Here is a 111949-nt window from a genome sequence, read left to right as displayed (position 1 = left end):
TGGCTCTCCAGCCCGGCTGCCGCTGCGGCGTACGAGGAGCTCAAGGGCAAGACCGCCTTCGGCGCCCGGGAGGCGATGGTCGCCCTGCTGCGAGAGAGCGGCGACCTCGACGGCGAGCCGAAGCCGACCCAGCGGATGGCGAACTTCTACGAGAAGGGCGACAAGCCGCTCGAGATCGTCGCCACCCGCCAGTGGTACATCACCAACGGCGGCCGGGACCCGCAGCTGCGCACGGAGATGCTCGAGCGCGGCGCCGAGGTCCAGTGGGTGCCGCCGCACATGAAGCACCGCTTCGACAACTGGGTCGGCGGCCTGAACGGCGACTGGCTGGTCTCGCGCCAGCGGTTCTTCGGGATCCCGTTCCCGGTCTGGTACACCCTCGACGACGCCGGTGAGCCCGACTACCAGCACCCGCTGCTCCCGAGCGAGGACCAGCTCCCGATCGACCCCTCGACCCAGGCGCCGTCGGGCTACTCCGAGGACCAGCGCGGCAAGCCGGGCGGGTTCATGGGCGACCCCGATGTGATGGACACCTGGGCCACCTCCTCGCTGACCCCGCACATCGCCGGCGGCTGGGAGGAGGACCCCGACCTCTTCGAGCGCGTCTTCCCGATGGACCTGTGCACCAACGCGCACGACATCATCCGCACCTGGCTGTTCTCGCGCATCGTCCGGGCGCACTTCGAGAACCACACCGCCCCCTGGTCGCACGCGGTGATCTCGGGCTTCATCGTCGACCCCGACCGCAAGAAGATGTCCAAGTCCAAGGGCAACGTCGTCGTGCCCAACGAGGTCCTCGACAAGTACGGCGCCGACGCCGTTCGCTGGCGGGCCGCAATGGCGCGACCGGGCCTGGACTCCCCCTTCGACGAGACCCAGATGAAGGTCGGTCGCCGGCTGGCGATGAAGGTGCTCAACGTGTCCAAGTTCGTCCTCGGCAGCGTCGGCGCCACCACCGTCGACCCCGCCCTGGTCACCGAGCCCGTGGACCGGGCGCTGCTGGGCAAGCTGGCCCGCACCGTCACCGCGGCCACCCGGGCGTTCGCGGACTACGACTACACCACCGCGCTGGAGGAGACCGAGAAGTTCTTCTGGGACTTCTGCGACGACTACGTCGAGCTGGTCAAGGAACGTGCCTACGGCGACGGGGACGCCGAGGACCCGGTCACCGGCTCGGCTAAGGCCGCCCTCGCCACCGCGCTGCACGTCCAGCTGCGGCTCTTCGCCCCGTTCCTGCCCTACGCCACCGAAGAGGTGTGGTCGTGGTGGCAGCAGGGCTCGGTGCACACCTCGGCGTGGCCCACCGCCGAGGAGCTCGGCGAGACCGCCGGCTACGACGCCGCGGTGCTGGACGCGGTGGCCGCCGTGCTGGCCGGCGTCCGCGGCGCGAAGTCGACGGCCAAGGTGGGCATGCGCACCCCGGTCGAGCACGCCACCGTGACCGGGCCCGCTGCGGCGCTGGAGGCGATCCGGAGCGCGGAGAGCGACCTGCGTGCCGTGGGCTCGATCACCGGGGAGCTGCAGCTGGTGGCCTCCGAGGACGGTCCCGAGATCCGCGTCGAGGCCGTGCTGGGGGAACCGCCGCCCAAGCGGTGACGTCCGAGGGGCCGGGAGGCTCCTCGGCCGGGGGTCAGCGACCGAGGCGCTGGTGCAGGCCGTGCTGGTGACGGTCGTGCTGGCCCCGGGATCCCGTGTGCCGGCCGTCGTGCCGCCTGTGGTCGAGCCTGCCCGGGCTGGTGGCCTTGGGCCCGCGCTTCCAGGTGTGCTTGCCGCTGTGCTTCCAGGCCCGCTTCTCGGCCCGCTTCTCAGGGCCGGACTCACCGTGACCGTGGCGGCCGAACGCCTTCCCCGGGAACCCCGGCCGTGGCGCCTTGTGGGTGCGCCGGTCACGGTCGCTGCGATCCCTGCGGTCGCTGTGGTCGGGACCGCGAGTGGTCTTGCCACGCTCACCAAACCAGTGCGGACGGTTCCGGCCCTCGCCGCGCCCCGGCTTGTCCTTGCTCGGACCCTCGTCCCGCACGGTCGGCACCGGCCGCGGGCCCGGGCCCTGTCCCTGCTGCTGGCCCGGCGCCTGGCCCGGCTGCTGGGCGGGTGCGGGGACGGCCGCCGGCGGTGCCGGGGCGAGCGGAGCGGCGGCAGGCGCACCCGCGGAGGGTCCGGGCACGTGCACCGAGGATCGGCGGGGTCGATCGGTGCCGTTGCCGTTCCGGCCCTGTGCGCGGGCGCCCGGCTCGGTCGAGGGGCGCTCGGGGCCGGGGGCCGCCCCCGACGAGCGGTCGGGAGCAGCGTCGACGGTGCGGGCCCGGTCCGCGGCCGGGGCGCGTTCCACCGGCGCCCTGTCCAGGGCCTGGCGCAGCACCATGTCCGGCGCCACCGCGGCGACCACTCCTCGCGGGGCACCTGCCTCGACCAGGACCTCGAACATCTGGGTGCGCAGACCCTGGACCATGATCAGGCCGGCCGCGACGAGCACGACCAGGAAGGCCACCAACGGCCGGCGCTGCTCAGAGCTCATTCCTAGGATCCCCCCGGATGCCACGCGTCGGGCATTCGCCACCACGCTCGTCGAGGATACGACGAAATGGCCTAAACGGGCACTGTACGGGCAAGAAGCACGCCCCGGTCCCCCCGAAAGGGGACCCTGTCAGCTCAGGCGGACTTCTTCTTGCGGGGCTCGGCCTCGCGCGGGACCAGCGTCGGGTTCACGTTGTCCGAGACGGCCTCACCGGTCACCACGACCTTGCCGATGTCCTCGCGGGAGGGCACGTCGTACATCACGTTGAGGAGCACCTCCTCGATGATCGCGCGCAGGCCGCGAGCACCGGTGCCGCGTTCCATCGCCTTGTCGGCGATCGCCTCGACCGCGTCGTCGGTGAACTCGAGCTCGACGCCGTCGATCTCGAAGAGCTTCTGGTACTGCTTGATCAGCGCGTTGCGGGGCTCGGTGAGGATCTGCACCAGGGCAGCCTGGTCGAGCTTGTTCACGCTGGCGATCAGGGGCAGCCGGCCGATGAACTCCGGGATCAGGCCGAACTTGACCAGGTCCTCGGGGCGGACCTGGGCGAACATCGCGTCGGACTCGGTCTCGTTGGAGCTGCGCATCTCGGCGGTGAAGCCCAGGGTCTTCTTGCCCACCCGCTGCTCGACGATGTGCTCGAGCCCGGCGAAGGCCCCACCCACCACGAACAGGATGTTCGTGGTGTCGATCTGGATGAACTCCTGGTGGGGGTGCTTGCGACCACCCTGGGGCGGCACCGAGGCCGTGGTGCCCTCCAGGATCTTCAGCAGGGCCTGCTGCACGCCCTCGCCGGAGACGTCGCGCGTGATCGACGGGTTCTCGGCCTTGCGGGCCACCTTGTCGATCTCGTCGATGTAGATGATCCCGGTCTCGGCCTTCTTCACGTCGTAGTCGGCCGCCTGGATCAGCTTGAGCAGGATGTTCTCCACGTCCTCGCCGACGTAGCCGGCCTCGGTGAGGGCGGTGGCATCGGCGATCGCGAACGGCACGTTGAGCATCCGGGCCAGCGTCTGCGCCAGGTAGGTCTTGCCGCAGCCGGTGGGACCGATGACCAGGATGTTGGACTTGGCCACCTCGACCGCGTCTTCCTTGGACTGCTTGGCCGGGTTGACCGCGACGCCGGACTGCACCCGCTTGTAGTGGTTGTAGACCGCAACCGCGAGCGACTTCTTGGCGTTCTCCTGGCCGATCACGTAGGAGTTGAGGAACTCGAAGATCTCACGCGGCTTCGGCAGCTCCTCGAGACCGACCTCGGCCGTCTCGTTGAGCTCCTCCTCGATGATCTCGTTGCACAGGTCGATGCACTCGTCGCAGATGTAGACGCCTGGACCGGCGATCAACTTCTTGACCTGCTTCTGGCTCTTTCCGCAGAAGGAGCACTTCAGGAGGTCCCCGCCGTCACCGATCCGTGCCATCCAACCTCATCCTCTCGATCGGGCCGGAGCCCGCCTTCATGTCTCGCCCGACCACGTTTCTCGCCCGACAACGTCCAGACAAGGCGTCCCATGACCGTACTCCGAGATCGTGCTCCTCGGTGGAGGACACGACTGTTGAAACTAGCGACCGGCCCCGAGTGCCGCCACGGCCTTGCGCGATTCCAGGATGGAGTCGATCAGGCCGTACTCGAGAGCAGCGTCGGAGGTGAGGATCTTGTCGCGCTCGATGTCGAGGTTGACCTCCTCCGGGGTCTTGCCGGAGTGCTGGGCGATCAGCTTCTCGAGCAGCTCACGCATCCGCAGGATCTCGTTGGCCTGGATCTCGATGTCCGAGGACTGGCCGTAGGTGCCCTCGGTGTAGGGCTGGTGGATGAGGATCCGGCTGTTCGGCAGCGCCAGGCGCTTGCCCGGGGCACCGGCCGCCAGCAGGACGGCGGCCGCCGAGGCGGCCTGGCCCAGGCACACGGTCTGCACGTCGGGCTGGATGAACTGCATCGTGTCGTAGATCGCGGTCATCGCGGTGAACGAGCCACCGGGGCTGTTGATGTAGATCTGGATGTCGCGCGAGGGGTCCATCGACTCCAGGCACAGCAGCTGGGCCATCACCGCGTTGGCGATGTCGTCGCTGATCGGGGTCCCGAGGAAGATGATCCGGTCCTCGAAGAGCTTGGCGTAGGGGTCGATCCGGCGAACTCCGTAGGAGGTCCGCTCTTCCCACTGGGGGATGTAGTAGTTCATCAATGCTCTCGATTCTGGTGGCAGCGGAGGATCACTTGGAGCGGGCGGGACGGCCCTCGTCGACCGCGTCCCGTGCGCTGGTGATCACGTGGTCGATGAAGCCGTAGTCCTTGGCCTGTGCGGCGGTGAACCACCGGTCGCGGTCGGCGTCGGTCTCGACCTGCTCCAGCGGCTGGCCCGTGTGCTTGCTGATCAGCTCGAAGAGCACCTTCTTGATGTGCAGCGACTGCTGCGCCTGGATCTTGATGTCGGACGCGGAACCGCCCATGCCGCCCGAGGGCTGGTGCATCATGATCCGCGCGTGCGGGAGGGCGTAGCGCTTGCCCTTCTCGCCGGCGCACAGCAGGAACTGGCCCATGGAGGCCGCGAGGCCCATGCCGACGGTGGCGACGTCGTTGGGGATGTAGTTCATCGTGTCGTAGATCGCCATCCCGGCATCGACCGAGCCACCGGGGCTGTTGATGTGCAGGAAGATGTCGGCCTCGGGGTCCTCGGCGCTCAGCAGCAGGAGCTGGGCGCAGATCGCGTTGGCGTTCTGGTCGCGCACCTCCGAACCGAGGAAGACGATGCGCTCTCGCAGGAGACGCTGGTAGATGTGGTCGTCGAGGCCGTAGGACCCTCCCCCGCCGTCCATCCGCGGAGTGGTCAGGCCGTGCATGGAGTTCTCAGTCACGGGACCGACCCTAGACGCCCCCGGGGACATTTCCACGGGCAAATCCCGTTGTTCGCCCACAGCAGACTCATCGGGGCTCGTAGGGGCTCACCGGGCGGGGCTCTCGTCCTTGGTCGGGGCGTCGGAGCGGTCCAGCAGCCACGCCCGGACCGCTGCGTAGACATCGTCGTGGTTGAGCAGGTCGAAGTGGTCGGCCAGGGGCACGTGCAGGGTCTCGGCCCCCGGGAACATCTCCTCGCCGTTGCGGCGCATCCCCAGTGCGGAGGAGTAGGGCACCAGGTAGTCCCCGATGGTGTGCGCGGTGACCGAGCGTGGGGATCTGGTCAAGGTGGCCGCCACCAGCCGGTAACGAGCGTTCGGGAGGTTCTGGACGTCCTCCGCCAGGCCGTGCCGCAGGTCCAGGATGCCGGTCGAGCGGTACTCCAGGATGCGCCCGAACGGGGCCGCCTCCGGGACGCGCCCGATCACGCCGACCCCCTTGTTCACGACGCGCTCCAGCGGCGCGCCGAGGTGCGGGGTCCCCAGGCACACCACGTCGGTGACCAGGTCGGTCCAGGGCAGGTCGCTGTCGGTGGTGACGGCACAGGCCGCGCGCAGGATCAGCCCGCCCATGGAGTGACCCACGAGCGCGATCCGGCGTACGTCGGTAGGCCAGGAGGCGACGAGGCGGTCGAGCAGGGCCGCCATCGCCACGCCGTTCTCCGCGATCGGGAGGCCGGTGTTCACCCGGAGGAACACCGGGGTCCACCCCTCCTCGGCGATCCGCGTGCCGTAGCTGCGCCGGTCGGGGGTCTCACGGCGCGCCTCGGTCCGGGGCCGGGCCGCCCGGTTCCAGTAGGCCTCGTTCTCGCTGAGGCCGTGCACGAAGACCACGAGCTCCTCGCTCGCGTCCGGGTACGCCGCAGCGAGCCCGGGCCGGTCCAGCACGACGTCGCGGCCCTCGACACGGACCCCCATGTCGAAGCTGAACCGGGAGCCCTCGTCGCGCAGCCGGTCACCGATCAGCCCGTTCACCGCTGCCCGGACGAACCGGCCCTTCGAGGTCGCCTCGAGCTCGGGGGCGAGACCGGCCTCGCCCGCGACACTGAGTCCCTTCGCGGAGAGCTTCAGGCTGGCGCTGATGCTGCCGTAGACGAGGCCGGCGACACCGTCGTGGATCCGACGGGTCACGGTCGGGCCGCCCACGAGCTCTGCGACGCCGTGGACGCGCTTGGCCACGGCGCCGTGGACGTCTCGGACGGTGCCCAGGATCAGGTCTTCGGCGAACTCCGTGGCAAGAGCCGCTGCGTCGAGCACGTTGGCGTCATTCGTCGTCACAGTGCACAAGTGTTCACTGAAACTCGCGAATGGGCCACCGCGACCCGCCGGGAATCAGTCCTTGGACGTCTCCGCGGCCTCGGGAGCGGCCTCGGTCTCCGTCTCAGTCTCGCCCGCGTCCTGCGCCGCGTCCTCGGCTGCCTGCTCGGCCTCGGGGTCACCCAGGCTGCCGTCGGGCCGGAGGTTCTTCAGGTCCACCACGTTGCCCGACTCGTCGGTGACGGTCGCGCCCTCGACGATCCGCGCCAGGGCCTTGCCGCGCACGACCTCGGAGACCATCTCGGGGATGTGGTTGTGCTCGACCATGTGCTTGATGAACTCGTCCGGGTTCTGGCCCGACTGCTGCGAGCGACGGAACAGGTGCTGGGACAGCTCGTCCTGCTCGACACCGATCTCCTCGGTGCGCGCGATCTCATCGAGCAGGAACTGCGAGGCCATCGCGTCGCGGACCCGCTTCTCGAGCTCGGCCTCGAACTCGTCGATGGTCTGCTTCTCGCTCTCGAGGTAGGCGTCCATCGTCATGCCGATCTGGGCCAGCTGCTGGTCGATCTCCTGGCGGCGACCGGCGAGCTCCTCGGCGACGACACCCTCGGGGAGGGGGATCTCAGCGGAGTCGAGCAGCTGCTCGAGGACGGCGTCACGGGCGGCAGCAGCCTGCTCGAGGCGCTTGCCGCGCTCGAGCCGGGCCGCGACGTCCGCACGCAGCTCCTCGATGGTGTCGAACTCCGAGGCGGTCTGGGCGAAGTCGTCGTCGAGCTCGGGCAGCTCCTGCTCCTTGACCGCACCGAGCGTGACGGAGACCTCCACGTCCTGGCCGGACAGGTCCCCACCGAGCAGCTGCGAGGTGAAGGTGGCCTGCTCGCCGGCGCTGAGGCCGCGGAGCGCGTCGTCGATGCCCTCGAGCATGTCGCCGGAGCCGACCTTGTAGGAGTACCCGGCGACCTCGCCGCCCTCGACGTCCTCGCCGTCACGGGTGGCCTTGAGGTCGATGGTGACCAGGTCGCCGTCCTGCGCCGGGCGGTCCACGTCCTGCAGGGTGGCGAACCGCTCGCGGAGCGCGTCGAGCTGCTCGGCGACGTCCTCGTCGGTGACCTTGAGGTCGTCGACCTGCACGCTGAGCGCGTCATAGGCAGGCACGTCGATGCTGGGGCGTACGTCGACCTCGGCGGTGAACTCGAGCAGCGTGTTGTCCTCGAGCTTGGTGACGTCGATCTCCGGCTGCGCGAGCGGCTGGAGGTCGTTCTCCTGGAGCGCCTGGACGTAGAGCTTCGGCAGGGCGTCGTTGATCGCCTCGTCGAGGACGGCGCCGCGGCCGACCTGGCGGTCGATGACCGGCGGCGGAACCTTGCCCTTGCGGAAGCCGGGGATGTTGATCTGCTTGGCAATGGCCTGGTACGCCGCGTCGAGGCTCGGCTTGAGCTCCTCGAAGGGCACCTCGACGGTGATCTTGGCCCGGGTGGGGCTCAACGTCTCGACGGCGCTCTTCACAGGGTGTCTCCTTGGTATCGGGGGTTCGGGGCTGTTGTGGTGGTCGTTCACGAGCGAATGCGGAGTCGGGGCGACAGGACTCGAACCTGCGGTCTCCTGCTCCCAAAGCAGGCGCGCTAGCCACTACGCTACGCCCCGCCAGAAGGCCCTCCGAGCGTGTCTCCACGCGTCTCGAAGGCTCCTGAGAGCGGATGACGGGAATCGAACCCGCGTAGTCAGTTTGGAAGACTGAGGCTCTACCATTGAGCTACATCCGCGAACGCCCCCTCGCGAGGGCGGGCTCCATCGTGCCACAGCGGGTCTCCACTGCACGAACCGGCCGCCTACTGGGTCGCCCTGTTGGTCGGTCGCCTGGTCGCCCCGTCGGTCGCTGGGTCAGCGGCGGTGCACCAGAACCAGCGCCCGGTCGTCGTCGGTCTGCTCCATGGAGTCGACCAGCATCTGCGCGCCGCCCTCGAAGCCGCCCTGGAACAGCCGCTCCCCCAGCCCGGCCAGCTTGTCCATCCCCAGGGAGATGTCGCGCCGGGCCGTCTCGACGAGTCCGTCGGTGAACAGCAGCATCGCGTCCCCGCTCGCCAGGGTGCCGCGGACGCACTCGAACTCCGCATCCTCGATCAGTCCCAGGATCGGTCCGTCGGAGCTGACCACGTTCCACCGCCCTGACCCCGCGTGCAGCCACATGCCCGGCGGGTGCCCGGCCTTGCGCAGCTCGAAGTCACCGTTCTCCAGGTCGACGTGCAGGTGGATCGCGGTCGCGAACCCCTCGTCCCAGTCCTGGCCGCTCAGGTAGTGGTTGGCCGCGGTGAGGAACTGGTCCCCGGGCACGGCGGAGACGATGCCGTTGAACGCACCCGAGAGGAACAGGGCCTGGGAGCCGGCCTCCACCCCCTTCCCCGAGACATCGACCACCACGAGGTCCAGCAGGTCGCCATCGGACCGGCGGGCCACGATGAAGTCACCCGCGAACGAGGTGCCCCCCGCCGACTTGACGACCGACTCCACGAGCCAGGAGTCGGGCAGCTCCGGCAGGTTGCCCTGCTTGGAGATCCGGTCGCGGAGGTCGACGAAGATCGCCTCGCTGCGCGGCGCGGAGACCCCGAGCCGGCCGCTGCGGAAGGAGGCCAGCATGATCAGGAACGCGATCACGAACGTGACCGCCGCCCGGGCGATCGCGCGCAGGCTCACCACGGGCTGGTCCACGAGGAGCACGCAGAAGCACGCGCACACGAACACCACGAACCACGGCAGCGTCCGGGGGCCGAGCCACAGGCTTCCGATGAACATCGGCAGCAGGAGCACCGTGGAGGGGGCGACCTCCGGTGACAGCAGGCCGACCAGCGTGCACGCGACCGTGAGCAGGACCAGGAACACGAGCGCCGGCCGGTCGGAGACCGACATCTCGCGCCGGACCCGCAACGACAGTCCGCTCCAGGGACGCTCGTGCCGGGTGGGCGAACCGGTCAACATGGTTCCCTCCCTCGGCCGAGTCGGACGGTGTCGACGGGTCCTCCTCGAACGCCCGGCACCGGACCCCTCAGTATGTCGGTCCTTCGTAACGTTTTGAGCGATTTGCCGAGATCGGTCATCTCAGCGCTGGGCCCGGGAGCGGAACACGGGCTGGCAACGCGGGCACCAGAACGAGTTCCGTCCGGCCAGCGTCTGGGTGCGCACAGCCGTGCCGCACACCAGGCACGGTGCCCCGGTGCGCCGGTAGACGTAGACCTCGCCACCGTGGTCGTCCACGCGTGCGGGCCGACCCATCGCCTCGGGGGTGTGCTCCGGACGCACGGTGTCGATCCGGCCGGTCTCCACGCCGAGCTGCATCAGCTCCACGAGGTCGTCCCAGATCGCACGGAACTGGCTCACCCGCAGGGTGCTGCCCGGTCGCAGCGGATGGATCCGGTTCCGGAAGAGCACCTCCGCGCGGTAGACGTTCCCGATGCCCGCGAGCACGGATTGGTCCATCAGCAGGTCCCCGATCGGCCGCTGGCTCCTGCTGATCCGCGCCCAGGCCGCCATCGGGTCCGCGTCGGCCCGCAACGGGTCGGCGCCGAGCGCGGCGATCACCGACTCCTGCTTCTCCTTGCCGATCAGGTCGCACAGGATGGCGCCCCGCAGGTCGGCGTACGTCGTGTCGTTCTGCAGGCGCAGCCGGACCTGGCCGACCGGAGCGCGCACCGGGGCCCCCGCCTGGACAGGGTGCAGCTCGAACTTGCCGATCAGCCCGAGGTGGACGTGGATGTAGCGCTCACCGGGGAACTCCACGAACAGGTGCTTGCCCGCGGAGTCGGCGCCGAGCACCGGCTGTCCGTCGAGGACGGCAGCGTCGGCGGCGAACCGTCCCTGGGGGCTGCTCACCCGGGCCGGACGGCCGGCGAACGCGGCCGAGAGGTCGTTCGCGAGGCGCCGGAGGGTGTGCCCCTCAGGCATCGGGTCCGAGGCCGACGGCGGAGTCCGGCAGCGGGGGCAGCACCCCGCTCGACTCGTACTCCGCGAGCATGGCGATACGCCGGGAGTGCCGTTCCTCGCCGGTGAACGCGGTGGTCAGGAAGATCCCGATGAACCGCGTCATCTCCTCCAGCGTGTGCATCCGGCCGCCGACCGAGATGACGTTGGCGTCGTTGTGCTCCCGCGCCAGCGAGGCGGTCTCGTCGCTCCAGGCGAGGGCCGCGCGGACTCCACGGACCTTGTTGGCCGCGATCTGCTCGCCGTTGCCCGAGCCGCCGATCACCACGCCGAGGCTGCCCTCGTCGGCCACCACGGCCTCCGCGGCACGCAGGCAGAACACCGGGTAGTCGTCGAGGGCGTCGTAGACGAACGGCCCGTGGTCCACGGGCTCGTGGCCCTGCTCGCGCAGCCAGTCGACCAGGTGGTCCTTCAGCTCGAGGCCGGCGTGGTCAGAACCCAGGTGGACGCGCATGGTGCGATTCTGGCAGACCCCTCCCGCTCACCTGGAGGCGGCGAGCAGCCAGCTCCCCCCGACGACGAGCGCCGCCACGTTCACCAGCCAGAACACCGCCTCCCAGACGATGCCGGGGACTCTCGTCAGCCTGGCCAGCACGTCGGCATCCGAGGTGCGGGCACCGCCGCCGCGACGGTGGGCGTGCAGCTCTAGCACGGCGCGGGGCGCTGCCAGGAGCACGAACCAGGTCCCCACGTGGGCAAGGACGACCTGCACGGGCGGGCTCCCCCACCAGGACAGCGCGAACACGCCGAGGCCGACCACGAGCACCGCGTAGAGGCCGTAGAAGTTGCGGATCTGGAGCAGGAGCAGGGCGAGGAGCACCAGCGCCAGCCAGAGCATCCCGACGGCGTGCCCCTCCTTGAGCAGGTACGCCGCCCCCAACCCCATCAACCCCGGGCCCACGTAGCCCGCAGCACTGGTGAGCACCATCCCGAGACCGGTCGGCCGGCCGCTCGACAGGGTCAGCCCAGAGGTGTCGGAGTGCAGCCGGATGCCGGAGAGCCGGCGCCCGGTGAGCAGCGCCACCACTCCGTGCGCCCCCTCGTGGGCGATGGTGACCAGGTGCCGGGCACGAGGCCAGAGCGGTGGCGTCATCAGCAGCATCGCCAGGACGGCGGTCGCCACCACCACGCCCAGTGACGGGGGCGGCTGGGTCCCGAACGCGCTCTCGCGGACCCGCTCGAGGACCTCGCCGAGGCTCACCGCCCGGTCAGCGGTCCAGGACCAGCTGGACGAAGCCGGCGACCTGGCGGTTGAGGGGCTCGGCAGGGTCGTAGACGTCGGGGTGACGCCAGAAGCCGTGCACCTGTCCGAGGTAGCGCGTCGCGGTGACCTCGACCCCGGCCTCGGCCAGCAGCTGGGCGAGGTGCTCGCCCTCGTCGCGGAGGGGGTCCTGCCCGGCGGTGACCACCAGGGTGGGCGGCAGCGTCGCGAACCGGTCCTGCCCGGCGAGGTCGGCCCCGAGCGGGGCGAGGTCGGGATGCGCGAGGTCCTCGGGCGAGGCGGCGTACTGCTGCCAGTACCACGCGCCCTCGCGGGGGTCGAAGCCGTCGGCCGCCGTCGTGTAGGACTCGAACGAGGCGGTCGGGTCCAGGAACGGGTAGATCAGCACCAGCCCTGCCGCGATCCCCGGGTTGCGCAGCGCGGCGACGAGGGCGAGGTTGGCGCCCGCGCTGTCACCGTGCAGGAACACCGGACCCTCGAGGCCCCGGGTCCGGCGCTCGCGGACCAGCCAGGCCAGGACGGTGTCCACGTCTTCGGGAGCGGCCGGGAACCGGTGCTCGGGGGGACGCCGGTAGTCCACGCTGAGCACCGCGATCCCGCAGCGGTTCGCCACCCGGCGTGCAGCAGCGTCGTGGACCTCGACGTCGTGGAACACGAACCCCCCGCCGTGCAGGTGGACCAGCAGCCCGGGTCGCGCGCCCTCGGGGCGGTAGAGCCGGCACGGCACCCCGTCCGCGTCGAGGCCGGTCACCTCGGCCACGTCCTCGCGCGGGGCAGCGGCGGCCTCCTCGCGCGCCGCGCGGCGTGCCTCGTCGATGTCGGTCTCCCAGACCAACGGTTCGCCGGCGGCCTCCTCGACGGCCTTCCTCGCCTGCGGGTAGAGCACGGCTCAGCGGGCCATCAGCGCGTCGAGGCCCACGGCCATCGAGGCCGCGAGGCGGAAGTCGAGACGGGGGTCGGGGACGGTGACGGTGTAGCGGTCGCGCAGCGACATCTGGCGCTCCGAGGTCATCACCACCGCACCGGTGCCCTGGTCGACGAAGTCGAAGTGGAAGGAGAACGGGAAGTCCACGAACCGGCGCAGCAGGGCGACCACCTGGTTGCGCTCCCGTCCGGTGGCCTCCAGCCCCGGTCCACTGAGGTGGAAGGTGGAGCGGAGCAGGCTCTGCCCGAAATCCTTGCGGAACATCCCCAACGGCGCCCCGTCGGCGTCACGGACGTCGTAGCCCGCGTTCAGGTCCATCACCTGGCGAGCCTGGAAGGAGAACACCGGCTGGGTGCGCTGGTCGTCACGGAAGAAGGTGACCTGCTCCTTGAACGCCATCCGCTTCTGCTGCGCCACGGCCATCAGCCGGCCGACGGAGCCGTCGGGGTTGGCCTCGTTGATCTCGTAGCGGTTGACCATCATCGTCAGCTTCTGCTTGACGTAGAACTTCGGCAGGTACATCTGAGCCGTCATCGGCCGTCCTCTCCGGTGCTGAGTCGAGCGAGCTCCTCGTCGACGATTACGGGGTCGAGCTTGGTGAACACCGGGGTGGGCTTCTCGATCGGGGTTCCGGGCACGAGCACGCGGCGCTCCCAGCGGCGTACCGAGGTGTAGTCGCCGGTGAGGATCGGGTAGCCCGCTCCACCGTCCAGGTCCTCCGCCTCGACCAGCTGCGGCATCGGCTGCACGTCCCCGTCTCCGCCGAGGGCCTGGTCGACGGCGTTCGCGGAGAACGGCAGGAACGGGGAGAGGATCGTGTTCAGGTCGGCGACGCACTGGGCCACCACGTTGAGGATGGTGCCGAGACGCTCGCGCTCGTCGTCGCCCTTGAGCTTCCACGGCGCGGAGTCCGAGACGTACTTGTTCACCTCCGAGACCACCCGCATGGCCTCGTTGATCGCCGCCTTCTGGCGGTGCCGGGCGATCAGGTCGCCGACCGTGTCGAAGGTGGACCCCACCAGGTCCAGCAGCGCCTGGTCGGTCTCCTCGAGCGGCCCGGCGGCCGGGATCTCGCCGAAGCTCTTGGCGATCATGTTCGCGGTGCGGTTGACCAGGTTGCCCCAGCCGGCGACGAGCTCGTCGTTGGTGCGGCGTACGAACTCGGACCAGGTGAAGTCGGAGTCCTGGTTCTCCGGCCCGGCGGCGGCGACGAAGTAGCGGAACGCGTCCGGCTGGTAGCGGCTGAGCAGGTCGCGGACGTAGATCACGACGCGCTGCGAGGAGCTGAACTTCTTGCCCTCCATCGTCAGGAACTCGGAGGAGACCACCTCGGTGGGCAGGTTCAGCGCGCCGAACTGGCCCGGCTGGCCACCCTTGTCGCCCTTGCCGTCGTAGGCCAGCAGCTCCGCCGGCCAGATCTGGCTGTGGAAGGTGATGTTGTCCTTGCCCATGAAGTAGTAGCTCAGCGCCTCGGGGTCGTTCCACCACTCGCGCCAGCGGTCCTCATCACCGGTACGACGGGCCCACTCCACGCTCGCCGACAGGTAGCCGATCACCGCGTCGAACCACACGTACAGCCGCTTGGTCGGGTTCTCGGCCCAGCCCTCCAGTGGCACCGGGATGCCCCAGTCGATGTCGCGGGTCATCGCCCGCGGGCGGATGTCCTCGAGGATGTTCTGGCTGAACCGGATCACGTTGGGCCGCCACAGCCCCGTCGCCTCCCGGCCGTCGAGCCACTCCTTGAGCGCATCGGCCAGCGCCGGGAGGTCGAGGAAGAAATGCTGGGTCTCCACGAACTCCGGCGTCTCGCCGTTGATCCGCGACCTGGGGTCCCGCAGGTCGGCCGGGTCGAGCTGGTTGCCGCAGTTGTCGCACTGGTCGCCGCGGGCCTTGTCGTAGCCGCAGATCGGGCAGGTGCCCTCGATGTAGCGGTCGGGCAGCGTGCGACCGGTGGACGGGCTGATCGCCCCGTACGTCGTCTTCTCGATGAAGTAGCCGTTGTCGTAGACCCCGGTGAACAGCTCCTGGACCACCGCGGTGTGGTTGCGGGTGGTGGTGCGCGTGTAGAGGTCGTAGGAGATGCCGAGCGCGGCGAGGTCCTCGGCGATCACCCGGTGGTTGCGGTCGGCGAGCTCCTGCGGGGTGACGCCGGCCTCGTCCGCGGCGATCAGGATCGGGGTGCCGTGCTCGTCGGTGCCGGAGACCATCAGCACGTCGTGGCCGGCCATCCGCATGTAGCGGCTGAACACGTCCGAGGGCACCCCGAAACCGGCGACGTGGCCGATGTGGCGGGGGCCGTTGGCGTAGGGCCAGGCGACTGCGGACAGCACTTTGCTCATGCGGGTGATCCTAGGCGCGAGTGGGCAACGCCACCGACCGGGTGCGGGCGGCCGGTTGTCCGGTCTCCTAGTCTGCTGGCATGACGAGGTTGATCGCCGAGGACCTGCTGCTCCTGCTGCTCGAGGACGACTCCGGGAAGCTCACGAACGCCAGCTACCTCGACACCGGCATCGGGGGCGCACTGCTCGTGGAGCTGGCGCTCGGCGGGCACGTGGAGGTGGTCAAGAGCGAGAGCAGGTGGACCCGCGCCAAGGTGCACTCGACCGGCACGGCGCAGCCGGCGGATCCGGTGCTGGTCGAGGCCCTCGGCATCATCGCCGAGAAGGAGCGCTCCGCCGACGACCTGGTCGGCCGTCTGGGCCGGAAGCGGCGCGAGCCTCTCCTTCTCAGGCTGGAGCGCGAGGGGATCCTGCGCCGCGAGGAGGGCAGGATCATGGGCCTGTTCCCGACCACCCGATGGCCCGCCGCCGACAGCGGCCACGAGGCCGAGGTGCGCCGACAGCTCACGGACGCGCTGGTCCACGGCATTGCGCCCAGCGAGCGGGTCGCTGCCCTGGTGGCCCTGCTCTCCGCGCTCGATCTCGCCCACAAGGTCGTCGACACCGGCGGCCTGCCGGCCCGCGAGGTCCGCAAGCGCGCCAAGCAGATCGCCGCCGGCGACTGGGCCGCCAAGGCCGTGCGCGACGCCGTGAGCGCCGCTCAGGCCGCGATCCTGGCCAGCATCACGGTGGCCACGACCGCGGCCACCACGAGCAGCTAGCCGGAGGCGTGCTGGCTCAGCTGAAGTCGAGCTCGGCAGTGCGGCTGCGCTTGAGCTCGAAGAAGTAGGGGTACGACGCGACCGCCACGCACCCGTCCCACAGAGCGCCGGCCTCCTCGCCGCGCGGCGCCTTGGTCAGCACCGGCCCGAAGAAGGCCACGCCGTTGATGTGGATCGTCGGGGTGCCGACGTCGTCGCCCACCGCGTCCATGCCCTCGTGGTGGGACCGCGCCACCGCCTCGTCGAGGCCGGTGTCGTCCATCGCGTCGGCCAGCTCGACCGGGAGGTCCGCCTCCTTCAGGGACTCCTCGATCAGCTCGCGGGAGATGTCCTGCTCCTGGAGGTGGATGCGGGTGCCCATCGCGGTGTACAGCGGAAGGAGCACCTCGTTGCCGTACTTCTGCTCCGCCGCGACCAGCACGCGTACCGGGCCCCAGGCGCTCTTCAGCATCTCCCGGTAGTCCTCGGGGATGTCCTTGTCCTGGTTGAGATAGGCCAGGCTCATCACGTGCCAGCGCACGTTGATGTCGCGCACCTTCTCGACCTCGAGAATCCACCGAGAGGTGATCCACGCGAACGGGCAGCGCGGGTCGAACCAGAAATCTGCCTGCGAACCGGTCTGGGAAGTCGTCATGCACAGTCGAACGCACCCGGCAGGTCGATACATTCCCGACGTCTTGCAGCCGTCCGCTCTGGGCGTCTCACGCGGGTTCGGAGCATGTCGCCCCCGGGTGCAATGATGGAAAACATGCCTGGAACCAACCTGACTCGCGATGAGGCACAGACCCGTGCCCGGTTGCTCGCGGTCGACTCCTACACCGTGGAGCTCGACCTGACGACCAGCGAGACGACGTTCGCGACCACCACGACCATCGAGTTCACCAGCGTGGAGACAGGCGCCGAGACCTTCGTCGACCTCGTCGGTGCCACGGTCGGCGAGGTGACCCTCAACGGGGTCGCGCTCGACCCGGCCGAGGTCTACGTCGACAGCCGGATCCAGCTCACCGACCTGCAGCCGACCAACGTGCTGGTGGTCCGGGCCGAGTGCCCCTACTCGCGCACCGGCGAGGGCCTGCACCGGTTCGTGGACCCCGCCGACGACCGGGTCTACACCTACACCCAGTTCGAGGTTCCGGACGCCCGGCGCGTCTTCGCCACCTTCGAGCAGCCCGACCTCAAGAGCGTCTTCACCTTCCACGTCACCGCCCCCGAGGACTGGGTCGTGGTCTCCAACTCCCCCACCCCCGAGCCGAAGCCGCTGGGCGAGGGCAAGGCGCTGTGGCAGTTCCCCCCGACCGAGCGGATGTCGACGTACATCACGGCCGTGATCGCCGGTGAGTACCACGCGGAGTACGACACCTACCGCGGCAAGTTCGGCGAGATCCCGCTCGGGCACTTCTGCCGGCAGTCGCTCGTGGAGCACATGGACACCGCGGAGCTGGTGAAGCTGACCAGCCAGGGCTTCGAGTTCTTCGAGGACGCCTTCGACTACCCCTACCCGTTCCACAAGTACGACCAGCTCTACGTGCCGGAGTACAACATGGGCGCGATGGAGAACGCGGGCGCGGTGACCCTGCGCGACGAGTACCTCCCGCGCAGCCGCCAGGACGCCTCGTTCTACGAGTTCCGCTGCTCGGTGATCCTGCACGAGATGGCCCACATGTGGTTCGGCAACCTGGTCACGATGCGCTGGTGGGACGACCTCTGGCTCAACGAGTCCTTCGCCGAGTGGGCCTGCTACCACGCGGCCGTCGAGGCCACGGAGTACGACGAGTCCTGGACCGGCTTCACCAACGCCCGCAAGAACTGGGCGCTGCGCCAGGACCAGCTGCCCAGCACGCACCCCATCGCCGCCGACAACCACGACCTCCAGGCGGTCGAGGTCAACTTCGACGGGATCACCTACGCCAAGGGCGCCTCGGTGCTCAAGCAGCTGGTGGCCTGGGTGGGCCTGGACAACTTCCTGGTGGGCCTGCGCTCCTACTTCAAGCGGCACGCCTTCGGGAACTCCGAGTTCAGCGACCTGCTCACCGCCCTCGAGGAGGCTTCCGGGCGCGAGCTGGAGCCCTGGGCCAAGGAGTGGCTGCAGACCAGCGGCGTGAACACGCTCTCACCGCGCTTCGAGCTCGACGAGGACGGGAGCTACGCCTCGTTCGAGGTGCGGCAGACGGCCACCGGCGAGCACCCGACCCTGCGCCGCCACCGTCTCGCGATCGGGCTCTACGACCTCGAGTCGCGTCCCGACGGGACCGAGCACCTGGTCCGGCGTACCTCGATCGAGGTGGACGTAGACGGCGAGACCACGCCGATCCCCGCGCTGGTCGGCGCCACCCAGCCCGACCTGCTGCTCCTCAACGACGGTGACCTGACCTACGCCAAGATCCGACTCGACGAGCGCTCGCTGGCAACCGTCGTCGACGGTCTCTCCCGGCTCGACGACTCGCTGGCTCGCGCCCTGTGCTGGGGCGCCGCGTGGGACATGACCCGCGACGCCGAGCTGAGCGCGACCGACCTCGTCACCCTGGTGCTGGGCAACATCGCCAGCGAGACCGACGCGTTCGGCTCCTCGCGGATCCCCGGCTACGCCGCCCAGGCGATCAACAACTTCTCCGCTCCCGGCAACCGTGCGGCACTGCAGGAGACCTGGGAGAAGGGGCTGCGCAGGCTGCTGGAGGAGGCGGAGCCGGGCAGCGACCACCAGCTGACCTTCGCCCGCAGCTACGCCGCCGCCGCGCACAGCGACGAGGGGCTGGCCGACCTGAAGGCGCTGCTCGAGGGCTCTCTCGTCCTCGAAGGCCTCACCGTGGACACCGACCTGCGCTGGGCACTGCTCACCGGGCTGGCGCGCGCCGGCCGGGCCGACGAGGACCAGATCGAGGCGGAGAAGGCCAGGGACAACACCATCTCTGGCCGGGAGCGCGCGGCAGGTGCCTGCGCCAGCCGGCCGACGGCCGAGGCCAAGGCCGAGGCGTGGGAGATCGCTATCGTCCGTGACGACGTGCCCAACGAGACCCAGCGCAGCGTGGTGGGCGCGTTCATGCAGCCCGGACAGGCCGACGTGCTCGAGCCCTACGTGGAGAAGTACCTCCAGGCAGCCGACACGCTGTGGGAGGACAAGGGCACCCAGCGCGCCTCCACCGTCCTGGAGCTGATGTTCCCCCGGCCCCTGGCCTCACCCGAGCTGCTGGAGCGGGTGAGCAGGTGGCTGCAGGAGTCGCCGGCAAACTCGGCGGCCAAGCGCTACGTGCGCGAGGGTGCCGCGGACGTGGAGCGCTACCTCGCCGGGCAGGCGAAGGACGCCCAGTAGGTCAGCCGGAGCTCAGCCGTGCAGCGTTTCGGGCTGCCGGGCACTCTCGGCCAGCTGCAGCACGCCGTGCTTGATGCCGCCGACCAGGTCGCCGTTGGCGAACGCGGACTGCATCCCGACGACGGCCAGCTCGACGGCACCGTTGCTCAGCGAGCGACGCACGACCGAGCCGGTGACCACCTCGATCGCCCGGGCCGACGGGTCGACCAGGATCAGGACGCTTCGGTCCGGGGATGCCAGCGAGGCGTGCAGCCGCTGGGCGTAGGAGTGGTGGTCGCCGTCCACGGCGCCCACGAAGACGGAGAACTCGAACCGGCACGACGTCTCCGCCGCACGGATCGCCCGGTCGATCTCGGCCTGCTGGGCCGAGGAGAAGGCGTCACCAGCCGGCACTGGCGCCGCCGGTGTCCTTGGAGCGCGCCTCGACCTGTTCCGGCGTGACCTCGTCAGCAGCCTGCGCGCCCTTTGTGGGGCCGCCGAACCACTCGGTCTCGCCTCGCCAGGTCTGTCCGGGCTCGTAGCCCTTCTTCGAGGCCAGTGACGGCAGGATCGTCAGCAGGGTGATCACGATCGCGAGCCCGAGCGGGATGATCACCAGCAGGAGCAGGTAGTTGAAGGCCGAGACGGGATCGCCGCTGTCCCATCCCTCGGGCTCCAGTGCGGCGGCGGGGCTGAGCATCCCCGCTCCCAGCACGAGCGAGAACGCAACCGGAAGGGCCAGCAGTGAACGGCGGAAGGGGCGCATGCCTCGGTGAGTGAACACACACGAAGGATAGCCGCGTCGGGCTGGATGCCTTCCCCCATCCCTCGTAGCCTCCCTCACATGCTTTCTGCGACACCACCGTTCGGCCTGTTCGAGATGCCTGCTGCCTGCGAGGAGAGCGACAGCTGGACCTGCGCGGCCGTCTACGACTGGACCGGGGGCAACGAGGACCTGGCCGGTGCGGCCACCTGGCTGATCGGCAAGCCGCTCGCCATCCTGGTGATCTTCGTGACCGCGGTCGTGCTCCGCTGGGTCGCCACCAAGGCGATCGACCGCGTGGTCCAGCGCGCCGAGTCTGCTCCCCTGGGAGCACGCACCGCCTTCAACCGCAGGGCGCAGCGGGCGAAGAGCCTGGGCACGCTGCTGAAGAGCATCACCACCACGATGGTGTTCGGCATCGCCTTCGTGATGGCGCTCTCCGAGCTCGGCATCAACGTCGCCCCCATCCTCGCCAGCGCGGGTGTGCTCGGCCTCGCCATCGGCTTCGGCGCCCAGAACCTCGTCAAGGACTTCCTGTCCGGGGTGATGATGATGATCGAGGACCAGTACGGCGTCGGTGACGCCGTCGACCTCGGTGAGGCGGTCGGGACCGTCGAGGCGGTGGGCCTGCGGGTCACCCGCGTGCGCGACGTGGACGGCACCGTCTGGTACGTGCGCAACGGCGAGATCCTGCGGGTCGGCAACCAGAGCCAGAACTGGGCCCGGACGGTCCTCGACGTCGGCGTGAGCTACTCCGAGGACCTCTCCCGGGTACGCCGGGTGCTCACCGACGTCGCCCACGGCCTGTGGGAGGACGAGGACTTCAAGAACATCATCATCGAGGAGCCCGAGGTCTGGGGCGTGCAGAACCTCGCTCCCGACGCGGTGATCGTGCGGGTCACGCTGAAGACCGCGCCGATGCAGCAGTGGGCGGTGGCGCGTGAGATGCGCGAGCGGATCAAGTCGCGCTTCGACCACGAGGGCATTGTGATGCCGCTCCCCCAGCGGGTCGTGTGGCAGAGCGGCCCGGCCGCGGACCGGCCGGCCGCCCCCGCACCTGAGTAGTCCTACTCAGTCCGGTTGAGTCGCGCACCGGGCGCGCGAGCCGACCCCGGACCGCGACGATCGCTCCATGAGCAGACTCGCGGACCCGACCATCTGCCCCGACTGCCGCGGCAGCCTCGACCCCGACGCCACGTGCACGCAGTGTGGCCTGCGGATCCGGGGCCCGCTCGCCGGCCAGCTGTGGGCGGTGATGGTCACCGCCGACGGGCTGGTGGAGCAGCTCCGACTGGCCCCGGAGAGTGCCCCGGAGAGCGCCCCGGGGACCAGCGCTGTCACGGGCGGACCCACGCCGGTGGTCCCGGGACCGGCGGCAGCCCTGCCCCGCCACCCCGGCACCGCCACCCCGGCCGCTCCGAGGCCCCGTCGGCTGCCCTCGGCCTCGGTGCCCGTGGTGCTGCTCTCGCTGGGCGCGCTGTGCCTGCTGGTGGCCGCGGTGGTCTTCGTGGCGGTGACCTGGAGCCTGCTCGGCCTGACCGGGCGCACGCTGGTCCTGCTCGCGGTGACCGCTGCCTTCGCCGCGGTGGCCACGGTCCTGACCCGCAAGGGCCTGCGCGGAGCCGCCGAGACGTTCTGGTTGGTGGTCGCGGGAATGCTCACCGTGGACCTGCTCGGCGCCCAATCCGCCGGCCTGCTGGGCCTGGACGCCCTCTCCTGGCGCGGGACGAGCGCCCTGGTGGGTGTGCCGCTGCTGGCCCTGGGTGTGGCGGCAGGCGCCTGGGCCCGGAGCCAGCCCGTCGGGCGGCTGCTCGGCGCCGAGGCGGTGGCCGTGCTCGGCGCGCTCCTGGTGTGCGCGAGCAACGCGTGGTTCGCCGAGAACCCTGAGCTCGGCACCACCATCGCCGTCCCGCTGCTCGGCGGTGGCTGCGCGCTGCTGCGCCGCAGGGTCCCCGTGGCGGCGTACGGGCTGGGCGGGGTGGGGGCGGTGACCTGGTTCGTGCTCCTGGGCGAAGGGTGGGCGCGAGTGCTGGAGAGCGCCACGCTCGCCGGCTGGTGGAGCCAGGGCCGCGGCTGGCCGCTGCTGGCCGCGTTCGTGCTCGCCGCCGTGGCAGCGCAGCTCGTCCGGCCCGACCAGCTCCGCTCGGTGGTCGCCGGGCTGGCGCTGGTGCCGCTGGTGCTGCTCGGCAACGGTCCGGAGACCGGGGCACCGGCCACCCAGCAGCTCCTCCTCGTGTGCGCCACCCTCGCCGTGCTCGGCGCGCTGACCGCCCTGGGGGGCGAGGTCTGGGCCCGCGGTGCGGCAGTGCTCACCGGGCTAGGGATCGCCGGTCTGGGCGTGTGGCTGGCCGCCGTGCCGTTCGACGTGGTGGCCGAGCTCGACCCCGACGGCGTCACCGCGACCGACGTGCTCCTGCCGACGCAGGGAGGCCACCCCGCCTGGTGGACGTTCCCGGTGGCCGCGACAGCGCTGGTGCTCGCGGCGTACTGCCTGGTCCGCCGGTTTCCGGCGCGGCACGCCACCACCGCGAGCCGGGTGGTCGCCACCCTGACGCCGGTCACGCTCGCGCTCGGCCTGCTCGCCCTGGTCCTGGAGCTCGCGCCGCCGCTGTGGACGGGCGTGCTCGCCGCCGCACTCGCGACCACGGCCGGCGCGGGAGCGGCCTGGTGGTCTCGCGATCGTCTGGTCGCCGCCGTAGCCGGGAGCACCGCCACGGCGTACCTCGCGGCCCTGACGTTGTACGCCGCCGCTGCCGCCCACCTGCTCAGCGCGCTGACGGCCACGGCGATCGCCCTGGTCGCGGCGCTGGGCGGGGCGGTGCGTGAGCGCGAGCGCGCCGCCCTGGCCCCGGCGGTGCTGGGCGCGGTCTCCGCGCTGCTCGGCGGCTGGGCGCTGGTCTCCTGGGGCCTGGAGGCCGGGCTCGAGCCGAGCACGCGCGCGCTGCTCCTGGCGGTGTACGCCGCCGCGGTCGGCCTGCTCGCCGCCCCGGCCACCCGTCAGCCCAGCACCCGGGTCGCCCTGGAAGCGTCCGCCGCCGTGCTCGCCGTGCTCGCGCTCGCCGCGTCGGGCGACGAGCGGACCGCCGCGATGGTGCTCACCGTCGTCGGGACGGGCCTGTGCGCGATCACCGTGAGCACGCGGGACCGGCTGCACCTCGGCTGGGCCGGGGCCGTCGTCCTCGGCATCGCCACGGTGCTGCGGGTGGACGCCGCAGTGAGTGCGCCGGAGCTGTACACGCTCCCGGCCGCCCTGCTGCTCGTGACTGCGGGCGCCTGGCGGCTGTACCGGGACCCCACGACCACCAGCGTCGCGGCGCTCGGCAGCGGGCTCACCCTGGCGCTGCTGCCGAGCCTGCTGCTGGCCCTGGACGAGCCGGTCTCGGTGCGCGGCGCGCTGGTCGGGGCGGCGTCGGTGCTGACCCTCGCGGCCGGGCTCCGGCTACGCCTCGCCGCACCCTTCGTCCTGGGGGCCCTGGCCACCGGCGCGCTGGCGATCAGGCACCTGGAGCCCGTGGCCGAGGCGGTGCCCCGCTGGGTCTCGCTGGGCGGTGTGGGCGTGGTCCTGCTGCTGGTCGGGGTGACCTGGGAGGCCCGGCGCCGCGACCTGGAGACCGCCCAGCGCTACCTCGCCGCCCTGCGCTGAGGACCCGGTTGCCACAATGCACGTCGTGAGCACGTTCTACGAAGACATCGGTGGCAGTCCCACGATCCGCGGGATCGTCAAGCGGTTCTACGCGGGGGTCCGGGACGACGAGGTCCTGCGTCCGATGTACCCCGAGGAGGACCTCAAGGCCGCCGAGGTGCGGTTCGCGATGTTCCTCGAGCAGTACTGGGGCGGGCCCACGACGTACTCCGAGCAGCGCGGCCACCCCCGGCTGCGGATGCGGCACGCGCCGTTCCGGGTGACCCCCACGGCCAAGGACCACTGGCTGAAGAACTTCCGGGCCGCCCTCGACGAGGCCGACCTCACGCCCGAGCAGGACGCCCAGTTCTGGGACTACGTCACCCACGCCGCGCAGTTCATGGTGAACACGCTCGAGGAGAGCTGAGCCTCAGCCGGCGCTGATCTCCCGCTGCAGCCGCGCCCGCTGGGCCGGCGCCATCTCGGTGGTGCCCTGGGTCTCGAGGTCGTAGGTGACCATCACCACCGCCGCTCTCGCCAGCACCCGGTCGCCGTCGCAGAGCGTGGAGCACAGGGTGAACGACCTGCTCCCGAGGTGGGCCACCCAGGAGCGCACCGTGTACGGCTCCGGGCGGTAGGTGACCGGCGCGAGGTACTCGACGTCGGTACGCGCCACGACGTGCTCGCTCCACTTCTCCCCGCGCGTGTGCAGGTTCATCAGGTAGCGGATCCGGGCCTCCTGGAAGTACTCGAAGTACACACCCGGACGTGCCGCTCCGGTCTCGTCGAGGTCCGAGCGGCGTACGACGAGGTCCCACTCGTCGCGGAAGTCGCGGGCCTCCCGGGCCACCGGTCGCCACTGGAGAGCGGGTCCCCGGGCGTCCTGGGCGAGGGCCCGCTCGGCCTCGTCGGGCCGGTGGTCGAGCACGGTGGTCGCACGCAGGTAGGTGGTCCGCTCGCTCGACCCGTCCACCGGGGCGTCGTACACCTCCTGGGCGAGGGTGATCCGGTCCTCGGTCAGCTCGGTGACCCAGGTGTCGACCAGGACCGGCGTACGCCGGAACACCAGCGGCAGGACGAACTCCACCTGGTGACAGGTCACCGGCGCCCTCCCGGCGGGCAGGCCGGCGAAGAACGCCTGCCGGGCCTCGCTCACGTAGTCGAGGTAGGTGACGTTGTTGACGTGACCCAGCAGGTCCATGTCGGCCCAGCGCAGCGGGCACTCGAAGGTGTGGTGCGGCACGCGCAGATCGTCTCAGGGCCTCCCCCGGCCGGCTGCAGCGGCTGGTGGCTCCCTCGGTGGGGAGCGTCCTTTCCGAGAGTTTCTACATCTGTAGAATCTACAGATGTAGATGAACCTTGGCAACGCGCGGAGTACTGTGCGATGTCACGACAGGAGGAACCCCGTGAACTCGGTCCCGGGTGTGTTCAGCCAGCGCGAGCAGGACCTGCTGCGCGCGGCTGTCGGCGTGGTCGCCCGCGCGGGGCTGCGCGGCCTGACGCACCGGGCCGTCGACGCCGAGGCGGGCCTGCCCGAGGGCAGCTGCTCGGCCTACATGCGCACCCGGCTGGCGCTGGTCACCCGGCTGACCGAGTTCGTGATGGCCTTCTTCGAGAGCGACCTGCGAGCACTCACCCTCCGGGTCGAGCAGCACGCCGGGCGCGACGACTTCGAGCGGTACGCCGTGCAGCAGACCGCCGAGATGCTCCAGTCCTGGCTGCTCCGCCCCGAGCTGCTGCTGACCCGGATGGAGCTCAGCATCGAGGGATCCCGGCAGGAGGAGGTGGCCCGGATCAGCCAGGCGGTCTCGCTCCAGCTCGTCTGCGTCGTCGAGCAGGCGATGGCCGCCGGGGGCCGCAAGGAGGGGCGCACCCGCGCCACGGCGCTGATCGCGGCGGTCGACGGGGTGCTGCTGCACGCGCTGCGTCAGGAACCGGCCGACCGGGCGGCGTACATGCGGCAGAGCCTGGAGCTGCTGATGGGAGCGCTCATGGATGAGCCTGCCGACGACCGTCTAGGCTGACCCCGCCCTGCGCGGCGCGGTTGGCGCCGCCCTCATCAACACGACGGAGTGCACATGCCCGAGGCAGTGATCGTTTCGGCCGCCCGAACCCCCATCGGACGCGCGAACAAGGGTTCCCTCAAGGACTTCCGGCCCGACGACCTCAGCGCCCTGGTCATCAAGGCCGCGCTGGACAAGATCCCGGACCTGGACCCCGCCACCATCGACGACCTGATCCTGGGCTGCGGCCTGCCCGGCGGCGAGGCCGGCAACAACATGGGCCGCGTGGTCTCCGCGCTGCTCGGCTACGAGATCCCCGGAACCACCGTGACCCGCTACTGCTCCTCCTCGGTGCAGACCTCACGGATGGCCTTCCACGCGATCAAGGCCGGCGAGGGCGATGCGTTCATCTCCGCCGGCGTGGAGACGGTGTCCCGGTTCGCCAAGGGCACCTCCGACCACATCCCCGACACCCGCAACCCGCTGTTCGAGGACGCCGCCAAGCGCACCGAGGAGCTGGCCAAGGGTGGCCAGGACTGGCACGACCCGCGCGAGGACGGGCTGCTCCCCGACATCTACATCGCGATGGGACAGACGGCCGAGAACGTCGCCCGGCTCCGCGGCCTGGACCGCAAGGAGCTCGACGAGTTCGCCGTGCGCAGCCAGAACCTCACCGAGCAGGCGATCGCCAGCGGCTTCTGGGCCAACGAGATCACCCCGGTCACCGCCCCCGACGGCACCGAGGTCACGGCCGACGACGGCCCGCGCGCCGGGGTCACCTACGAGGCGATCGCCGGCCTGAAGCCGGTCTTCCGCCCTGACGGCGTGGTCACGGCCGGGAACTGCTGCCCACTCAACGACGGTGCGGCCGCGGTCATCGTGATGTCCGACACCAAGGCGGCCGAGCTCGGCCTGACCCCGCTCGCCCGGATCGTCTCCACCGGGCTCAGCGGCCTCTCCCCCGAGATCATGGGCCTCGGTCCGGTCGAGGCGAGCAAGCGTGCCCTGGCCAACGCGAACATGTCGATCGACGACATCGACCTCGTCGAGATCAACGAGGCCTTCGCCGCGCAGGTCGTCCCGTCGTACCAGGACCTCGGCATCGACCTCGACCGCCTCAACGTCAACGGCGGTGCGATCGCGGTCGGCCACCCCTTCGGCATGACCGGCGCCCGTCTCCAGAACACGATGCTGAACTCGCTGAAGTGGCACGACAAGCAGACCGGCCTGATCACCATGTGCGTCGGCGGCGGCCAGGGCATGGCGATGATCCTGGAGCGCCTCTCCTGACCTGGACCCCAAACCCGCCGAGACGTCGCAACTGAAAGACCAGAAACCGCCGAGACGTCGCATCTGAAAAGTCAGTCTCTTTCAGATGCGACGTCTCGGGGTTCTGCGGACTTTCAGATGCGACGTCTCGCGGTTTTGCTGGGAGGCTCAGGCCTGGTCGAGGACGGCCTCCACGGCGAGGTGGATGTTCACCTTGTCACCGATGAGGAGCTTGCCGCCGTCGAGCGGGATGTTGAAGTCGATGCCGAAGTCCTTGCGGCTGAGCTCGGCGGTGGCCTCGAAGCCGAGACGCGAGCCGCCCCAGGGGTCCTTGCCGGCGCCGAGGAACTCGACGTCGAGCTCGACGGGCCGGGTGACGCCCTTGATGGTGAGCTCGCCGACGGCGGTGCTGCCGTCGAAGGAGGTCGTCACGAAGCTCATGCCGCCGTGGTTCTCCACGTCGAAGAAGTCGGCCGAGCGCAGGTGACCGTCGCGGTTCCCGTCGCGGGTGTCGATGGAGTTCAGGTCGATGGTCGCGGTGGCGCGGGTCTCGGCAAGCGTGGTGCCCGTGGTGAGGCTGCCCTCGAACTTGGTGAACTGGCCGCGCACCTTGCTCATCAGGTGGCGAACGGTGAAGCCCACCTCGGAGTGGCTGGCGTCGATGGTCCAGGTGCCGGCGACGATGTCGGTGCCGAATTCGGTGTCAATGCTCATACTCATCAGTCCTCGTGGTCTGTGACGTGCGCTCGCCGCACAGTCAGTAGTAGAATCTTCAACCAATCTGGTCCGGGGATATTCCCGAACCGATTCACGACATCTGGACGGGGGCCACCTAAACTCCCCGGCATGGGAAACGGGAGCGAGGTTCGCTGGCTCGACGCCGATCAGCAGCGTTCGTGGCGCGCCTACATCATGGGAACCGAGCTGCTCCAGCACCAGCTGGACCGCGAACTGCGCGAGGAGCACCAGATCTCGTTCAGCGAGTACGAGATCCTCGTGCGCCTCTCCGAGGCCGAGGACGGCCGGATGCGGATGGCGCTGCTCGCCGATGCGATGTCGCACTCCCGCAGTCGGGTGACCCACACCATCGCCCGGATGGAGAAGGCCGATCTCGTACGCCGGGACGCGGCTCAGTGCGACGGGCGCGGTGTCGAGGCCGTGATGACCGACACCGGTCGCCGCAAGCTCGTCGAGGCGGCACCGACCCATGTCCGGGGCGTGCGGACCCACCTCGTCGACGTCGCCTCCAGCGACGACTTCGCCGCCCTGGGCCGGATCTTCAACGAGGTCAGCGATCGACTGATGCAGGGCATGCCCGACGACGCCGACATCCGCTGATCCGAGCCGGCCCCCAGGGGCGGCCCAGCCTCAGGCCCGGTCTCAGTCGCGGGTGAGGCGCCGGTGGGTGACGCGGTGCGGGCGGGCGGCGTCGGGACCGAGGCGCTCGATCTTGTTCTCCTCGTAGGAGGCGAAGTTGCCCTCGAACCAGAACCACTTGCCGGAGTCCGTGTCGTCGCCCTCCCAGGCGAGGATGTGGGTCGCGACGCGGTCCAGGAACCACCGGTCGTGCGAGGTGACCACGGCGCACCCGGGGTACTCCAGCAGCGCGTCCTCGAGCGAGGACAGCGTCTCGACGTCGAGGTCGTTGGTGGGCTCGTCGAGGAGCAGCAGGTTGCCGCCCATCTTCAGGGTCAGCGCCAGGTTCAACCGGTTGCGCTCACCACCGGAGAGCACGTTGGCCTTCTTCTGCTGGTCGGGACCCTTGAAGCCGAAGGAGGCGACGTAGGCGCGCGAGTTCATCTCGAAGTTGGCGACCTTGATGAAGTCCAGGCCGTCGGAGACGACCTCCCAGACGTTCTTCGTGGGGTCGAGTCCCCCGCGGCTCTGGTCGACGTAGGAGATCTTCACCGTGGTGCCGACCTTGAGCTCGCCCTTGTCGGGCTGCTCCTGGCCGGTGATCATCCGGAACAGGGTGGTCTTGCCGACGCCGTTGGGGCCGATCACGCCGACGATGCCCGCGCGGGGCAGGCTGAAGGACAGGTCGTGGATCAGGGTGCGCCCGTCGAAGCCCTTGGTCAGCCCGTGTGCCTCCAGGACGATGTCGCCCAGGCGCGGACCGGCGGGGATGTTGATCTCCGAGGTGTCGATCTTGCGCATCCGGTCGGCCTCGGCGGCCATCTCCTCGTAACGAGCCAACCGCGACCTGCTCTTGGTCTGGCGGGCCTTGGCGTTCGAGCGCACCCACTCGAGCTCGCGCTCGAGCATCTTGGCGCGCTTGGCGTCCTTCTGGCCCTCGATCTTGAGCCGGTCCTTCTTGGTCTCCAGATAGGTCGTGTAGTTGCCCTCATAGGGGTGCGCCTGGCCCCGGTCGAGCTCGAGGATCCAGGTCGCGACGTTGTCGAGGAAGTACCGGTCGTGGGTCACCGCCAGGACGGCGCCCGGGTAGGTGGCGAGGTGTCCCTCGAGCCACTGCACGGACTCGGCGTCGAGGTGGTTGGTGGGCTCGTCGAGCAGGAGCAGGTCGGGCTGCTGCAGGAGCAGCTTGCACAGCGCGACCCGGCGACGCTCACCACCGGAGAGGTGGTCGACGATCGCGTCCGGCGGCGGGCAGCGCAGCGCGTCCATCGCCTGGTCGAGCCGGCTGTCGAGGTCCCACGCGTTGGCGTGGTCCAGGTCGGTCTGCAGGTCGCCCATCTCGGCGAGGAGCTTGTCGTAGTCGGCGTCGGGATCCGCGAGCTCCTCGGAGATCGCGTTGTAGCGGTCGAGCTTGCCCTTGATCTCGCCGACGGCCTCCTCGACGTTCTCCAGCACGGTCTTGCCCTCGGTCAGGGGCGGCTCCTGCTGGAGCATCCCGACCGTGGCCGCCGGCGCCAGGGACGCGTCGCCGTTGTTGGGCCGCTCCAGCCCGGCCATGATCTTGAGCAGGGTCGACTTGCCGGTGCCGTTGGGGCCCACGACGCCGATCTTGGCGTCGGGCAGGAACGACAACGTGACGTTGTCGAGCACCACCTTGTCGCCGTGGGCCTTGCGGACGTTGTGCAGCGTGTAGACGTAGTCAGCCATGATTGGACCAGCCTAAGGGGAGAACCCCCTCCGAGCCGATTCGGGCCGATCCGGGCCGATCCGGGCCGATCCGGGCCCGGACAGCCGCCGGAGCGACCCCCGGCCGCGTGCGTGAGCGTCCTCAGGCCGCCGGGGTGACCGGTTGCCCCGTGGCGTCGAGCTGCGGGCCGTCGGCCCCGTAGGCGTGGACCATCTCGCGGACCTCCTCGCTCTCGCGGGGGTCGCGGGGCGCGGCACGCACCGTCTTCTCGAAGGTGCTGGTCCCCCGGTTCAGGTCGTGCCCCACGAAGGTGGCGTCCACGACCCAGGTGACCGAGCTCGGCTGGCCCTCGCGCTCCCAGACATCGACCCGGACGCGGCCGTGCACCACCACCGCGTCTCCACGCTTGATGCTCTCGCTGACGTTCTTGCCCAGTCCTCGCCAGCAGTTCACGGTGAACCAGGACGTCTGCCCGTCCACCCAGGTCCCGGCCTTGTTGTAGCGCGGCGTCGCGCCCACGCGGAAGGACGCGCACTGGGTGTCGCCCACGTCGCGCACGTCCACGTCTCCGCCGACCCAGCCCTGCAAGGTCACGAACGGTTCGTTCATCTTCTGCCTCCTCGTCGTCGATGCAAGGCAGTTCACCTGCCCGTGACGACACCGGGGCAGGCGCCGGGCGACGCTGTGGACCCGTCACCGCACGGGGCCGGCTGTGGACGCGAAGTGGTCAGCCGCGCGCGGCGCGCAGGCCCTCCCAGGTCTCGCGGTACGCCGCAAGCTCGGCCGCCACCGGGTCGATCACCAGCTCCTCGGCCACCTCGGCCACTCCCGCGCGCAAGCGTTTGTCGGCCCGTCGCGCCCGCGACCCGGCGGAGTAGGAGATCAGCAGTCGCGAGAGCAGCGCGAGCCCGACACCAGCGCCCGCGCCGAGAACCAGCATCAGCGAGGGCACCGGCAGGCCCAGGTAGTCCGGTGTGCCCGGAGCCGAGAGCTGCAGGTAGGAGAACGCGGCGAGGCCGGTGAGCCACAGCCCCCCGACCAGCGCCGTCGCGAAGAGCACCCACTGCAGCACCCGCACCACCCGGCACCACAGGGGGATCTCGGAGACGCCGAGGTCGGTCGTGGTGACCACCCGGTCCAGCCGGTCACCCAGGTCGGCGAACCGGGAGGTGGAGGCCCGCCTCACCGAGCGGACCCAGGGCTGGGCGAGGCCGGTGGACGTCCGGTCGCACAGGTCGCGGACGGCGCTGTCCACCCGGGCCTGCTGCACCTGGCCGACTGTGGGCAGGGAGGACCGGGCGGCGGCGACCAGGTCCCGGCCGGAGGTGTGGCGGTCGAGGTGCAGCCTCCTGAGCGGATCGGGCTTCAGCCTGGAGACCCAGGCGGTGACCGGCCAGCCCGTGGCCCTGCGCGCACGCACGGTCGTGGCCCGGCGTACGGCATCGGCGACGGTGGGGACGCCCGCAGCGTCGGCGAGCGCGTCCACGAGCTCGCGCTGGTCCTTGGGCCCCAGCTCGCGGGGGGCTGCGTCACCGTTGTGGTCGGCGAGCCGCGCAGAGGCCGCGTCGAGATCGCCGGCCAGGCGCTTGCGGATCGAGGCCTTGTCGGCGACCCGCTGAGCGATCGCGCGCCGCAGCTCGGGGATCCCCTCCCCCGTCCGCGCCGAGGTGCCGAGCACCGGGACGCCGTCGAGGCCGTCCGCGGCGAGCAGCCGCCGTACGTCGTCGAGCACGGCGTCACGACGGTCGGCCGGCACCTCGTCGATGTGGTTGAGGACGACCAGCATCACGTCCTGGTGCGTGGCCAGCGGCGCCAGGAACCGCTCGTGGATCGCCGCGTCGGCGTACTTCTGCGGGTCGAGCACCCAGACCATCAGGTCGGTCAGCCCGATCAACCGCTCCACCTCGAGGTGGTGGGCCACCTCGGTGGAGTCGTGGTCGGGCAGGTCGAGCAGCACCAGCCCTTCGAGCGAGGCGTCCTGCTGCCCGCGGTCGAGCATCGAGTCGTGGAGCACCCGGTGACGCGGCGGGATCTCCAGCCAGTCGAGCAGCCCGTCGGCCCCGTCCGCGCCCCAGATGCACGCGGTGGCCGAGGACGTCGTCGGACGGCGTACGCCGACCTCGGCGAGCTGATGACCGGTCAGGGCGTTGAACGTGGAGGACTTGCCGGACCCCGTGGCCCCGGCCAGGGCGACCACCGTGTGGTCGGCGGACATCCGCAACCGGGCTGCGGCGCGATCGACGACTTGGGAGACGGGTTCCACGACGGAGTCGTCGAGACGTCCGCGACCGGCCTCGACCGCGCGCTGGAGACCGTCGAGCCGGGTGTCGAGCGGCGCGGAGCGGCCGAACACCTTCCGGGCCCCGGCGAGGAGCCCGCTCACGACGCGTTGTCCCTCGCGGCGAAGCGCAGGTCGTCCACCTTGCGCGCCAGCGTCCGCAGCTGCTCGCCGGCATCGGCGGAGACCCCGAGGGCGTCGAGCCGGTCCACGTAGCGCTGCTTCTCCTGTTCCATCAGGGCCTCGACCCGCTGCCGCAGATCCTTGCGGGCGTTCGACGCCAGGCGGCGTACGGCCTGGTCCCCGAAGACCGCCTCCAGCAGCTTCTGGCCGAGTACGGCGGAACCGCCCGCGATCCCGACCTCGGCCCCGGTGACTCCACCGGTCGAGGCGAAGACCACGACCATCAGCGCCACCGCGAGGCCGTTGAACCCGTAGGCGAGGAAGCGAGCCGTCGTGCGCTTGTCCGCACCCTCGCTGCGGACCAGGTCGAGCACGGCGGTCTGCCAGTCGCGGACCATCCGCTCGCTGCGCTCACGCAGGTCGCGGGAGGCCCGGGAGAGGTCGACGCCACCGTCCTGGAGCACCTGGAGGCCCGCGTCCACCGAGCGCCAGGAGGCGTCCGTGCGCTCGGCCGCGGCCTCGGCGTGCTCGAGGATCAGCGTCTGCAGACCCGACTCGACCGCCACGGCCACCCGCTCGACCTCCTGCGGCTTGCCCTTCACCGCGTTGGTGACCCGGTCGCGCAGCCAGCCGATCCGCGACTGCAGGTTGCGGAGCAGCTCACCGGTCCCCACGAACTCCTGCCACCTCGCGAGCACCTCGCCCCGCAGCAGGGTGCCGTCGGCCGAGGCCTCGTCGATGTCGGCCAGGGCCTGGTCGTAGGAGGCGTCCACGTCGCGCTCGAGCCGCGCGCGGATGTCGGTCTGGACCTGGCAGGCGTCGGCGAGGTCATGGGTACGGCGGGCGATGGTGCGCACTGCTCCTTCGAGGGTCTGTCGGACGACGGCGTTGCGGGCCTCCACGTCAGCGCCGAGGGCCGCGAGCCACTCGCGGATGTCGCTGACGGCAGCGGGGGCGAGCAGCCCGTGCTCGTCGAGCGGGCCCTCGGCGACCGTGAACAGCGGGGAGTCCCTGAGTCCGCGGGAGGTCAGCATTCTCGCAAGGTGACCGCTGACCACGGGCATCGCCTCGTCCGCGGTCCGGTCGAGCACGATCGCCACGGCGGCGCTGCGCTCGGCCGCCTGCTTGAGGAACCCCCAGGGGACCTGGTCGGCGTAGCGCGCCGCCGAGGTGACGAACAGCCAGAGGTCGGCCGCGGCCAGGAGCTGGGCGGCGAGGCTGCGGTTGTGCTCCTCGACCGAGTCGATGTCCGGCGCGTCCAGCAGGGCCAGCCCGCGCGGGATCGCCGTCGAGGAGACCAGCCGCAGGGCATCGGGGTCGGTGGTCGCCCGGGTGGTGCGCTCGAGCTCGGGCAGGATGCGCGGCTGGTCGAACCAGCTCACGTCCTCGGGGTGGTGCACGAGCACGGGCGAGCGCGTCGTGGGCCGGAGTACGCCGGGCTCGCTCACCGGCTGGCCCACGAGGGAGTTGACCAGCGTCGACTTGCCGGCGCCGGTGGAACCGCCCACCACCGTGAGCAGCGGGGCGTCGGTCTGCACCAGCCGGGGCAGCACGTAGTCGTCGAGCTGGTCGACCGTCTCGGCGAGGACGGCACGGCTCTGCGCCACTCCGGGGACCTCCAGCGGCAGCCGCGCCCGCTGGAGGGCGTCGCGCAGGGCCGTGAGGGTGCTCAGCATCTGCGCGGAGGGCTCGGAGCTCCCCGTGGCGGGCTCGTGCGGTCCCCCCGAGGAGGGCCCGGCGGGGCTCACTGCCGCGTCCCCTCCCCCGGTCCGGGGCCCCGGGTCTGGGTGACCACGGGCAGCTGGGCGGGCTGGCGCCCACCGGCCGGCTGCGGCCAGATCAACCCGGGGCGCAGGGCGCGCATCCGGTCGACGTGCTGCTGGCCGACCGCGGCGAAGTCCGGCGGCGCCACTCCGCGCAGGTAGCGGCTGTGCAGGAAGCCGAGCTCCACTGCCTCGTTCTGGTAGGCCACCATCGTCCGCCGTGCCGGCTTTCCGCCGACCTTCTCGGCGTACCGCCGGGCGAAGCGTCGCGCCGGGATCCGCGAGAGCCAGGGGATCTCGGCCGGGTGCAGGAACCCGCGCTGGGCACAGTCGCTGAGCGCCGCGGTCAGTACGGCGCCCTCACGGCGTCGCGACCAGATCGCGAACCCGCTCAGCAGCAGGAACGCCGGCACCATCAAGAAGACGTAGGTCGCGATCGCGTTGCGGCCGTCGTCGAGGCTCAGCGAGCCGTTCCAGGCGGCGTGGGCCGCGACGGCCAGCAGGTAGCCGACGACAGGGGCGATCACCCGCACGGGCTTGCTGCGGCTGGTCACCGCGAGCCCGATCCCGATCCCGATGAACGCGGTGAAGAACGGGTGCGCGAACGGGCTGAAGATGCACCGGACGATGAACAGCCCGACGGCGCTGCCGATGCCTCCGGCCTGCCCGTCCTCGCCCATGTACGCCGCCATCAGGTAGAGGATGTTCTCGGTGAAGGCGAACCCGATGCCGACCATGCCCGCGTAAACGATGCCGTCGAGGACCCCGTCCAGCTCCTGGCGCCGGAACCACAGCAGCAGCAGGATGAACAGGCCCTTGGAGGCCTCCTCGGTGAACGGGGCGATCACCGTGGCGCCGAAGGACTCACCGGACTCGAAGATCAGCGCGTCGAAGGTCTGGAGCAGCAGGGCGCCGGTCGTGGCCACGAAGGCTCCCCAGCCCAACCCCATCAGCAGCAGCGACCGCGGCTCCGGCTCGTAGCGGTCCAGCCACATGTAGGCGGCGACCAGGGGCCCCAGGGGCAGCGCGGCGAGGATCAGGCCGACCACCAGCGCGCCCGGCGCTCCGGACAGCAGGAGCACCAGGCCGATCACCGCAGCCCCGACCACCATGATCGCCGACACGGTGATGGTGAAAGCTGCGGAGCTGCGACGGGTCTGCATGGCGGTAGCGTAACGACCGGCCGAACGTAGAGTGGCATCGTGACTGATGCGACGGACACGAGCACCGAGGACCACACCGAGAGCCACGACCCGGCCGTTCCGCCGGCCTACGCGGCGTTCATGCGCAACGGTTGGGCCGAGCTCGAGCGCGACGTGCCGCGGCACCCGGTCGCCGACTGGACGCCCGCTCGCCGGCAGCGGCTGACCGAGCAGTTCCCCGGCGAGCGCCTGGTGATCCCGGCGGGCGGCTTCAAGGTGCGATCCAACGACACCGACTACCGGTTCCGCTCCGAGACCGCGCACACCCACCTGTGCGGCAACCAGACCAGCGACGCCGTGCTCGTGCTCCGGGACGACGAGGTCGTGCTGTTCGCACGGCCGCGCAGCTCCCGTGAGACCGACGAGTTCTTCCGCGACAGGCAGTACGGCGCCCTCTGGGCCGGTCGCCGCCCCTCGCTGCCCGAGATCTCGGCCTCGCTCGACGTACCCACCCGCCACATCGACGACCTCGCCGAGCACCTCGCCGGCCCGGACAAGACCCGAGTCCTGCGCGGGGTGGACGCCCGCGTCGACGGCCAGCTGTCCGGCGACCGACCCCGCGACCAGGAGCTCGCGCGCGTCCTTTCCGAGCTGCGCCTGGTCAAGGACGAGTGGGAGGTCGCGGAGCTGCAGCACGCCTGCGACATCACGACGCTCGGCTTCGAGGACTCCGTGCGGGAGTGGGACCGGGCGATCGAGCACGGTGAGCGCTGGATCGAGGGCACCTTCTTCCGTCGTGCCCGCGCGATGGGCAACGACATCGGCTACGACTCGATCGTCGGCGGCGGACGGCACGCGACCACGCTGCACTGGATCGAGAACACCGGCCCGATCACTCCGGGCGAGCTGGTGCTGCTGGACATGGGGGCGGAGGCGTCCTCGCTCTACACCGCGGACGTGACCCGGACGCTGCCGGTCGACGGGCGGTTCACCGGGGTGCAGCGCGACCTGTACTCCCTGGTGCTGCAGGCCCAGCAGGCCGGCCTGGACGCCGTACGTCCCGGAGCGGCGTTCCGGGCCCCCCACGAGGCCGCCATGTCCGTGCTCGCCCACGGGCTCGAGGACCTCGGGCTGCTGCCGGTGTCCGCGGAGGAGGCGCTCTCCCCCGACAGCCGTGTCTACGCACGGTGGACCCTGCACGGCACCAGCCACATGCTCGGGATGGACGTGCACGACTGCGCGGCCGCCGACACCGACATCTACCCCGGCGGCGACCTCGCCGAGGGAATGGTGCTCACGGTCGAGCCGGGACTCTACTTCCAGGAGGACGACCTGCTCGTCCCCGAGGAGCTGCGCGGCATCGGCATCCGGATCGAGGACGACGTGCTGGTCACCGCCGACGGAGCCCGCAACCTCTCCGCGGCGCTCCCCCGCGACCCATACGAGATCGAGGCCTGGATGGGCGAGCTCCGCGGCTGAGTCCACTCACCTCCGCGCACAGACCCACCGCTACCCTCCGGCGGATGAGTGACTCATTCCGGCTGACCGTGCGGCGTACCACGGTTGCCGACATGCAGCGGGCCGCTGCCGGCACCCGGAAGGAACAGCGGCTGCGCCACCCCGGCTACCGGGTCCGGATCGACGGCGACAGGCTCAAGCTCCGGTACGCCGGTAGCGGTTACACCCGCTCGGCGTGGCGGCTCGTGGCCCGCCTCGAGGAGCGGTCCTACGGCGTCGTCGTCACGGGGACCATGCGCCGGACCGTCGCGGTCCTCTCCTGGTGGTGGCTCATCGTGGTCGGTGTGCTCCTGACCGCGGCCGGGGCCGGGATCGCCTCCGCGGAGGGGGCGGCACACCCGGGGACCTGGATCACCCTGACCGGCGGACCTGCGTTGGTCCTCATCGGCCTGCTCAACCTGATGCTCGACTCGGTCATGGGGTTCGGCGACGCGGCGGACGCGCGGCACCTGCTGCGGGAGCTGTTCGAGCCGCCGGAACCCGAACCCGAGCCCGCCACTCGGGGTCGGCTGCGGCGGTTCCTGACCGGCTGACCCCTACGGCCGGGGACGACCGGGAACAACAGCGACTACGGCATACTCGTTCCCCGGTGGGTCCGACTGCACGTCCCATCCGGCCCCTGTAGCTCAGCTGGATAGAGCAAGAGCCTTCTAATCTCTAGGTCGCAGGTTCGACTCCTGCCAGGGGCGCCACAGCGCCGGTCAGCCGGCGGACTGCTCCAGCTCGGCGCCCATCAGGGTCATCAGCTGGGTGAGCCCCTTGAACGGGCGCACCATCACGGTGAACTCGGTCAGGCGGCCGTCCGCGTCCCAGCGCAACATGTCGATGCCGTGCACGGTGAGGCCGTCGAGGTCGGCGATGAACTCGAGAACCGCCGAGTCCTCGTCCCACCACTCGTGCTCGTAGCGCAGTGTCGGGCCGAGCACGGCCAGCGCTGCGGTGAGGTACGCCGTGGTCAGCGCCTTGCCCTCCTGGGGCGTGTGCACCGCCGGTGAGCGGAACACGCACTCCTCGGCGAGCAGCGCGTCGAGCCGGGCCGGGTCACCGGTGTCCACGACATCGTGCCAGCGGGCAAGGGGCTCGGGGCGACGGCTCATGGGCTGAGCCTAGGGCGCCCGGATCGCGGGCACCTCGGGTGATCTCGTTCACACTCCGTGCGTGTCGGGTCAGGGCCACCGGACGAGGCGTCGTAGAAAGGGACCGGCCCTGGAAGGTATGAGCTTCCAGGGCCTCAGCCTTTCCCGGGGCCCTCAGCCGGAGCCGGTGCGCCTCAGCCCGCGACCGCCTTGTCGATCTCCCCCAGGATCCGGTCCTTCACTTCCTGCGGCGCGTACGACGCCCGCACCGCCGTACGGGAGAGGGAGGCGAGCCCCTCCTCGTCGAGGTCGAGCAGGTCGGCGGCGATGTCGTACTCGCGGTTCAGCGTGGTGCCGAACATCGGCGGGTCGTCGCTGTTGATCGTGACCACCACCCCCGCGTCGACGAAGGCGGGCAGCGGGTGCTCGGCCAGCGACGCCACGGCGCGGGTGGCGAGGTTCGAGGACGGGCACACCTCGAGCGCGATCCCGGTCTCCGCGAGGTGGGCCAGCAGCTCCGGGTCCCGGGCCGCGGAGGTGCCGTGCCCGATCCTCTCCGCGCCCAGCACCCGCAAGGCGTCCCACACCGTCTCGGGCCCGGTCGTCTCCCCCGCGTGCGGCAGGCTGCGCAGGCCGGCAGCCCGGGCGGCGGCGAAGTGCCGCTCGAACTGCGGCCTGGGTACGCCGATTTCCGGCCCGCCCAACCCGAAGCCGATCAGCCCGTCTGGACCGTGCTCGAGGGCGTACTCGAGCGTGGCGTCGGCGGCCGGGAGCCCGCTCTCCCCCGGGATGTCGTAGATCCAGCGCAGCACGATCCCGAAGTCACGCTCCGCGGCGACCCGGGCGTCCTCGATCGCCTCGGTGTAGCCCTCGATCGGGATGCCCACCGCGACGGAGGTGAACGGCGTGCAGGTCAGCTCGGCGTACCTCACCTGCTGGCCCTGCGCCATCTCACGGGCGACCTCGTAGGTCAGCAGCCGCACGTCCGCGGGGGTGCGGACGAGGTCGACCACCGCGAGGTAGACCTCGATGAAGTGCGCGAAGTCCCGGAAGGCGAAGAAGTCCGCGAGCCGCTCCGGGTCGCTGGGCACCACGCCGGGGTGGCGCTCGGCGAGCTCGGAGACGATTCGTGGCGACGCCGACCCGACGTGGTGCACGTGCAGCTCGGCCTTGGGCAGGCGGGAGATGAACTCGCTGTGCGCAGACATGCGCCGAGCATGTCAGCCTTCGGCGAGCATCTTCTCCAGGCGATCCGCCATCTCCGTCAGCGAGTCGCCCTCGAGCGGCTTGCCGTCGACCAGGACCGTCGGCGTCCCCTGGATGCCGGCCTTGGTCGCCGCGTCCGTCGCCGCCTTGACGAACTCGGGGTTCGGCTCGTCGATCTTGTCCAGGACGGCCTTGTCCGTGACACCGGCCTCCTCGGCGAGCTTCTTGAGGTCCTCGACGTCCGGCTGGTCCCCGCCCGACTCGTAGGGCTGGTTCTCGAAGAGCAGGTCGTGGTACCTCAGCGCCTGCTCACCGGTGCCGCCCTCGAGGACCGCACCCCAGGCGGTCAGGGCCAGGGTCGAGTACTCCTGCGACAGCAGCTTGAACGGCCGGTACTCCACCAGCGCGCGCCCGGCCTCGGCGTCGGTGTGCAGGAAGTCACGCGTCGCCGTCTCGAACTGGCGGCACGCCGGGCACAGGAAGTCCTCGTAGATGACCACCTTGGTGGCATCGGGGTTGTTGCCGACCACGAGGGTGGTCCCGCTGGCCACCGCCTTCGGGGTGGCCCCGGTGCTGGCGCCCGGCTTGGAGCTGTCGTCACCGCCGGAGAAGATCACGCCCGCGGCGACGATCGCGGAGAGCACCACGACCACGGCTGCGGCGATCAGCACCCGGCGGTTGCGTTCCTTCCTCGCGGCCTCCGCCTGGATCCTGGCGGCACGCTCGCTTCGTTCGCTCAGACGGTTCTTCTTCGACATCACACCTTCTCCGGTCGTGGGGGGAAGAGCACGTTGTCCACTGCCAACGGCGTACGTCGCAGCATGACGACGAGCCCTGAGAGCAGGATGAGCCCGATGTCGCGGGCGATCTCCCACGGGTACTTGCTGAAGGCGTCCGGATCCGGCCCGCCGTCACCGAAGCAGCCACAGTCGATCGCGATCCCGCGACTCCATACAGAGATTATGCCGACGATGAAAGCGACCAGCAGTGCGGCCGAGAGGACCCCGCTGGCACGGCGGAGGAGCCCGATCACGAGGCAGACCCCGATCACGACCTCGAACATGGGCAGCACCCGGCCGACCGTGTCGGCGATCCCCAGGGGCAGCAGCTGGTAGGCGCGTACGGCGCTGACGCTCGCCTCCGGATGGGGCAGCTTGATCGCGCCCGCCCAGATCCAGACGCCCCCGACGACGAGGCGAGCCACGAGTCCCGCCCACCCCCACATGGCTACACAGTAGAAGGCCGCTCGGGAGCGAGTGAGTAGGGTCGGGACCGTGAATGACCGACTCGTCTGGATCGACTGTGAGATGACCGGCCTCTCGATCGAGGCAGATGCCCTGATCGAGGTGGCGGCGCTCGTCACCGACTTCGACCTCAACGTCCTCGGCGAGGGCGTCGACATCGTGATCAAGCCCCCGCCGGAGGCGCTCGACCAGATGGTGGAGTTCGTGCGCAACATGCACGTCTCCTCCGGGCTGCTCGACGAGCTCGACGCGGGCGCGACCATGGAGGAGGCCGAGGAGCAGGTGCTCGCCTACGTCAAGGAGTTCTGCCCCGACGGGAGTCGGCCGCCACTGGCCGGCAACACCGTCGCGACGGACCGGATGTTCCTCGCCCGCGACATGCCGAGCCTGGAGCAGTTCCTGCACTACCGGATCGTGGACGTGTCCTCGATCAAGGAGCTCTCCCGCCGCTGGTTCCCCCGCGCCTACTACAGCGCCCCGGCCAAGGGCGGCAACCACCGTGCCCTCGCGGACATCCAGGAGAGCATCGAGGAGCTGCGCTACTACCGCGAGGCGGTCTTCGTCCCCTCCCCCGGACCGGACTCCGCGACCGCCAAGCAGATCGCCGCGAAGCACCAGGCCGCCCTGACCGGCGCCCGCCCGGTGTCGGAGGAGGGCTGAGGAACCGCTACACTCTTGCCTCGCAAGATCCCATGGTGGGTATAGCTCAGCTGGTAGAGCGCCGCCTTGTGGTGGCGGATGTCGCGGGTTCAAGTCCCGTTACTCACCCCAAGAGAGATCGAGCCCCTGACCTGCAGTGATGCAGGGCAGGGGCTCGATCGCTTCCCGGGACCCCACACCCCCGGATTTGCCTTGTCCCCGCTGGCTATTCTTTCCGCGTGGATGACCCTCCCCGAAGTCCGTGCCCCTCTGACCCAGCAGTCCCCAGCCCAGGGACGGTCAGGGGGTTGAGCTCGTGAACGAGTGGATCATGTTGGGCATCGGCCTGGTTCTCACTGTGGGGACCGGGCTCTTCGTTGCCTCCGAGTTCGCGCTCGTGAACCTGGACCGCCACGAGCTCGAGGGCCGCGAGAAGCAGGGCGAGAAGGGGCTCGGGGCCACGATCAAGGCCCTGCGGATCACCTCCACGCACCTCTCGAGCGCCCAGCTGGGCATCACCTTGACGACCCTGCTGACCGGGTACACGTTCGAGCCCGCGGTCAGCTCCCTGCTCGAGAGCCCGCTCGGCGGGCTCGGCCTTCCCGACGGCGCCATCACTGTGGTCGGGGGCGTGATCGGCGTCCTGCTGGCGACGCTGTTCTCGATGGTGATCGGCGAGCTGGTCCCGAAGAACTTCGCCCTGGCGCTGCCGCTGGCGACCGCGAAGCTCGTGGTGCCGTTCCAGGCCGGGTTCACCACCGTGTTCAAGCCGGTGGTGTTGCTGCTGAACAACACCGCCAACAGCCTGATCCGGTCCATGGGGATCGAGCCGAAGGAGGAGCTCAGCGGCGCTCGCAGCGCTGACGAGCTGACCTACCTGATCCGGCACTCCGCGACCGCGGGCCTCCTCGAGGCCGACGAGGCGACCCTGCTCGACCGGACCCTGCGGTTCTCGGCGTACGACGCGGGCGACCTGATGACCCCCCGGGTCCAGATGACCGCGGTCAAGGTGACCGACACCGCTGCCGACGTGATCGCCCTCTCCGCCAGGACGGGTCACTCCCGGATGCCCGTGCTCGACGACGGCCCCGACGACATCGAGGGCTTCGTGCACGTGAAGAGCGCGTTCGCGGTGCCCCTGGAGGAGCGTGAGCAGGTCTCCGCGGCCGCGCTGATGTTCCCGCCGACCCGGGTGCCCGAGACGATGCCGGCCTCCAAGCTGCTGGCCGAGCTGCGCACCCGCGGGCTGCAGATCGCCGTGGTCACCGACGAACACGGCGGCACCGCCGGCATCGTCACCCTCGAGGACCTGGTCGAGGAGCTCGTCGGCGAGCTCGAGGACGAGCACGACCACATCCGCTCCGCGATGACTCGCCGCGGCCGGTCCGTTTCCTTCGACGCCAGCTGGCGTCCCGACGAGGTCCGCGAGCGGACCGGCGTACCGGTCCCTGACGGCGAGGACTGGGACACCGTCGCCGGGTACGTCGTCGACACCCTCGAACGGATCCCCGAGCTCGGCGACGAGGTCCCGGTCGAGACCGGCATCCTGCGCGTCGAGCGCCTCGACGGACCCCGCATCGTCCGGTTGCGGTTCGTCCCGCTCGAGGCCACCGTCTCCGCCACCTCCCCCTCTACCCAGGAGAGCCTCCGATGAGTGAGTACCTGCCCGGCATCGCGTGGCTGGTGGTGCTGCTCGCGGGGAACGCCTTCTTCGTCGGCGCCGAGTTCGCCGTGATCTCCGCCCGACGCAGCCAGATCGAGCCCAAGGCGGCAGAGGGCAGCCGGGCCGCGAAGACGACGCTGTGGGCGATGGAGCACGCCACGCTGATGCTGGCGACCTCCCAGCTCGGCATCACGGTGTGCTCGCTGCTGATCCTGAACGTCTCCGAGCCGGCGATCCACCACCTGCTCGAGTACCCGCTGGGCCTCACCTCGCTCTCGGCGGAGTCGATCAGCGTGCTCGCGTTCGTCGTGGCGCTGGTCCTGGTGACGTTCCTGCACGTCGTGCTCGGAGAGATGGTGCCCAAGAACCTGGCCTTCTCCATCCCCGACCGCGCGGCACTGCTGCTCGCCCCGCCGCTCGTCCTGGTCTCCCGCGCGGTGCGGCCCGTGATCGCGTCGCTCAACGCCGTGGCGAACGGGGTCCTGCGCCTGTTCAAGGTCGAGCCGAAGGACGAGGCGAACAGCACCTTCACCCTGGAGCAGGTGGCCGGCATCATCGAGCAGTCGCAGCGAGAGGGACTCCTCGAGGACCACTCCGGCACCCTGGCGGGTGCGTTCGAGTTCACCGACAAGACCGTCGGTGAGGTGGAGGTTCCGCTGGACCAGGTCTTCACGCTGCCGGAGACGGCCAGCCCGGCGCAGGTCCAGCGGGCCGTGGTGGAGCACAACCACTCCCGCTACGTGGTCACCGATGAGAACGGCGCACCGTCGGGCTACCTGCACATGAAGGACGTGATGGACCTGTCCGCCGACGAGTTCGCCACACCGGTGCCGGAGAAGCGGATCAGGCGCCTGGTCGCCGTACCGCGAACCATCGCGCTCGAGGACGCCCTCGCCCACCTGCGGCACAACGGCGCCCACCTCGCGGTGACGGTCGACGAGCTGGGCGACCCCGTAGGAGTGCTGTTCCTCGAGGACGCCATCGAGGTGCTCGTGGGTGAGGTCACCGACGCTGCCTGAGCCGGTGAGGCTCCAGTCACAGTGCCGCTGCGTGCCCTCCCCCGGCCTCAGCGGGAGTGGGTGCGGGCGAGCAGGGCGAAGGACGCGACGAGGCGCTCGAGTCCGAACCGGTAGGCGTGCTCGGGGTCGTAGGCGCTGCCTCGGGCGGCACCGGCGACGGACCCGATCCGCGCGGCGTACGGGTAGGTGGCCGGGTCCAGGAACCCGCCCAGCAGTGGCTCGACCGCGGCCCACCACTCGGCGTCGGAGCGGCCGTCCTCCAGCTGGGCCCGGTGGGCTGCCTGCCGCTCGAGCGCGTTGGCACACACGAACGACAGCAGGCAGCTCAGCGAGTCGTCGACCTCGAGGTCGGTAAGGCCGGAGCCGTCGAAGGCGCGCAGCTCCCGGTCGTACTTCGCCGTCTGCCCCGGCCCCAGCGGCGGCCGCGCCGTGGACACCGCGGCAGCCCACGGGTGGTCAACGAGCATCGTCCGGTTCGCGTCCGCAACCTGGCGGACCCGGTGCTGCCACGGCTGTTCCGGGTCCGGCCGCGGCGCACCGGTCGCGTACATGGCGCCGTAGACGGTGTCGAGCATCAGGTCGAGCAGCACGGTCCGGTTGGGCACGTAGGTGTAGAGCGTCATCGCCGTCACGCCGAGGTCGCCGGCCAGTCGACGCATCGTCAGGGCCTCGAGACCGGCGGCGTCGCTCACCGCCACGGCCGCCTCCACGACGCGGTCCACGCTCAAAGCACGGGGCCGTCCCAGACCACCTCCCGGCGAGCCCTGCGCCAGCTGCGCGCGCCACAGCAGGCGCAGCGTCTGCAGGGACACGTCCGCGGAGGTCCGATCACCGGTCACTGCCGCAGGCTCTCACTCCCCCCGCTGGTCCATCTGGTCAGCCCAGCCACCGGCGACCATGGTCTGGAACCGCCAGCCCTCCGGCGTCTTGATCAGCAGGTCGCCGTACCGCATGTGCTGCTCGTGCTCGCCGACCCGCATCGTCGCGTCGGTCACCACGAAGCACAGCGCGCGGCTCAGGAAGGTCGGGTGCCGGACCGAGGTCATCTCCACCTCGCCCGCGCCCGCCACGACGTCGCGCATCTGCGCCAGGAACCGCTCCCGGTCGCACGTGCCGACGACCCCGTGGCCCTCGGCGTCGTCGGTCACCTCGTTGATCGGGAACGCCGCCTGGTCCGCCATCGCGTCCAGGTCGCCGGCCTCCACCAGCGCGTCGTAGTGGGCGAACCACGCGAGCACCTCGCGCGTCTCCTGCTCGAAACCGGTCGCCGCCTCGGGCTCCATGATGGACTCAGTCATGCCGCTCCTATTTATGTACGGTGTATATAAATAGCACTCGGCAGTGGCCCACACAAGAGGTGGGCGAGTCAGGTTCAGCGCAGGGGGTCGAACGCGGTGAGCTCGGCGGGGTTGACCCCAGTGCAGATCCGCTCGGCCAGCAGCCGGCCCGTCACGGGCCCCAGGACGATGCCCCACATGCCGTGACCACCAGCGGCGAACACCCGCGGTGACGTGGTGGCCCCAACGAGTGGCAGCCCGTCAGCCGTGCACGGACGCGACCCCACCCACTCGTCCTCACGGGTGTCGAGGTCCAGGCCCTCCAGCAGCGGTCCGGCCGCCGCGACGATGGCCTCCACCCGGCGCGGGTCCAGCGGTGCGTTCGGTGGGCGGAACTCCATCATCCCCGCGACGCGGAGTCGGGGCCGCTCCTCGGAGTGCAGCGGCGTGCAGGCGACCCGCTGGGCCGGGAAGTACACCGGCCCGCCCACGGGGCGGTCCATCGCGACGCTGAAGCTGTAGCCGCGACCCGCCTGCACCCCACGTCGTACGCCGAACCGGGCGGCCAGCTCGTCGAGCCAGGCCCCGTTCGCCAGGACCGCGGCGTCGAAGCGGTGCTCCTCCCCCGTGGAGGCGACCACCGTCACTCCCCCGTGCTCGTCTCGGACCTGCTCGACATCCACCCCCTCGCGGATCACGCCGCCCCGCGCCCGCACCGATGCGGCGAGGGCGTCCATGAACTCGGGCGGGTTGAGGTAGCGCTGGCCGTGGATCCGGATCGCGGCGCCCACCTCGCCGGAGAGGGCGGGCTCGTCGCGCCGTGCCTCCTCACCGGAGACGGCCTCGAACTTCACGTCCTGGCCGGCGGCGTGGATGTGCCCCAGCTCCTCGAGCAGGGTCGCCCGCTCGGCCTCGCTGCGAAAGCAGGCCAGGAACGGGTCGGCCGCGTGGGTGCGGGCCGTGACCCCGCCCTCGGCCAGTCGGTCGAACCCGTCGAGCGCGAGCGCGTTGACCGGCGCGTAGGCGCGCATCCCGAGCCCCCACCTGCGCTCGGTGCTGTGCCGGGCGAACCCGGCCAGGAAGCGGAGGAGCTTCGGCTGCGGGCGGAGCGGGACGTAGACCGGCGAGGAGGGGCTGAGCACCGCGCGCACGCCGTAGGTCAGCACCGCCGGCTCCGGCAACGGGGTGGTGATCCCCGGGGTCAGCCAGCCCGCGTTGCCCCACGAGGAGCCGGCCGCCACGTGCGCCCGGTCGAGCAGAGTGACCTCGACCCCACGCTCCTGGAGGAACCAGGCGGTGGACAGGCCGACCATCCCGGCCCCCACGACGACGACGTGGCGCGGAGGGGCGGCGAGGCCGCCTTGACTCACCACCGGGGCTGCTCGGTGCAGCGCGTGCAGCGCGTGGCCCAGGGGCGCAGCTCCAGCCGGCCCACCGAGATCGGGTCCGCACAGCTCATGCAGGTGCCGTAGCGCCCGGCCGCGAGGCGCTGGCGCGCGGTGCGCACCTCGTCGAGGATGCGCTCGACGCTGGCGCGGTGAGCGGCGGCCACGACGTCGAGGTCGTGGCTCGGCAACGAGTCGAGGTGCTCCTGGCGGGAGGTCTCGAACCGTTCGAGCTGCGCGTCGAGTTCGTCGTGGGTGAGGTGGCCCGGAGAGAGGCGCGGAGAAACGCTGGAGGTGGTCATGTTCGTGTCCTTGGCTTTCGAGGGCGCGCGGCGAGGTCGCAGGCGCGCAGGGAGGGAGGAGCACCCGGTCGGATCAGGTCCGGCCGGGCCGGCAGTGGCCGTCGAAGGTCAGGGACGAACGGGCGGGGCGCGGTCGACGCTGCGGCGCAGCACGTCGAGCCCGCGGATGCCGCGGGCCTCCTCGCTCAGCTGGACAGCGAGCAGCGCGGCACCGGAGGGCACGTGCGCAGGCAGATGGGTCGAGTCGGCTGACGCCGTCGTCCCCATCGCTGCCTGGATGCCCATGCTGGCGACCATAGCAATCGGCTGCACGACCTGCCCTATTCTCGCGAGCATGCACACCGCGGGCACACTGAGATGAGCGCGCCGAGGCGTTCGAGCTACGACGTGGTGGTCGTCGGTGGCGGGCACAACGGGCTGGTCGCGGCGGCGTACCTCGCTGGAGCCGGTCTCTCCGTGCTCCTGCTGGAACGGCTCGACCACACCGGGGGCGCGGCGATCAGCACCGAGGCCTTCCCCGGTCTCGGCGCGCGGCTCTCGCGGTACTCCTACCTCGTCTCGATGCTCCCCGAGCAGGTCGCCCGCGACCTCGACCTCGGCGTGGAGCTGCGGTCTCGGCGTACGGCGTCGTACTCCCCCACGGTGCGCGACGGCCGGCCCCTCGGGCTCCTCGTGGAGCACGAGGAGGGCGAGGCCACCCGCGCGTCCTTCCGCGCGCTCACCGGCAGCGACGAGGAGTACGACGCCTGGCGCACCTTCTACGGCGAGGTCTCCCGGCTGGCCGAGGGCGTGGCGCCCACGCTGGTGCGTCCGCTGCCCACCGCCGGGGAGGTGCGTGACCTGGTCGGGCCCTCCCTGTGGGAGGCAGTCGTGGAGCGGCCGCTCGGCGAGGTGATCGAGCAACGCTTCCGCGACGACCTCGTGCGCGGGGTGGTCGCGACCGACGCCCTGATCGGCACCTTCGCCGACCTCCACGACCCGTCGCTGGTGCAGAACCGGTGCTTCCTCTACCACCTGATCGGCAACGGGACCGGCGAGTGGCGGGTGCCGGTCGGCGGGATGGGTGCAGTCACCACGGCGATGCTGCGCAGCGCCACCGTCCGGGGCACCGAGGTGCTCACGAGCGCCCGGGTGAGCGCGATCCGGGGCGACGCCGACGGGACCGAGGTCACCTGGGAGGACGGCGGCGGCAGCCACTCCGTACGGGCCCGGCACGTGCTCTCCAACGTGGCCCCCTGGACCCTGCAGGGCCTCCTCGGGGACGAGCCGACCCGCGGGCCCCGCCCGTCCGGCTCCCAGCTGAAGGTCAACTTCCTGCTCTCCCGGCTGCCGCGGCTCAGGTCCGGGCACGACGCGGCGGACGCGTTCGGAGGGACCTTCCACGTGGCCGAGGAGTACTCCGCGCTGTCGCGTGCCCACGCGCAGGCGGCATCCGGCTCGATCCCAGCCACGCCTCCCGGTGAGTTCTACTGCCACTCCCTGACCGACCCCTCGATCCTGGGCCCGCTGGCGGCGCAGGGCGTGCACACGTTGACCTACTTCGGGCTGCACATGCCCGCCGAGCTCTTCTCCGGCGACCGCGAGGCGCAGCGTGACGAGGCCGTACGACGGGCGATCGCCGCCGTCGACGTACACCTGGAGGAGCCGCTGATGGACTGCCTCCTGGTCGGCCCCGACGGGCGACCGTGCCTGGAGGCGAAGGTGCCCCAGGACGTGGAGGACGACCTCGCGATGCCCGGCGGGCACATCTTCCACGGCGACCTCAGCTGGCCGTGGGCCCCCGACGACGAGGCGCTGGACACCCCGGCCCGGGAGTGGGGCGTGGCCACGGCGCTCGACTCCGTGCTGGTGTGCGGCTCGGGCGCCCGGCGCGGTGGTGCCGTGAGCGGGCTCGGCGGCCACAACGCGGCGCAGGCGGTGCTCGCCGCACGCTAGGCCGACACAGGAGGGCCGTCCCGGAACGGGAAGAGGCCCTTCCCGATGCTGCTGAGAAGGACCTCTACCTGTGTGACCTGCGGTGCGCCAGCAGGGACTTGAACCCCGAACCCGCTGATTAAGAGTCAGCTGCTCTGCCAATTGAGCTACTGGCGCTTGAAGCGTCAGAACCTTAACAAGGCGATGCCGTCACCTCCAAAACGGGGTCGTCCTCCGCCCGTGCGCGACCCGCCCCGGCCCACCGGACCACGGGCGCAGTTTGCGCGACGAATGGGCCGGGTACCCCTCGACCGGAGGAGAGACGCCGGTGGAGAGCCGGTGTCACAACCAGGGAGCGAACATGAAAACGGTCATCATCATCCTGGTCGTGCTTGCCGTCCTGCTGGCGGCAGCACTGATCTGGACCGCGATGAAGCGGAAGAAGGACCAGGTCGGTCGCCAGCGCGCCGGCGAGCTGCGCTCGGAGGCCGCGGGAGTCGCCGCCGAGAAACGCGAGCGGGAGGCTCGCGCCCGGGAGGCCGAGGCCGAGGCCGAGCGGGTCCGCGCCCAGGCCGACCAGCTCGAGGTGCGCGCCCAGGAGGAGCGCACCGGCTACGACCAGACCCGTGCCCAGGAGGAGCACTCCCTGCGCGAGGCGGACCGGCTCGACCCCGACGTGGACCACCGTGATCCCGAGTACCGGCCCGGCCACAACGAGACCGGCGACGAGACCGGCCGCGAGACGGGCCGCGAGACCGGCCGCGACCCGGGCCTCAACGGCTCCCCGACCCACCGCGGCGACCACCCAGGTCAGGAGCCCGACTGGTCGCGTGACGAGCCGGTGGACCAGCCCGGAGGCGGATCGCGCCGGCACTCCGCGGGGCCGGCCAACCCGGTGCCGCCCGGCCCGGAGACGATCGTGCCCGAGGACGAGCAGGGCCGTCGCGACCAGATCTGAGCGGTTTCCCAGGCGCAACCTGAATCTGCGAAGCGGCCACGGCAGGGAGAAAATGCTGGTCTAGTGACTCTCGGAACCTCGCGCAGCCCGGCAGCGATGTCGACAGCGCGCTGGTTCGCGCCCCGGGAAGTGCCCGTGGCCGAGGACGGGAGGCCACGTGTCCAGGTCCCCCCGCACGCGCGTCGTAGGCCTGCTCCTGGTCCTGATCGGCGTCCTCGGCTACTTCGCCGTGAAGTTCTCGGACCCGGACACGCACGTGGCGGGGATGTGGCCGGTCGGCCTCGCCTCGGGTTTGTTCGTCTACGTCTCCAGCGCCAGGCTGCCGTGGGCCTCGGCAGCCGTGCTCGTCCTGGCTTTCGCCAGCATCGACCTCGGCGGGTATCCCTCGGTCGTGGCGGCCGGGTACGCCGTGAGCATCCTGGTCGAGGGACTCCTCACCCAGCACCTCCTCGGGATGAGGTGGGGTGAGCGGCGCCGGCTCGACGACGACCTCGACATGGGTCGCTACACCGTCGCTGCGGTGGTCGGGGCAGCCACCGGCTCGGCCCTGTTCGCGCTCGTCTCCCTGGCCACCGGCTTCGGGGTGCCCTGGGCGGTGGGAGTGGCCGCCTTCACCGTCCACCTGGCTTCGCAGCTGACCCTCCTGGCCTTCTTCATGGAGGAGGTTCGCCTCCCGGGCGTGAGCGGCCGCGTGGAGCGGGTGACCCGCTGGACCCTCACCGTCCTCGCCACCGTGCTGGCCTTCGCTCCCACCACGCTCTCCGGGGCCCTGTTCTTCCTGCTGCCCCTGCTGGGCTGGACGGCCCTGCGGGGCTCCATGCGCGAGGCGCTGTGGCAGCTGCTGATGGTGGGGGTCATCACCAGCACGCTGGTCGGTGCCGGACGTGGTCCGTTCGTGGGGTTCGAGACGTTGGGCCTCCGCCCCGCGGAGCTCGACGTGATCCCCCACCAGACCTTCCTGCTCAGCTGCGCGCTGGTGTGCCTGCCGTTCGCCATGGCCGTGAACCGCCAGCGCCACACCGCGATGGAGAAGGCGCACGAGCGCGAGCGCCTGCGCCGTATCGTCGAGGGAGCCACGGCGATGGCGATCATCGAGACCGACGTCCACGGCCGGATCACCTTGTTCAACCCCGGGGCTGAGGCGATCCTCGGCTACTCCGAGGCGGAGGTCCTCGGCAGGCTCCCGGCGATGTTCCATCCCGCCGAGGACATCGCCCGGCAGGCCCGGGCGCTCGGGGTGCCCGCCGACCCGATCCACGTGGGGCTGGCCCATGCCGCCACCGGCACCGGCCCTCGCGACTGGAGCTACGTCCGCAAGGACGGGGCGGTCCGGTCGATGTCGATGTCCGTGGTCCCCATCGAGGACCACCGCGGGTCGGTCGTGGGCCACCTGATCACCTCCGAGGACACCACCGAGCGGGTCCGGACCCAGGACGCCCTTGAGGCCGCGCTGGTCACCGAGAGGCGCGCGGTCGCCCGGCTCACCGAGGTCGACCGGACCAAGGACGCCTTCGTCTCCAGCGTCAGCCACGAGCTGCGTACGCCGATCACCAACATCGTCGGCTACCTCGAGCTCCTCATCGACGGGGCGTACGGCGAGCCGACTGAGCCCCAGACCCGGGCGCTGGAGCGCATCGACACCAACAGCCACCGCCTGCTCGAGCTCATCGACGACTTGCTCACCCTCTCCAGGATCGAGTCCCTCGACGCGGACCTCACCCAGGAGCCGGTGGACCTGCGAGACGTCATCCGGCGTACCGGCACCAAGGTCGGCAGCGACCTCAGCGACCGCGGGCAGCGGCTGGACCTGCAGCTGCCGAGCGAGCCCGTGGTCGTGCTCGGCGACGAGGGGCACCTCGAGCGGATGGTCTCCAACCTGGCCACCAACGCGGTCAAGTTCACCCCCGACGGCGGCACCATCGTGCTCCGGCTGCGGACCGACGGGGCGGGACCTGCCATCGAGGTTCAGGACACCGGGGTCGGGATCCCTCCCGAGGAGCAGGCCATGCTGTTCAACCGGTTCTACCGCTCCAGCTACGCCCAGACCGAGGCGATCCGGGGCAGCGGGCTCGGCCTGTCCATCGCCCGCAGCATCGCCCAGCGCCACGGCGCCCAGATCAGCGCCACCTCCGCACCCGGACGCGGATCGGTGTTCCGGGTGACCTTCGGCGAGTCGCCGAAAGGCGTGCCCACCCCTCGCGCACCCACCTGAGACCGAGTCCGATCCCACGAAAATCCTAGAAGGCCCGCAATTGGGTCGCGCCTCCTTTACCGTACAAATGCGGTGTACCCGACTCTGGTAGACCGATTGGCCCATCGGCGCGAGACACGAAGGACGGGTGCGTTGCACGGCTCCCGAGCGAACCGCCTGCTGGCGACCTGCCTTTTGGTGGCCGCCCTGCTGCTGGCGGTGCGCGGAATGCGCACCACCCCCGAGTCGGACCTGATCGCCCCCTGGTGGCCGGCGACCGCCCTGGTGACGGCCGTGCTCATCCTGTCTCCCCCGCGCCACGTGCGCCTGATCGTGGGCCTCGGTGGCCTCCTCGCGCTCGCCGCCAGCCTGGTCGCGGGGCGCGGGATCGTCTTCGCGACCGGCTTCGGGATCGCCAACGCCGTGGAGGCGCTGCTCATCCTGCGCTGGCTCACCGGGTTCGAGGTGGACCGGCCCCAGTTGCGCGGCTGGCTCGACTACCGCCGCTGGCTTCTCGGCATCACCGTCGGCAGCTGCGCCGCCGGCGCCATCACCGCCCTCACGATCGGTCTCACCGGCGGCACCGACCTGTGGCGGCCGATGATGTGGATCGCGGTCACTCACTTCGGTGCCCAGGCGGTGGTCCTGCCCCTGGTGATGCGCCAGCCGCGGCGCAAGGTGCGGGTCTCGGCCGTGGAGATCCTGAGCCACCTCTCCCTGCTCACCCTGGGCGCGTTCATGTGCTTCGGCGCCGACGCCACCGAACCGGTCGCGTTCCTGCTCCTGCCCCTGCTGATGTGGGCGGCGGCGCGGTTCACCTCCACCTGGGCAAACATCGAGCTGGCTGGTGTCGCGATCGGGATGGCGCTGCTCTCCGCCCTGGATCGGGGTCCGTTCGTGGAGATCACCGACAGCTCCCCCGCGCTGGCGATCGCGGCCAGCGCCCAGATCTTCGTGGCCGTCGGCGCCGTGACCTCGGTGGCGTTCTCGGTCGCCATGGGCAACCTGCACGACTCGCTGCGCCGGATCCGGGAGAACGAGGTCCAGCTGGGCCAGCTGCTGGACTCCGCGAGCGGTACGGCGTTCATCGCCACCGACCTCGACGGGCTGATCACGTGGTTCAGCCCCGGGGCCGAACAGCTGCTCGGCTACTCGGGAGAGCAGGTGGTGGGGCGGCTGACCCCCGCCCCGTTCCACGAGAGCCGCGAGCTCGCGGCCCGGGCCCGGGAGCTGGGGATCCCGGGCGGGTACGGCGTCGTCACCCATGCGGTCGCCAACGGCACCGAGCAGGACACCCGTGACTGGACGTTCGTACGCCGTGACGGCAGCCGGCTGACGGTGTCGCTGAGCGTCACCGCCGTGCGCGACGACGACGGCCGCCCGCAGAGCTACCTCAGCGTGATCCGGGACGTGACCGACCGGCGTGCCGCCGAGCAGGCACTGGTCTTCGCCCTGGACAAGGAGCGCGAGACCAACCGGCGGATGCTGGACCTCGATCGGGCCAAGGGCGAGTTCGTCTCGACCGTGAGCCACGAGCTGCGCACGCCCCTGACGAGCATCGTCGGCTACACCGAGCTGCTCGCCGACGACCTGTCCGAGAACCTCAGCGGGGAGCAGCACGAGCTGGTCGAGCGGATCGACCGCAACGCCGAGCGGCTGCTGCACCTGGTCGAGGACCTCCTCACCCTGGCGCGGATGGAGGACGACGACCTCTCCCTGGACCGGGTCGAGACCGACCTGCGCACGGCCGTCCAGGCGGCGGCCGACGAGGTCTCGCACGCGGCGCACAAGGCCCGGGTCTCACTGGAGGTGAACCTCCCGGCCATGCCCGTGATGCTCCAGGGCGACCCGGAGTACCTCGAGCGGCTGGCGCTCAACCTGGTCAGCAACGCGGTGAAGTTCACCAGCGCCGGCGGCTCCGTCGAGGTCGGCGTCGAGGTGGAGGGCGATGTCGCCTCGCTGCGCGTCGCGGACACCGGGATGGGGATCCCACCCGAGGAGCAGGGCCGGCTGTTCCAGCGGTTCTTCCGCTCCTCGCTGGCCAGCGAGCACGCGATCCAGGGCACCGGTCTCGGGCTGCACATCGTCCAGTCCATCGCCGAGGCCCACAACGGCCGGATCGACTTCGAGTCGACGCCGGGCGTGGGCACGACATTCGTGTTCGTCGTACCGCTGCTGGACGCGCGTGGCCTGCCGGAGACGGTGACCGCCGAGCAGCACGAGCCGGCCAGGTCCCGGCGGTCGGTCACCTGAGGGTCAGCTGACGACCTTGCGCACGAGCGCGAACAGCGCGATCACCCCGACGACGCCGCCGACGACCTTGACGATGTTGTCCTGGCGGGGGGCGCCGGTGGGGTCCACGAAGTAGGCCCTCACCGAGGCGACCTCGCGGCGCGCGATCGTCTTCGGGCTGGCCCGGTGGACGAGCTGGTCGATGGTGGCGCCGAGGCGCTCGCGAGTCTGCTCGATCTGGTCCTCGAGGGACGACACCTGGTCGGACACAGTCCTTGGCTCCTTCGCGTCACGCACGGCTGCCCCACCCCCGGGAGGGGGCTGGGGCGGTTCAAGCAGGAAGGCTACCAATGCCTGGGATCGTCCTCGGATCGAACCCGAACGGCAGCTCGAGGCGGTGCCGGCGCATCAGCTCGGGATCGGTGAGCAGGTCGTAGGTCGTCCCGTCCGCCACCACCTGCCCGTCGGCGAGCACCACGGACCGCGGACACAGCTCGAGCGCATAGGGCAGGTCGTGGGTGACCATCAGCACGGTCACGGCCAGGGAGCGCAGGATGTCTGCCAGCTCCCGCCGCGAGGCGGGGTCGAGGTTGGAGGAGGGCTCGTCCAGGACGAGGATCTCGGGCTCCATCACAAGCACGGTCGCGACTGCCACCCGGCGGCGCTGGCCGTAGGAGAGGTGGTGCGGCGGCCGGTCGGCGTACTCCGCCATCCCGACCTGCTCGAGGGCCGCCATCACGCGCCGGTCGAGCTCCGCGCCGCGGATCCCTTGGTTGGCGGGGCCGAAGGCGACGTCCTGGCGCACCGAGGCCATGAACAGCTGGTCGTCGGGGTCCTGGAAGACGATGCCGACCCGGCGACGGATCTCCGGGAAGTTCTTCTTCTCCACCGGCATCCCCGAGACCGAGACCGTGCCCGCGCCGGCGGTCAGGATGCCGTTGAGGTGCAGCACCAGGGTGGTCTTGCCGGCGCCGTTGGGGCCCAGCAGCGCGACCCGCTCCCCCTCGTGGATGTGCAGGTCGACGCCGAAGAGCGCCTGCGTCCCGTCGGGGTAGGCGTGCGCCAGGCCACGTACGTCGAGCACGGGGACCGCCATCAGGCTGCCCTCCCCTCGGTGACCTGGTGTTCGTGGACGTGCTCCTGGGTCGAGGTCGCGGGCGACGTGCTCGGCAGCGTGCCGGTGTACCCGCGCGAGAGCATCGCGAGGTGCACCCGCTCCCCTCGCTCGTAGGACCGGATGAACAGCGCGCCGAGCGTGCGCGCGAGCACCGGCCAGTGTCGTGGTGAGCGGGGGTCGCAGCCCCGCGACCGCATCGAGGTGATCATCCGGGCCATCTCGGCGGTGACCACGTCGAGGTAGCGCAGCATGAAGCCCATGATCTGCACGATCAGCTCGGGCATCCGCAGCCGGGTCAGCCCGGCCAGGACGGCCTGCGGGTCGGTCGTCGCCGCGAGCGTCAGCGCCGCGAGGACGCCCAGGGTGCCCTTCGCGATCAGCGCCCCGGCCGCCCACAGGCCCGGCTCGGAGACCGAGACCCCGAGCACCTCGACCCGTGGCCCCTCGGCGATGAACGGCACCAGGATCGCGAACACCACGAACGGGGTCTCGATCAGCATCCGCTTGGCCAGGTAGCCGGCGGGCACGCCGCTGATGGCGACCACGGTGACCAAGATGCCCAGGTGGACGGCGTAGAGCGGGTACCAGTCCCGTGGGGTCGCGACCACGACCAGCATGAAGCTCACCAGCGCGACCAGCTTGAGGTGCGCCGGGGCCCGGTGGACCCGGCTGTGGCCGTGGTAGTGGAGCCGGTGGCCGTGACCAGCACCCACGCCGGTCAGCGACCCGAGGTGGTGGTGACGTCGGACCCGGTGTCGGTGTCCGTGTCTGCCTCGTCCCGGTCGTCCGGGTGCCCACGACGGCGCAGCACCCAGAAGAGTCCTCCGGCGAGGGAGAGCACGATCAGCGATCCCGCGACACCGGCGATGCCACCGCTGATGCGGCCGTTCTCGACGCCCTTGGTGGAGTAGTCCGCGAACGGGCTCGAAGCGGTGGGCGAGTCCTCGGCGTGCTCGATGAACCCGGTCTTCTCGGCAACGAACTCCAGGCCGTCGGGGTGCGAGCTGGCGTAGAAGCTCGCCACGCCCGCGACGAGCAGGGCGGCCAGCAGGGACACCACGAAGAACCTGCGGGTCCTGGTGCCGTGCGTCCGAGAGCTCATGACGTGCCTCCCGACGAGGTGGGCCGCGAGGGCATCTCCACCGGCTTCTTGATCTCCAGCGTCCGGGCGCGCAGGGCGGACCGGGCGCCGTAGACCAGGTCAGGGCGTACGGCGACCACCGAACCCACCACCAGGAAGGTGATCAGCGCCTCGCCGACGCCGATCACCGTGTGCCAGGTGACCATCGCGACGAAGACCTTGCCGGTCGCGACGGGGGCGGTGCCGCCGACGGCGAACAGCAGCGTGAACACGGTGGCCGCGACCGGCACGCTGACCAGCGCGCCGATGGCAGCGGCCGGGGCGACCGCTCCGAGGCGGTTCGGCAGCACAGCCCGGACGCCCTTGAACACCAACCACCCCACGCCCACGCCCACCAGCGCGAGCAGGGTGATGTTGGTGCCGAGCGCGGTGATGCCGCCGTCGGCCATGAACAGCGCCTGGACCAGCAGGACCGTGCTGATGCACAGCACCGCGGTCCACGGGCCTGCGAGTACCGCGGCCATCGCACCGCCGAGGAGGTGGCCGCTGGTGCCCGCGCCGACGGGGAAGTTCATCATCTGGCCGGCGAAGACGAAGGTGGCGACGAGCCCCGCCATCGGCGCGGTACGGTCATCGAGCTCCCGCCGCGCGCCGCGCAGTGCCAGTGCCACACCCCCGACGGCGATGACCCCGGTCGCGACCGAGGTGGGGGCATCGAGGAAGCCGTCGGGAACATGCATGACTTCCAGCGTACGTTATTGCAAACAGTTCGCAACAAGCCGCAACCAAGGAGCCCTACTCCGTGACTGCCACGTCCCAGCCCCCGGCACCGGCCCCGAGCCGGCTCTCCCCCGGCGACGCCGCGCCGGACTTCACCCTGCCGACCGACTCCGGCGAAGAGGTCTCCCTGTCGTCCCTGCGCGGCCGCAAGGTGATCGTGTACTTCTACCCCGCGGCGATGACGCCGGGGTGCACCACCCAGGCCTGCGACTTCACCGACTCCCTGGAGTCGCTGCAGGCAGCCGGCTACGAGGTGGTCGGCATCTCACCCGACAAGCCCGCGAAGCTGGCGAAGTTCCGCGAGAAGGACTCGCTCTCGATCACCCTGGCCTCGGACGAGGACAGGTCGGTGATGACCGCCTACGGCGCGTTCGGGGAGAAGAAGCTCTACGGCAAGGTCGTGCAGGGCGTCATCCGGTCCACGATCGTCGTCGACGAGGACGGCAAGGTCGCCGTGGCGCAGTACAACGTCAAGGCCACCGGCCACGTCGCCAAGCTGCGCCGGGACCTCGGTCTGGGCTGATCATCGCCCCGACCTGGTCGGGGGTGGCCGGCGCAGTGATCCCTAGACTGCGTCGTGCAGGGCCGAAGTGGTGGAATCGGCAGACACGCAGGTTTTAGGTACCTGTGCCTTCGGGCGTGGGGGTTCAAGTCCCCCCTTCGGCACCAGTTTTCCCACACACGGGCGTCGCGACCCCCTACAGTCCGACGATGGACTCACCGCTCACCACCATCGGCCTGCCTGCCGCCCTGGCGATCATCATGCTCGGGCTGGGCCTGGGGCTCACCGTGGACGACTTCCGGCGGGTCGGCCGGCACCCACGGGCCGTGGCCGTCGCCCTGGGGTGCCAGCTCCTGCTGCTGCCGGCGATCTGCTTCGGCCTGGTGGTGCTGCTCGACCTCCCGGCACTGCTCGGCATCGGGATGATGCTGCTCGCCGCCTCACCGGGCGGGACGAGCGCGAACCTCTACAGCCACCTGTTCCGCGGCGACGTGGCACTCAACATCACCCTGACCGCGATCAACTCGGTGATCGCCCTGTTCACGCTGCCGCTCATCGCCGGGCTCGCGATCGGCTACTACGACCGCGGCGGGGACGTGCAGCTGCCGTTCGGCGAGGTCGTCCAGGTCTTCGCCGTGGTGCTGGTCCCGGTGGTCATCGGCATGGTGGTGCGTGCGCGCGCACCCGGCTTCGCCGCGCGGATGGACCGCCCAGTGCGGATCGGCTCCGCGGTGATCCTGGCGGTCCTCGTCCTCGGCATCCTGCTCGACCAGAGCGAGAACGTCGGCGAGTACTTCGCCGACATCGGGCTCGCGGCCGGTCTCTTCTGCGCGATCAGCCTGGTGCTGGGGTACGTCGTACCCCGGGCCGCCGGGGTCCAGGAGGACCAGGCGATCGCCTCCTCGATGGAGATCGGCGTGCACAACGCCACCCTGGCCATCTTCGTGGCGGTCGAGGTGCTCGACGAGACCGAGATCTCGATCCCGGCGGCGGTCTACTCCATCTTCATGTTCGTATTCGCCGGCCTCTGGGGCTCCTTCGTCGCCCGCCGCTCCCGCGCGAGGGTGGCGGCACGCTGAGGCAGCCCGCTCGGAATACGTCTGCGGGGGCCTTGTTGGGAACAGGGAACGTCCGACGACGAGAGGCAACCGCATGCGCGCAGCGACCTACGACCAGTACGGCGACCCAGACGTCCTCCAGGTGCGCGAGGTCGACGACCCGCCCGTCGGTCCGGACACCGTGCTCGTCCGGGCGAAGGCCACCAGCCTGAACCCGGTGGACAGCCTGATCCGCCAGGGCAGCCTCAGCGGCGCCTACCCCCACCACTTCCCGATCATCCCCGGCTGGGACCTCTCCGGCGTGGTCGAGGCCGTCGGGCCCGCGGTCCGCACCGGCCTCAAGGTCGGCGACGAGGTCTTCGGCTACATCCGGCGCGACGACGTCTGCTTCGGGACCACCGCCGAGCTGGTGCCTGCTCCCGAGCGGACGGTGGCGCTCAAGCCCGCCTCGATCAGCCTCGAGGAGGCGGCCGGGCTGCCGCTCGCGGGGATGACCGCCTACCAGTGCCTGGTCGAGGAGCTCCAGGTCACCCAGGGTGACCGGGTGCTGATCCATGCCGCCTCCGGCGGGGTCGGCCACCTCGCGGTCCAGATCGCGAAGTCGCTGGGCGCCACCGTGATCGCCACCGGCAGCCCCGGCTCGCACGACTGGCTGCGCGGGCTCGGCGCCGACGAAGTGCTCGACTACTCCGCCGGGACGATCAGCGAGCAGCTGGACTCGGTCGGCGGGAAGGCGGACGCGGTCGTCGACCTGATCGGCGGCGAGGCGCTCCAGGACGCCCCCAACCAGGTCCGCAGCGGCACCCGCATCGTCTCGGTCGTGGACCCGGAGACCGTGCTCGGCCTGGGCGGCCACTACGTCTTCGTCCGGCCCGACCGGGCGAACCTGAACGCTCTCGTCGACCTGGTCGACTCCGGGGCGCTCACGCTCAGCGTCGCGAAGACCTTCACGCTGGACCAGATCGTCGAGGCGCACCAGTTCCTCGCCGACGGTCACCCGCGCGGGAAGATCCTCGTCACGATCTGAGCGTGCCGGTCACCAGCTCGGCCACCACCGGGGCGATCGCCCGCAGGGCGTGACCCCGGTGGCTGATCCGGTCCTTCTCCGCGGCCGACAGCTCGGCCGAGGTGAGGGCACCGTCCTGCTCGTCGGGGACGAAGAGCACGTCGTAGCCGAACCCGCCGTCGCCGCGCAGCTCCCGGATCACCCGGCCACCCATCTCCCCCGCGGTCACCTTCTGGGACCCGTCGGGGTGGCAGAAGGCCACGGCACACCGGAACTGCGCCCCGCGCCGTTCGTCGGGCACGTCGGCCAGCTGGTCGAGCAGCAGGACGTTGTTGCGGTGGTCGTCCTTGGGCACCCCTGACCAGCGCGCGGACAGGACACCGGGCATCCCGTTGAGTGCGTCCACGCACAGGCCGCTGTCGTCGGCCAGCGACGGCAGCCCGGTCGCGCGGACACCGGCCCGCGCCTTGAGCAGGGCGTTGCCCTCGAAGGTGGGCTGGTCCTCCACCGGCTCGTCGTACGCCGCCACGTCGTCGAGCCCGAGCACCTCGATGCCGGGACCGCCCTGGGCACCGAGCACCTCGCCCAGGATCCGGCGCAGCTCCTCGATCTTCTTGGTGTTGCGCGAGGCCAGGAAGACCTGGGGGGTCTCGGCAGGCTCGACCACCACCTCCGGTGCTGGCTCAGCCATCGTTCGCCAGCGCCTCCTGCTGGATCCTGGTCAGGTCGACACAGCCCTTCTCGGCAAGGGAGAGCAGCGCGTCGAGCTCCGAGCGGTCGAACGCGACGCCCTCGGCGGTGCCCTGCACCTCGACGAACTTTCCGTCCCCGGTCATCACGACGTTCATGTCGGTCTCTGCGCGCACGTCCTCCTCATAGGGCAGGTCGAGCCTGGGGACCCCGTCGATGATGCCGACCGAGATCGCCGCGACAGAACCCATCAGGGGCTCGCCGGCGAGGGCGCCGTTGGCCTTGAGGTGCGCGACCGCGTCGGCCAGCGCCACGTAGGCGCCGGTGATCGCAGCCGTGCGGGTGCCGCCATCGGCCTGGAGCACGTCGCAGTCGAGCACGATCGTGTTCTCGCCGAGCGCCTTGTAGTCGATCACCGAGCGCAGCGACCGCCCGATCAGCCGGGAGATCTCGTGGGTGCGCCCGCCGATGCGGCCCTTGACCGACTCGCGGTCCGAGCGAGTGTTGGTCGCCGAAGGGAGCATGGCGTACTCCGCGGTGACCCAGCCCAGGCCGGATCCCTTGCGCCAGCGCGGCACCCCCTCGGAGGCGGACGCGGCGCACAGCACGCGGGTGCGGCCGAACTCCACCAGCACCGACCCGGCCGGGTGGTCCTGCCAGTGGCGGGTGATCTTGACCGGGCGGAGCTCGTCGTCGGCGCGGCCGTCAGCGCGTGAGGAAGTCATGCGCCCGACCCTACCGACGTCGGGAGGGCGACGACGACAGCGGTTACTTGACCTCGGCGCGCAGGATCCGCCACACGCCCAGGCCGAGCGGGAGGACGAACCAGATGAGTCCGGAGACCACGAAGTGCGCCCAGTCCTGACCCTGCATGTCGCCCTCCAGCAGCGGCACCTGGGCACTGGTGAAGTCGATCCAGGGCTGCAGGTCGGCGAACCAGCCGAGGAACGCCGAAGCGATCGCGAAGATCGACGGGAGGATGAACGCGTACGCGAAGTACACGACGATGGCGATGGCGGTGTTGAGGAACAGCGCCGCGAACGCGAAACCGGTCAGCATCGCGATCCCCTGGGAGGCCAGGAACCCCAGGAAGGGCACGAAGCCGAAGCTCCAGTCGGAGGAGCCCTCGAGGGCGGCGTACAGCAGGTTGGCCACCAACGCGGCCGCGATGGCGACCAGCGCCACGGCGGCGGCGAGCAGCAGGCCCGCCACCATCTTCGCCCCGACCACCCGTCCCCGGTTTGGCTCCAGGGTGAACGTCACCATCGCGGTGCGCTGCGTCCACTCACTGGTGACCAGGAGGATGCCCAGGACCGGCAGCAGGAACGAGGAGGTGTAGACGGTCGTGGACACGAAGTCGGACAGCGAGGTCATCACGTCCTGCCTCACCACGACGATGAGGACCACCACCATCACCAGGGTGGTGAGCCCTGCGGTGATCCCGAGCAGCCACTGGCCGGCCCGGGTGTCGTAGCTCTTGCGCAGCTCCACCCTGGTGAGGGTGGCGAAGCTCGTCCGGGGGGTGCCCGAGATGTCGATGGTCTTCACGGGCGTGGCGGTGCTCATACCTGCGCTCCTTCGGAGGTGATGGTCTCTCGGGCGTCCGCGGAGGTGAGCTGCAGGAACATCTCCTCGAGCCCCGCCCCCTCGGCGCGCTTGAGCTCGGTCAGGACCACTCCACCGGCAGCGGCGGCGCGGCCGACGTCCACGGGCTCGCACTCGGCCCGGAAGCCGCCGTCCCCCGAGGGCAGCGCGGTGATGTTCGCGGCCTGCAGAGCACGTTGCAGCGCGGCCGGGTCCTCCGGCTTCACGTAGGTGCCGGCGGTGTTCAACAGCTGGTCCTTGGTGCCCTGCGCCACGATCTTGCCGCGGCCGATCAGCACCATCTCGTCGGCGATCATCTCCACCTCGTGCAAGAGGTGGGAGGACAGCAGGACGGTTCCGCCCTGGCCCGCGAAGTGCCGGAGCAGGCCTCGCATCCAGTGGATGCCGGCGGGGTCGAGGCCGTTCACGGGCTCGTCGAGGATCAGGACCGACGGGTCCCCCATCAGGGCGTTGGCGATGCCGAGGCGCTGGCGCATCCCGAGCGAGTAGTTGCGCACCCGGCGCTTGGCCTCGGAGCCGGAGAGGCCGACCAGCGCCAGCATCTCCTCGACGCGCTTCTTGCCCATGCCCATCGTGTCGGCCGAGATCCGGAGCACCTCGCGGCCGGTGCGGCCGCCGTGCTGGGCGGAGGCGTCGAGCAGCACGCCGACATGGCGTGAGGGGTTGGGGATGTCGGCGAACCGGTGCCCGCCGATGAACGTCTCCCCGCTGTCCTGCAGGGTCAGCCCGACCATGATCCGCATGCTGGTGGACTTCCCGGCGCCGTTGGGTCCGAGGAACCCGGTGACCTTCCCTGACTTGGCGACGAAGGAGACGTCATCGACCGCCGTGAACTGGCCGTAGCGTTTCGTCACGTTTTCAAGCGAGATCATGGGCCCCACTATGCCGAACGGCGGCAATGATCCGGCGGCCCGACTCGCCTGGGCCCGTCACCCGACGTAGGTCACACGTCGTAGGTCACACGTCGTAGGTCACACCGGGCATCGCGAGCTCCACGGGGCCGTCGTAGGTCCCGACTGCCTCGGCGAGCACCTTCTGCGGGTCGTGCCACGGCGGGATGTGGGTGAGCACGAGCCGGCGGGCCGCCGAGACCGTCGCCGTCCGGCCGGCCTCGGCCCCCGTGAGGTGCAGGTCGGGCGGGTTCGGGGCGCCCTCCATGAACGACGCCTCGCACAGGAACAGGTCGGCCTCGCGGGCCGTGTCCTCGAGCCCGTGGCAGCTGCCGCTGTCACCGGAGTAGGCCAGCACGCGTCCGTTGGCCTCCACCCGCAGTGCGTACGCCGTGACCGGGTGCACCACTCGTCGCACGGTGACGGTGAACGGTCCGTACTGCACCGAGTCGGGGGTGTAGTCGATGAAGTCGAACTCCTCCCTCATCCCGGGGTCCTCGTCGAGGTCGTAGGCCTTGGCCATCCGCAGCGCCGTGTCGGCCGGACCCCAGACCGGGATCCGCGGCAGGGCACCGTCGGGGTGGTACTTGCGCATCACGTAGTAGCCGCACAGGTCGAGGCAGTGGTCGGCGTGCAGGTGGGAGAGGAACACGCCGTCGATGGCGGTCGCGTCGGCATACCGCTGCAGGGAACCCAGGGCGCCGTTCCCGAGGTCGAGGAGGATCCGCCAGGTGCGTCCGTCGAGCTCGGCCTCCAGCAGGTAGCAGCTCGCCGAGGACTGCGGTCCGGGGTAGGACCCGGAGTTGCCGATCACGGTCAGTCGCATGCTGGGTCCCGAGTCCATGGGGTGTCACGTCCCCTTCGGTGAGGAGCGGTCCCGCTGATCATCGCGCCCCCACGGCCGTGACGCCACCCGCGAACTGGCTGACGCTCTCGAGCTCGGGCCCCAGGAAACGACGTCCGGTGGTCTCGAACTCCTCGGGCTGGCCGGTGGTCAGGAACCGGTGCCGGGGCGGGTGGCTCTCCCCGTCGGCCGGGGAGCGCTCGATCCCGTGACGCACCAGCATCCGGTAGACGTCCTTGCCGCACTCCTCGGCGCTGCTGACCAGGGTGACCCCGTCGCCCATCACCATGGAGATCACGCCGGTGAGGAGCGGGTAGTGGGTGCACCCGAGGATCACGGTGTCCACCTCGGCAGCGAGCAGCGGGTCGAGGTACTCGTGGGCGGCCGCGAGCAGCTCGGGCCCGCTGGTGATGCCCTGCTCGACGAAGTCCACGAACCGGGGACAGGCCTGGGTCGTCAGGGTCACCTGGGGGGCCGCGGCGAACGCGTCGTCGTAGGCCAGCGACTCGGCGGTGGCCCGGGTGCAGATCACCCCGATGCGGCCACTGCGGGTGGCCGCGACCGCGCGGCGGGTCGCAGGCAGGATCACCTCGACCACGGGCACGTCGTAGCGCTCCCGGGCATCGCGCAGCATGGCGGCGCTGGCGGAGTTGCACGCGATCACCAGCGCCTTGACGCCCTCGGCGACGAGGTGGTCGAGACACTCGAGGGCGTACTCGCGCACCTCGGGGATCGGCTTGGGTCCGTAGGGCTGGCGTGCGGTGTCACCGAGGTAGACCACCGCCTCGTGGGGCAGCTGGTCCATCACGGCGCGAGCGACGGTGAGCCCACCGAAGCCCGAGTCGAAGATGCCGATCGGTGCGTCAGTCACAAGGAGCAAGGCTAGTGCGCAACGCCGACGATGAGGTGGTTAAGCGACTCAGGTCACCTGTTCGCAGGCTCACGCACGCGCGCGGCGTCCGCGCAGCAACCACCACAGGCCGACCACCGGGAGGACCAGGGGCACGTAGCCGTAGCCGGCGCCGAAGTCCGACCAGACGGTGCTGTCCTGGTAGTCGGCCGCGAACAGCTCGCTGGTCAGCCCCACGGCCAGGACGCCGACGAGCTCGATGCCGACGGTCACCAGGCCCAGCGCGCGGCGGCCGGTGGCCAGCGCGAACGTGGCCACCAGGTAGACCACGGCGGCGAACGCGCTCAGGCTGTAGGCCAGCGGCGCCTCCGAGGCCTGGGTGGTGAGCTGGAGGGTGGAGCGCCCGGTCGCGGCGAGCGCGAACACGCCGTACACGAAGACCAGGACCCGGCCGAAACCGGTGCTGGTGCTCCCGTGGGCCACCTCAGGCACCGAGGGCCCAGACGTCCGCGAGCCGGATGAACATGAACGGCACCACCAGCACTGCGACCAGCAGCACTGCGGTCCCACCGCGCGACTGCTCGCCGGAGGACCAGATGACACCCGCGGGGACGATCAGCAGCGAGCCGACCAGGTAGCCGACGTACTCCCACACCGAGACGCCGCTCGGGGCGCCGGCGACCTTGACGATGCCGAGCACCAGGTGGACGACGAGGAGCACCTCGATGCCGAGCATCACGTTGAGCAGCCAGCGCTCCGGCGTGCGGTCGCGGATGATGAGGACCACGATCCACAGCGCGCTGAGCAGGCACGCCGCGGTGATCACCCCCTGGATCACCGTCACGCCCAGAGCTGCCCTTCGAGCTTCTCCTCGGCCTCGTCGACCGTGCCCTCGTAGGCACCGGTGGACAGGTACTTCCAGCCGCCGTCGCAGACCACGAACACGATCTCGGCCGACTCCCCCGCCTTGACGGCCTTGGCCGCCTGGCCGAGCGCGGCGTGCAGGATCGCGCCGGTGGAGATGCCGGCGAAGATGCCCTCGGCCTCGAGCAGCTCCCGGACGCGGCGTACGGCGTCACGTGGACCCACCGAGAACCGCGAGTCGATCAGTGACTCGTCGTACAGCTCGGGCACGAAGCCCTCGTCCATGTTGCGCAACCCGTAGACGAGCTCGCCGTAGCGGGGCTCCGCGGCCACGATCTTCACGCCGGGCTTGTGCGCCCGGAAGAACCGGCTGACGCCCATCAGCGTGCCGGTGGTGCCGAGCCCGCCGACGAAGTGGGTGACCTCGGGCAGGTCGGCGAGGATCTCGGGGCCGGTGCCCTCCTCGTGGGAGAGCGCGTTGGCCTCGTTGCCGTACTGGTAGAGCATCACCCAGTCGGGGTGCTCCTCAGCGATGCCCTTGGCCTTGCGGACCGCCTCGTTGGAGCCGCCCGCGGCCGGCGAGGACACGATCTCCGCGCCCCACATGCGCAGCAGCTGGCGGCGCTCCTGCGAGGTGTTCTCCGGCATCACGCAGACAAGGCGGTAGCCCTTGAGCTTCGCGGCCATCGCCAGCGAGATGCCGGTGTTGCCGCTCGTCGGCTCGAGGATCGTGCAGCCGGGACGCAGCGTGCCGTCCTTCTCGGCCTGCTCGATCATCCGCAGGGCCGGGCGGTCCTTGATCGAGCCGGTCGGGTTGCGGTCCTCGAGCTTGGCCCACAGCCGCACGTCCGGGGACGGGGACAGCTTCGGCAGCCCGACCAGCGGGGTGCCGCCGACCGAGTCGAGGAGGCTGTCGAAACGCACCGGGACTCAGGCGGCGCTGCCGCCGGCGACGGCCGGGAGCACCACGACCTGGTCACCGTCGGAGAGCGCGGTCTCGAGGCCGCCGGTGAACCGGACGTCCTCGTCGTTGACGTAGAGGTTGACGAAGCGGCGCAGGTCGCCCCGGCCGTCCTTGTCCTCGATCAGCCGGTCCTTGAGACCGGGGTGCTTGGCCTCGAGGTCGTCGATCAACTCGATCAGCGTGGCGCCCGAAGCATCGACCGACTTCTCGCCTCCTGTGTAGGTGCGCAGGATGGTCGGGATGCGGACCTCGATGGCCATGGGTGCTACTCGCTCTCAGTCGTGGTTCAGCGTCGTGTGGTTCAGCTGCTGGTCGACGGCTCGTCGGCGGGGGTGTCGGTCACGCGGACCTCTTCCTCGGTGACGACGCCGTCGATGATCCTGTAGGACCTGAACTCCACAGGCCCGTCACTATTCCCGTCCTCGCGTGTGCTGACCAGCACATAGTGGGCGCCGGGCTCGCTCGCGAGGTCGATGTCGGTGCGGCTCGGGTAGGCCTCGGTGGCGGTGTGCGAGTGGTAGATCACCACCGGCTCCTCGTCCTGGTCCCACATCTGCTTGTAGAGCGCGAGCAGCTCACCGGAGTCGAACTCGTAGAACGTGGGCGAGCTCGCGGCGTTGGTCATCTCGACGATGCGCACCGCGCGGTCGCTGCCCTCGGGGCCGGCGACGATCCCGCACGCCTCGTCGGGGTGGTCCCGCCTGGCGTGCGCGACGATCGCGTCATGGATGGCACGGGAGATCTGCAGCACCGGGCCAGCCTACGTTCACCGCGGCGCGCGGCTCCCCCCGGATCAAGGTCCGGTCAGCGCAGCGAGTGGACCAGGGTCTCCTGCAGGTAGCCGAGCCAGTCGTAGATGTCGTGGACCTGGGCGCGGGGGTCGTCGTCGGGCAGCGAGTGCCAGTACTCCTCGTCACCCTCCTCGACCCCGAGGCGCGTGCCGATCGCGAGGCGCATGTCGGTGAAGGACTTCATCCAGGTCATCGCCTCCCCCTCGTCGAGCTCGACGTCGATGAAGATCCCGTCCTCGGGCTCGCTCGGCAGCCCGGCCTCCTCGAGCGTGTCGATCACCGCGGCGGCCGCGGTCGCCTTGCCGTCGCGCAGCGCGTTCTCGGTGAACCGGCGGAAGTCGCCTGCCGCCTCCTCGTCGTCGGGGTACGCCGTGGGGAAGAACCGGGCCAGCACCGGGTCCTCCGGAGCGGTGGTGGGGCCGGAGAAGTCGAGCAGCTGCTCCAGCGGGTCGCTCTCCACCGGCGCGAGCGCGGACTCGTTGCGCAGCAGCTCGATCAGCTGGGCGGCCAGGGAGCGCAGCAGGTCGGCCTCGAAGACCGTGAACGTGGCCACGCTGGCGCCGCTGCGGCGATGACGCTTGAACCCGCTCACGGGGCGTCGGACCTCTGCATCGTGGCCCACAGGCCGTACTCGTGCATCGCCTGCACGTCGCGCTCCATCGCCTCGCGGGTGCCGGTCGAGACGACCGAGCGCCCGTCCTGGTGGACCTCCATCATCAGCTTCTCCGCCTTCTTCTTGCCGTACCCGAAGTACTTCTGGAAGACGAAGGTGACGTAGGACATCAAATTGACCGGGTCGTTCCACACGATGGTGACCCACGGGGTGTCGAGGTCCGTGACCTCGGCTACCTCGGGCTCATCGAGCTCAACCGGTGAAGTGGACACACGCACATTGTGCACAGCGGTCATTAGGGTGTTCCGGTGCGCACCCCCTCTCGGCCCTCCACGGCCCTGCTCACCGACCACTACGAGCTGACCATGCTCCAGTCGGCGATCGCCTCCGGCGCCGCCCATCGCCGCTCGGTCTTCGAGCTGTTCCCCCGGCGTCTCCCCACCGGCCGCAGGTACGGCGTCGTGGCCGGTGTCGGGCGCGCCCTCGACGCGGTCGAGGACTTCCGGTTCGCCGAATCCGAGATCGACTTCCTGCGCGAGAAGCAGATCGTCGACGAGGCCACGCTGGAGTTCCTCGCCGGCTACCGGTTCACCGGCGACATCTGGGGCTACCCCGAGGGCGAGACCTACTTCCCCTACTCCCCCCTGCTGGTCGTCGAGGCGAGCTTCGCGGAGGCGGTGCTGCTCGAGACCGTGCTGCTCTCGATCTACAACCACGACGCCGCGATCGCCTCCGCCGCCTCGCGGATGACCTGGGCGGCGGGCCCGCGGCCGTGCATCGAGATGGGTTCGCGGCGTACGCACGAGGGTGCTGCGGTCGCGAGTGCCCGGGCGGCGTACATCGCGGGGTTCACGGCCACCTCGAACCTGCGCGCCCACCAGGCGTACGGCGTACCCAGCACCGGCACCAGCGCGCACTCGTTCACGCTGCTGCACGACACCGAGGCCGACGCGTTCCGCGCGCAGGTCGACTCGCTGGGCAGGGGCACGACGCTGCTGGTCGACACCTACGACATCGCCGAGGCGGTCCGTCTCGGTGTCGAGATCGCCGGGCCCGAGCTCGGGGCGGTACGGATCGACTCCGGCGACCTCGGCGTGCTCGCCCAGCGGGTGCGCGACCAGCTCGACGAGCTCGACGCACCGGACACGAAGATCATCGTGACCTCCGACCTCGACGAGTTCGCGATCGCCGGCCTGGCCGCAGCCCCCGTCGACGGGTACGGCGTCGGCACCCAGCTCGTCGTCGGCAGCGGCCACCCCACCTGCGGCTTCGTCTACAAGCTCGTGGCGCGCGAGGACGAGTCGGGCAAGGTCGTCGGGGTGGCGAAGAAGAGCAAGGACAAGATCTCCATCGGGGGGCGCAAGTACGCCCTGCGCCGTCTCTCCCCCGACGGCGTGGCGATGGCGGAGGTGATCGGCATCGGGGGCCCGTCGCACAACGACGGCGACGACCGCTCGCTGCTCGTCCCGCTCGTCCGTGCTGGCGAGGTGGTCGGCCGCGAGTCGCTCGAGGCGTCCCGGGAGCGGCACCTCCGGTCCCGCAACGAGCTGCCGCTGATGGCTCGCCAGCTCTCCAAGGGCGAGCCGGTGATCGAGACGGTCTTCGAGGGCTACGAGTAGCCGGTCCCCTGCTGTCGCGTCCGGCCCGCGATGAGTAGCCTCCCTGTCATGAAGCAGGCACTCATCGTCGTGGACGTGCAGAACGACTTCTGCGAAGGAGGCTCGCTGCCCGTCTCCGGAGGGGCACGGGTCGCGAGCGACATCGCGGAGCTGCTGCACCACTGGACGCGCAAGGACCCCAAGGCGCCGGCGTACGACGTGGTGGTGGCGACCAAGGACCACCACATCGACCCGGGCGCCCACTGGTCGGAGACTCCTGACTTCGTGGATTCGTGGCCGGTGCACTGCGAGGTCGGCACCGACGGCGAGGCGTTCCACCCCAACCTGGACCCCCAGCCGTTCGACGCGGTGTTCCTCAAGGGCGAGCACGAGGCCGCCTACTCCGGCTTCGAGGGCCGCGACGCCGACGGCGCCTCGCTCGCCGAGTGGCTGCGCACCCGCGGCGTCGAGCACGTCGACGTGTGCGGCCTGGCCACCGACCACTGCGTCCGCGCCACCGCCCTCGACGCCGTCGCCAACGGCTTCAGCACCCGCGTCCTCCTGGACCTCTCCGCCGGCGTAGCCCCCGCCTCCACCGAGAAGGCCCTGATCGAGATGCGCGCAGCCGGCGTCCGTTTGTCCTGAGGTTGGCGCCACCCAGGTGGTCGAGCAGCGAGCGAAGCCTTGCGTCGAGCAGCGAGCGTCAGCGAGTGGTCAGTCGAGACGAGCGGACAGTCGAGACCACGCGGGGTGAGCCGGGAGCCAGAGGTACGCCCAGCTGGTGGACCGGGCGTACGCCGCTGCACGCGACCACAAGGTGGTCGAGCAGCGAGCGAAGCGAGTGGATAGTCGAGACCACGCTGGGTGAGCCGGGAAGCTGAAGTACGCCGGCAGAAGGGTCCCCTGCTCGCAGACGTACGCCGGGGCGCGCGACCCCCAAGGTGGTCGAGCAGCGAGCGAAGCGAGCGGACAGTCGAGACCACGCTGGGTGACCCGGGAGCCAGAGGTACGCCGGGGGCGGGCCCGGGGTACGCCGGCGCACGCGACCCCATGGTGGTCGAGCAGCGAGCGGAGCCTTGCGTCGAGCAGCGAGCGTCAGCGAGTGGTCAGTCGAGACGAGTGGATAGTCGAGACCACGCGGGGAAGCCGGAAGGCTGAAGTACGCCGGGTGGTTGGCCCGAGGCCCGCGACCCAGGCGCGCCGGGGGGCAGGCAACCACAAGGTGGTCGAGCAGCGAGCGAAGCGAGCGGATAGTCGAGACCACACCGGGCGAGCCGCGAAGCAGACCCGACCCCGCAAAGAGTCCGCGCCAACCGCAGGACAGCGAGACGAAAAAATTTTCCAACTATTTCCCTGATCCCCCGTGAAACAAGGGGATTCTCGGCGGAAACTGTCAGTGCTCGCTGCTTGGATTGATCCATGACAGCAACCGTCGCGACCAGCATCGAGGAGCTCGACAGCACCTCCGACGTGCTGTCGTTCGCCCGGCAACGGCGCGCCGACGCGGACCGTGCGGAGGCTGATGTCCTGACCGCCGCTGTCCTCTGGGCCGAGCAGCACCCGCCCGAGTCGATCCACGAAGCCGCCACCTGGATCGGCGGCGGCGAGACCGGCCTCCTCCTCGCCGGCCCCGGTGCTCCGCTGGTCGCGGAGTTCGCGATCGCGGAGTTCGCCGCAGCCATGGGGAAGACCACCGACGCCGGCAAAGCACTGATCGCGCACGGCCTGGAGCTGAAGTACCGCCTGCCCAGGCTCTGGGCACGGATCCAGAACGGAGCACTCCCGGTGTGGCGCGCCCGCCGCGTCGCCGAGGCCACCCTCGCCCTGTCGCAGGATGCGGCGAGGTTCGTGGACGCCCAGGTGGCGCCGTTCGCTCACAAGATCGGTTACGCAGCGTTGGAGCGTCTGGTCGCCGAAGCAGTGGACCGGTTCATGCCCGACCTCGCGGTCGAGCGGGCGGAGAAGTCAGCTGACGGTCGGCACGTGACGTTCCACCACGACCAGGTCTCCTTCAACGGCACCACGAGGATCGAGGGTGAGCTCGACCTCGGCGACGCCCTCGACTTCGACGCCGCACTCGCCCAGGGTGCGGAACAGCTCGCGCTGTGCGGAGCCACCGAGTCCCTCGACGTCCGCCGCGCGATGGCCGCCGGTGAGCTCGCCCGCAGGCAGCTCGCCTTCGACCTCCAGACCGACGCGGAGGCGACCCCAGGGCCGTCGAGCAGCGAGCGCCAGCCTTGCGTCGAGCAGCGAGCGTCAGCGAGTGGTCAGTCGAGACGAGTGGTCAGCCGAGACGAGCGGACAGTCGAGACCACACAACGCAAGCCGGGCGTGGCACCCAAGCCCCGCCAGGTGGTCCTCTACGTGCACCTCTCCGAAGCCGCACTCCGCGGCGAGGACGGCCTCCACCTGGCCCGGGTGGAGAACACCCGCACCGGGGTGACTGCGGAACACGTCCGCACCTGGTGCGCTAACCCCGACACAGTGGTGACCGTGAAGCCGGTGATCGACCTCAATGACCACATCGGCGTGAACGCCTACGAGGTCCCGGACCGGCTCGCTGAGCAGACCCAGCTACGCGACCACACCTGCGTGTTCCCGTGGTGCACCCGGCCGGCGCGCAAGTGCGACTCCGAGCATTGCGTGCCACATGACCGTGGCGGCACGACCTGCAGTTGCAATGTGGCGCCGATGTGCCGGAAGCACCATCGGTTGAAGACGCACTCGACCTGGGGCTATATGACGTTGGGGCCCGGGACCTTCTTGTGGACCAGCCCGCACGGGCTCCGGTTCTTGCGGGATGAGCACGGGACGGTTGATGTCACCGCGGACCGGCCGCCGCCACAGCCGGACGCGCCACCGCACTTCTGCTGACTCCGCCCTCTCTGCGTGGCCTGGGTCTGCCTGCGGGCTCACCTGAGTGGTCTCGACTGTCCGCTCACTGCGTTCGCTGCTCGACCACCTAGTGGTCGTGTGCCCCGGCGTACGGATGGATCGGAGTTCGCTATCGGCGTACGTCTGCCTGCTGCCTCACCTGGAGTGGTCTCGGCTGTCCGCTCACTGCGTTCGCTGCTCGACCACCTTGGGGTCGCGTGCCCCGTCGTACGTCCGAGTGCGAGAACTCGTTGCCGTCGTACGTCTGGCTCCCCGGGTCGCCTGTGTGGTCTCGACTTTCCGCTCGTCTCGACTGACCACTCGCTGACGCTCGCTGCTCGACGCAAGGCTGGCGCTCGCTGCTCGACCACCTGGCCTGCTACTCGCCGCGGAAGGTGGGGCGGCGCTTCTCGTTGAAGGCCTTCATGCCTTCGATGACGTCCTGGCTGCGCAGGAGGAGGGACTGGCCGGTGCGTTCGCGGGCGAAGGCGTCCTCGAGGCCGCCGAGGGTGGCGGCGTTGACGGCCTTCTTGGTCGCGGCGAACGCGAGCGGGGCGCCCGTGGCGAGGCGGCGCACGATCTTGTCCAGGGCGGCCGCGTAGTCGTCGTCGGGGAAGACGTGCGAGACCAGGCCGGCCGCGTAGGCCTCCTGGGCCGAGATCACGTCGGAGAGCAGAGCGAGGCGCATCGCGCGGGCCCGGCCCACCGAGGCGGCCACCGTGTACGTCGCGCCGCCGTCCGGCATCAGCCCGATCTTGGAGAACGCCAGCGTCAGGGCGGCAGACTCCGTGGCGACGACCAGGTCGCACGCGAGCGCCACCGACATGCCCACGCCTGCCGCGATCCCGTTCAGCCCGCACACCACGGGCCGGTCGAGCTCGGTGATCGCGCGGATCAGGAGGTTCGCGCCGTCGACCGAGTCGGCGTCGTAGTTGTCCTGCGGGGCATCGCCGCTCAGGTCGGCGCCGGCCGAGAACGCACCGCCCGTCCCGGTGAGCACCACCACCCGGACGTCGTCGCGGGTAGTGACCTCACGCAACCGGGTGATCGTCTCGATCACCATCTCCCCGGTGAACGCGTTGAACTGCTCAGGCCGGTTCAGCCGCAGCCACAAGGCACCGTCCTCGAGGTGGACCTCCACGTCGCTCATGCCGGAGCCGCCTCGGAGTAGCGGTCGCGCAGCTTCTGCTTGACCAGCTTCCCGGTCGGCGTGCGCGGCAGGTCCTCGGTGACGATGAACTCCGCGGGCACCTTGAACCGCGCGATCCGCTCGCGGGCGTACGCCGTCAGCTCGCCGGCCAGGTCGTCCGGAGCGCCCTCGGCGGGCTGCACGAACGCGACCACCCGCTCCCCCATCTCGTCGTCGGGCACGCCGATCACCGCGATGTCCAGCACCGACGGGTGCAGGCTGAACAGGTCCTCGATCTCCTGCGGATAGATGTTCACCCCGCCGCTGATGATCATGAAGGCCTGCCGGTCGGTGAGGAAGAGGTAGCCCTCGTCGTCGAGGTAACCGAGGTCGCCGACCGTGGACCAGCCCGGGTGCTCGGGGTGCTGGGTGGACGCCGTCTTCGCGGGATCGCCGTGGTAGCTGAACGGCATCTCGTCGCGCTCGAAGTAGATCGTGCCGACCTGCCCGGCCTGGACCTCGCGGCCCTCCGCGTCGCAGATCCTCGGCGTGCCGAGCAGCGGCCGGCCCACGGTTCCGGGGTGGGCGAGCCAGTCCTCCGGACCGACGTACGTCGCACCGTTGGCCTCCGTGCTCGCGTAGTACTCGTGCACGATCGGACCCAGCCACTCGATCATCTGCTGCTTGACCTTCACGGGGCACGGCGCCGCCGCGTGCACCACGGTCTTCAGGGTGCTGGTGTCGTAGGAGCTGCGCACGTCCTCGGGCAGCTTCAGCATCCGCACGAACATCGTCGGGACGCACTGGGTGTCGGTCACGCCGTAGCGCTGGACGGCCTCGAGGAAGTTCTCGGCGTCGAAGCGCTGCATCAGTACGACAGTCCCGCCGAGAGCCTGGACCACGCCCGTGTAGCGCAGCGGTGCCGCGTGGTACACCGGCGCCGGCGAGAGGTAGACGGTCTCGGGGCCGTAGGAGAACAGCGCGCCGAAGATCATCACGTAGGGGTAGCCCGGCTCGTCGACCTGGATCGGCAGCAGCGGGATCTTGATTCCCTTGGGCCGCCCGGTGGTGCCCGAGGAGTAGAGGAAGTCGTCGCCGTGCGGTTGGTCGACCAGCGGCTCGGTGCTCGCCCCCGCCAGCGCCTCGTCGTAGGAGGCGTACCCCGCGACCGGTCCACCGAAGGCCAGCCGGACCGGCACGTCGATCTGGCCGGCCATCGCCTCGACCAGCTCGGAGCGGGCGGCGGAGACCACCAGCGCCTTCGCCCCGCAGTCGTTGACGATGTACGCCGCCTCGGCCGGGGCGAGGTGGTGGTTCACCGCGGTGATGTAGAGCCCCGAGCGCAGCGCGGCCCAGTAGACCTCGTAGGCCTGGGGCGCGTTGTCGCTGACCATCGCGATCACGTCCCCGGTCACCAGCCCGGCGTCCGCGAAGACGTGCGCCAGTCGAAGGCTGCGTTCATCCAGCTCGGCGTACGTCGTGACCTGCCCGGTCTCGGCGATGATCAGTGCTGGCTTCTCAGGCGTCTCGCGCGCCCAGGTTCCCGGAAACATGGACTCATCCAAGAGGTTGACACTTTTACTGTCAACGACGGGTGCGGCCCATGTCTCCCCCGGCTAGTGTCGAGGCATGGTCCGCGGCCTGGTGATTGCCGACGAGGAGGCTCCACCCCTCCGACCCGAGACGCTGCGCGACCTCGCGCCCGATGTCGTCCTCGCGGCCGGCGACCTGTCCTGGGACTACCTCGAGTACGTCGCCTCCGCGACCGACGTGCCGATGGTGTTCGTGCCCGGCAACCACGACCCCGAGCCGGACCGTCCCAGGCGCGGGCTCAACGGCAGCTACACCGTGGCCGGCCTTCACTGCGACGGGCCGCGGCCCCAGGGCGCGACCAACGCCGACCAGCTGGTGCTGCAGGTCGCGGGGCTGCGCATCGCCGGGCTGGGCGGCTGCGTGCGCTACCGGCCCGGGCCCAACCAGTACACCCAGGGCGAGTACGACCGGCGTGCCCGCCGCCTGCTGCGCCGGGCGAGGAGGGCCGGGCCGGTCGACGTGCTGCTCACGCACGCGCCGCCCCTGGGCCTGGGTGACGGCGAGGACAAGGCCCACGAGGGCATCCGCGCGCTGCACCACGTGCTCGCCCGGATCGAGCCGACCTGGCACCTGCACGGTCACGTCCACCCCTACGGCCAACCGATGCCCGACCGGCAGGTCGGCCCGACGACGATCCGCAACGTGATCCCCTGGAAGCTGATCGAGATCGAGCCCCGGCCCGGCGCCCGATGAGGAGCACCGGGTCGCCGCGCGCCGACGCCGAGAACGACTTCCTGCGCGCCCGCCGGCACCAGGTGCTGTCCTCGCTGGCGGCGTGGATGCGCTCGGACGCCGCCAAGGACAGCGGCCGGACACTGTCGTTCACCGAGGTCGTGGACGCACTCGGGCGACGCGGTGAGCGTTCGCTCGGCCTCCAGGTGATCCCGGTGGACTCCATCGTCGGGTCGGTGGACAAGGTGCGCGACTTCGACCGCCGCTTCCGGCCCACCTCCGACCGGAGCCGGCAGCGGTGGGAGCGGATGGCGCTCAAGACGCGCCAGGGGCACGCGTTCCCGCCGATCGACGTCTACAAGCTCGGCCACCTCTACTTCGTCCGCGACGGCCACCACCGCGTCTCCATCGCACGCGCCATGGGAACCCGCGAGATCGAGGCCTACGTGACCGAGATCGACACCGTGATCGACACCGAGGGGATCGGTGGCAGCCGCGACCTCGACGCCAAGAGCTGGGGGCTCCGCTTCCTGCAGCGGGTGCCCCTCGACGCCACGCGGCGCACGGAGATCAACTGCTCCGACCCGGCGACCTACCACCAGCTCGCCGAGATGGTCGAGGCCTGGGCCTGCCGGCTGATGCACTCCGAGGGCGCCTACTTCGACAAGGCGACGATGGCGCGGCGGTGGTTCGACGAGGAGTACAAGCCCGTCCTGGCGATGATCGACGAGGCCGGCGTACGCGGTCCCGACGAGTCCGGGGCCGACGCCTACGTGCGCGTGGCCGGTGAGCGCTACCGGCTGATCCGCGAGCACGAGTGGAACCGCGAGGTGATGCAGCGGCTCGCGGAGAAGGGCCGCTCACGGCGTCGGTGAACCGCCCTCCCCCAGATCCTCAGATGGTCGAGGTCTCAGCTGTGCGCTGCGTGAGCTCCCACGGGCTGGGCGGTCAGGTTCGCCCCGCTCTCGGCGTCGAAGATCGACATCTTCTCCGTGTCGACCCACAGCGTGGCCTCGGTACCGGCCCGGACCTTCGCGGCCGCGTCCAGCCGGGCGTTCACCTGGGTGCCCTCGCCGTGCATGTCCTGGCCGGCGTCCGCCGCCAGGTCCTGCAGGTCGCGGGAGGCCGCCTCGCCACGCACGGTGAAGTAGGCGTAGACGTCGGAGCCCATGGACTCGACGAGGTCGACCGGCACGGTCACGGTCGCGCCGGGCGCATCCCCCACCAGGGCTGCGTCCTCGAAGTGCTCCGGACGCAGGCCGAGGATCACCTCACGGCCCTTGCTCTGCTCGCTCGCGCGGCGCACGCGGTCCGACATCGGCAGGGTGCCCAGGCCACAGCGCAGGCTGTCCCCCTCGATCGTGGCGGGCAGGAAGTTCATCGCAGGGCTGCCGATGAAGCCGGCGACGAAGAGGTTCGTCGGGTTCTGGTAGAGGTCGGTCGGGGAGCCGACCTGCTGCATCACGCCACCGCGCAGCACCACCACCCGGTCACCCAGCGTCATCGCCTCGGTCTGGTCGTGGGTGACGTAGAGCGTCGTGGTGCCCAGGGTCTTCTGGATCCGCGCGACCTGCGTGCGCATCTGCACCCGCAGCTTGGCATCGAGGTTGGACAGCGGCTCGTCCATCAGGAACGCCTTGGGGTTGCGGACGATCGCGCGCCCCATGGCGACGCGCTGCCGCTGGCCGCCGGAGAGGTTGGCGGGCTTGCGGTCCAGGTGCGCGGTCAGCTCCAGCATCTCCGCCGCCTCGTCGACCTTGGCCTTGATCGTCGCCTTGTCGACGCCTGCCAGGGTGAGCGGGAACGCCATGTTCTCTCCCACCGTCATGTGCGGGTAGAGCGCGTAGGACTGGAAGACCATCGCGATGTCGCGGTCCTTGGGGGCCTTGTCGTTGACCACGACGCCGTCGATGCTCAGCGTCCCCTGGGTGATGTCCTCGAGGCCGGCCACCATGTTGAGCAGCGTCGACTTGCCGCAGCCCGAGGGCCCCACCAGGATGATGAACTCGCCGTCGGCGATGCTCAGGCTGAAGTCGTCGACCGCCAGAGCCCCGTCCGGGTAGCGCTTGACGACGTGGTCCAAAACGATTTCTGCCACGAGGTGCTCCTTTGCTCGAGGTCGCGGGCCTCAGCCCTTGACCGCGCCCGACGTGAGGCCAGCGACGATGCGACGCTGGAAGAACAGGACGAAGAGAACGATCGGGATCGTGATGATCACGCCCGCGGCGGCGATCGCCGCGGTGGGCTTCTCGAACGTCGTGGCGCCGGTGAAGTAGGACATCGCCGCCGGCACCGTGCGCGCGTTGTTGGTCGAGGTCAGCGAGATCGCGAACAGGAAGTCGTTCCAGCAGGCGATGAACACCAGGATCGCGGTGGTGAAGACACCCGGCATGGCCAGCGGCGCGATCACCTTGCGGAACGCCTGGTACGGCGTCGCGCCGTCCATCTTCGCTGCCTTCTCCAGCTCCCAGGGGATCTCCCGGAAGAACGCCGAGAGGGTGTAGATGCCCAGCGGCAACGCGAAGGTGATGTAGGGCAGGATCAGGCCGGGCCAGGTGTCGAAGATCCCCACGGCGGTCTCGATCTTGAACAGCGGGGTCACCAGGGCGATCTGCGGGAACATCGAGATCAGCAGCGACATCGCCACGATCGCCTGCTTGCCCGGGAAGTCCAGCCGCGCGATGGCGTACGCCGCCATGGTGCCCAGGATGAGCGCGACGAACGTCGAGATCAGGCAGATGCCGATCGAGTTGATCAGCGCTCGCAGGAACGTGTCGTTGCTGAAGATCTCGGAGTAGGCCTCGGTGGTGGGCTTGGTGGCGATGAAGTTGCCGTCGTTGATGGTGTCGCCGCCCTTGAGGGACAGCGAGATGATCCACACGATCGGGATGAAGGCGTAGAGCAGGACGATGGTGTTGATCGCTGCCCAGCCGTACTTCTTGCCGGTGGTCTCGGTCTGCGCACTCATCGGGTCTCCCCCTGCCCGGGCGCCGCGGCCCCGAAGAGCTTGATGAACAGGAACGCGATGATCGCGATCGTGATGAAGATGAGCACCGACATCGTGGATCCGATGCCGAGGTTGAGACCTCTGATCAGGTTGTTGTAGGCGACGATGGAGACCGACGAGGTGTCGTTGGCGCCGTTGGTGAGCACGAAGATGTTGTCGAATATTCGGAACGCGTCCAGGGTGCGGAACAGCAGCGCCACCAGGATGGAGGGCTTGATCAGCGGGATGGTGATCTTCCAGAACCGCTGCCACGGCGTGGCCCCGTCCATCGAGGCTGCCTTGAGGAGGTCCTCGGGCACGAGGGCCAGGCCGGCCATCAGCAGCAGTGCCATGAACGGCACCGTCTTCCAGACCTCGGCGAGCAGGATGATCCACAAGGAGGGCCATCGCTCGGTCAGCGGCGCGGAGTCACCGGCGAGCCAGCCGAGTCCCTGGGTCCACGCGAACCGCCAGGAGAACGCCGCCACCACGGTCACGATCGCGTAGGGCACCAGCGCCGAGGTGCGCACCAGCCCGCGGCCCACGATGGTGCGGTGCATCACCACCGCGAGGGCCATGCCGAGGATGAGCTCGAGGGTGGCACCCAGCACGGTCAGGAACATGGTGACGCCGAAGGCGGTCCACCAGATCGAGCTGCTCAGCACGGTGACGTAGTTGTCGAACCCGATGAACTCGTTGGCGTCCGGGGTGCGCAGGTCGGCGCGGAAGAACGAGAGGTAGATCGCGTAGAGGATCGGGTAGGCGGTCACCAGGAGCATCACGAACACGGCGGGCGCGCAGAGCAGCATCCCCAGCCGCTGCTCGGCCCGCTTGCCCTCGCTGGCGCGGGTCCTGGCGATCTCGACGCCCTCGTCGTCCTGGTCGGTGCGGGTGATGGTCGCGCTCACGGCAGGATCCCCTTTCCGTCGATCGCCTGCTGGATCTTGTCCTCGAGCTCCGCGGCCGTCTTCTTCGGATCGATGGCGCTCGGCGGGGACAACGTGGTCGACACGATCGTCGAGACGTTCTGGTAGAGCGGGGTGATCGGCCGCGGGACTGCGGTCTTCAGGGACTCCAGGAGGACGTCGCCCATCGGGTAGGCCTCCTTGAACTCCGGCATCTCGTAGACGCTCGGCGCCACCGGAGGCTCACCCGCGTCAAGAGACGTGCGCAGCTGGTTCTCCGGCGAACGCAGGCACATCGCCGCGTCGAACGCCTCCTTCGGGTGCTTGGAGAACTCGCTGACCGCGAAGTTCATCCCGCCCAGCGTGGCCTTGGCCGGCGTACCGGGCTTGAACTCCGGGAGCGGCGCGAACCCGAGGTCTTCGGCGACCTTCTCGTTGGCGCCCTTCATCGCGGAGAGCACGTAGGGCCAGTTCACGATGAACGCCGCCTCGCCGTTCTGCAGCTGGGCGAACAGCTCGGGCTCCTGGCTGTTGGACAGGGACTTGCTGGCCAGCCCGTCGCGCGCCAGGTCGCGGATGATCTTGAGCGCGTCGACCGTCTCCTCGTTGACCGTCACCTTGGTGCTGTCCTCGTTGACCAACGTGCCGCCCATCGAGGACAGCACGGTGTTGAACGCCACCACGAAGCCTTCGTACTGCGCTGCGGTGATCCCGATGACGTAGGGCTTGCCCTCCGACTTCAGCTTCTTCGCCGCCGCGATCACGTCGTCCCAGGTCTTGGGGGCCTCGGGCACCAGCGACTTGCGGTACCAGAGCAGCTGGACGTTGGTGTGCTTCGGGATGCCGTAGAGCTTGTCCTTCCACATGGCGGTGTCGATCGTCGCCTCGAGCGTGTCCTTGGTGGCCTCGGCCTTCTGCGCCGCGGTGAGCTCGCGGATCCAGCCGGCCTCGGCGAACTCCGCCGTCCAGGTCACGTCCATGCCCAGCAGGTCGAGGCTGTCGTCCTTGGCGGCGAGCCGCCGGACGAACTGCTCGCGCTGGCCGTCGGCGTCGCTGGGCAGCAGGTTGCCGACGATCTTGTACTTGCCCTCGGCCTTGGTGTTGCAGTCGTCGAGGATCTTCTCGAAGCCCGCGGCGGACGCGCCGCCGTACAGGTTGATCACGGGCACCCCGCTGTCGGAGCTGCCGCACGCCGCCAGCAACGCGCTGGCGGTGACACCCGCGCAGACCGACGCCGCCAACTTCTGGAACCTGGGTCGCGCACTCATCAGCTTGCTCCCTCCGACTCCCGACAGTCGTGTGACCTGGGTCACATACGGCACTGAACCTAGTGCTCGGGGATCGGAGGCGCAAGGACCGCCGGGATTCAGTTACCGATCAGCAACCAGACCGCGGTGTCGGTCGGGACACCCTGCGAGGAGTCGAAGTCCTCACTGGCCACGAGCACCTCGGCGCCGTCGGGCAGGGGCACGCTCGCCTCACCCAGGTTGGCGATCACGCGCAGGGTCGCGTCCGCCGTACTGACGTCGAAGGCGAGGGCGTCGGGCCCTGCATCGACCCAGCTGAGCTCTCCCCGGCCGGGCCGGTGCTCACGACGCAGCCGGAGCAGGGTGCGGTAGAGCTCCAGCGTGGATCCCGCGACCCCGGTCTGCCGGTCGACGGCGAGCTCGCCGTACTCCTTGGGCTGCGGCAGCCACGAGCGGCCCGAGGGACCGAAGCCGTACGCCGGGGCGTCACCCTCCCAGGGGATCGGGACGCGGCAACCGTCGCGACCACGCGAGGTGTGGCCGGACTTCTCCCAGGTCGGGTCCTCGCGGACCTCGTCGGGCAGCTCGGTCGCCTCGGGAAGGCCCAGCTCCTCGCCCTGGTAGAGGTAGGAGCAACCCGGCAGCGCCAGCATCACCGTGGTGGCGGCCCGGGCGCGACGCAGCCCGAGCACGGCGTCCGGCTGCGGGTCGTCGGCGCCGATGCCCGCCATCCGGACCCGGCCCGGCACCGCCTCGTAGCCCAGCCTGCTGGCGTGCCGCACCACGTCGTGGTTGGACAGCACCCAGGTCTGCGGGGAGCCGCTGTCCGCGACGGCCTCCAACGAGGCCTGGATCTCCTGCTTGAGGGCACCGGCGATCCACGGGCTCATCAGGAAGGCGAAGTTGAAGGACTGGTGCAGCTCGCCGGGGCGGACGTACGCCGCCAGCGCGTCCGCCGGCACCACCCACGCCTCCGCGCACAGGATGCGATCGGAGTCCGCACCCTCGACGGCGTAGGAGTCGGTGACCTTGCGCCAGCGGCGGTAGATGTCGTGCACGCCGGGCTGGTCCCACATCGGCAGGTCGGAGGTGCGGTCGGTCCCCTCGATCTCGTGACCGGGAGGAGCGTCGGGCAGCCCCTGGGCCTTGACCAGGCCGTGGGCCACGTCGATCCGGAAGCCGTCCGCCCCGCGGTCGAGCCAGAACCTGAGCACCGACTCCATCTCGTCGCCCACCTCGGGGTTGTCCCAGTCGAAGTCGGGCTGGGTGACGTCGAAGAGGTGGAGGTACCACTGCCCCGGGGAGCCGTCGGGCTCGGTCACCCGCTCCCACGCGGGACCACCGAAGTTGCTGACCCAGTTGTTCGGGGCTTCGTCCCCGTCGGTGCCCCTGCCGTCGCGGAACACGTAGCGCGCCCGGGCCGCGCTACCGGGCGGGGAGGCGAGCGCCTCCTGGAACCACGGGTGCTCGCTGGAGGAGTGGTTCGGGACGATGTCGACCATCACCCGCAGGCCGAGCTCGTGGGCACGCTCGATCAGGGCGTCGGCGTCGGCGAGCGTGCCGAACCGGGGATCGACGTCGCGGTAGTCGGCGACGTCGTAGCCCGCGTCGTGCTGGGGCGAGGTGTAGAACGGCGAGAGCCACACCGCGTCCACACCGAGCTCGACCAGGTAGGGCAGCCGGGCCGTGATGCCGGGCAGGTCACCGAGTCCGTCGCCGTCGGAGTCCGCCCACGAGCGCGGGTAGATCTGGTAGATGACGGCGTCACGCCACCACTGCTGCTTGGTCATTGGCCCCACTTCTCGGTCAGCTTGGCTATCACCGTCAGGCTACGGGTGGTGGCGACGCCGAGACGACGCTCCAGCGCGGAGTTGCTGGACGACGCCACCTCGTTGTAGGGCTTGGCGATCAGCAGGTGCACCGCCCGCCGGCCGACCCGCAGCTGCGCGCCCGGGAGCGACTGCGCCTCCACCTCGGCGGCGAGACCGGCGTCCGGTGGAGTCGCGAGCAGGGTCAGGTGGTGCCCGGTGAGATCGCCGTGCGCGTCGTCGTACTCCGCACGGAACGCGAGTGCCTCCGCGTGCGTCTCGGCCAGCTCGGCCGGTGTCATCAGCACCACCGGCACGGCGAACCCGCGGTCCTCGAGCACCGTCTTCTCCACGGCGGCGGTCACCTTGGCCGGGGACCGCATCCCCGTGCGCAGCAGCACGTTGCCCGTCTGGATGTGGGTCTGCACGTCCTCGAAGCCCGCAGCCGTCAGGGCACTGCGCAGCTCGGCCATCGGGTACTGCCGCTTGCCCACGTTGATGGCACGCAGGAACGCGATGAAGGTCGGCACGGCGTCAGTCCCGCGCCCAGGTCCAGGCGTACGCCGGGTCCTCGACCGCCAGCCCGGCCTCACCCAGCTCGAGGGGCCGGAAGGTGTCCACCATGACGGCCAGCTCGTCGAAGTACTCCACCCCGATGGAGGCCTCGATCGTGCTCGGCTGCGGACCGTGCGCGTGACCGCCCGGGTGCAGCGAGATCGAGCCGATCCCGATGCCGGATCCCTTGCGGGCCTCGTAGTCGCCGTCGACGTAGAACATCACCTCGTCGGAGTCGACGTTGGAGTGGTAGTACGGCACCGGGATCGACTGCTCGTGGTAGTCGACCTTGCGGGGACAGAAGTTGCAGATCACGAAGTTGTGGCCCTCGAAGACCTGGTGCACCGGTGGCGGCTGGTGGATCTTGCCGGTGATCGGCATGAAGTCCTCGACGTTGAAGGTCCACGGGTAGAGGCAGCCGTCCCAGCCGACCACGTCGAAGGGATGCGTCGCACAGGTGATCCGCGAGCCGACCAGCCCGGCCCCGCCTGCCGACCTGCCACGGTGCTTGACGAGCACCTCGACGTCCGTGCCCTCCACGAGCAGCGGGTCGGTGGGGCCGTACAGGTCGCGCTCGCAGTACGGCGCGTGCTCGAGGAGCTGGCCGTACTTGGAGAGGTAGCGCTTCGGCGGCGCGATGTGGCTCTCCGCCTCGATGGCGTAGAGCCGGCTCTGCTCGGCCGGGACCCACCGGTGCGTGGTCGCCCGAGGGATCACGACGTAGTCACCGGTGCGGTAGGCCACCACCCCGAAGACGGTCTCGACGGTGCCGCTCCCGCGCTCCACGAAGACGCACTCGTCGCCTACCGCGTTGCGGTAGAGCGGCGATGGCTCGTCGGTGACGACGTAGCTGATCCGCACGTCGGCGTTGCCCAACACCAGCCTGCGCCCGGTCACGGCGTCCACCCCCGCGGCGTCACCGCCCACGGCCAGGTCATGCAGCTTCAGGTGCCGCGGCTTGAGTGGATGGTTGGGCGTGGTGGCCTGGTCGGGCAGCTCCCACACCTGGCTGTCCACGATGGCCGACGGGACACCACGGTGGTAGAGCAGCGAGGAGTCCGAGGAGAATCCCTCCTCCCCCATCAGCTCCTCGTGGCGGAGTGCGCCGTGGTCGTCTCGGAAGGCGGTGTGCCGGGTGCGAGGAACCTCGCCCACGGATCGGTAGTAAGCCACACCCGCAGCCTGTCCCCTCGTCCTCTAGCGTGGCAACCGTGAGCACCACCGACGCCACCTTCGCTGCCTTCGTCGACGACGCGAGCGCACTGCTCCCCGACGAGCCCGTCTCCCTGGCAGAGGCGATGTCCGCCTACGGCACCCGGACCGAGGACTCCCGCCAGGGCAGCTTCGTGGTGCGCGACACCGACCTGCCGCACCTGCGGGGGTTCCAGGGCCCGGTGACGGTCGTGACCACCGGTGGTGCGGGACACCTCGCCGGCCCCGCGGGGCTGTGCAAGCGACTGGGCCTGCACCTCACCCGGCTGCACGTCACGCTGCGCGACCCCGGCGACCTGCGGGGCAACGCGAGACGGGTGCTCGCCGCGGTCGACGACGCTCTGGCCGCGGGGGACCTCGACGACAGCACCGAGGTCTGCATCGAGGTCCCGCCCTCCGGGTCGGAATCGGGCTGGCTCGCGGCCGCGGACGAGGTCGCGGCGGCCGAGCACCTGCTCGCGCTGCGCCTCGCCACCGGGGACACCCCCGTGCCCGCGGACACGCTGGTGTCGTGGATCGACGCGTCCCTGGACCGCGAGACGCCCTTCACGGTGCACGGGCTGGCCCGCGCCCTGCCCACGGCAGCGCCCGTCCCCGGCTTCCTGAACGTGCTCGTCGCCACCCAGCTCCTCTTCGACGGCGGCAGCGACCCGGTCGGGGCGCTGGCCGAGACCGACGCGACGGCACTGCTCGCCCGGACGACCCCGGAGGACCTCGAGCGTGCCCGGCGGTGGTTCACCACGTTCGCCTCCGACGACGTGGAGGCCTCGCTGCACGACCTCACCGAGCTGCCCGACGAGTGGGCCGGCCGGTGACCTCCTGGGTCGCAGGTGCGGCCGGGTCGGCGTACGACGTGGACAACCTGCCGTACGGCGTGTTCTCCACCCCCGGGACCGCGGCCCGTATGGGGGTCCGCATCGGCGACCACGTCCTCGACGTCGCCGCGGCCGGCGGGGACCCCGTCCTGGCCCAGGGGTCCCTGGACGCCTTCCTGGCCGCCGGGCGGGAGGTCTGGACGGCCACGCGCGCGTGGCTGGTCGGCCTGCTCGGCCACGAGCAGCACCGCGCCCGGGTGGAGCCGGCGCTGGTCCCGCTGGACGAGGTCACGATGCACCCGCCGTTCACCGTCGCGGACTACGTCGACTTCTACTGCTCCGTGCAGCACGCGACCAACGTGGGCCGGATCTTCCGTCCGGACGCAGAGCCGCTGAGCCCGCAGTGGCGGCACCTGCCGATCGGCTACCACGGGCGTGCGGGCACCGTCGTCATCTCCGGCACCGACGTACGCCGCCCCCGGGGCCAGCGTCGCTCCCGCAGCGGCTCACCCGCCTTCGGCCCGACCCGCCGCCTCGACATCGAGGCCGAGCTCGGCTTCGTCGTGGGCACCCCCTCCCGGATGGGAGAGCAGGTGCCCACGGACGCGTTCGCCGACCACGTCTTCGGCGTCACGCTGCTCAACGACTGGTCGGCGCGCGACATCCAGGCCTGGGAGTCGGTGCCGCTGGGGCCGTTCCTCGGCAAGTCGTTCGCCACCTCGATCAGCCCGTGGATCACTCCGCTCGCCGCCCTGGAGTCCGCGCGGGTGCCGCTGCCGGGGCAGGACCCCGAGCCGCTGGAGTACCTCCGGGTGCAGGAGCCGGCCGGCTACGACATCGACATCGAGATCGACCTCGGCGGCGAGGTGGTCAGCCGGCCGCCGTACGCCTCGATGTACTGGTCGCCCGCGCAGATGCTCGCCCACATCACCGTCAACGGGGCGTCGCTGCGCACCGGCGACCTCTACGGGAGCGGCACGGTGTCAGGTGACGAGCCGGGCCAGCGGGGCTCCTTCCTCGAGCTCAGCTGGGGCGGCCGGGAGCCGTTCGCCGGTGGGCACACCTTCCTCGAGGACGGCGAGACCGTGACCCTGCGCGCCACCGCGCCCGGTGCCCTCGGTGGCCGGATCGCGCTGGGCGAGGTGACCGGCACCGTCGTCAGCTGAGCCCGCGCCGCTGGGTCTGCTCCGGTGAGTTCACCGTGACGCAGAAGGCCTGCCCGGCCGGGTCCCGCAGCACGTGCCACCCACCGTGCCCCCTGCCGAGGTCGGCAGCGCCGAGGGCGACCAGCCGGCGTACCTCCGCCTCGAGGTCGTCGGTGCCGTGGTCGAGATGCGCGCGCACCTCGCCGTCCGGCTCGTCCAGGCGCTGGAACAGCAGCTGCAGCGGCGATCCGGCGTCGTCGTGCCACTTGCCGGCGAACTCCCTGGCCGAGGACCCGAACCAGTGGCCGCCGAGCAGCGCTCGCCAGAACCCGACCTCGGCGTCGTGCTTCGCGACCGGCGAGTCGATGCACACCTGCACCAGCCGGGAGCGGTGCCCATCGGGCCAGGTCACCGGTTCCGGCGGGGTGCGGCCGGGCTGGCCGAGGACGCAGAACGGCAGGCCCCCGGGCGAGCGCAGCGTCTGCCACTCCCCGTTCGCACCCAGCGCTTCCGCACCCAGCGCGATCGCTGTCGCCACAGTCGCATCGGGGTGCGCGGACTCGACGTCGAGATGGATCCGCGGCGGCCCGTCCACCTGCTGGAGATGGACGTAGGCCTCGCCCTGCGGGGGCTCGAAGCTGCGCAGCTCGGGATGCCCCGGCCACGACTCGCCGGCCGGCCAGCCGAGCACCTCACCCCAGAATCCCGCTGTCGCCGCGTGCGAGTCGGCCGGGACGTCGATCACCGTGTGCAGCCACGCCATCGGGCCACCCTAGGACGCGGCAGAGCCCCGGGGAATGCCGTCATCCCGCCCCGGTCACCCCAGGAGCAGCGACCCGCGCCAGACCTTCTCCTGGTGTCCGGGCAGCAGCCGGTTCTGCTTGAGGAACGCCAGCGGCTTCTCCCCCATCCACTGCATCGTCGCGCGGTAGTGCGGGTTGCCCAGGGCCGCCCGGCGGCCGACCCGCGGTTCGATCCCGACGCTGCGGTAGATCTCGGGGTTGACCAGCGAGCGGGCCACCATGAAGCAGGTCTGCGCGGTGAGCACCTGCTGGCGCAGCAGCCCGGCTCCGGACTGGCCCGCCATCTGCTTGCGGACCTCGTCGCGGGCGAACGTCATGTGCCGGGCCTCCTCGAGGACGTGGATCCGCGCCACCATCCGCGTCACCGGCTGCACCCGCTCGTCGTTCATCAGGTCGCGCTGCCAGGTGTCGAGGATCTCCTCGGCCACCAGGATCGAGGCGTAGGCGCTCGGCCCGCGCACGACGGCGTTGAAGAGCCGCCCGAGGCGGTGCACCGACGCGGGCGGGCCGTACGCCGGGACGCCGAAGTGCGCGATCGACTTGCCGAACATCGTGGAGTGCCGGCACTCGTCGGCCACCTCGGTCAGGGCGTAGTGCATGTGCGCGGACGTGGGGTCGTCGTCGTACGCGTCCCGGAGCATCATCTGCATCAGCAGGAGCTCGAACCACAGCCCCACGCTGGCGATGGAGGCGACCTCGTGCCGCGACAGCTCGAGTCGCTGCTCGTGGGTCAGCCGGTCCCACAGCTCGGTGCCGAACAGCGACATCCGCTCCGGCTGCATCCCCCACAGGTCGGGGTCGATGGGCGCCTCCCAGTCGATGTCGACGTCGGGGTCGTAGGAGTGCCGGGCCGAGGACCTCAGCAGCCGCTCGGGGACGGACGTGGCGGACATTGACGCCTCCTGAATCGCAGTAACCGTTACTTCCAGTAACAGATATCGGCTACTGTCGGTCACATGGCCCGCCACGTCAAGGACTCTGCCGACACCGGCCCGGCGCACGACGACCGCCGCAGCACCCGGTGGGACGACCACCGCGAGACCCGGCGCGCCGACCTGGTCGAGGCGGCGGTGGCCGCGATCGACGAGCACGGTCCCGGCGCCAGCATCGCGGAGATCGCCGCGTCGGCCGGGGTGAGCAAGCCGGTGCTCTACCGCTACTTCTCCGACAAGGACGACCTCTACCGCGCCGTCGGGGCGTGGGGCGCCCAGCAGGTGATCGACGGGCTGCTGCCCGTGCTGCTCAGCGACACTCCCGTCCGCTCGCGCGTGGAGAAGGCCTGCTCGGCGTACCTCACCCTGATCGCCGCGCACCCGCACGTGTTCTTCCTGCTGGTCGAGCACCCGACCAGCGACGACCCCCTCGCGGACGGCAGGGAGATGGTCGCGGCCACGATCAGCCGCACCCTCGGGGACGCCCTGCGGGACCTCGGCGTCGACGCTGCCGGGGCCGAGCCGTGGGCGCACGGCCTGGTCGGGCTCGGGCTCTCCACCGGCGAGTGGTGGCTGCGACGCAGGACGATGAGCCGGGCGGCGGTCTCGCGGTACCTGAGCTCGTTCGTGTGGCACGCCTTCGAGGGCATCGCCGCCGAGCACGGCGTCAAGGTCGACAGCCGGGGCCGGCTGCGACTCGTGGGCGAGGCGACTCCGTGAGCAGCCACGAGCCCCGCGAGTCCTACGACGGGCCGGCGACCCTCGACGACCTGGAGGTGGAGGTGCGCCTGCGCGGCTGCTTCCAGCCGATCGACGGGCGGTTCCACTGGTGGGGCCGCGTCGACCGGGAGGCAATCCTGCCGCACGCCTCGGGCGCCACGGTCACGGTCGCAACCCCCCACGGCCGGGCCGAGGGCCGGCTCTCCGACGTCGACCCGTGGGGACGCTTCCGGATCACCGGGACTGGCCGACCACCCTTCTGAGGGCGCTCCCGTGGAGCGCCCGGTCGCGTCCGCGGCGTACTCCTTCGTGCGGTTCTGCGGCGGCGCCGTCGCCCCGTACGTCGCGCTGAAGCTCTTCGGGTCCGAGGAGACGACCGAGGACGACGCCGATGCGGTCCTGGTCGGCGACCTGGACTGACCCGGAAGGCGGCCGGACTCAGAGGTTGCCGCGCGCGTCCTGCTCGCGCTCGATCGCCTCGAAGAGCGCCTTGAAGTTGCCCTTGCCGAAGCCGAGCGAGCCGTGTCGCTCGATCAGCTCGAAGAACACCGTGGGCCGGTCCCCCAGCGGCTTGGTGAAGATCTGCAGCAGGTAGCCGTCCTCGTCGCGGTCCACCAGGATCCCGCGGCGCTGCAGCTCCTCGATCGGCACGCGCACGTGGCCGATCCGGGCACGCAGCTCGGGGTCCTCGTAGTAGGAGGCAGGCGTGCTGAGGAACTCCACGCCGTTGGCACGCAGCGCGTCGACCGAGCCGAGGATGTCGTTGGTCGCGAGGGCGAGGTGCTGGGCACCGGCACCGCGGTAGAACTCGAGGTACTCGTCGATCTGAGAGCGCTTCCGGGCGACGGCCGGCTCGTTGAGCGGGAACTTCACCCGGTGGTTGCCGCTCGCGACGACCTTGCTCATCAGCGCGGAGTAGTCGGTGGCGATGTCGTCTCCGATGAACTCGGCCAGGTTGGTGAAGCCCATCACCCGGTTGTAGAACCCCACCCACTCGTCCATCCGCCCCAGCTCGACGTTGCCGACGATGTGGTCCAGCGCCTGAAAGAGTCGCTTCGGCTCGCCGTCGCGCTTCACCCAGGTGGACTCGGCGGCGACGTAGCCGGGGAGGTAGGGCCCGTCGTACCCGGAACGGTCGACGAGGGTGTGCCGCGTCTCGCCGTACGTGGCGATGGCGGCCGTCCGGATGGTGCCGTGCTCGTCGGTGACGTCCTCCGGCTCGCGGACGACCCGGGCGCCGGCCCGGCGCGCCTGGGCGATGCAGCGGTCGACGTCGGGCACCTCGAGGGCGATGTCGACCACGCCGTCCCCGTGGCGGCGGTGGTGGTCGGCCAGCTCGCTGGCGGGGTCCACCGCCCCGTTGAGCACGAACCGGATCGACCCGGAGCGCAGCACGAACGACTTGTGGTCCCGGTTGCCGTGCTCGGGACCGGAGTAGGCGACCAGCTCCATCCCCCACGCGGACTGGTAGTAGTGCGCGGCCTGGGTCGCGTTGCCCACCACGAACACGATCGCGTCCCACCCGGTCACGGGGAACACGTCACGCTCCTCGTCGTACTCCACGAGGCCGACCAACTGCTTGAGCTGGTCGAGGGTCAGGTCGGCGCGGATCTCTTCGGGCGTCAGCGAGCTCATGCACCCAAGCGTCGCCACGGACGACAACTTGTGCAACGCTCACCCGACACACTGCACAACCTGTACAGCAAGGAGCCATCTCGTGGACCTTCTCGACCGCACCCTGATCGAGCTGTTCGCCGCCGAGCCCCGGGTCGGTGTCCTGGAGGCCTCCCGGCGCCTCGGCGTCGCGCGGGGCACCGTCCAGGCCCGGCTCGACCGGCTGCAGCGCGACGGGATCGTGTCCGGCTGGGGGCCGCAGCTCGAGCCGGCCGCGCTGGAGCACCCGGTGACGGCGTTCCTGACCCTGGAGCTGCGGCAGGCGGGTGCCGGTGGCCACGACGCGGTCGGGCGACACCTCGCCACCATCCCCGAGCTGCTCGAGGCCTGCACCATCACCGGCCCCGGAGACATGTGGTGCCGGGTGGTGGCGCGGTCCAACACCGACCTGCAGCGGGTGATCGACCAGGTGCTGGCCCACGAGGCGATCGTGCGCTGCTCGACGGTGATCGCGCTGGCCACCCAGGTGCCGCACCGGGTGCTGCCACTGCTGAGCACCGTGGTGGGCGACTGAGGGGCGGGCCTCAGCCCTTGGTCGCCCACTCCCGGAGCAGGTCGATCCTCTTCGTCAGCTCATCGGCGCTCGCGGCAGCAGCAGCCGGTCCTCCGCACGCCTTGCGCAGTGCCGTGTGGGTGACCCCGTGCGGCTGGCCGGTGCGGTGGAACCATGCGGCGACGAGCCCGTTGAGCTCGCGCCGGAGCACCGCGAGGCGCTCGTGGGTGGCAACCTCCCGCGCCGCGGGCCGGTCCGCCTCGACCACCGGCGTACGCCGGCGCGCGCTCTGCCGGGTGCGGAGCAGGTCGCGCACCTGGTCGGCCTCGAGCAGCCCCGGGATGCCGAGGAAATCCATCTCCTCCTCGGAGCCCACGTGCACCTCGCCCTCGTGGCCGAACTCGGCGCCGTCGTAGAGCACCCGGTCGAACGTGGCCTGGGAGCCGAGCGCCTCGAACGGCACCAGGGCCTCGTCGCCGGACGCACTCTCGGCCTGCTGTGCCGCCTGCATCAGCGCGTCCTCGGCCGCGAAGATGTCACCCTCCTCGGTGATCTTGCGCTGGAGCACGTGGTCGCGCTCGACCTCCATCGCCGAGGCGTGCGAGAGCAGCATCGGCACCGACGGCACGAAGATCGACGCGGTCTCCCCGCGCTTGCGGGCACGCACGAAGCGCCCGATGGCCTGGGCGAAGAACAGCGGGGTCGAGGTGGTCGTCGCATAGACGCCCACCGCCAGGCGCGGGACGTCCACGCCCTCGGAGACCATCCGGACCGCCACCATCCAGCGCGACCCGTCCTCGGTGAACTTCGCGATCTTCTTCGACGCGGCCTTCTCGTCGGAGAGCACGACCGTCGGCTTCTCGCCGGTCACCGACGCCAGCACCGCGGCGTAGGCGCGCGCGGAGTCCTGGTCGGTCGCGATCACCAGTCCCCCGGCGTCCGGCACGTGGCGGCGCACCTCGGAGAGGCGCCGGTCCGCGGCCTCGAGCACGGAAGGGATCCAGGAACCCTTGGGATCGAGCGCAGTCCGCAGCGCCTGCGCCGTCAGGTCCTTGGTGAGCGGCTCCCCCAGGCGGGCCGCGATCTCGTCGCCGGCGCGGGTGCGCCACTGCAGCGTGCCGCTGTAGGCCATGAAGAGCACCGGGCGGACCACGTGGTCGGCGAGGGCCTGCGCGTACCCGTAGGTGTAGTCCGAGACCGACCTCGCCACCCCGTCCTCGTCCGGGGCGTAGGTCACGAACGGGATCGGGTTGATGTCGGAGCGGAACGGGGTTCCGGTCAGGGCGAGCCGGCGCCGGGCCGGCTCGAAGGCCTCGCGGATCGCGTCACCCCAGGCCTTGGCGTCACCCGCGTGGTGCACCTCGTCGAGGATCACCAGGGTGTTGAACCGCTCGGTGCGGATCCGGTGGGCCAGCGGGTTGGCCGCCACGCCGGCGTACGTCACCGCGATCCCGACGTAGTCGCTGCTGGCCTTGCCCTTGCGCCCGGCGTACGCCGGATCGAGCGCGATCCCGACCTTGGCAGCCGCCTCGGCCCACTGGGTCTTCAGGTGCTCGGTCGGCGCGACCACCGTGACCCGGTCCACGATGCGTCGCGAGAGCAGCTCGGCGGCGACCGTGAGCGCGAAGGTGGTCTTGCCGGCGCCCGGGGTCGCGACCGCGAGGAAGTCGCGCGGGGCCTTCTCGAAGTACGCCGTCAGCGCAGCCGTCTGCCAGGCTCGCAGCCTCGTCGCCGTCCCCCAGGCAGCGCGTGCCGGGTAGGCGGGTGGGAGATCGAGCGGGGCTGGCGGTGCGGGTTCGGTCGGAGGGTGTCCGTCAGTCACAGGGCGTCAGTACCGGTACTTCGCGAACGCAGCGTCCATCCGTAGCACCTGGCCGCGGGTGAACATGTTCATGCAGGAGTCGAGCGAGAAGTCCATGAAGTTGCGGACCGGATCGAGCCCCGGCGCCGGACAGGTGTCCCGGGTGGTCGGGCAGTAGTAGCTGGGCTCGGCCTCGGCCGGGGTGTCGGCCACCGAGTCCCCGCTGCCCTCGCAGCCGCCCTGGAAGGTGTGGAACAGACCGAGCCAGTGACCGGTCTCGTGGATCAGGGTGTCGCCGAGGTTGTAGCCCCTGGCACCTCCACCGGGGATGGCCTTCAGGCTCACGGCGAGGCCGTCCTGCTTGGGGGCGTAGGCGGCCTGCCACGGGAAGCGGGCCCAACCGAGGAGCGGGTTGTTCTTCGCCCCGGTCCCGCCGAAGTAGATGTTCAGGGTGCGGGCGTTGCCGCGGTGCAGCTTGCGGCGCATCTTGCGCTCCACGGCGCTGTTCGGCGCCGCGTGGAACCAGCGGTCGTTGCGGGTGGTGGTGACCTTCTTGAGCACGAACCGGTAGCGGCTCCACGCGCTGTGGGAGCTCTGCTTCCTGGCCATGGCGTTGTTCATGATCTGGAGCATGTTGCGGATGCGCTTGGGGCGCAGCTTCGGGCGCTCACCGCGGTGCTTGCCCTTGATCACGTGGGCGTGGACCGGGATCACCACGTAGTTCGGCAGGCGGGGCTCCACCTGGCGGGCCACGATGCCCGCGCGGGTCTCCCGGGCCGGCAGCGCCTGCACGTCCTGACGGGTCACCTGGCGGGTGTCGGCGCCCTTGCGCCACTGGGGCACTCCGGAACCGCCGGCCTGACGGGTCGCGGAGGCCTCGGTCTCGCACGGGTCCGCGTGCCCCCGGTGTGAGCCGGTGTGTGAGTCGGTGTGTGCCCCGGGGTGTGACCCCGGACGCGACTCAGGCTGTGACCCGGCATACGAGCCGGTGTGCGCTCGGGTGGCGGCCGAGGAGGGAGCGCTGACCAGGAGTGGCAGCACGGCCACGGCGGCGGCGACGAACACGGGGACGACGGTCCTGCTGAGGACCCTCACTCGGGCTTGTCCCCGTCCCGCATTCCGTCCCAGATCTCCTTGCAGTCAGGGCAGACCGGGAACTTCTGCGGGTCACGGCTGGGGATCCACACCTTGCCGCACAACGCGACCACCGGCGTCCCGTTGATCATCGCGTCCATCAACTTGTCCTTGGGTACGTAATGGGACAGCCGCTCGTGGTCGCCGTTGTCGGTCGTCTGGGTGCGTTCGTCGAGACGTGTGTCCTCGAGGACATCGGTCCCGACGCCCGGTGTCTGGGTGCTCACCACAGCATCGTACGCCGGACCGGCGAGACACGGCGAAACCCCAGGCCGGGGGGGACCGGGTGGCGCGGAGGGAGGGCCGCGCACCGGGGGGCCTGGGGTTTCGCCAGTTCAGGGGGCCGGGCAGCTGGGCGGATCAGGCGGCGAGGACCGCCTTGATCCGGTCGACGAGCGAGCTGCCGGGCGCGGTCCCGGCGGCGCCGGAGGCCGTGGGGGGCTCCCCCACACGGGCGTTCGAGCTCAGCTGGAGGCGGGCCTGGTCCTCGACGCGCCGGCCAACCGGGACCGCCGCCGCGTCGGGCCTGCTGGCGAGTCCGGCGGCGGTCGCCAGCCGGGCCTGCTCGCGTTCCCGGGCCCGGTTCATCGCCGTGGCCATCTCGGGGCTCCGGGGGGAATCGGTGTACCGGTCGATGATCATCCGGACACCGGGCAGCTCCTCGGCGGTCGCCTGCCAGGCCGTGGCCACGCCGGACTCGAGGTCCAGCGGCTCCAGCATCAGGGCCCGCTCGATGTTGCCGGAAAGCCGGGCGTGCCACTTGAGCAGCAGCGCGCCGATCAGGTCCAGCTCGTCGCGGAAGTGCTCGGCCACGCCGACCACGTCCATCGGGAGCACTCCGTCGCAACGCTCGTTCGCCGTGCTGACCACGGTGCGCAGGGTGTCCCCGCGGTTGTGGAAGGTGTTCCAACCCATCGTGTCTTCCCTTCATGGAGCAATCACATACCGGAAGTACGTACTCAAGGTATGTGAGTGCTCCTCGCAGCACCAGTCACGACGCGCGTGACCTCACCCACACCGATGCCGTGGCGCGGCCCGCCCACCGACCTAGACTGCCCGGATGACCCGTTCGCCTGCCGAAAGACTTCTCACCGGTCTCCCCAAGGTCACCGGTGGCTCACGGCGCGCCCAGTACTCCGCGTCCACGAAGCGGGCGCTGATCGACGTGGCCACCGTCCAGTTCGGCGAGCACGGGTACGGCGGAACCAGCCTCGACGCCATCGTCGCCGGCGCCCGCGTGACCAAGGGCGCGCTCTACCACCACTTCAGCGGCAAGCAGGGCGTCTTCGAGGCGGTCTTCGCCAAGGTCGAGGAGGACGCCACCAAGAGCATCAAGTCCGCCCTGCGCGGCACCAACGACCCGTGGGAGAAGGCCCGCGCCGGACTCCGCGCCTTCCTCGCCGTCGTCCAGGAACCGGTCTACCAGCGCGTGGTGATCCAGGACGGCCCCGCGATCCTGGGCTATGAGCGCTTCCGCGAGCAGGAGGAGCGGTCCAGCTACGGGATCGTCCAGGACATCGTCAGCTCGGTGCTCGAGGCCTCCACCTACGAGCTCGACGAGCCGATGAAGCAGACCTTCAGCCGGATCTTCTTCGGTGCCATGTCGGCGGCCGGTGAGAGCGTGATCACCGCCGAGGACCCCCGGCAGGCGGTGCTGCGCCTCGAGGCGGCCATCCTGTTCATCCTCGAGGGCCTCAGGTCGCTGGCCGACCAGGGCATCGTGCTCACCGACCCGGCGCTCGAGCAGGAGTGACCGAGCAGGAGTGACCGAGCAGGAGTGACCGGGCAGCAGTGACCGGGCAGGCTCAGGGAGCGTAGGCCACCCGGCCACCGGCACGGTCGTTTGGCACCAGCTCCACCCACACGTGCCCGGCCGGGACCTTCACCGGGCCGGCCTCGGTGCTGAGCTGGATCGGAGTCTGCCGCGACCTCTTGGTCCAGGTGCCGCGGACGACCTCACCCTTGTGGAAGAGCATCATCTCGCCCTTGCCCACATAGATCGTCTCGGGCACGGGGTTCCCGGCGGGGTCCCGGTAGCCGGCGTCGCCCTGACGCACCCGCACCACCAGGACGCTGTCGGGCACGAAGCGCTGGCCCGGCTCGGCGTGGCTGTTCTGGTTGCGGTACTTGCCGCCCTGGTACTTCCACGAGGTGGTGTGCGACTTGCTGAAGACGGCCTGGATGCTCTTGGCGGGCTGGCCGCCTGCGAAGTCGGCCTCCTTGCCCCACGGCAGGTAGCTGGCGGGGACGATGGCCTTCTTCCGCACGGTCTTGGCCAGCTTGGGCAGGTCCACCATCAGGTTGTACGGCGCCCGCCGCCCGCTGTCGCGGAAGTAGCCGGGACCGCCCTCGCTGAAGAAGGTGATCTTGGCCTTCCTCATCCGCGCGTTCGTGGGCGGGGCTGCCCCGCTGGCCACGAGGACGCCGTGGGCGGGTTGGACGATCCCGATGTCGGAGGCGCGCATCGAGCGCACCGGACCGACCGTCTTGGGGAGTTTCGAGTAGAAGAAGACCGCCAGCCTGGTGCTGCCACCCTCGACCAGCTGCTCGGTGACGAGGTCCGCCTTGTTCAGCCCCACCTGCGGCTGGGAGTTGCCGGTGTTGTCGATCTTGGTGACCAGCACCGGGTGGTCGGGGGTGGCCCCGGTGACCGGCTCGCCGGTGAGGGGCCACAGGGCCGCCAGCTCCGCGCCTCCCTGGATGGGCTGCGAGCTGGGCTTCTTCGCCTCGTCGTCCTGCCCACCGCAGGCCGCCATCGTCAGGCTCAGGGCGACTGCCGTGAACGCGGCGACGAGACGAGCGGGGCCGCGGACCGGTCCGCGGCTGGCGCTGGCACGTGAAGTCATGTCTTCAGCATGACAAAGCGGGCCCTGCTTTGCCGCAGGGCCCGCCCGTGTTGTAGCAGATTTAACTCGGCTCAGATCTTGGCGCCGCCGTCGACGTAGAGGGTCTGACCGGTGATGTAGGACGCCTCGTCGCTGCACAGGAACGCGGCGGCGGCGGCGATGTCCTCGGGCTGCCCCACCCGCTTGACCGGGTTGGCCTCCGCGTTCAGCTTGCGGAACTCCTCCACGTCGAGCTTGAGCCGGCGAGCCGTGTCGTCGGTCATCTCGGTCGCGATGAAGCCCGGAGCGATCGCGTTGACGTTGACGCCGAAGGGGCCGAGCTCGAGCGCCAGGGTGCGGGTGAAGCCCTGCACGCCGGCCTTGGCCGCCGAGTAGTTGGCCTGGCCACGGTTGCCGTTCGCCGAGACGCTGGAGAGGTTCAGGATCTTGCCGTACTTCTGCGCGACGAAGGTCTTCTGGGCCGCCTTGCTCATCAGGAACGCACCCTTGAGGTGGACGTTCATGACCGCGTCCCAGTCGTCCTCGGTGAGCTTGAAGAGGAGGTTGTCGCGGGTGATCCCGGCGTTGTTCACCAGCACGTGCAGGCCACCGAGCTCGCTCAGCACCTGCTCGACGGCTGCGTCGACCGAGGCGGCGTCGGTGACGTTGCACGCCACGCCGATCGCCTTGGCGGTCCCGCCGAGGCCTTCAGCGGTGGCCTGGGCCTGCTCGAGGTCGAGGTCGAGTACGGCGACCGAGGCACCTTCCTCGGCGAAACGCCTGGCGGTGCCCGCTCCGATGCCCCGTGCGGACCCGGTGACGATTGCTACCCGTCCGTCGTACCTACCCATGTGTCCTCGTCCTCTCGTCGTGACTGCTGGGCCCTCTCTGGGGCCGCGGTCACTCTAGGGCAGCCGAGATCCGGGCCGCCCAGGCGTCCCTGTCCGCGGTGCTCTCGTACTTCGTGCGCGGCCAGAAGAACCCGCGCAGCCCGTCCCCCTTGGTGCGGGGCACCACGTGGCAGTGCAGGTGCGGCACCGACTGCGAGACGACGTTGTTCATCGCCACGAACGACCCCTGCGCCCCCAGGCCGTCGACCATGGCGGCGGCCAGCCGTTGCGCGGCCGCCAGGAACGGGTCCCGCAGGGAGGCGGGCAGGTCGGGCAGGGTCACCACGTGCTCGCGCGGCACGAGCAGGACGTGCCCCTTGAACAGCGGCCGGATGTCGAGGAACGCGGCGAAGTCGTCGTCACCCCACACCAGCGAAGCGTCCGTGTCGCCGGCGGCGATCGAGCAGAACAGGCAGGCGGCGGAAGGCTCGGCAGGACCGGCAGATCGGGACATTCGCACTGCCTACCCCACCGCTGGGGCGCGTTCAAGATGACGATCGGCCCTTTCCAACAGAGACGGCAGCGGAAACGATGGGGTATGAGCCGAAACGAGCCCACGAAGAGCACCGTCCAGGGACGCCCCCTCGGCAAGTCCGAGCTCGGGCGGATCGACGCCTGGTGGCGAGCGGCCAACTACCTCTCCGTCGGGCAGATCTACCTGATGGACAACCCGCTGCTGCGCGAGCCGCTGCGGCCCGAGCACGTGAAGCCGCGGCTGCTGGGGCACTGGGGCACGACCCCGGGGCTGAACTTCATGTACGCCCACCTGAACCGGGCGATCATGGCCCGCGACACGGACATGATCTACATCATCGGGCCCGGTCACGGCGGGCCCGGCCTGGTCGCCTCCGCCTGGCTGGAGGGGACCTACACCGAGGTCTACCCCGGCATCACCCGCGACGCCGAGGGGATGCGGGCGCTGTTCCGGCAGTTCTCGTTCCCGGGCGGGATCCCCAGCCACGTGGCCCCGGAGACCCCCGGGTCGATCCATGAGGGCGGCGAGCTCGGCTACTCCCTCTCGCACGCCTACGGGGCCGCCTTCGACAACCCCGACCTGGTCGTCGCGGCGATCGTCGGCGACGGCGAGGCCGAGACCGGTCCGCTCGCCACCAGCTGGCACTCCAACAAGTTCATCGACCCCGCCAACGACGGGGCCGTGCTGCCGATCCTGCACCTGAACGGCTACAAGATCGCCAACCCCACCCTGCTCGCGCGCATCCCCGAGGAGGAGCTGGTCGCGCTGATGCGGGGCTACGGGCACACGCCGTACATCGTCTCCGGCTCGGACCCCGAGGAGATGCACCAGGCGTTCGCAGCCACGCTGGACCACTGCCTCGACGAGATCGCCGACATCCAGGAGGAGGCCCGCTCCACCCGCAAGCGCAAGCAGCCCGTACGCCGACCCTGGCCGATGATCGTGCTGCGCTCCCCCAAGGGCTGGACCGGCCCCAAGGAGGTCGAGGGCAAGCGGGTCGAGGGGTTCTGGCGCTCGCACCAGGTGCCGTTCGCGGCAGCCCGCGAGGACGACGCGCACCGCGAGGTGCTCGAGGAGTGGATGCGCAGCTACCGCCCCGACCAGCTCTTCGACACCGAGGGAGCACCGGTCCCGGAGATCGCCGACCTGCACCCGGCCGGCACGCGCCGGATGAGCGACAATCCCCACGCCAACGGCGGCATCCTGCTCAAGGACCTGAGGATGCCCGACTTCCGCGACTACGCCGTCGAGGTCGAGGCCCCCGGCACGGGTGCGGTGGAGTCGACCCGCGTCCTCGGCACGTTCCTGCGCGACGTGATGGCCAAGAACATGGAGAACTTCCGGATGTTCTCCCCCGACGAGAACAACTCCAACCGGATGCAGGACGTGCTGGAGGTGACGAACCGGGCCTGGAACGCGGAGACCCTCCCCTACGACGACCACCTGGCCGTCGACGGCCGGGTGATGGAGATCCTCTCCGAGCACACCTGTGAGGGGTGGCTGGAGGGCTACCTGCTCACCGGCCGGCACGGCCTGTTCTCCTGCTACGAGGCGTTCATCCACGTCGTCGACTCGATGTTCAACCAGCACGCCAAGTGGCTCAAGGTCACCGACGAGATCGCGTGGCGACGCCCGATCGCCTCGCTGAACTACCTGCTCACCTCGCACGTGTGGCGCCAGGACCACAACGGGTTCTCCCACCAGGACCCCGGGTTCATCGACCACGCGATGAACAAGAAGGCCTCGGTGGTGCGCGTCTACCTGCCGCCGGACGCCAACACCCTGCTCTCGGTGGGTGACCACTGCCTGCGGAGCAAGCAGTACGTCAACGTCATCGTCGCCGGCAAGCAGCCCGCGCCGCAGTACCTCACGATGGACCAGGCGATCGTCCACTGCACCAAGGGCATCGGCATCTGGGACTGGGCGAGCAGCGACATCGGCACCGAGCCGGACGTGGTGATCGGCTGCGCGGGCGACGTGCCGACGATGGAGGCACTGGGCGCCGTGATGCTGCTGCGGGAGTTCTTCCCCGACCTGCGGATCAGGTTCGTCAACGTGGTCGACCTGATGCGCCTCCAGCACGAGGACGAGCACCCGCACGGGCTCTCCGAGGCCGACTTCGACTCGCTGTTCACCCGCGACAAGCCGGTGATCTTCGCCTACCACGGCTATCCCTGGCTGATCCACCGGTTGACCTACAAGCGCCACAACCACGGCAACTTCCACGTCCGTGGCTACAAGGAGGAAGGGACCACGACCACCCCCTTCGACATGACGGTGATGAACCAGCTCGACCGGTTCAACCTCGCGATGGACGTCATCGACCGGGTCCCGCGGCTCCAGGCGACGTCGGGCTCGGCCCGCGAGACCCTGAAGAACAAGCTGATCGAGCACAAGATCTACGTGCGCACCCACGGCGTGGACCTGCCCGAGATCCGGGACTGGCGGTGGTCCTCCGATCCCGGGCCGAAGTTCACCACCGAGTCCCCCGAGCTGAACACCCCCGAGGCCTGAGGGACGTGCGCGTCCTCGTGGTCAACGCCGGTTCGAGCAGCCTCAAGGTGGCGCTGTTCGAGGGCGACAGCCAGGTCGCTGCCGCCACGGTGGAGCGCTGGGAGGGCGAGGCGCACCTCGAGCCGATCAGGGAGTTCATCGAGGCCACGCACGGCATGGACGCCGTGGAGGCCGTCGGGCACCGGGTGGTGCACGGTGGCCCGGAGATGAGCGAGCCGACGCTCGTCGACGACGACGTACTTGCCTACCTGGACTCCATCGAGGACCTCGCCCCGCTGCACAACCCGCGCGCGATCGCCGGCATCCGCGCGGTCCGCGAGCTGCTCCCGCGCGCGCCCGAGGTGGTGTGCTTCGACACCGCCTTCCACGCCCGGATGCCGCTGCCCGCGCAGACCTACGCGCTGCCCCGGGAGTGGAACCAGCGGCTGCGGCTGCGGCGCTACGGCTTCCACGGGCTCAGCCACGCCTACGCCGTACGACGGGGCGCCGAGCTGATCGATGCCGACCTGCACGACCTGCGCGTGGTGTCCTGCCACCTCGGCGCGGGCGCATCGCTGGCCGCCGTCCGCGACGGGACCTCGGTCGACACCACGATGGGCTTCACCCCGACCGAGGGCCTGGTGATGGCCACCCGCTCCGGCTCGGTAGACCCCGGCCTGCTGATGTGGCTGCTGGTGCACGGCGAGCAGACCCCCGAGGGCCTGACCGACGTGATCGAGCACGGAGCCGGCCTCAAGGGGCTCTCCGGCACGAGCGGCGACATCCGCGAGGTACTGGCGGCCCGGGAGCGCGGCGACGCGGACGCCACCTTGGCCTTCGAGGTGTTCGTCCACCGGCTGCGCCGCGAGATCGGCGCGATGGCCGCCAGCGCCGGAGGGATGGACCTCCTCGTGATGACCGGCGGGATCGGTGAGCACTCCCCCGAGGTCAGGGCCGCCGCGGCACGTGGCCTCGAGCACCTCGGTGTCGCCCTCAACGAGCAGGCCAACCTGGCCGTCACCGGCGACGGCGAGATCAGCGCGCTCACCGCCACCGCGCGCACCGTCGTGGTCGCCGCGTCAGAGGGCACCGAGATCGCCCGGGAGACCCGTCGCGTCGTGGCCGCCGGGGCCGGTCCCGCGCCCCGGTGATCCTGCTCACAACCAGCTGAGGACCTTGGTCCCACACCTCGGGGCCGAGCGCCACCTGTGCCGTCGGGGGTCGCGTTTCTAGTCTCGGGTGAACCTTCGACCAGGAGCGTCTGTGGACACCGTTGACATTGCCCGATGGCAGTTCGCCATCACCACCGTTTACCACTTCCTGTTCGTACCGATCACGATCGGGCTCTCCGCGATCGTGGCCGGTTACGAGACAGCCTGGCTGCGGACCGGCAACGAGAAGTGGTTACGGCTCACCAAGTTCTTCGGCAAGCTCTTCCTGATCAACTTCGCTATCGGCGTGGTGACCGGAATCGTGCAGGAGTTCCAGTTCGGGATGAACTGGAGCGACTACTCGCGCTTCGTGGGCGACATCTTCGGCGCCCCGCTCGCGATCGAGGGCCTGCTCGCCTTCTTCCTCGAGTCCACGTTCCTGGGCCTGTGGATCTTCGGGTGGGACCGGCTCTCCCCGAGGCTGCACGCCGCCTGCATGTGGATCGTGCACATCGGCACGGTGCTGTCGGCGTACTTCATCCTGGCGGCCAACTCGTTCATGCAGCACCCGGTGGGCTACCGGTTCAACCCGGACACCGGACGTGCCGAGCTCACCGACTTCGTCGCCGTGATGCTGAACAAGGTGCAGCTGGTGACGTTCCCGCACACGATCCTCGCGGCGTACATGACCGGAGCGGCGTTCGTCGTGGGGGTCTCGTTCTGGCAGATGCGCCGCCGGGCCGCGAAGCCCGCCGACGCCCCGATGTACCGCAGCGCGCTGCGCACCTCGGCCGCCATCGTGCTGGTCGCGGGACTGGGCGTGGCGATCTCGGGTGACGTGCAGGGCAAGATCATGACCGACGTGCAGCCGATGAAGATGGCTGCCGCGGAGGCGCTCTACGAGACCGAGCAGCCGGCTTCTTTCTCGATCTTCACCCTCGGCACCCTCGACGGTGAGTCGGAGCTGTTCTCGGTCACGATCCCGAAGGTGCTGTCGTTCCTGGCGACCGGTAACCCGAACGGCAAGGTCGAGGGGATCAACGAGCTGCGCGAGAAGTACGAGAAGAAGTACGGCGAGGACCCCGGCGCGAGCTACTACTCGGCGAACTACGTCCCCAACATCCCGATCGCGTACTGGACCTTCCGGCTGATGATGGGCCTGGGCATCGCTGCCGCGGCGTTCGCCGGATGGATCCTGTGGGCGACCAGGCGCGGGCGCACCCCGACCGGGCGACCGATCCTGTGGGCCGCGATCTCGCTGCCGCTCCTGCCGCTGTTCGCGAACTCGTTCGGCTGGATCTTCACCGAGATGGGCCGCCAGCCGTGGTCCGTGTTCGGTCTGCTCACCACGGCGCAGTCGGCCTCGCCGAGCGTCAGCCCGACCGAGGCGATGATCTCGCTGGTCACCCTGACCCTGCTGTACGGCGTGCTCGCCGTGATCGAGGTCAAGCTGATGCTCACCTACATCGACCGCGGCGCGGACGAGCTGCCCCCGCCCCCGGACCCGGCCGACAAGGACGACGAAGACCGTCCTCTCGCCTTCGCCTACTGAACGCCCCAGGAGACCTCCGATCATGGAACTGACGACCATCTGGTTCGCCCTCATCGCCGTGCTGTGGATGGGCTACTTCGCTCTCGAGGGCTTCGACTTCGGCGTCGGCATGCTGCTCCCCGTGCTGGGCAAGAGCGAGAAGGAACGACGGGTGCTGATCAACACGATCGGCCCCGTGTGGGACGGCAACGAGGTCTGGGTGCTGGTGGCCGGCGGCGCCACGTTCGCCGCCTTCCCGGAGTGGTACGCCACCCTGTTCAGCGGGTTCTACCTGCCGCTGCTGCTGATCCTCGCCGCACTGATCGTGCGAGGCCTCGCCTTCGAGTACCGCGCCAAGCGCGACGACGCCGGCTGGCGGCGTCGCTGGGACCTGGCCGCGACGGTGGGCTCCTTCGTGCCGGCGGTGCTGTGGGGCGTGGCGTTCGCCAACATCCTGCGCGGTGTGCCGATCGACGGTGACGGGGAGTACGTCGGCGGCTTCTTCAACCTGCTCAACCCCTACGCGCTGCTCGGTGGCGCGATGACGCTGCTGCTGTTCCTCACCCACGGGGCGATGTTCATCGCGCTCAAGACCGAGGGCCCCATCCGCGTGGCCGCCCGGGCGCTCGCGGTCAAGGTGGGCCTGGCGGCGGCCGTGGTGGCCGTGGCCTTCCTGGGCTGGACCCAGGCGCAGACAGGCTCCGTGGCCTCGGCGGTCGCCTTCGTGGTCGCGGCCGTGGCCCTGCTCGCGGGCCTCGGGGCGATCCGGGCGATGCGCGAGGGCTGGGCCTTCACCGGCACCTTCATCGCGATCACCGCCGGTATCGCAGGGCTGTTCCTCGCCCTGTTCCCCAACGTGATGCCCACCAGCCTGGCGTCGGGGATCGACCTGACGACGACGAACGCCGCCGCGACGACGTACACACTGAAGATCATGACCGTGGTCGCGGTGATCTTCACCCCGATCGTGCTGCTCTACCAGAGCTGGACCTACTGGGTCTTCCGCAAGCGGATCTCGGTGCACCACATCCCCGAGTCAGTCACCGTGCCCGCCGCGGACCCCGCAGCCTCGCAGTGAAGCCGAACGACCCGAGGATCCGCCGGCAGCTCTCGCCCGCGCGGAGACCGCTGGCGGGGGTGCTCGTCGCCGGAGTCGGGACCAGCGTCCTGGTCATCGCCCAGGCCTGGGTGGTCGCAGGCCTGGTGGTCGCGGCGCTCAGGGGCGGGGACGTCGTCGCCTGGGGCCTCGCCGTGGCGGCGGTCTTCGCCTGCCGCGGCGCCCTGGGATGGGTGAGTGACATCTGGTCGGCGCGCTCGGCGGTGCTGGTCGGGACAGCCCTGCGGCAGCGGATCCTGTCCGTGGTGCTGCAGCGGATCGCGGAGGGGAAGCCCTCCCCGGCGTCGGGCGAGACCGCGGCGCTGGCCACCCGCGGCGTCGCCTCGGCCGAGCCCTACCTGACCCGCTACGTCCCGGCCTTCGCACTGGCTGGCGTGCTCCCGGTGCTGACGGTGGTGGCCATCGCCACCCAGGACCTGCTCAGCGCGCTCATCGTGGTGTGCACCCTCCCCCTCGTCCCCGTCTTCGGGGCCCTGGTCGGGCTGGCCACACGCGACCGCGCCGAGGAGCAGTGGCGGTCGATGGCCTCGCTGTCGAGCCACTTCCTCGACGTCGTCCGCGGCCTGCCCACGCTGGTGGTGCACCGCCGCGCACGCGCGCAGTCACAGACCATCGCCACCATCACCGACCGCTACCGGCAGGCCACCCTGCGGACGCTCCGGCTGGCCTTCGCGTCCTCCGCGGTGCTGGAGCTGGTCGCCACCCTCTCGGTGGCGCTGGTCGCCGTGAGCGTCGGCCTGCGCCTCGCCTCCGGCGGCCTCGAGCTGCAGACCGCGATCGTCGTACTGCTGCTGGCGCCGGAGGCCTACTGGCCGCTGCGCCGGGTGGGCGCGGAGTTCCACGCCGCCGCCGAGGGCGTCGCCACGTTCGAGGCCGTCGACGAGCTGGACGACTCCGGCGAGGCGACCCCTGAGGAGCAGGCCACGACCGCAGGACCCCCGGACCGGCCGCTGGTCGTGAGCGGCCTCACCGTGCGCTACCCCGGACGACCCACCCCCGCCGTGGACGACCTCGACCTGAGCATCCCGCCCCGCGGCGTCACGGTGATCACCGGACCCTCCGGTTGCGGCAAGACCACGCTGCTCTCCGCGATCGCCGGCCTGGTGCCCGCCGAGCGCGGCGCCGTCAGCGTCCCCGGCCCGATCGCGTGGCTCCCCCAGCGCCCGGTCTTCGTGGCCGGCAGCGTCGCGGACAACCTCCGCCTGGCCGACCCCGGCGCCGAGGACTCCCGGCTATGGGCGGCGTTGCGCCGGGTCGCGCTCGAGGAGCGCGTCCGCGACCTCCCCCACGGTCTGGAGACCGGGGTGAGCGAGGACGGCGCCAACTTCTCCGCCGGCGAGCGCGCCCGCCTCGCCCTGGCCCGCGTCGTACTGGCCGAGCGCCCCTGGGTGCTCCTCGACGAGCCCACCGCCCACCTCGACGACCTCACCGAGCAGGTCATCCTCGACACCGTCACCGAGCTCGGCCGGACCAGCGCAGTCGTCGTCGTGGCCCACCGCCCCGCGATCCTCTCGATCGCCGACACCCTGGTGGAGCTCTCCGCCCCCGAGCCCGCCCCCAACCCGATAGTCCGAGACGCAACCGTCGCGGATGACCGGTTTGTACGACGGGAACGTCTCGGACTACCCGGAACTCCCGCTCCACCCCGTACGACGAGCATGTGGCCGGGCACGCTGCTCGGTGCGCTCGCCTCGGCGTCGGGGGTGGCGCTGACCGCCACGGCGGGGTGGCTGATCGTGCAGGCGTCGACCCACCCACCGGTGCTGACGCTGATGGTCGCGATCGTCGGGGTGCGCACGTTCGGGCTCGCGCGTCCGGCGCTGCGCTACGTCGAGCGGCTGAAGTCCCACGACGTGGCACTGCGCCTGCTGGCCAAGCGCCGCGTCGAGGTGTACGACGCCCTGGTGCCGCTCACGCCCGGACGGCTCGGGAACCGTCGCGGGGACGTCCTGGCCGCGATCGTCGACGACGTGGACAGCGTGGTCGACCGCGAGCTGCGGGTGCGGATGCCGGTGCGGGTCTTCCTGCTCGTCGGTGCCCTCGCCGTCGCTGTGGCCTGGGTGCTGGCGCCGCCCGCAGCACTGGTGGTCGGCCTCACCACTGCCGTGGCCGGTGCCCTCGCCTACGGCGTCGCCCGCATCGGCGCCGGCCGGGCCGAGGCCGCCGGCATCGAGCGCCGGGCGGCGCTCTCCACCGAGGTGGTGGAGGTCCTCCAGACCGCGACCGAGCTGGTGATGTGGCAGGCGGGTGACCGGGCGCTGGACCGGGTGGCCACCGCCAGCGACCGGACCGGCGCGGCGCTCGTCTCCGCCGCCCGCTGGACCGGTGCCGCGCGGGGGCTGGCGCTGCTCGCCTCCGGCGCGGGAGTCGCGGCAATGGCCCTGCTCACCGAGCCGCTGGTCTCGTCGGGCGAGCTGTCCGGGCCGATGATGGCCCTGTTGGTGCTGCTGCCGCTGGCCCTCGCGGACCTCGCCGTACCGCTGGCGGACGCAGCCGCGCTGGCCGCCCGCACCGCCTCCGCCGCCGACCGGCTCTCCGCGCTCGAGCACACCGCTCCACTCGTGGAGGACACCCCGCGACGCCCCCTCCCCGACTCCAGCAACGTCGTCCTCACCGACGTCTCCGCGGGGTGGGGGGACGCCGACACCCTGCAGCACCTCTCGCTCCCGGTGCCGCTCGGCGCACGAGTCGGGGTCGTCGGGCCCTCGGGCAGCGGCAAGACCACCCTGGCCGGGCTGATGCTCCGCTTCCTGGACCCCTCCGCGGGCGAGATCACCCTGGGGGGTACGCCGATCCACCTGCTCGGCCTCGACGACCTGCGCAGCGTGGTGGGGCTGGTCGACGACGACCCGCACGTGTTCGGCACCAACCTGGCGGAGAACGTCCGGCTCGCTCGGCCCGACGCCACCGACGAGGAGGTGGCGCAGGCGCTGCGGCAGGCACGGCTGGGCGACTGGCTGGCCACCCTGCCCGACGGCCTGGACACCTGGCTCGGGGACGGGCACGCCCAGGTCTCCGGCGGTGAGCGGGCACGGCTCGGCATCGCCCGCGCGCTCCTGTCCTCGCAGCGCGTGCTGGTGCTCGACGAGCCGATCGCCCACCTCGACCACGCGACGGCGACGCAGCTGGCCACCGAGGTCCTCACCGGCCCCCGTGATCGCAGCATCGTCTGGATCACGCACGCTCCCGTGGGCCTCGACCTCGTGGACCGCGTGGTCGACCTGGGGCGCGATCAGCCGGGAACGCGCTCGGGCCGGGCCTCGGCCAGCAGCGCCTCCTGATCCTCGGCGAGCACGAACCGGGCCGCCACGGCCTGCTCGACCGCGTCGCGGTAGCGCTTGAGGTAGGTCTCGGGAGACCCGTACACCCGCGCGAGCACGTCCGGCTCCAGCGGCAGCGAGCGCCCGAACAGCTGGCACAGGTGGGAGGCGCCGGGCGCGGCCAGCCCGGAGTGCACCTCCACGGGCACGTCCACGGCGGGAGTCCGTACGCCGCCCCGGACGTTGCCGAGCCCGTCGAGGACGAACGACTCGGGGACCGTCCCCTGCTCCACCTCGAGCCGGTCGGCGCGGGGAGCCGGCGGGCCTCCGCGCGCCCAGGTGTCGAGGTGCCTGAGCGCGGCCCGGACCACGAAGCCCTGCTGTCCCCGGTTGATCGGCTCGGAGCAGCCGAGGAACGGCTCGGCCTCGCCGATCACGAACCGGTCCGCGTGCGCGGCCCCCGCCACCTCCCACAGCCGGAGGTGCTCGGAGTCGGGCTGGCGCGCGGCCAGGTAGCCCAGGGAGCCCAGCACGTCGGTCTCGGTCTGCACCATCACGACGGGCACGCCGAGGTCCTCCCTGATCCGCACCGGCTCGGACACCAGCCGGCGCACGTCGAGCGGGCGACCGGGCTCGCCGAGCGGGGCGGCGTACCTGGCCCGGCTGTGCACCAGGAACCCGTCGAAGGCACCAGCTACCGGCTGCACCCCGTTGACGTAGGTGGTCAGCGCGAACGCGGACTGGGACTCCCCGACCGCCAGCGTGGCGGTGACCTCCAGCCCGTCGAGCGGGTCCCCGGGCCGCGCGGCGACCAGCCCGAGGGCGACCTGGGTGAAGATGTCGTAGCAGTAGGCGTCACCGGGGTGGTGCAGGGCGCCGTACCTGTCCGGGTCGAGGTGGCGCAGCCCGTTGCGAGGCGTCTCGGACCCCTGCGGCAGGTCCACCACGGCGCGACCGCCCTCGACCCCGGTGAGCTGCGCCGACACCCCGGCCCAGGCGTAGCCGCGGCGGAGCAGCTCGTCCGCGAGGTAGGTGTAGTCGGGCGCCGCGTCCTCACCGCTGCTGACGTTGAGCCACTCGACGACGAGCGTGCCGTTGAAAGCGGCGGGGTCCAGGGGCCGCCGTACGAGCACCCGGGTCGCGAACTCCGCACGGTCCCGCTCCCGCAGCACGAACCTTCCCTCGGGCCCCCACTCGAGCGCCTCGAAGGATGCGGCCTCCCCGCGGGCCAGGAGCTCCTGCTCGCCGTACCCGGCCGGAGCCAACGGCGGTCCCGGCACGGCGGCGAGCAGCCGCACCCCCTGACCTGCGTCCAGGAGCGCGAAGCTGGCCGTGGGCCGGTCCGGGGTCGACATGGCCGAACGCTAACCGGGTGCTCCGCCGGGCCGCAGCCGATCACTGCCACCCGGCAGTCCGCGGCGGGGACCTTCGACTCTGGGACGGACAAACCTCGCGGACCACGCTGGGCACATGGACAGACTCACCCCGCTCGCAGCAAGCTTCCTCGAGGCCGAGGACGTCGACGGGACCGCCTCGCTGGCCATCGGCTCGGTGGCGATCTTCGAGGGTCCCCTGCCCGACATCGACGACTTCGTGGCCACCATCGCCGGCCGGCTGCCGCTGGTCCCCCGCTACCGCCAGAAGGTACGCCGGGTGGCGCTGGGCCTGACCGCCCCCGTCTGGGTGGAGGACCCCGACTTCGACCTGGGCTGGCACATCCGCAGCACCGCGTTGCCGGCCCCCGGGGGTCGACCCGAGCTGGCGCGGCTGCTCAGCCGGGTGATGTCGCGCCGGATGGACCGCAGCCGGCCGCTGTGGGAGTACTGGGTCTGCGAGGGGCTCGAGGGCGGCCGCTGGGCGCTGCTGTCCAAGGTGCACCACTGCATGGTCGACGGGGTCTCCGGCACCGACCTCTACCGGCTGCTGCTGGACCCGACGCCGGTCCCGCGCGAGCCGGAGGCAGACACCTGGCAGCCGCCCCGTCCGGAGAGCGAGTGGGCCTTCACGGGTCGGGCGGTTCTCGACCTGGCCTCCTCCCCCGCCCGCACCGTGAGTGCCGCGGTCGGCGCCCTGTCGGCGCCCCGGCTGCTGCTCGCCCGCACCGTCGCCTCGACTGCCGGCCTGCTCAGGCTCGCCGAGGCGGCCCGCCCAGTGCACCCGACCTCGTTGACCGGCTCTCTCGACGGGAGCCGGCGCTACGCCTGGGCGCAGGCCACGCTCAGCGACATCCGCACGGTCCGGGCGGCCCACTCGGTGACCGTCAACGACGTGGCGCTGGCCGCCATCACCGGTGGCTTCCGTCGCCTGCTCCTCTCCCGCGGGGAGACGCCGGACGCCCGTGCACTGCGCTCGCTGGTGCCGGTCTCCATGCGGGCACCGGGCGAGGAGTCGATCCCGGACAACCGGGTCTCGATGATGCTCCCCTACCTGCCGGTGGACCTCGAGGACCCCGTGGAGGTGCTGGCCGCCGTGCACGCACGTGTCGCCGCGCTCAAGACGGGTCACGAGCCGGAGGGCGGCGCGAGCGTCACCACCCTGGCTGAGTACGGCCCGTTCGCTGCGGTGAGCTGGGCGATCCGGGCCGGCATGCGGTTCCCGCAACGCCAGGTGTCCACCGTGACCACCAACGTGCCCGGGCCGCGGGACACGCTGTACGCCCTGGGGCGCGAGCTGCAGGAGCTGCTGCCCTACGTCCCGATCGCGGACCGGGTGCGGATCGGGGTGGCGATGTTGTCCTACCGCGACGCCTTGACCTTCGGGATCACCGGCGACTACGGGTCCGCCGGGGACCTGGACGTGCTCGCCGAGGGGATCACTGAGACACTCGGGGAGCTGGTGCGCCGGTCCGGGACCGCCACTGAACTCACCCTCAGCACCTGAACAAAGGAGCCACTGCGTGCCCACCCTCGACGAGAAGCTGCACGACGTCTACGACGAGGTGCTGCGCCGCAACCCCGGCGAGAACGAGTTCCACCAGGCCGTGCACGAGGTCCTGGACAGTCTCGGTCCCGTGGTGACCAAGCACCCGGAGTACCTCGACACCGCCGTCATCCGGCGGATGTGCGAGCCGGAGCGACAGATCATCTTCCGCGTCCCGTGGGTCGACGACCAGGGTTCGGTGCACATCAACCGCGGTTTCAGGGTGGAGTTCAGCTCCGCGCTCGGCCCCTACAAGGGTGGCCTGCGCTTCCACCCCTCGGTCTACCTCGGCATCGTGAAGTTCCTCGGCTTCGAGCAGATCTTCAAGAACTCCCTGACCGGCATGCCGATCGGCGGCGGCAAGGGCGGGTCCGACTTCGACCCCAAGGGACGCTCGGACGCCGAGGTGATGCGGTTCTGCCAGGGCTTCATGACCGAGCTCTACCGCCACATCGGCGAGTACACCGACGTCCCGGCCGGCGACATCGGCGTCGGCGGCCGCGAGATCGGCTTCCTCTTCGGCCAGTACAAGCGGATCACCAACCGCTACGAGTCCGGCGTACTCACCGGCAAGGGACTGACCTGGGGCGGGTCCCAGGTCCGCACCGAGGCCACGGGCTACGGCACCGTCTACTTCGTCGACGAGATCCTCAAGGCGACCGGTGACTCCTTCGAGGGCAAGTCGGTCGTGGTCTCCGGATCCGGCAACGTCGCGATCTACGCGATCGAGAAGGTGCACCAGCTCGGCGGCAAGGTGGTCGCGTGCTCCGACTCCGGCGGCTACGTCGTCGACGAGGACGGCATCGACCTCGACCTCCTCCGCGAGATCAAGGAAGGGCGCCGGGGGCGGATCTCGGAGTACGCCGACGCGAAGTCCGGGTCCGTGCGCCACATCACCGACGGCTCGGTATGGGACGTGCCGTGCGACGTCGCGCTGCCGTGCGCCACCCAGAACGAGCTCGACGAGGACGGCGCGGCAGCGCTGATCAAGGGCGGCTGCACGGTGGTGGCCGAGGGCGCGAACATGCCCTGCACCCCCGACGCCGTACGTGCCTTCGTCGAGGCCGGGGTGAAGTTCGCACCGGCCAAGGCCGCCAACGCGGGCGGGGTGGCGACGAGCGCGCTGGAGATGCAGCAGAACGCCTCACGCGACTCCTGGACCTTCGAGCACACCGAGGAGCGTCTCGCCGAGATCATGCGCGGGATCCACCAGCGGTGCCTGGAGACCGCCGAGGAGTACGGCAGCCCCGGGAACTACGTCGCGGGCGCGAACATCGCGGGCTTCATGCGCGTCGCCGACGCGATGCTGGCGCAGGGCATCATCTAGGGACCACGACGGTCGGGCGTCCGGAGAATTGTCCATTTTGCTCCGCCAGCACCGCGGCGGCCACTACCTTGTGCCGACCGCACCGCCGGGTGTGGATCTCCCCAGCACCTAAGGAACCCCATGACTGTCCTCCGTCGTACCGCAGCGACCGCCGTCGCCAGCTTCGCCATCGTCCTCGCCGTGCCTGCCGTCCACGCGGAGGCCGCCAAGCCGCTGCGCTTCGAGACCCTGGCGAGCATCAACGGCGCCAAGATGCAGGCGTGCCGGATCCCGACCAAGGCCACGCAGCCGGTCAAGATCAAGGTCCGGATCAACGCCACCAAGGCGAAGTCGCGGGTCAACGGCATCGCGCAGCCGACCCGCAAGGACATCTCGGTGGGCAAGAACTGGAAGTCGGGCTGGGTGAAGAAG

The 111949-nt window shown here is 70.6% G+C and carries 111 protein-coding genes and 6 tRNA genes (2 of these 117 running past the window's edge); 44 read left to right on the top strand and 73 right to left on the bottom strand.

What is annotated here, in order from left to right:
- A protein-coding gene (gene valS, locus AC4BGC_RS05635; RefSeq protein WP_490554728.1) for a valine--tRNA ligase crosses the window boundary here: on the top strand, window positions 1-1596 show its 3' portion. Its footprint begins 1023 nt before the window's first position; 1596 of the gene's 2619 nt are visible here — the last part of the coding sequence; its start codon lies beyond the left edge, outside the window; it ends in the stop codon at window positions 1594-1596.
- A gap of 34 nt (window positions 1597-1630) precedes the next feature.
- Here valS and AC4BGC_RS05630 read toward each other — a convergent pair whose 3' ends face one another.
- The 15 genes from AC4BGC_RS05630 to metG all read right to left on the bottom strand — a co-directional run bounded on the left by AC4BGC_RS05630 (window position 1631) and on the right by metG (window position 15122).
- Complete coding sequence (locus AC4BGC_RS05630; protein WP_490554727.1) at window positions 1631-2515, bottom strand: hypothetical protein; 885 nt, start codon at window positions 2513-2515, stop codon at window positions 1631-1633.
- 134 nt (window positions 2516-2649) lie between these two features.
- Complete coding sequence (gene clpX / locus AC4BGC_RS05625; RefSeq protein WP_490545356.1) at window positions 2650-3933, bottom strand: ATP-dependent Clp protease ATP-binding subunit ClpX; 1284 nt, start codon at window positions 3931-3933, stop codon at window positions 2650-2652.
- A gap of 141 nt (window positions 3934-4074) precedes the next feature.
- On the bottom strand, window positions 4075-4692 hold the full coding sequence (locus AC4BGC_RS05620) for an ATP-dependent Clp protease proteolytic subunit (RefSeq protein WP_490545358.1): 618 nt from the start codon (window positions 4690-4692) through the stop codon (window positions 4075-4077).
- A gap of 31 nt (window positions 4693-4723) precedes the next feature.
- Complete coding sequence (locus tag AC4BGC_RS05615; protein ID WP_490546788.1) at window positions 4724-5350, bottom strand: ATP-dependent Clp protease proteolytic subunit; 627 nt, start codon at window positions 5348-5350, stop codon at window positions 4724-4726.
- Window positions 5351-5452: 102 nt separating this feature from the next.
- On the bottom strand, window positions 5453-6682 hold the full coding sequence (locus AC4BGC_RS05610) for an alpha/beta fold hydrolase (protein ID WP_490554726.1): 1230 nt from the start codon (window positions 6680-6682) through the stop codon (window positions 5453-5455).
- Window positions 6683-6736: 54 nt separating this feature from the next.
- Window positions 6737-8170 (bottom strand): trigger factor, encoded by a 1434-nt coding sequence (tig, locus tag AC4BGC_RS05605; RefSeq protein ID WP_490554724.1) that lies wholly within the window; start codon window positions 8168-8170, stop codon window positions 6737-6739.
- 65 nt (window positions 8171-8235) lie between these two features.
- Window positions 8236-8308 (bottom strand) — tRNA-Pro (locus AC4BGC_RS05600).
- Window positions 8309-8356: 48 nt separating this feature from the next.
- Window positions 8357-8427, bottom strand: a tRNA-Gly gene (locus tag AC4BGC_RS05595).
- A gap of 118 nt (window positions 8428-8545) precedes the next feature.
- A complete protein-coding gene (locus AC4BGC_RS05590; protein ID WP_490554722.1) occupies window positions 8546-9637 on the bottom strand; it encodes a PP2C family protein-serine/threonine phosphatase in 1092 nt (363 codons plus the stop codon).
- Between the two features lie 120 nt (window positions 9638-9757).
- Window positions 9758-10600, bottom strand: coding sequence for an Fpg/Nei family DNA glycosylase (locus tag AC4BGC_RS05585; protein WP_490554721.1), 843 nt, complete (start codon window positions 10598-10600; stop codon window positions 9758-9760).
- Window positions 10593-11090 (bottom strand): ribose-5-phosphate isomerase, encoded by a 498-nt coding sequence (locus AC4BGC_RS05580; RefSeq protein ID WP_490545371.1) that lies wholly within the window; start codon window positions 11088-11090, stop codon window positions 10593-10595. The genes AC4BGC_RS05585 and AC4BGC_RS05580 overlap by 8 nt, the downstream gene beginning before the upstream one ends.
- A 27-nt stretch (window positions 11091-11117) precedes the next feature.
- Window positions 11118-11837, bottom strand: a complete 720-nt coding sequence (locus AC4BGC_RS05575) for a M50 family metallopeptidase (protein WP_490545373.1) — start codon at window positions 11835-11837, stop codon at window positions 11118-11120.
- A 7-nt stretch (window positions 11838-11844) separates the two neighbouring features.
- Window positions 11845-12744 (bottom strand): alpha/beta hydrolase, encoded by a 900-nt coding sequence (locus tag AC4BGC_RS05570; RefSeq protein ID WP_490554719.1) that lies wholly within the window; start codon window positions 12742-12744, stop codon window positions 11845-11847.
- 3 nt (window positions 12745-12747) lie between these two features.
- The gene (locus tag AC4BGC_RS05565) at window positions 12748-13317 is read right to left on the bottom strand and encodes an LURP-one-related family protein (RefSeq protein ID WP_490545378.1); all 570 of its coding nucleotides are present in this window, start codon (window positions 13315-13317) and stop codon (window positions 12748-12750) included.
- Window positions 13314-15122 (bottom strand): methionine--tRNA ligase, encoded by a 1809-nt coding sequence (metG, locus tag AC4BGC_RS05560; protein ID WP_490554718.1) that lies wholly within the window; start codon window positions 15120-15122, stop codon window positions 13314-13316. Before metG ends, AC4BGC_RS05565 begins: the two co-directional genes overlap by 4 nt.
- Before the next feature lie 80 nt (window positions 15123-15202).
- On the opposite strand from metG, the gene AC4BGC_RS05555 reads away from it, so the two are divergent.
- Window positions 15203-15883: a GOLPH3/VPS74 family protein gene (locus tag AC4BGC_RS05555; RefSeq protein ID WP_490554717.1), complete on the top strand. Its 681-nt coding sequence runs from the start codon at window positions 15203-15205 to the stop codon at window positions 15881-15883.
- A 16-nt stretch (window positions 15884-15899) separates the two neighbouring features.
- Here the strand turns inward: AC4BGC_RS05555 and AC4BGC_RS05550 are convergent, their stop codons facing one another.
- The gene (locus AC4BGC_RS05550) at window positions 15900-16517 is read right to left on the bottom strand and encodes a mycothiol-dependent nitroreductase Rv2466c family protein (protein WP_490554716.1); all 618 of its coding nucleotides are present in this window, start codon (window positions 16515-16517) and stop codon (window positions 15900-15902) included.
- Window positions 16518-16631: 114 nt separating this feature from the next.
- Here AC4BGC_RS05550 and pepN point away from each other — a divergent pair, with 114 nt between their 5' ends.
- Entirely contained in the window at window positions 16632-19190 is a 2559-nt protein-coding gene (gene pepN / locus AC4BGC_RS05545) for an aminopeptidase N (protein WP_490554715.1), read from the top strand.
- 12 nt (window positions 19191-19202) lie between these two features.
- On the opposite strand, the gene AC4BGC_RS05540 is transcribed toward pepN, so the two are convergent.
- A complete protein-coding gene (locus AC4BGC_RS05540) occupies window positions 19203-19583 on the bottom strand; it encodes a DUF5130 family protein (protein WP_490554712.1) in 381 nt (126 codons plus the stop codon).
- On the bottom strand, window positions 19570-19935 hold the full coding sequence (locus AC4BGC_RS05535) for a hypothetical protein (RefSeq protein ID WP_490554711.1): 366 nt from the start codon (window positions 19933-19935) through the stop codon (window positions 19570-19572). Before AC4BGC_RS05535 ends, AC4BGC_RS05540 begins: the two co-directional genes overlap by 14 nt.
- Before the next feature lie 78 nt (window positions 19936-20013).
- Here AC4BGC_RS05535 and AC4BGC_RS05530 point away from each other — a divergent pair, with 78 nt between their 5' ends.
- The 3 genes from AC4BGC_RS05530 to AC4BGC_RS05520 all read left to right on the top strand — a co-directional run bounded on the left by AC4BGC_RS05530 (window position 20014) and on the right by AC4BGC_RS05520 (window position 23981).
- Window positions 20014-20997 carry a mechanosensitive ion channel family protein gene (locus AC4BGC_RS05530; RefSeq protein WP_490554709.1) on the top strand — a complete coding sequence of 328 codons (984 nt, stop codon included), beginning with the start codon at window positions 20014-20016 and terminating at the stop codon, window positions 20995-20997.
- A 67-nt stretch (window positions 20998-21064) separates the two neighbouring features.
- Window positions 21065-23575 carry an SCO7613 C-terminal domain-containing membrane protein gene (locus tag AC4BGC_RS05525; protein ID WP_490554708.1) on the top strand — a complete coding sequence of 837 codons (2511 nt, stop codon included), beginning with the start codon at window positions 21065-21067 and terminating at the stop codon, window positions 23573-23575.
- 16 nt (window positions 23576-23591) lie between these two features.
- Complete coding sequence (locus AC4BGC_RS05520; protein ID WP_490545397.1) at window positions 23592-23981, top strand: globin; 390 nt, start codon at window positions 23592-23594, stop codon at window positions 23979-23981.
- Between the two features lie 3 nt (window positions 23982-23984).
- Here AC4BGC_RS05520 and AC4BGC_RS05515 read toward each other — a convergent pair whose 3' ends face one another.
- A complete protein-coding gene (locus AC4BGC_RS05515) occupies window positions 23985-24797 on the bottom strand; it encodes an acyl-CoA thioesterase (RefSeq protein ID WP_490554707.1) in 813 nt (270 codons plus the stop codon).
- Between the two features lie 163 nt (window positions 24798-24960).
- Here AC4BGC_RS05515 and AC4BGC_RS05510 point away from each other — a divergent pair, with 163 nt between their 5' ends.
- Together AC4BGC_RS05510 and AC4BGC_RS05505 are read left to right on the top strand one after the other, a co-directional pair.
- Window positions 24961-25578: a TetR/AcrR family transcriptional regulator gene (locus AC4BGC_RS05510; RefSeq protein WP_490545401.1), complete on the top strand. Its 618-nt coding sequence runs from the start codon at window positions 24961-24963 to the stop codon at window positions 25576-25578.
- Between the two features lie 54 nt (window positions 25579-25632).
- Window positions 25633-26847: an acetyl-CoA C-acetyltransferase gene (locus AC4BGC_RS05505; RefSeq protein WP_490554706.1), complete on the top strand. Its 1215-nt coding sequence runs from the start codon at window positions 25633-25635 to the stop codon at window positions 26845-26847.
- A 147-nt stretch (window positions 26848-26994) separates the two neighbouring features.
- On the opposite strand, the gene AC4BGC_RS05500 is transcribed toward AC4BGC_RS05505, so the two are convergent.
- Window positions 26995-27540, bottom strand: a complete 546-nt coding sequence (locus AC4BGC_RS05500; protein ID WP_490554705.1) for a YceI family protein — start codon at window positions 27538-27540, stop codon at window positions 26995-26997.
- Between the two features lie 132 nt (window positions 27541-27672).
- Here AC4BGC_RS05500 and AC4BGC_RS05495 point away from each other — a divergent pair, with 132 nt between their 5' ends.
- On the top strand, window positions 27673-28164 hold the full coding sequence (locus AC4BGC_RS05495; RefSeq protein ID WP_490545407.1) for a MarR family winged helix-turn-helix transcriptional regulator: 492 nt from the start codon (window positions 27673-27675) through the stop codon (window positions 28162-28164).
- Between the two features lie 42 nt (window positions 28165-28206).
- Here the strand turns inward: AC4BGC_RS05495 and ettA are convergent, their stop codons facing one another.
- The 5 genes from ettA to AC4BGC_RS05470 all read right to left on the bottom strand — a co-directional run bounded on the left by ettA (window position 28207) and on the right by AC4BGC_RS05470 (window position 35196).
- Window positions 28207-29889, bottom strand: coding sequence for an energy-dependent translational throttle protein EttA (ettA, locus tag AC4BGC_RS05490; protein WP_490545409.1), 1683 nt, complete (start codon window positions 29887-29889; stop codon window positions 28207-28209).
- A gap of 121 nt (window positions 29890-30010) precedes the next feature.
- On the bottom strand, window positions 30011-30478 hold the full coding sequence (locus AC4BGC_RS05485; RefSeq protein WP_490554703.1) for a single-stranded DNA-binding protein: 468 nt from the start codon (window positions 30476-30478) through the stop codon (window positions 30011-30013).
- 118 nt (window positions 30479-30596) lie between these two features.
- A complete protein-coding gene (locus AC4BGC_RS05480; RefSeq protein ID WP_490554701.1) occupies window positions 30597-32252 on the bottom strand; it encodes a GTPase family protein in 1656 nt (551 codons plus the stop codon).
- Window positions 32249-34018 (bottom strand): dynamin family protein, encoded by a 1770-nt coding sequence (locus AC4BGC_RS05475; protein ID WP_490545414.1) that lies wholly within the window; start codon window positions 34016-34018, stop codon window positions 32249-32251. The genes AC4BGC_RS05480 and AC4BGC_RS05475 overlap by 4 nt, the downstream gene beginning before the upstream one ends.
- Window positions 34015-35196, bottom strand: coding sequence for a PrsW family intramembrane metalloprotease (locus tag AC4BGC_RS05470; RefSeq protein WP_490554700.1), 1182 nt, complete (start codon window positions 35194-35196; stop codon window positions 34015-34017). The genes AC4BGC_RS05475 and AC4BGC_RS05470 overlap by 4 nt, the downstream gene beginning before the upstream one ends.
- 39 nt (window positions 35197-35235) lie before the next feature.
- On the opposite strand from AC4BGC_RS05470, the gene AC4BGC_RS05465 reads away from it, so the two are divergent.
- The 3 genes from AC4BGC_RS05465 (at window position 35236) to AC4BGC_RS05455 (ending at window position 37385) form a co-directional block, all read left to right on the top strand.
- Window positions 35236-36654, top strand: a complete 1419-nt coding sequence (locus AC4BGC_RS05465; protein WP_490554698.1) for an aminopeptidase P family protein — start codon at window positions 35236-35238, stop codon at window positions 36652-36654.
- A gap of 44 nt (window positions 36655-36698) precedes the next feature.
- Complete coding sequence (locus AC4BGC_RS05460) at window positions 36699-37226, top strand: hypothetical protein (RefSeq protein WP_490554697.1); 528 nt, start codon at window positions 36699-36701, stop codon at window positions 37224-37226.
- 82 nt (window positions 37227-37308) lie between these two features.
- Window positions 37309-37385: transfer RNA gene (locus AC4BGC_RS05455), tRNA-Arg, on the top strand.
- A 9-nt stretch (window positions 37386-37394) separates the two neighbouring features.
- On the opposite strand, the gene AC4BGC_RS05450 is transcribed toward AC4BGC_RS05455, so the two are convergent.
- From AC4BGC_RS05450 to AC4BGC_RS05435, 4 genes are all read right to left on the bottom strand, one after another.
- Complete coding sequence (locus tag AC4BGC_RS05450) at window positions 37395-37790, bottom strand: nuclear transport factor 2 family protein (protein ID WP_490554694.1); 396 nt, start codon at window positions 37788-37790, stop codon at window positions 37395-37397.
- A 173-nt stretch (window positions 37791-37963) separates the two neighbouring features.
- Window positions 37964-38977: an adenosine deaminase gene (locus AC4BGC_RS05445; protein WP_490554693.1), complete on the bottom strand. Its 1014-nt coding sequence runs from the start codon at window positions 38975-38977 to the stop codon at window positions 37964-37966.
- Window positions 38978-38989: 12 nt separating this feature from the next.
- A complete protein-coding gene (locus AC4BGC_RS05440) occupies window positions 38990-39733 on the bottom strand; it encodes a DsbA family protein (RefSeq protein ID WP_490554691.1) in 744 nt (247 codons plus the stop codon).
- A complete protein-coding gene (locus tag AC4BGC_RS05435) occupies window positions 39733-40200 on the bottom strand; it encodes a MauE/DoxX family redox-associated membrane protein (RefSeq protein ID WP_490554689.1) in 468 nt (155 codons plus the stop codon). Before AC4BGC_RS05435 ends, AC4BGC_RS05440 begins: the two co-directional genes overlap by 1 nt.
- A gap of 49 nt (window positions 40201-40249) precedes the next feature.
- Here AC4BGC_RS05435 and orn point away from each other — a divergent pair, with 49 nt between their 5' ends.
- From orn to AC4BGC_RS05415, 4 genes are all read left to right on the top strand, one after another.
- Window positions 40250-40879, top strand: a complete 630-nt coding sequence (gene orn, locus AC4BGC_RS05430) for an oligoribonuclease (RefSeq protein ID WP_490554687.1) — start codon at window positions 40250-40252, stop codon at window positions 40877-40879.
- 35 nt (window positions 40880-40914) lie between these two features.
- Window positions 40915-40990, top strand: a tRNA-His gene (locus tag AC4BGC_RS05425).
- Between the two features lie 184 nt (window positions 40991-41174).
- Complete coding sequence (locus tag AC4BGC_RS05420) at window positions 41175-42512, top strand: hemolysin family protein (protein ID WP_490554686.1); 1338 nt, start codon at window positions 41175-41177, stop codon at window positions 42510-42512.
- Window positions 42509-43540, top strand: coding sequence for a hemolysin family protein (locus tag AC4BGC_RS05415; RefSeq protein WP_490554684.1), 1032 nt, complete (start codon window positions 42509-42511; stop codon window positions 43538-43540). Before AC4BGC_RS05420 ends, AC4BGC_RS05415 begins: the two co-directional genes overlap by 4 nt.
- Window positions 43541-43587: 47 nt before the next feature.
- On the opposite strand, the gene AC4BGC_RS05410 is transcribed toward AC4BGC_RS05415, so the two are convergent.
- From AC4BGC_RS05410 to AC4BGC_RS05390, 5 genes are all read right to left on the bottom strand, one after another.
- A complete protein-coding gene (locus tag AC4BGC_RS05410) occupies window positions 43588-44379 on the bottom strand; it encodes a TetR/AcrR family transcriptional regulator (protein WP_490545441.1) in 792 nt (263 codons plus the stop codon).
- Window positions 44380-44391: 12 nt separating this feature from the next.
- Entirely contained in the window at window positions 44392-44838 is a 447-nt protein-coding gene (locus tag AC4BGC_RS05405; protein WP_490554683.1) for a nuclear transport factor 2 family protein, read from the bottom strand.
- 74 nt (window positions 44839-44912) lie between these two features.
- The gene (locus AC4BGC_RS05400) at window positions 44913-46187 is read right to left on the bottom strand and encodes an NAD(P)/FAD-dependent oxidoreductase (protein WP_490554682.1); all 1275 of its coding nucleotides are present in this window, start codon (window positions 46185-46187) and stop codon (window positions 44913-44915) included.
- A complete protein-coding gene (locus AC4BGC_RS05395) occupies window positions 46184-46504 on the bottom strand; it encodes a TraR/DksA family transcriptional regulator (protein WP_490554680.1) in 321 nt (106 codons plus the stop codon). Before AC4BGC_RS05395 ends, AC4BGC_RS05400 begins: the two co-directional genes overlap by 4 nt.
- Before the next feature lie 108 nt (window positions 46505-46612).
- Window positions 46613-46816 carry a hypothetical protein gene (locus AC4BGC_RS05390; protein ID WP_490554679.1) on the bottom strand — a complete coding sequence of 68 codons (204 nt, stop codon included), beginning with the start codon at window positions 46814-46816 and terminating at the stop codon, window positions 46613-46615.
- A 45-nt stretch (window positions 46817-46861) separates the two neighbouring features.
- Here AC4BGC_RS05390 and AC4BGC_RS05385 point away from each other — a divergent pair, with 45 nt between their 5' ends.
- Window positions 46862-48439, top strand: coding sequence for a phytoene desaturase family protein (locus AC4BGC_RS05385; RefSeq protein ID WP_490554678.1), 1578 nt, complete (start codon window positions 46862-46864; stop codon window positions 48437-48439).
- Window positions 48440-48522: 83 nt separating this feature from the next.
- On the opposite strand, the gene AC4BGC_RS05380 is transcribed toward AC4BGC_RS05385, so the two are convergent.
- A tRNA-Lys gene (locus tag AC4BGC_RS05380) sits at window positions 48523-48595 on the bottom strand.
- Between the two features lie 184 nt (window positions 48596-48779).
- Here AC4BGC_RS05380 and AC4BGC_RS05375 point away from each other — a divergent pair.
- The 3 genes from AC4BGC_RS05375 (at window position 48780) to AC4BGC_RS05365 (ending at window position 53820) form a co-directional block, all read left to right on the top strand.
- Window positions 48780-49376 (top strand): hypothetical protein, encoded by a 597-nt coding sequence (locus AC4BGC_RS05375; RefSeq protein ID WP_490554677.1) that lies wholly within the window; start codon window positions 48780-48782, stop codon window positions 49374-49376.
- A gap of 157 nt (window positions 49377-49533) precedes the next feature.
- Window positions 49534-51588, top strand: coding sequence for a sensor histidine kinase (locus AC4BGC_RS05370; protein ID WP_490554676.1), 2055 nt, complete (start codon window positions 49534-49536; stop codon window positions 51586-51588).
- Between the two features lie 132 nt (window positions 51589-51720).
- Window positions 51721-53820, top strand: coding sequence for a sensor histidine kinase (locus AC4BGC_RS05365; RefSeq protein ID WP_490554675.1), 2100 nt, complete (start codon window positions 51721-51723; stop codon window positions 53818-53820).
- A 3-nt stretch (window positions 53821-53823) separates the two neighbouring features.
- On the opposite strand, the gene AC4BGC_RS05360 is transcribed toward AC4BGC_RS05365, so the two are convergent.
- The 5 genes from AC4BGC_RS05360 to AC4BGC_RS05340 form a co-directional block, all read right to left on the bottom strand.
- A complete protein-coding gene (locus AC4BGC_RS05360) occupies window positions 53824-54069 on the bottom strand; it encodes a DUF3618 domain-containing protein (protein ID WP_490554674.1) in 246 nt (81 codons plus the stop codon).
- A 61-nt stretch (window positions 54070-54130) separates the two neighbouring features.
- Window positions 54131-54895 carry an energy-coupling factor ABC transporter ATP-binding protein gene (locus AC4BGC_RS05355; RefSeq protein ID WP_490554673.1) on the bottom strand — a complete coding sequence of 255 codons (765 nt, stop codon included), beginning with the start codon at window positions 54893-54895 and terminating at the stop codon, window positions 54131-54133.
- The gene (gene cbiQ / locus AC4BGC_RS05350; RefSeq protein ID WP_490554672.1) at window positions 54895-55629 is read right to left on the bottom strand and encodes a cobalt ECF transporter T component CbiQ; all 735 of its coding nucleotides are present in this window, start codon (window positions 55627-55629) and stop codon (window positions 54895-54897) included. Before cbiQ ends, AC4BGC_RS05355 begins: the two co-directional genes overlap by 1 nt.
- Before the next feature lie 5 nt (window positions 55630-55634).
- Entirely contained in the window at window positions 55635-56018 is a 384-nt protein-coding gene (locus tag AC4BGC_RS05345) for a PDGLE domain-containing protein (RefSeq protein WP_490554671.1), read from the bottom strand.
- On the bottom strand, window positions 56015-56737 hold the full coding sequence (locus tag AC4BGC_RS05340; protein ID WP_490545468.1) for an energy-coupling factor ABC transporter permease: 723 nt from the start codon (window positions 56735-56737) through the stop codon (window positions 56015-56017). Before AC4BGC_RS05340 ends, AC4BGC_RS05345 begins: the two co-directional genes overlap by 4 nt.
- Before the next feature lie 62 nt (window positions 56738-56799).
- On the opposite strand from AC4BGC_RS05340, the gene bcp reads away from it, so the two are divergent.
- From bcp to AC4BGC_RS05320, 4 genes are all read left to right on the top strand, one after another.
- A complete protein-coding gene (gene bcp, locus AC4BGC_RS05335) occupies window positions 56800-57300 on the top strand; it encodes a thioredoxin-dependent thiol peroxidase (RefSeq protein ID WP_490554670.1) in 501 nt (166 codons plus the stop codon).
- Between the two features lie 61 nt (window positions 57301-57361).
- Window positions 57362-57446: transfer RNA gene (locus tag AC4BGC_RS05330), tRNA-Leu, on the top strand.
- Window positions 57447-57488: 42 nt separating this feature from the next.
- Window positions 57489-58358: a bile acid:sodium symporter family protein gene (locus AC4BGC_RS05325; RefSeq protein ID WP_490554669.1), complete on the top strand. Its 870-nt coding sequence runs from the start codon at window positions 57489-57491 to the stop codon at window positions 58356-58358.
- 73 nt (window positions 58359-58431) lie between these two features.
- The gene (locus AC4BGC_RS05320) at window positions 58432-59364 is read left to right on the top strand and encodes an NADP-dependent oxidoreductase (RefSeq protein WP_490554668.1); all 933 of its coding nucleotides are present in this window, start codon (window positions 58432-58434) and stop codon (window positions 59362-59364) included.
- Here the strand turns inward: AC4BGC_RS05320 and rdgB are convergent.
- The 13 genes from rdgB to clpS form a co-directional block, all read right to left on the bottom strand.
- The gene (gene rdgB / locus AC4BGC_RS05315; RefSeq protein ID WP_490554667.1) at window positions 59354-60034 is read right to left on the bottom strand and encodes an RdgB/HAM1 family non-canonical purine NTP pyrophosphatase; all 681 of its coding nucleotides are present in this window, start codon (window positions 60032-60034) and stop codon (window positions 59354-59356) included. The two genes, AC4BGC_RS05320 and rdgB, sit on opposite strands and share 11 nt — an antisense overlap.
- Window positions 60027-60758: a ribonuclease PH gene (rph, locus tag AC4BGC_RS05310; RefSeq protein ID WP_490554666.1), complete on the bottom strand. Its 732-nt coding sequence runs from the start codon at window positions 60756-60758 to the stop codon at window positions 60027-60029. The genes rdgB and rph overlap by 8 nt, the downstream gene beginning before the upstream one ends.
- A 43-nt stretch (window positions 60759-60801) precedes the next feature.
- Window positions 60802-61599, bottom strand: a complete 798-nt coding sequence (locus AC4BGC_RS05305; RefSeq protein ID WP_490554665.1) for an ABC transporter permease — start codon at window positions 61597-61599, stop codon at window positions 60802-60804.
- Window positions 61596-62510 (bottom strand): ABC transporter ATP-binding protein, encoded by a 915-nt coding sequence (locus AC4BGC_RS05300; protein WP_490545485.1) that lies wholly within the window; start codon window positions 62508-62510, stop codon window positions 61596-61598. Before AC4BGC_RS05300 ends, AC4BGC_RS05305 begins: the two co-directional genes overlap by 4 nt.
- 85 nt (window positions 62511-62595) lie before the next feature.
- A complete protein-coding gene (locus AC4BGC_RS05295) occupies window positions 62596-63372 on the bottom strand; it encodes an MBL fold metallo-hydrolase (protein WP_490545487.1) in 777 nt (258 codons plus the stop codon).
- A 40-nt stretch (window positions 63373-63412) separates the two neighbouring features.
- Complete coding sequence (murI, locus tag AC4BGC_RS05290; protein WP_490545489.1) at window positions 63413-64243, bottom strand: glutamate racemase; 831 nt, start codon at window positions 64241-64243, stop codon at window positions 63413-63415.
- 69 nt (window positions 64244-64312) lie between these two features.
- Window positions 64313-64705: a hypothetical protein gene (locus AC4BGC_RS05285; RefSeq protein WP_490554664.1), complete on the bottom strand. Its 393-nt coding sequence runs from the start codon at window positions 64703-64705 to the stop codon at window positions 64313-64315.
- A gap of 1 nt (window position 64706) precedes the next feature.
- On the bottom strand, window positions 64707-65066 hold the full coding sequence (locus AC4BGC_RS05280) for a hypothetical protein (RefSeq protein ID WP_490545492.1): 360 nt from the start codon (window positions 65064-65066) through the stop codon (window positions 64707-64709).
- Complete coding sequence (locus AC4BGC_RS05275; RefSeq protein WP_490545494.1) at window positions 65063-66010, bottom strand: PLP-dependent cysteine synthase family protein; 948 nt, start codon at window positions 66008-66010, stop codon at window positions 65063-65065. The genes AC4BGC_RS05280 and AC4BGC_RS05275 overlap by 4 nt, the downstream gene beginning before the upstream one ends.
- A gap of 6 nt (window positions 66011-66016) precedes the next feature.
- A complete protein-coding gene (locus AC4BGC_RS05270) occupies window positions 66017-66310 on the bottom strand; it encodes a MoaD/ThiS family protein (RefSeq protein WP_490545496.1) in 294 nt (97 codons plus the stop codon).
- A gap of 41 nt (window positions 66311-66351) precedes the next feature.
- Window positions 66352-66801, bottom strand: a complete 450-nt coding sequence (locus AC4BGC_RS05265) for a M67 family metallopeptidase (protein ID WP_490545497.1) — start codon at window positions 66799-66801, stop codon at window positions 66352-66354.
- Window positions 66802-66854: 53 nt separating this feature from the next.
- Window positions 66855-67433, bottom strand: a complete 579-nt coding sequence (locus AC4BGC_RS05260; protein ID WP_490545499.1) for a DUF2017 domain-containing protein — start codon at window positions 67431-67433, stop codon at window positions 66855-66857.
- Window positions 67430-67726 carry an ATP-dependent Clp protease adapter ClpS gene (gene clpS, locus AC4BGC_RS05255; RefSeq protein ID WP_490545501.1) on the bottom strand — a complete coding sequence of 99 codons (297 nt, stop codon included), beginning with the start codon at window positions 67724-67726 and terminating at the stop codon, window positions 67430-67432. Before clpS ends, AC4BGC_RS05260 begins: the two co-directional genes overlap by 4 nt.
- A 36-nt stretch (window positions 67727-67762) precedes the next feature.
- Here clpS and AC4BGC_RS05250 point away from each other — a divergent pair, with 36 nt between their 5' ends.
- The 3 genes from AC4BGC_RS05250 (at window position 67763) to AC4BGC_RS05240 (ending at window position 71926) form a co-directional block, all read left to right on the top strand.
- On the top strand, window positions 67763-69073 hold the full coding sequence (locus AC4BGC_RS05250; protein WP_490545503.1) for a nicotinate phosphoribosyltransferase: 1311 nt from the start codon (window positions 67763-67765) through the stop codon (window positions 69071-69073).
- 48 nt (window positions 69074-69121) lie between these two features.
- Window positions 69122-69697 (top strand): nicotinamidase, encoded by a 576-nt coding sequence (locus AC4BGC_RS05245; protein ID WP_490554663.1) that lies wholly within the window; start codon window positions 69122-69124, stop codon window positions 69695-69697.
- A gap of 774 nt (window positions 69698-70471) precedes the next feature.
- Window positions 70472-71926: an HNH endonuclease signature motif containing protein gene (locus AC4BGC_RS05240; protein WP_490554662.1), complete on the top strand. Its 1455-nt coding sequence runs from the start codon at window positions 70472-70474 to the stop codon at window positions 71924-71926.
- A 379-nt stretch (window positions 71927-72305) separates the two neighbouring features.
- On the opposite strand, the gene AC4BGC_RS05235 is transcribed toward AC4BGC_RS05240, so the two are convergent.
- Entirely contained in the window at window positions 72306-73076 is a 771-nt protein-coding gene (locus AC4BGC_RS05235) for an enoyl-CoA hydratase (protein ID WP_490545509.1), read from the bottom strand.
- Entirely contained in the window at window positions 73073-74608 is a 1536-nt protein-coding gene (locus AC4BGC_RS05230) for an acyl-CoA synthetase (protein WP_490554661.1), read from the bottom strand. The genes AC4BGC_RS05235 and AC4BGC_RS05230 overlap by 4 nt, the downstream gene beginning before the upstream one ends.
- 76 nt (window positions 74609-74684) lie before the next feature.
- On the opposite strand from AC4BGC_RS05230, the gene AC4BGC_RS05225 reads away from it, so the two are divergent.
- Both AC4BGC_RS05225 and AC4BGC_RS05220 read left to right on the top strand, forming a co-directional pair.
- A complete protein-coding gene (locus AC4BGC_RS05225; RefSeq protein ID WP_490554660.1) occupies window positions 74685-75341 on the top strand; it encodes a metallophosphoesterase family protein in 657 nt (218 codons plus the stop codon).
- Window positions 75338-76195 carry a hypothetical protein gene (locus AC4BGC_RS05220; RefSeq protein WP_490545515.1) on the top strand — a complete coding sequence of 286 codons (858 nt, stop codon included), beginning with the start codon at window positions 75338-75340 and terminating at the stop codon, window positions 76193-76195. The genes AC4BGC_RS05225 and AC4BGC_RS05220 overlap by 4 nt, the downstream gene beginning before the upstream one ends.
- 35 nt (window positions 76196-76230) lie before the next feature.
- Here the strand turns inward: AC4BGC_RS05220 and AC4BGC_RS05215 are convergent, their stop codons facing one another.
- From AC4BGC_RS05215 to AC4BGC_RS05185, 7 genes are all read right to left on the bottom strand, one after another.
- Window positions 76231-77418, bottom strand: coding sequence for an ABC transporter ATP-binding protein (locus tag AC4BGC_RS05215; protein WP_490545516.1), 1188 nt, complete (start codon window positions 77416-77418; stop codon window positions 76231-76233).
- A 30-nt stretch (window positions 77419-77448) separates the two neighbouring features.
- Window positions 77449-78288 carry a carbohydrate ABC transporter permease gene (locus AC4BGC_RS05210; protein ID WP_490545518.1) on the bottom strand — a complete coding sequence of 280 codons (840 nt, stop codon included), beginning with the start codon at window positions 78286-78288 and terminating at the stop codon, window positions 77449-77451.
- A complete protein-coding gene (locus AC4BGC_RS05205; RefSeq protein ID WP_490545520.1) occupies window positions 78285-79214 on the bottom strand; it encodes a carbohydrate ABC transporter permease in 930 nt (309 codons plus the stop codon). The genes AC4BGC_RS05210 and AC4BGC_RS05205 overlap by 4 nt, the downstream gene beginning before the upstream one ends.
- On the bottom strand, window positions 79211-80479 hold the full coding sequence (locus AC4BGC_RS05200) for an ABC transporter substrate-binding protein (RefSeq protein ID WP_490554659.1): 1269 nt from the start codon (window positions 80477-80479) through the stop codon (window positions 79211-79213). The genes AC4BGC_RS05205 and AC4BGC_RS05200 overlap by 4 nt, the downstream gene beginning before the upstream one ends.
- Before the next feature lie 98 nt (window positions 80480-80577).
- Window positions 80578-82248, bottom strand: a complete 1671-nt coding sequence (locus tag AC4BGC_RS05195; RefSeq protein ID WP_490554658.1) for a glycoside hydrolase family 13 protein — start codon at window positions 82246-82248, stop codon at window positions 80578-80580.
- Window positions 82245-82796: a DUF1697 domain-containing protein gene (locus AC4BGC_RS05190; protein ID WP_490554657.1), complete on the bottom strand. Its 552-nt coding sequence runs from the start codon at window positions 82794-82796 to the stop codon at window positions 82245-82247. The genes AC4BGC_RS05195 and AC4BGC_RS05190 overlap by 4 nt, the downstream gene beginning before the upstream one ends.
- Before the next feature lie 4 nt (window positions 82797-82800).
- Window positions 82801-83994 carry a homogentisate 1,2-dioxygenase gene (locus tag AC4BGC_RS05185; protein ID WP_490554656.1) on the bottom strand — a complete coding sequence of 398 codons (1194 nt, stop codon included), beginning with the start codon at window positions 83992-83994 and terminating at the stop codon, window positions 82801-82803.
- Between the two features lie 38 nt (window positions 83995-84032).
- Between AC4BGC_RS05185 and AC4BGC_RS05180 the strand changes: the two genes are divergently transcribed.
- Both AC4BGC_RS05180 and fahA read left to right on the top strand, forming a co-directional pair.
- On the top strand, window positions 84033-84848 hold the full coding sequence (locus AC4BGC_RS05180) for a hypothetical protein (RefSeq protein ID WP_490554655.1): 816 nt from the start codon (window positions 84033-84035) through the stop codon (window positions 84846-84848).
- On the top strand, window positions 84845-86014 hold the full coding sequence (gene fahA, locus AC4BGC_RS05175; protein ID WP_490554654.1) for a fumarylacetoacetase: 1170 nt from the start codon (window positions 84845-84847) through the stop codon (window positions 86012-86014). The genes AC4BGC_RS05180 and fahA overlap by 4 nt, the downstream gene beginning before the upstream one ends.
- Here the strand turns inward: fahA and AC4BGC_RS05170 are convergent.
- Entirely contained in the window at window positions 86007-86756 is a 750-nt protein-coding gene (locus tag AC4BGC_RS05170) for a VOC family protein (protein WP_490554653.1), read from the bottom strand. The two genes, fahA and AC4BGC_RS05170, sit on opposite strands and share 8 nt — an antisense overlap.
- A 54-nt stretch (window positions 86757-86810) precedes the next feature.
- Window positions 86811-87689 carry an AurF N-oxygenase family protein gene (locus AC4BGC_RS05165; RefSeq protein ID WP_490545534.1) on the bottom strand — a complete coding sequence of 293 codons (879 nt, stop codon included), beginning with the start codon at window positions 87687-87689 and terminating at the stop codon, window positions 86811-86813.
- Between the two features lie 63 nt (window positions 87690-87752).
- On the opposite strand from AC4BGC_RS05165, the gene AC4BGC_RS05160 reads away from it, so the two are divergent.
- From AC4BGC_RS05160 to AC4BGC_RS05150, 3 genes are read left to right on the top strand one after another with little or no spacing between them, the layout of a single operon-like run.
- The gene (locus tag AC4BGC_RS05160; RefSeq protein ID WP_490545535.1) at window positions 87753-88448 is read left to right on the top strand and encodes a TetR/AcrR family transcriptional regulator; all 696 of its coding nucleotides are present in this window, start codon (window positions 87753-87755) and stop codon (window positions 88446-88448) included.
- A complete protein-coding gene (locus AC4BGC_RS05155; protein ID WP_490554652.1) occupies window positions 88445-88711 on the top strand; it encodes a DUF4873 domain-containing protein in 267 nt (88 codons plus the stop codon). The genes AC4BGC_RS05160 and AC4BGC_RS05155 overlap by 4 nt, the downstream gene beginning before the upstream one ends.
- A gap of 10 nt (window positions 88712-88721) precedes the next feature.
- A complete protein-coding gene (locus AC4BGC_RS05150) occupies window positions 88722-88868 on the top strand; it encodes a hypothetical protein (RefSeq protein WP_490554651.1) in 147 nt (48 codons plus the stop codon).
- Window positions 88869-88886: 18 nt separating this feature from the next.
- Here the strand turns inward: AC4BGC_RS05150 and hppD are convergent, their stop codons facing one another.
- Window positions 88887-90083 carry a 4-hydroxyphenylpyruvate dioxygenase gene (hppD, locus tag AC4BGC_RS05145; RefSeq protein WP_490554650.1) on the bottom strand — a complete coding sequence of 399 codons (1197 nt, stop codon included), beginning with the start codon at window positions 90081-90083 and terminating at the stop codon, window positions 88887-88889.
- 82 nt (window positions 90084-90165) lie between these two features.
- Between hppD and AC4BGC_RS05140 the strand changes: the two genes are divergently transcribed.
- On the top strand, window positions 90166-90636 hold the full coding sequence (locus AC4BGC_RS05140; RefSeq protein ID WP_490545541.1) for an Lrp/AsnC family transcriptional regulator: 471 nt from the start codon (window positions 90166-90168) through the stop codon (window positions 90634-90636).
- Window positions 90637-90646: 10 nt separating this feature from the next.
- Here the strand turns inward: AC4BGC_RS05140 and AC4BGC_RS05135 are convergent, their stop codons facing one another.
- From AC4BGC_RS05135 to AC4BGC_RS05120, 4 genes are all read right to left on the bottom strand, one after another.
- The gene (locus AC4BGC_RS05135) at window positions 90647-92437 is read right to left on the bottom strand and encodes a DEAD/DEAH box helicase (protein ID WP_490554649.1); all 1791 of its coding nucleotides are present in this window, start codon (window positions 92435-92437) and stop codon (window positions 90647-90649) included.
- A 6-nt stretch (window positions 92438-92443) separates the two neighbouring features.
- The gene (locus AC4BGC_RS05130) at window positions 92444-93481 is read right to left on the bottom strand and encodes a zinc metalloprotease (protein WP_490554648.1); all 1038 of its coding nucleotides are present in this window, start codon (window positions 93479-93481) and stop codon (window positions 92444-92446) included.
- A gap of 26 nt (window positions 93482-93507) precedes the next feature.
- The gene (locus AC4BGC_RS05125) at window positions 93508-93777 is read right to left on the bottom strand and encodes a DUF3039 domain-containing protein (protein WP_490545546.1); all 270 of its coding nucleotides are present in this window, start codon (window positions 93775-93777) and stop codon (window positions 93508-93510) included.
- 133 nt (window positions 93778-93910) lie between these two features.
- Window positions 93911-94465: a hypothetical protein gene (locus AC4BGC_RS05120; RefSeq protein WP_490554647.1), complete on the bottom strand. Its 555-nt coding sequence runs from the start codon at window positions 94463-94465 to the stop codon at window positions 93911-93913.
- A 145-nt stretch (window positions 94466-94610) separates the two neighbouring features.
- On the opposite strand from AC4BGC_RS05120, the gene AC4BGC_RS05115 reads away from it, so the two are divergent.
- Window positions 94611-95303, top strand: coding sequence for a TetR/AcrR family transcriptional regulator (locus AC4BGC_RS05115; RefSeq protein WP_490545549.1), 693 nt, complete (start codon window positions 94611-94613; stop codon window positions 95301-95303).
- Between the two features lie 52 nt (window positions 95304-95355).
- On the opposite strand, the gene AC4BGC_RS05110 is transcribed toward AC4BGC_RS05115, so the two are convergent.
- The 3 genes from AC4BGC_RS05110 to AC4BGC_RS05100 all read right to left on the bottom strand — a co-directional run bounded on the left by AC4BGC_RS05110 (window position 95356) and on the right by AC4BGC_RS05100 (window position 97719).
- On the bottom strand, window positions 95356-96396 hold the full coding sequence (locus AC4BGC_RS05110; protein ID WP_490554645.1) for a DUF3048 domain-containing protein: 1041 nt from the start codon (window positions 96394-96396) through the stop codon (window positions 95356-95358).
- A 71-nt stretch (window positions 96397-96467) separates the two neighbouring features.
- The gene (locus AC4BGC_RS05105; protein WP_490545552.1) at window positions 96468-97226 is read right to left on the bottom strand and encodes an SDR family NAD(P)-dependent oxidoreductase; all 759 of its coding nucleotides are present in this window, start codon (window positions 97224-97226) and stop codon (window positions 96468-96470) included.
- Window positions 97227-97275: 49 nt separating this feature from the next.
- A complete protein-coding gene (locus tag AC4BGC_RS05100) occupies window positions 97276-97719 on the bottom strand; it encodes an HIT family protein (RefSeq protein WP_490545554.1) in 444 nt (147 codons plus the stop codon).
- An 84-nt stretch (window positions 97720-97803) separates the two neighbouring features.
- Here AC4BGC_RS05100 and AC4BGC_RS05095 point away from each other — a divergent pair, with 84 nt between their 5' ends.
- From AC4BGC_RS05095 to cydD, 5 genes are all read left to right on the top strand, one after another.
- Entirely contained in the window at window positions 97804-100254 is a 2451-nt protein-coding gene (locus AC4BGC_RS05095) for a phosphoketolase family protein (RefSeq protein WP_490554644.1), read from the top strand.
- A 5-nt stretch (window positions 100255-100259) separates the two neighbouring features.
- Complete coding sequence (locus AC4BGC_RS05090; RefSeq protein ID WP_490554643.1) at window positions 100260-101384, top strand: acetate/propionate family kinase; 1125 nt, start codon at window positions 100260-100262, stop codon at window positions 101382-101384.
- Between the two features lie 112 nt (window positions 101385-101496).
- Window positions 101497-102936 (top strand): cytochrome ubiquinol oxidase subunit I, encoded by a 1440-nt coding sequence (locus AC4BGC_RS05085; protein ID WP_490554642.1) that lies wholly within the window; start codon window positions 101497-101499, stop codon window positions 102934-102936.
- Between the two features lie 22 nt (window positions 102937-102958).
- Window positions 102959-103993 carry a cytochrome d ubiquinol oxidase subunit II gene (gene cydB, locus AC4BGC_RS05080; RefSeq protein ID WP_490554640.1) on the top strand — a complete coding sequence of 345 codons (1035 nt, stop codon included), beginning with the start codon at window positions 102959-102961 and terminating at the stop codon, window positions 103991-103993.
- On the top strand, window positions 103990-107313 hold the full coding sequence (cydD, locus tag AC4BGC_RS05075) for a thiol reductant ABC exporter subunit CydD (protein WP_490554639.1): 3324 nt from the start codon (window positions 103990-103992) through the stop codon (window positions 107311-107313). Before cydB ends, cydD begins: the two co-directional genes overlap by 4 nt.
- Here cydD and AC4BGC_RS05070 read toward each other — a convergent pair.
- Window positions 107265-108647, bottom strand: a complete 1383-nt coding sequence (locus tag AC4BGC_RS05070; RefSeq protein ID WP_490554638.1) for an alpha/beta hydrolase domain-containing protein — start codon at window positions 108645-108647, stop codon at window positions 107265-107267. The genes cydD and AC4BGC_RS05070 overlap by 49 nt on opposite strands.
- A 115-nt stretch (window positions 108648-108762) precedes the next feature.
- Here AC4BGC_RS05070 and AC4BGC_RS05065 point away from each other — a divergent pair, with 115 nt between their 5' ends.
- The 3 genes from AC4BGC_RS05065 to AC4BGC_RS05055 form a co-directional block, all read left to right on the top strand.
- Entirely contained in the window at window positions 108763-110172 is a 1410-nt protein-coding gene (locus AC4BGC_RS05065) for a WS/DGAT/MGAT family O-acyltransferase (protein WP_490554637.1), read from the top strand.
- A gap of 16 nt (window positions 110173-110188) precedes the next feature.
- Window positions 110189-111538 carry an NADP-specific glutamate dehydrogenase gene (gdhA, locus tag AC4BGC_RS05060; RefSeq protein WP_490554636.1) on the top strand — a complete coding sequence of 450 codons (1350 nt, stop codon included), beginning with the start codon at window positions 110189-110191 and terminating at the stop codon, window positions 111536-111538.
- Between the two features lie 120 nt (window positions 111539-111658).
- A protein-coding gene (locus tag AC4BGC_RS05055) for a hypothetical protein (RefSeq protein WP_490545566.1) crosses the window boundary here: on the top strand, window positions 111659-111949 show its 5' portion. The gene runs 132 nt beyond the window's last position; 291 of the gene's 423 nt are visible here — the first part of the coding sequence; its start codon is at window positions 111659-111661; its stop codon lies beyond the right edge, outside the window.

Source organism: Nocardioides sp. Z38_18 (genome assembly GCF_058215695.1).
The sequence above is the reverse complement of the archived record's forward strand: the minus strand, read 5'-3'. Positions and strand labels throughout refer to the sequence as shown.

Coding starts and splice junctions, on each gene's coding strand:
- AC4BGC_RS05630 (WP_490554727.1), bottom strand. CDS start 2,515: ATGAGCTCTGAGCAGCGCCGGCCGTTGGTGGCCTTCCTGGTCGTGCTC.
- clpX (WP_490545356.1), bottom strand. CDS start 3,933: ATGGCACGGATCGGTGACGGCGGGGACCTCCTGAAGTGCTCCTTCTGC.
- AC4BGC_RS05620 (WP_490545358.1), bottom strand. CDS start 4,692: ATGAACTACTACATCCCCCAGTGGGAAGAGCGGACCTCCTACGGAGTT.
- AC4BGC_RS05615 (WP_490546788.1), bottom strand. CDS start 5,350: ATGCACGGCCTGACCACTCCGCGGATGGACGGCGGGGGAGGGTCCTAC.
- AC4BGC_RS05590 (WP_490554722.1), bottom strand. CDS start 9,637: ATGTTGACCGGTTCGCCCACCCGGCACGAGCGTCCCTGGAGCGGACTG.
- AC4BGC_RS05585 (WP_490554721.1), bottom strand. CDS start 10,600: ATGCCTGAGGGGCACACCCTCCGGCGCCTCGCGAACGACCTCTCGGCC.
- AC4BGC_RS05580 (WP_490545371.1), bottom strand. CDS start 11,090: ATGCGCGTCCACCTGGGTTCTGACCACGCCGGCCTCGAGCTGAAGGAC.
- AC4BGC_RS05565 (WP_490545378.1), bottom strand. CDS start 13,317: ATGACGGCTCAGATGTACCTGCCGAAGTTCTACGTCAAGCAGAAGCTG.
- metG (WP_490554718.1), bottom strand. CDS start 15,122: ATGAGCAAAGTGCTGTCCGCAGTCGCCTGGCCCTACGCCAACGGCCCC.
- AC4BGC_RS05555 (WP_490554717.1), top strand. CDS start 15,203: ATGACGAGGTTGATCGCCGAGGACCTGCTGCTCCTGCTGCTCGAGGAC.
- AC4BGC_RS05550 (WP_490554716.1), bottom strand. CDS start 16,517: ATGACGACTTCCCAGACCGGTTCGCAGGCAGATTTCTGGTTCGACCCG.
- pepN (WP_490554715.1), top strand. CDS start 16,632: ATGCCTGGAACCAACCTGACTCGCGATGAGGCACAGACCCGTGCCCGG.
- AC4BGC_RS05535 (WP_490554711.1), bottom strand. CDS start 19,935: ATGCGCCCCTTCCGCCGTTCACTGCTGGCCCTTCCGGTTGCGTTCTCG.
- AC4BGC_RS05530 (WP_490554709.1), top strand. CDS start 20,014: ATGCTTTCTGCGACACCACCGTTCGGCCTGTTCGAGATGCCTGCTGCC.
- AC4BGC_RS05525 (WP_490554708.1), top strand. CDS start 21,065: ATGAGCAGACTCGCGGACCCGACCATCTGCCCCGACTGCCGCGGCAGC.
- AC4BGC_RS05520 (WP_490545397.1), top strand. CDS start 23,592: ATGCACGTCGTGAGCACGTTCTACGAAGACATCGGTGGCAGTCCCACG.
- AC4BGC_RS05505 (WP_490554706.1), top strand. CDS start 25,633: ATGCCCGAGGCAGTGATCGTTTCGGCCGCCCGAACCCCCATCGGACGC.
- AC4BGC_RS05500 (WP_490554705.1), bottom strand. CDS start 27,540: ATGAGCATTGACACCGAATTCGGCACCGACATCGTCGCCGGCACCTGG.
- AC4BGC_RS05495 (WP_490545407.1), top strand. CDS start 27,673: ATGGGAAACGGGAGCGAGGTTCGCTGGCTCGACGCCGATCAGCAGCGT.
- ettA (WP_490545409.1), bottom strand. CDS start 29,889: ATGGCTGACTACGTCTACACGCTGCACAACGTCCGCAAGGCCCACGGC.
- AC4BGC_RS05485 (WP_490554703.1), bottom strand. CDS start 30,478: ATGAACGAACCGTTCGTGACCTTGCAGGGCTGGGTCGGCGGAGACGTG.
- AC4BGC_RS05470 (WP_490554700.1), bottom strand. CDS start 35,196: ATGCAGACCCGTCGCAGCTCCGCAGCTTTCACCATCACCGTGTCGGCG.
- AC4BGC_RS05460 (WP_490554697.1), top strand. CDS start 36,699: ATGAGTGACTCATTCCGGCTGACCGTGCGGCGTACCACGGTTGCCGAC.
- AC4BGC_RS05450 (WP_490554694.1), bottom strand. CDS start 37,790: ATGAGCCGTCGCCCCGAGCCCCTTGCCCGCTGGCACGATGTCGTGGAC.
- AC4BGC_RS05445 (WP_490554693.1), bottom strand. CDS start 38,977: ATGTCTGCGCACAGCGAGTTCATCTCCCGCCTGCCCAAGGCCGAGCTG.
- AC4BGC_RS05440 (WP_490554691.1), bottom strand. CDS start 39,733: ATGTCGAAGAAGAACCGTCTGAGCGAACGAAGCGAGCGTGCCGCCAGG.
- AC4BGC_RS05435 (WP_490554689.1), bottom strand. CDS start 40,200: ATGTGGGGGTGGGCGGGACTCGTGGCTCGCCTCGTCGTCGGGGGCGTC.
- AC4BGC_RS05415 (WP_490554684.1), top strand. CDS start 42,509: ATGAGTGAGTACCTGCCCGGCATCGCGTGGCTGGTGGTGCTGCTCGCG.
- AC4BGC_RS05405 (WP_490554683.1), bottom strand. CDS start 44,838: ATGACTGAGTCCATCATGGAGCCCGAGGCGGCGACCGGTTTCGAGCAG.
- AC4BGC_RS05395 (WP_490554680.1), bottom strand. CDS start 46,504: ATGACCACCTCCAGCGTTTCTCCGCGCCTCTCTCCGGGCCACCTCACC.
- AC4BGC_RS05385 (WP_490554678.1), top strand. CDS start 46,862: ATGAGCGCGCCGAGGCGTTCGAGCTACGACGTGGTGGTCGTCGGTGGC.
- AC4BGC_RS05375 (WP_490554677.1), top strand. CDS start 48,780: ATGAAAACGGTCATCATCATCCTGGTCGTGCTTGCCGTCCTGCTGGCG.
- AC4BGC_RS05355 (WP_490554673.1), bottom strand. CDS start 54,895: ATGGCGGTCCCCGTGCTCGACGTACGTGGCCTGGCGCACGCCTACCCC.
- AC4BGC_RS05345 (WP_490554671.1), bottom strand. CDS start 56,018: ATGAGCTCTCGGACGCACGGCACCAGGACCCGCAGGTTCTTCGTGGTG.
- AC4BGC_RS05340 (WP_490545468.1), bottom strand. CDS start 56,737: ATGCATGTTCCCGACGGCTTCCTCGATGCCCCCACCTCGGTCGCGACC.
- AC4BGC_RS05325 (WP_490554669.1), top strand. CDS start 57,489: ATGGACTCACCGCTCACCACCATCGGCCTGCCTGCCGCCCTGGCGATC.
- AC4BGC_RS05320 (WP_490554668.1), top strand. CDS start 58,432: ATGCGCGCAGCGACCTACGACCAGTACGGCGACCCAGACGTCCTCCAG.
- rdgB (WP_490554667.1), bottom strand. CDS start 60,034: ATGGCTGAGCCAGCACCGGAGGTGGTGGTCGAGCCTGCCGAGACCCCC.
- rph (WP_490554666.1), bottom strand. CDS start 60,758: ATGACTTCCTCACGCGCTGACGGCCGCGCCGACGACGAGCTCCGCCCG.
- AC4BGC_RS05305 (WP_490554665.1), bottom strand. CDS start 61,599: ATGAGCACCGCCACGCCCGTGAAGACCATCGACATCTCGGGCACCCCC.
- AC4BGC_RS05300 (WP_490545485.1), bottom strand. CDS start 62,510: ATGATCTCGCTTGAAAACGTGACGAAACGCTACGGCCAGTTCACGGCG.
- AC4BGC_RS05295 (WP_490545487.1), bottom strand. CDS start 63,372: ATGGACTCGGGACCCAGCATGCGACTGACCGTGATCGGCAACTCCGGG.
- AC4BGC_RS05270 (WP_490545496.1), bottom strand. CDS start 66,310: ATGGCCATCGAGGTCCGCATCCCGACCATCCTGCGCACCTACACAGGA.
- AC4BGC_RS05245 (WP_490554663.1), top strand. CDS start 69,122: ATGAAGCAGGCACTCATCGTCGTGGACGTGCAGAACGACTTCTGCGAA.
- AC4BGC_RS05240 (WP_490554662.1), top strand. CDS start 70,472: ATGACAGCAACCGTCGCGACCAGCATCGAGGAGCTCGACAGCACCTCC.
- AC4BGC_RS05235 (WP_490545509.1), bottom strand. CDS start 73,076: ATGAGCGACGTGGAGGTCCACCTCGAGGACGGTGCCTTGTGGCTGCGG.
- AC4BGC_RS05230 (WP_490554661.1), bottom strand. CDS start 74,608: ATGTTTCCGGGAACCTGGGCGCGCGAGACGCCTGAGAAGCCAGCACTG.
- AC4BGC_RS05225 (WP_490554660.1), top strand. CDS start 74,685: ATGGTCCGCGGCCTGGTGATTGCCGACGAGGAGGCTCCACCCCTCCGA.
- AC4BGC_RS05220 (WP_490545515.1), top strand. CDS start 75,338: ATGAGGAGCACCGGGTCGCCGCGCGCCGACGCCGAGAACGACTTCCTG.
- AC4BGC_RS05210 (WP_490545518.1), bottom strand. CDS start 78,288: ATGAGTGCGCAGACCGAGACCACCGGCAAGAAGTACGGCTGGGCAGCG.
- AC4BGC_RS05200 (WP_490554659.1), bottom strand. CDS start 80,479: ATGAGTGCGCGACCCAGGTTCCAGAAGTTGGCGGCGTCGGTCTGCGCG.
- AC4BGC_RS05195 (WP_490554658.1), bottom strand. CDS start 82,248: ATGACCAAGCAGCAGTGGTGGCGTGACGCCGTCATCTACCAGATCTAC.
- AC4BGC_RS05170 (WP_490554653.1), bottom strand. CDS start 86,756: ATGGCGTGGCTGCACACGGTGATCGACGTCCCGGCCGACTCGCACGCG.
- AC4BGC_RS05165 (WP_490545534.1), bottom strand. CDS start 87,689: ATGTCCGCCACGTCCGTCCCCGAGCGGCTGCTGAGGTCCTCGGCCCGG.
- AC4BGC_RS05160 (WP_490545535.1), top strand. CDS start 87,753: ATGGCCCGCCACGTCAAGGACTCTGCCGACACCGGCCCGGCGCACGAC.
- hppD (WP_490554650.1), bottom strand. CDS start 90,083: ATGAGCTCGCTGACGCCCGAAGAGATCCGCGCCGACCTGACCCTCGAC.
- AC4BGC_RS05120 (WP_490554647.1), bottom strand. CDS start 94,465: ATGGGTTGGAACACCTTCCACAACCGCGGGGACACCCTGCGCACCGTG.
- AC4BGC_RS05115 (WP_490545549.1), top strand. CDS start 94,611: ATGACCCGTTCGCCTGCCGAAAGACTTCTCACCGGTCTCCCCAAGGTC.
- AC4BGC_RS05110 (WP_490554645.1), bottom strand. CDS start 96,396: ATGACTTCACGTGCCAGCGCCAGCCGCGGACCGGTCCGCGGCCCCGCT.
- AC4BGC_RS05105 (WP_490545552.1), bottom strand. CDS start 97,226: ATGGGTAGGTACGACGGACGGGTAGCAATCGTCACCGGGTCCGCACGG.
- AC4BGC_RS05100 (WP_490545554.1), bottom strand. CDS start 97,719: ATGTCCCGATCTGCCGGTCCTGCCGAGCCTTCCGCCGCCTGCCTGTTC.
- AC4BGC_RS05095 (WP_490554644.1), top strand. CDS start 97,804: ATGAGCCGAAACGAGCCCACGAAGAGCACCGTCCAGGGACGCCCCCTC.
- cydB (WP_490554640.1), top strand. CDS start 102,959: ATGGAACTGACGACCATCTGGTTCGCCCTCATCGCCGTGCTGTGGATG.
- AC4BGC_RS05070 (WP_490554638.1), bottom strand. CDS start 108,647: ATGTCGACCCCGGACCGGCCCACGGCCAGCTTCGCGCTCCTGGACGCA.
- AC4BGC_RS05065 (WP_490554637.1), top strand. CDS start 108,763: ATGGACAGACTCACCCCGCTCGCAGCAAGCTTCCTCGAGGCCGAGGAC.